This is a genomic window from Pseudomonas sp. TH37, assembly GCF_016650735.1.
GTDB lineage: Bacteria > Pseudomonadota > Gammaproteobacteria > Pseudomonadales > Pseudomonadaceae > Aquipseudomonas > Aquipseudomonas farris.
Genome location: NZ_JAEKFD010000007.1, coordinates 1 through 112395 on the forward strand (window position 1 = coordinate 1; position 112395 = coordinate 112395).

General features: G+C 60.4%; 110 protein-coding genes (1 of these 110 only partly in view). 59 read left to right on the forward strand and 51 right to left on the reverse strand.

Going from position 1 to position 112395, the window contains the following annotated elements; genetic code table 11:
• Positions 1–37 precede the first annotated feature (37 nt).
• Positions 38–1003 (forward strand): GlxA family transcriptional regulator, encoded by a 966-nt coding sequence (locus tag JFU11_RS18170; protein WP_201061675.1) that lies wholly within the window; start codon positions 38–40, stop codon positions 1001–1003.
• Between the two features lie 159 nt (positions 1004–1162).
• Here JFU11_RS18170 and JFU11_RS18175 read toward each other — a convergent pair whose 3' ends face one another.
• Positions 1163–3574 (reverse strand): penicillin acylase family protein, encoded by a 2412-nt coding sequence (locus JFU11_RS18175; protein WP_201061677.1) that lies wholly within the window; start codon positions 3572–3574, stop codon positions 1163–1165.
• A 103-nt stretch (positions 3575–3677) separates the two neighbouring features.
• The gene (locus JFU11_RS18180; RefSeq protein ID WP_123720308.1) at positions 3678–4256 is read right to left on the reverse strand and encodes a DUF6436 domain-containing protein; all 579 of its coding nucleotides are present in this window, start codon (positions 4254–4256) and stop codon (positions 3678–3680) included.
• Between the two features lie 97 nt (positions 4257–4353).
• Here JFU11_RS18180 and JFU11_RS18185 point away from each other — a divergent pair, with 97 nt between their 5' ends.
• Complete coding sequence (locus tag JFU11_RS18185; RefSeq protein WP_201061679.1) at positions 4354–5301, forward strand: alpha/beta hydrolase; 948 nt, start codon at positions 4354–4356, stop codon at positions 5299–5301.
• A 129-nt stretch (positions 5302–5430) separates the two neighbouring features.
• Here JFU11_RS18185 and JFU11_RS18190 read toward each other — a convergent pair whose 3' ends face one another.
• Complete coding sequence (locus JFU11_RS18190; protein ID WP_201061681.1) at positions 5431–6183, reverse strand: DUF2059 domain-containing protein; 753 nt, start codon at positions 6181–6183, stop codon at positions 5431–5433.
• 133 nt (positions 6184–6316) lie between these two features.
• On the opposite strand from JFU11_RS18190, the gene JFU11_RS18195 reads away from it, so the two are divergent.
• Positions 6317–6949: a 2OG-Fe(II) oxygenase gene (locus JFU11_RS18195; protein ID WP_123720311.1), complete on the forward strand. Its 633-nt coding sequence runs from the start codon at positions 6317–6319 to the stop codon at positions 6947–6949.
• 2 nt (positions 6950–6951) lie between these two features.
• The gene (locus tag JFU11_RS18200) at positions 6952–7437 is read left to right on the forward strand and encodes a DUF523 domain-containing protein (protein ID WP_123720312.1); all 486 of its coding nucleotides are present in this window, start codon (positions 6952–6954) and stop codon (positions 7435–7437) included.
• Between the two features lie 129 nt (positions 7438–7566).
• Here JFU11_RS18200 and JFU11_RS18205 read toward each other — a convergent pair whose 3' ends face one another.
• Positions 7567–8154 carry a transporter substrate-binding domain-containing protein gene (locus tag JFU11_RS18205; protein ID WP_123720313.1) on the reverse strand — a complete coding sequence of 196 codons (588 nt, stop codon included), beginning with the start codon at positions 8152–8154 and terminating at the stop codon, positions 7567–7569.
• A 135-nt stretch (positions 8155–8289) separates the two neighbouring features.
• Between JFU11_RS18205 and JFU11_RS18210 the strand changes: the two genes are divergently transcribed.
• Positions 8290–8715 carry a DUF4399 domain-containing protein gene (locus tag JFU11_RS18210; RefSeq protein WP_201061685.1) on the forward strand — a complete coding sequence of 142 codons (426 nt, stop codon included), beginning with the start codon at positions 8290–8292 and terminating at the stop codon, positions 8713–8715.
• Positions 8716–8777: 62 nt separating this feature from the next.
• On the opposite strand, the gene serA is transcribed toward JFU11_RS18210, so the two are convergent.
• Positions 8778–10007 carry a phosphoglycerate dehydrogenase gene (serA, locus tag JFU11_RS18215; RefSeq protein WP_052964597.1) on the reverse strand — a complete coding sequence of 410 codons (1230 nt, stop codon included), beginning with the start codon at positions 10005–10007 and terminating at the stop codon, positions 8778–8780.
• A gap of 206 nt (positions 10008–10213) precedes the next feature.
• Between serA and JFU11_RS18220 the strand changes: the two genes are divergently transcribed.
• From JFU11_RS18220 to JFU11_RS18235, 4 genes are all read left to right on the forward strand, one after another.
• Positions 10214–11608, forward strand: a complete 1395-nt coding sequence (locus tag JFU11_RS18220; RefSeq protein ID WP_201121347.1) for an FAD-binding oxidoreductase — start codon at positions 10214–10216, stop codon at positions 11606–11608.
• 37 nt (positions 11609–11645) lie between these two features.
• On the forward strand, positions 11646–12311 hold the full coding sequence (locus tag JFU11_RS18225; RefSeq protein ID WP_008007329.1) for a fumarylacetoacetate hydrolase family protein: 666 nt from the start codon (positions 11646–11648) through the stop codon (positions 12309–12311).
• Between the two features lie 196 nt (positions 12312–12507).
• Positions 12508–13437, forward strand: a complete 930-nt coding sequence (locus tag JFU11_RS18230; RefSeq protein ID WP_201061689.1) for an SdiA-regulated domain-containing protein — start codon at positions 12508–12510, stop codon at positions 13435–13437.
• Positions 13438–13592: 155 nt separating this feature from the next.
• Entirely contained in the window at positions 13593–14510 is a 918-nt protein-coding gene (locus JFU11_RS18235) for an SdiA-regulated domain-containing protein (RefSeq protein WP_123719732.1), read from the forward strand.
• 143 nt (positions 14511–14653) lie between these two features.
• On the opposite strand, the gene rpiA is transcribed toward JFU11_RS18235, so the two are convergent.
• Complete coding sequence (gene rpiA / locus JFU11_RS18240; protein WP_052964602.1) at positions 14654–15328, reverse strand: ribose-5-phosphate isomerase RpiA; 675 nt, start codon at positions 15326–15328, stop codon at positions 14654–14656.
• Positions 15329–15638: 310 nt separating this feature from the next.
• On the opposite strand from rpiA, the gene ilvA reads away from it, so the two are divergent.
• Positions 15639–17153: a threonine ammonia-lyase, biosynthetic gene (gene ilvA / locus JFU11_RS18245; RefSeq protein ID WP_095052484.1), complete on the forward strand. Its 1515-nt coding sequence runs from the start codon at positions 15639–15641 to the stop codon at positions 17151–17153.
• Positions 17154–17192: 39 nt separating this feature from the next.
• Positions 17193–17618, forward strand: coding sequence for a DUF2269 domain-containing protein (locus tag JFU11_RS18250; protein ID WP_123719730.1), 426 nt, complete (start codon positions 17193–17195; stop codon positions 17616–17618).
• Between the two features lie 121 nt (positions 17619–17739).
• Here the strand turns inward: JFU11_RS18250 and JFU11_RS18255 are convergent, their stop codons facing one another.
• Positions 17740–18396: an HAD family hydrolase gene (locus tag JFU11_RS18255; protein ID WP_123719729.1), complete on the reverse strand. Its 657-nt coding sequence runs from the start codon at positions 18394–18396 to the stop codon at positions 17740–17742.
• A 143-nt stretch (positions 18397–18539) separates the two neighbouring features.
• Here JFU11_RS18255 and JFU11_RS18260 point away from each other — a divergent pair, with 143 nt between their 5' ends.
• Together JFU11_RS18260 and ptsP are read left to right on the forward strand one after the other, a co-directional pair.
• Positions 18540–19019, forward strand: a complete 480-nt coding sequence (locus JFU11_RS18260; protein WP_007897732.1) for an RNA pyrophosphohydrolase — start codon at positions 18540–18542, stop codon at positions 19017–19019.
• 22 nt (positions 19020–19041) lie between these two features.
• Positions 19042–21321 carry a phosphoenolpyruvate--protein phosphotransferase gene (ptsP, locus tag JFU11_RS18265; protein WP_007897733.1) on the forward strand — a complete coding sequence of 760 codons (2280 nt, stop codon included), beginning with the start codon at positions 19042–19044 and terminating at the stop codon, positions 21319–21321.
• 130 nt (positions 21322–21451) lie between these two features.
• Here ptsP and JFU11_RS18270 read toward each other — a convergent pair whose 3' ends face one another.
• On the reverse strand, positions 21452–22198 hold the full coding sequence (locus JFU11_RS18270) for an NRDE family protein (RefSeq protein ID WP_123719728.1): 747 nt from the start codon (positions 22196–22198) through the stop codon (positions 21452–21454).
• Positions 22199–22332: 134 nt separating this feature from the next.
• Between JFU11_RS18270 and JFU11_RS18275 the strand changes: the two genes are divergently transcribed.
• From JFU11_RS18275 to JFU11_RS18285, 3 genes are all read left to right on the forward strand, one after another.
• Positions 22333–23115, forward strand: a complete 783-nt coding sequence (locus JFU11_RS18275) for a sulfite exporter TauE/SafE family protein (protein ID WP_123719727.1) — start codon at positions 22333–22335, stop codon at positions 23113–23115.
• 82 nt (positions 23116–23197) lie between these two features.
• Positions 23198–24004 (forward strand): prolipoprotein diacylglyceryl transferase, encoded by an 807-nt coding sequence (gene lgt, locus JFU11_RS18280; RefSeq protein WP_008007345.1) that lies wholly within the window; start codon positions 23198–23200, stop codon positions 24002–24004.
• A 65-nt stretch (positions 24005–24069) separates the two neighbouring features.
• The gene (locus JFU11_RS18285) at positions 24070–25041 is read left to right on the forward strand and encodes a thymidylate synthase (protein ID WP_201061691.1); all 972 of its coding nucleotides are present in this window, start codon (positions 24070–24072) and stop codon (positions 25039–25041) included.
• A gap of 122 nt (positions 25042–25163) precedes the next feature.
• On the opposite strand, the gene cadR is transcribed toward JFU11_RS18285, so the two are convergent.
• Positions 25164–25613, reverse strand: a complete 450-nt coding sequence (cadR, locus tag JFU11_RS18290; protein ID WP_007897786.1) for a Cd(II)/Pb(II)-responsive transcriptional regulator — start codon at positions 25611–25613, stop codon at positions 25164–25166.
• 84 nt (positions 25614–25697) lie between these two features.
• Between cadR and JFU11_RS18295 the strand changes: the two genes are divergently transcribed.
• From JFU11_RS18295 to JFU11_RS18325, 7 genes are all read left to right on the forward strand, one after another.
• Complete coding sequence (locus JFU11_RS18295; RefSeq protein ID WP_123719726.1) at positions 25698–27959, forward strand: heavy metal translocating P-type ATPase; 2262 nt, start codon at positions 25698–25700, stop codon at positions 27957–27959.
• Between the two features lie 16 nt (positions 27960–27975).
• Positions 27976–28839 (forward strand): LysR family transcriptional regulator, encoded by an 864-nt coding sequence (locus JFU11_RS18300; RefSeq protein ID WP_123361013.1) that lies wholly within the window; start codon positions 27976–27978, stop codon positions 28837–28839.
• Positions 28840–29061: 222 nt separating this feature from the next.
• Positions 29062–30138 (forward strand): putative 2-aminoethylphosphonate ABC transporter ATP-binding protein, encoded by a 1077-nt coding sequence (locus tag JFU11_RS18305; protein ID WP_201061694.1) that lies wholly within the window; start codon positions 29062–29064, stop codon positions 30136–30138.
• Positions 30138–31862, forward strand: a complete 1725-nt coding sequence (locus JFU11_RS18310) for a putative 2-aminoethylphosphonate ABC transporter permease subunit (RefSeq protein ID WP_201061696.1) — start codon at positions 30138–30140, stop codon at positions 31860–31862. Before JFU11_RS18305 ends, JFU11_RS18310 begins: the two co-directional genes overlap by 1 nt.
• Before the next feature lie 49 nt (positions 31863–31911).
• On the forward strand, positions 31912–32937 hold the full coding sequence (locus JFU11_RS18315) for a putative 2-aminoethylphosphonate ABC transporter substrate-binding protein (protein WP_123719723.1): 1026 nt from the start codon (positions 31912–31914) through the stop codon (positions 32935–32937).
• Between the two features lie 144 nt (positions 32938–33081).
• The gene (locus tag JFU11_RS18320) at positions 33082–34215 is read left to right on the forward strand and encodes a TIGR03364 family FAD-dependent oxidoreductase (protein WP_201061698.1); all 1134 of its coding nucleotides are present in this window, start codon (positions 33082–33084) and stop codon (positions 34213–34215) included.
• Positions 34215–34772 carry a phosphonate degradation HD-domain oxygenase gene (locus JFU11_RS18325; protein ID WP_123719721.1) on the forward strand — a complete coding sequence of 186 codons (558 nt, stop codon included), beginning with the start codon at positions 34215–34217 and terminating at the stop codon, positions 34770–34772. The genes JFU11_RS18320 and JFU11_RS18325 overlap by 1 nt, the downstream gene beginning before the upstream one ends.
• Positions 34773–34919: 147 nt before the next feature.
• On the opposite strand, the gene JFU11_RS18330 is transcribed toward JFU11_RS18325, so the two are convergent.
• Positions 34920–36284: a GTPase/DUF3482 domain-containing protein gene (locus JFU11_RS18330; protein WP_201061700.1), complete on the reverse strand. Its 1365-nt coding sequence runs from the start codon at positions 36282–36284 to the stop codon at positions 34920–34922.
• Positions 36277–37656: a DUF2868 domain-containing protein gene (locus JFU11_RS18335; protein ID WP_201061703.1), complete on the reverse strand. Its 1380-nt coding sequence runs from the start codon at positions 37654–37656 to the stop codon at positions 36277–36279. The genes JFU11_RS18330 and JFU11_RS18335 overlap by 8 nt, the downstream gene beginning before the upstream one ends.
• A gap of 85 nt (positions 37657–37741) precedes the next feature.
• Between JFU11_RS18335 and JFU11_RS18340 the strand changes: the two genes are divergently transcribed.
• Positions 37742–38254, forward strand: a complete 513-nt coding sequence (locus JFU11_RS18340; protein WP_201061705.1) for a dihydrofolate reductase — start codon at positions 37742–37744, stop codon at positions 38252–38254.
• Between the two features lie 119 nt (positions 38255–38373).
• On the opposite strand, the gene JFU11_RS18345 is transcribed toward JFU11_RS18340, so the two are convergent.
• A complete protein-coding gene (locus JFU11_RS18345; protein ID WP_201061707.1) occupies positions 38374–39765 on the reverse strand; it encodes an L-cystine transporter in 1392 nt (463 codons plus the stop codon).
• Between the two features lie 238 nt (positions 39766–40003).
• Between JFU11_RS18345 and JFU11_RS18350 the strand changes: the two genes are divergently transcribed.
• A complete protein-coding gene (locus JFU11_RS18350) occupies positions 40004–41071 on the forward strand; it encodes a hypothetical protein (protein ID WP_201061708.1) in 1068 nt (355 codons plus the stop codon).
• Between the two features lie 239 nt (positions 41072–41310).
• On the opposite strand, the gene ilvD is transcribed toward JFU11_RS18350, so the two are convergent.
• From ilvD to JFU11_RS18375, 5 genes are all read right to left on the reverse strand, one after another.
• A complete protein-coding gene (gene ilvD, locus JFU11_RS18355; protein WP_123719714.1) occupies positions 41311–43152 on the reverse strand; it encodes a dihydroxy-acid dehydratase in 1842 nt (613 codons plus the stop codon).
• Between the two features lie 257 nt (positions 43153–43409).
• Positions 43410–44630 (reverse strand): MFS transporter, encoded by a 1221-nt coding sequence (locus tag JFU11_RS18360; RefSeq protein ID WP_201061710.1) that lies wholly within the window; start codon positions 44628–44630, stop codon positions 43410–43412.
• Positions 44623–45600 carry a diiron oxygenase gene (locus tag JFU11_RS18365; protein ID WP_201061712.1) on the reverse strand — a complete coding sequence of 326 codons (978 nt, stop codon included), beginning with the start codon at positions 45598–45600 and terminating at the stop codon, positions 44623–44625. Before JFU11_RS18365 ends, JFU11_RS18360 begins: the two co-directional genes overlap by 8 nt.
• Positions 45597–46676, reverse strand: a complete 1080-nt coding sequence (locus tag JFU11_RS18370; protein ID WP_201061714.1) for a SagB family peptide dehydrogenase — start codon at positions 46674–46676, stop codon at positions 45597–45599. The genes JFU11_RS18365 and JFU11_RS18370 overlap by 4 nt, the downstream gene beginning before the upstream one ends.
• Before the next feature lie 438 nt (positions 46677–47114).
• Positions 47115–48311: a class I SAM-dependent rRNA methyltransferase gene (locus tag JFU11_RS18375; RefSeq protein WP_007897847.1), complete on the reverse strand. Its 1197-nt coding sequence runs from the start codon at positions 48309–48311 to the stop codon at positions 47115–47117.
• A 255-nt stretch (positions 48312–48566) separates the two neighbouring features.
• On the opposite strand from JFU11_RS18375, the gene JFU11_RS18380 reads away from it, so the two are divergent.
• The 3 genes from JFU11_RS18380 to JFU11_RS18390 are packed head-to-tail and all read left to right on the forward strand — an operon-like array spanning position 48567 to position 50600.
• The gene (locus JFU11_RS18380; protein WP_187326387.1) at positions 48567–49379 is read left to right on the forward strand and encodes an HDOD domain-containing protein; all 813 of its coding nucleotides are present in this window, start codon (positions 48567–48569) and stop codon (positions 49377–49379) included.
• A gap of 30 nt (positions 49380–49409) precedes the next feature.
• Complete coding sequence (mutM, locus tag JFU11_RS18385) at positions 49410–50222, forward strand: bifunctional DNA-formamidopyrimidine glycosylase/DNA-(apurinic or apyrimidinic site) lyase (RefSeq protein WP_123719709.1); 813 nt, start codon at positions 49410–49412, stop codon at positions 50220–50222.
• A gap of 54 nt (positions 50223–50276) precedes the next feature.
• Positions 50277–50600 carry a hypothetical protein gene (locus tag JFU11_RS18390; protein WP_201061716.1) on the forward strand — a complete coding sequence of 108 codons (324 nt, stop codon included), beginning with the start codon at positions 50277–50279 and terminating at the stop codon, positions 50598–50600.
• A 138-nt stretch (positions 50601–50738) separates the two neighbouring features.
• Here the strand turns inward: JFU11_RS18390 and JFU11_RS18395 are convergent, their stop codons facing one another.
• The 5 genes from JFU11_RS18395 to JFU11_RS18415 form a co-directional block, all read right to left on the reverse strand.
• Positions 50739–50990 carry a YfhL family 4Fe-4S dicluster ferredoxin gene (locus tag JFU11_RS18395; RefSeq protein WP_003195146.1) on the reverse strand — a complete coding sequence of 84 codons (252 nt, stop codon included), beginning with the start codon at positions 50988–50990 and terminating at the stop codon, positions 50739–50741.
• Positions 50991–51138: 148 nt separating this feature from the next.
• Complete coding sequence (gene coaD, locus JFU11_RS18400) at positions 51139–51618, reverse strand: pantetheine-phosphate adenylyltransferase (RefSeq protein WP_030130143.1); 480 nt, start codon at positions 51616–51618, stop codon at positions 51139–51141.
• Between the two features lie 115 nt (positions 51619–51733).
• Positions 51734–53329 (reverse strand): GMC family oxidoreductase, encoded by a 1596-nt coding sequence (locus JFU11_RS18405; protein WP_201061717.1) that lies wholly within the window; start codon positions 53327–53329, stop codon positions 51734–51736.
• Positions 53330–53485: 156 nt separating this feature from the next.
• On the reverse strand, positions 53486–54031 hold the full coding sequence (locus tag JFU11_RS18410; protein ID WP_123719707.1) for a twin-arginine translocation pathway signal protein: 546 nt from the start codon (positions 54029–54031) through the stop codon (positions 53486–53488).
• Positions 54032–54059: 28 nt separating this feature from the next.
• Positions 54060–55490 (reverse strand): coniferyl aldehyde dehydrogenase, encoded by a 1431-nt coding sequence (locus tag JFU11_RS18415; RefSeq protein ID WP_201061719.1) that lies wholly within the window; start codon positions 55488–55490, stop codon positions 54060–54062.
• Positions 55491–55636: 146 nt separating this feature from the next.
• Between JFU11_RS18415 and JFU11_RS18420 the strand changes: the two genes are divergently transcribed.
• Entirely contained in the window at positions 55637–56308 is a 672-nt protein-coding gene (locus JFU11_RS18420) for a TetR/AcrR family transcriptional regulator (RefSeq protein ID WP_201061721.1), read from the forward strand.
• A gap of 56 nt (positions 56309–56364) precedes the next feature.
• Positions 56365–57219 (forward strand): sulfurtransferase, encoded by an 855-nt coding sequence (locus JFU11_RS18425; RefSeq protein ID WP_201061723.1) that lies wholly within the window; start codon positions 56365–56367, stop codon positions 57217–57219.
• A 201-nt stretch (positions 57220–57420) separates the two neighbouring features.
• Here JFU11_RS18425 and JFU11_RS18430 read toward each other — a convergent pair whose 3' ends face one another.
• The 5 genes from JFU11_RS18430 to JFU11_RS18450 all read right to left on the reverse strand — a co-directional run bounded on the left by JFU11_RS18430 (position 57421) and on the right by JFU11_RS18450 (position 62794).
• Positions 57421–58251, reverse strand: a complete 831-nt coding sequence (locus JFU11_RS18430) for an AraC family transcriptional regulator (RefSeq protein WP_201061725.1) — start codon at positions 58249–58251, stop codon at positions 57421–57423.
• Positions 58252–58254: 3 nt separating this feature from the next.
• The gene (locus JFU11_RS18435) at positions 58255–59265 is read right to left on the reverse strand and encodes a hydrolase (RefSeq protein WP_052964977.1); all 1011 of its coding nucleotides are present in this window, start codon (positions 59263–59265) and stop codon (positions 58255–58257) included.
• Between the two features lie 73 nt (positions 59266–59338).
• Entirely contained in the window at positions 59339–59956 is a 618-nt protein-coding gene (rsmD, locus tag JFU11_RS18440; protein ID WP_201061727.1) for a 16S rRNA (guanine(966)-N(2))-methyltransferase RsmD, read from the reverse strand.
• Entirely contained in the window at positions 59956–61446 is a 1491-nt protein-coding gene (locus JFU11_RS18445) for a pitrilysin family protein (RefSeq protein WP_123719702.1), read from the reverse strand. The genes rsmD and JFU11_RS18445 overlap by 1 nt, the downstream gene beginning before the upstream one ends.
• Entirely contained in the window at positions 61439–62794 is a 1356-nt protein-coding gene (locus tag JFU11_RS18450; protein WP_123719701.1) for a pitrilysin family protein, read from the reverse strand. The genes JFU11_RS18445 and JFU11_RS18450 overlap by 8 nt, the downstream gene beginning before the upstream one ends.
• A 344-nt stretch (positions 62795–63138) precedes the next feature.
• On the opposite strand from JFU11_RS18450, the gene ftsY reads away from it, so the two are divergent.
• The 4 genes from ftsY to rpoH all read left to right on the forward strand — a co-directional run bounded on the left by ftsY (position 63139) and on the right by rpoH (position 67326).
• Positions 63139–64665, forward strand: a complete 1527-nt coding sequence (gene ftsY, locus JFU11_RS18455) for a signal recognition particle-docking protein FtsY (protein ID WP_201121343.1) — start codon at positions 63139–63141, stop codon at positions 64663–64665.
• Entirely contained in the window at positions 64662–65333 is a 672-nt protein-coding gene (gene ftsE / locus JFU11_RS18460; protein WP_007897888.1) for a cell division ATP-binding protein FtsE, read from the forward strand. Before ftsY ends, ftsE begins: the two co-directional genes overlap by 4 nt.
• Entirely contained in the window at positions 65330–66358 is a 1029-nt protein-coding gene (gene ftsX, locus JFU11_RS18465) for a permease-like cell division protein FtsX (RefSeq protein ID WP_201061729.1), read from the forward strand. Before ftsE ends, ftsX begins: the two co-directional genes overlap by 4 nt.
• 113 nt (positions 66359–66471) lie before the next feature.
• A complete protein-coding gene (rpoH, locus tag JFU11_RS18470) occupies positions 66472–67326 on the forward strand; it encodes an RNA polymerase sigma factor RpoH (RefSeq protein ID WP_007897890.1) in 855 nt (284 codons plus the stop codon).
• Positions 67327–67531: 205 nt separating this feature from the next.
• Here rpoH and mtgA read toward each other — a convergent pair whose 3' ends face one another.
• Complete coding sequence (mtgA, locus tag JFU11_RS18475) at positions 67532–68254, reverse strand: monofunctional biosynthetic peptidoglycan transglycosylase (RefSeq protein ID WP_123719699.1); 723 nt, start codon at positions 68252–68254, stop codon at positions 67532–67534.
• Between the two features lie 74 nt (positions 68255–68328).
• Here mtgA and JFU11_RS18480 point away from each other — a divergent pair, with 74 nt between their 5' ends.
• From JFU11_RS18480 to trmB, 4 genes are all read left to right on the forward strand, one after another.
• Positions 68329–68700, forward strand: a complete 372-nt coding sequence (locus tag JFU11_RS18480; protein ID WP_123719698.1) for a DUF423 domain-containing protein — start codon at positions 68329–68331, stop codon at positions 68698–68700.
• 90 nt (positions 68701–68790) lie between these two features.
• Positions 68791–68991 (forward strand): sulfur carrier protein ThiS, encoded by a 201-nt coding sequence (thiS, locus tag JFU11_RS18485; RefSeq protein ID WP_201061731.1) that lies wholly within the window; start codon positions 68791–68793, stop codon positions 68989–68991.
• A 60-nt stretch (positions 68992–69051) separates the two neighbouring features.
• Positions 69052–69846 carry a thiazole synthase gene (locus JFU11_RS18490; protein WP_201061733.1) on the forward strand — a complete coding sequence of 265 codons (795 nt, stop codon included), beginning with the start codon at positions 69052–69054 and terminating at the stop codon, positions 69844–69846.
• A gap of 9 nt (positions 69847–69855) precedes the next feature.
• Positions 69856–70581 (forward strand): tRNA (guanosine(46)-N7)-methyltransferase TrmB, encoded by a 726-nt coding sequence (trmB, locus tag JFU11_RS18495; RefSeq protein ID WP_123719697.1) that lies wholly within the window; start codon positions 69856–69858, stop codon positions 70579–70581.
• A 117-nt stretch (positions 70582–70698) separates the two neighbouring features.
• Here trmB and JFU11_RS18500 read toward each other — a convergent pair whose 3' ends face one another.
• From JFU11_RS18500 to JFU11_RS18545, 10 genes are all read right to left on the reverse strand, one after another.
• Positions 70699–71022 carry a DUF3392 domain-containing protein gene (locus JFU11_RS18500; protein WP_007897907.1) on the reverse strand — a complete coding sequence of 108 codons (324 nt, stop codon included), beginning with the start codon at positions 71020–71022 and terminating at the stop codon, positions 70699–70701.
• 9 nt (positions 71023–71031) lie between these two features.
• Positions 71032–72237 (reverse strand): radical SAM family heme chaperone HemW, encoded by a 1206-nt coding sequence (hemW, locus tag JFU11_RS18505; RefSeq protein WP_201061735.1) that lies wholly within the window; start codon positions 72235–72237, stop codon positions 71032–71034.
• Positions 72234–72830, reverse strand: coding sequence for an RdgB/HAM1 family non-canonical purine NTP pyrophosphatase (gene rdgB, locus JFU11_RS18510; protein ID WP_123719695.1), 597 nt, complete (start codon positions 72828–72830; stop codon positions 72234–72236). Before rdgB ends, hemW begins: the two co-directional genes overlap by 4 nt.
• Entirely contained in the window at positions 72827–73261 is a 435-nt protein-coding gene (locus tag JFU11_RS18515) for a DUF4426 domain-containing protein (protein WP_123719694.1), read from the reverse strand. The genes rdgB and JFU11_RS18515 overlap by 4 nt, the downstream gene beginning before the upstream one ends.
• 26 nt (positions 73262–73287) lie before the next feature.
• Complete coding sequence (gene metW, locus JFU11_RS18520) at positions 73288–73908, reverse strand: methionine biosynthesis protein MetW (RefSeq protein ID WP_007939351.1); 621 nt, start codon at positions 73906–73908, stop codon at positions 73288–73290.
• A 7-nt stretch (positions 73909–73915) separates the two neighbouring features.
• Positions 73916–75055, reverse strand: coding sequence for a homoserine O-acetyltransferase (locus JFU11_RS18525; protein WP_123719693.1), 1140 nt, complete (start codon positions 75053–75055; stop codon positions 73916–73918).
• Positions 75056–75308: 253 nt separating this feature from the next.
• A complete protein-coding gene (locus JFU11_RS18530) occupies positions 75309–75602 on the reverse strand; it encodes a DUF167 domain-containing protein (protein WP_123719692.1) in 294 nt (97 codons plus the stop codon).
• Positions 75602–76189: a YggT family protein gene (locus JFU11_RS18535; protein ID WP_052964991.1), complete on the reverse strand. Its 588-nt coding sequence runs from the start codon at positions 76187–76189 to the stop codon at positions 75602–75604. The genes JFU11_RS18530 and JFU11_RS18535 overlap by 1 nt, the downstream gene beginning before the upstream one ends.
• A gap of 24 nt (positions 76190–76213) precedes the next feature.
• Complete coding sequence (gene proC, locus JFU11_RS18540; protein ID WP_201061737.1) at positions 76214–77032, reverse strand: pyrroline-5-carboxylate reductase; 819 nt, start codon at positions 77030–77032, stop codon at positions 76214–76216.
• A 24-nt stretch (positions 77033–77056) separates the two neighbouring features.
• Positions 77057–77764 (reverse strand): YggS family pyridoxal phosphate-dependent enzyme, encoded by a 708-nt coding sequence (locus JFU11_RS18545; RefSeq protein ID WP_123719690.1) that lies wholly within the window; start codon positions 77762–77764, stop codon positions 77057–77059.
• 56 nt (positions 77765–77820) lie between these two features.
• Between JFU11_RS18545 and JFU11_RS18550 the strand changes: the two genes are divergently transcribed.
• Positions 77821–78855 carry a type IV pilus twitching motility protein PilT gene (locus JFU11_RS18550; protein WP_123719689.1) on the forward strand — a complete coding sequence of 345 codons (1035 nt, stop codon included), beginning with the start codon at positions 77821–77823 and terminating at the stop codon, positions 78853–78855.
• Between the two features lie 141 nt (positions 78856–78996).
• Here JFU11_RS18550 and JFU11_RS18555 read toward each other — a convergent pair whose 3' ends face one another.
• Positions 78997–79617, reverse strand: a complete 621-nt coding sequence (locus JFU11_RS18555) for a C40 family peptidase (protein ID WP_123719688.1) — start codon at positions 79615–79617, stop codon at positions 78997–78999.
• A gap of 250 nt (positions 79618–79867) precedes the next feature.
• Here JFU11_RS18555 and JFU11_RS18560 point away from each other — a divergent pair, with 250 nt between their 5' ends.
• Positions 79868–80299: a TM2 domain-containing protein gene (locus JFU11_RS18560; protein ID WP_201061739.1), complete on the forward strand. Its 432-nt coding sequence runs from the start codon at positions 79868–79870 to the stop codon at positions 80297–80299.
• A gap of 107 nt (positions 80300–80406) precedes the next feature.
• Here the strand turns inward: JFU11_RS18560 and JFU11_RS18565 are convergent, their stop codons facing one another.
• From JFU11_RS18565 to gshB, 7 genes are all read right to left on the reverse strand, one after another.
• Entirely contained in the window at positions 80407–81678 is a 1272-nt protein-coding gene (locus JFU11_RS18565) for a dihydroorotase (protein WP_201061741.1), read from the reverse strand.
• Positions 81675–82679 (reverse strand): aspartate carbamoyltransferase catalytic subunit, encoded by a 1005-nt coding sequence (locus tag JFU11_RS18570; RefSeq protein WP_201061743.1) that lies wholly within the window; start codon positions 82677–82679, stop codon positions 81675–81677. Before JFU11_RS18570 ends, JFU11_RS18565 begins: the two co-directional genes overlap by 4 nt.
• A gap of 27 nt (positions 82680–82706) precedes the next feature.
• A complete protein-coding gene (pyrR, locus tag JFU11_RS18575; protein ID WP_038980979.1) occupies positions 82707–83210 on the reverse strand; it encodes a bifunctional pyr operon transcriptional regulator/uracil phosphoribosyltransferase PyrR in 504 nt (167 codons plus the stop codon).
• Between the two features lie 99 nt (positions 83211–83309).
• Positions 83310–83747, reverse strand: a complete 438-nt coding sequence (ruvX, locus tag JFU11_RS18580) for a Holliday junction resolvase RuvX (protein WP_007897947.1) — start codon at positions 83745–83747, stop codon at positions 83310–83312.
• Positions 83747–84319 (reverse strand): YqgE/AlgH family protein, encoded by a 573-nt coding sequence (locus JFU11_RS18585; protein ID WP_201061744.1) that lies wholly within the window; start codon positions 84317–84319, stop codon positions 83747–83749. Before JFU11_RS18585 ends, ruvX begins: the two co-directional genes overlap by 1 nt.
• Before the next feature lie 189 nt (positions 84320–84508).
• A complete protein-coding gene (locus JFU11_RS18590) occupies positions 84509–85408 on the reverse strand; it encodes an energy transducer TonB (protein ID WP_201061745.1) in 900 nt (299 codons plus the stop codon).
• 77 nt (positions 85409–85485) lie between these two features.
• A complete protein-coding gene (gene gshB / locus JFU11_RS18595) occupies positions 85486–86439 on the reverse strand; it encodes a glutathione synthase (RefSeq protein ID WP_038980983.1) in 954 nt (317 codons plus the stop codon).
• A gap of 233 nt (positions 86440–86672) precedes the next feature.
• Here gshB and pilG point away from each other — a divergent pair, with 233 nt between their 5' ends.
• The 6 genes from pilG (at position 86673) to JFU11_RS18625 (ending at position 96652) form a co-directional block, all read left to right on the forward strand.
• The gene (pilG, locus tag JFU11_RS18600; protein ID WP_038980984.1) at positions 86673–87077 is read left to right on the forward strand and encodes a twitching motility response regulator PilG; all 405 of its coding nucleotides are present in this window, start codon (positions 86673–86675) and stop codon (positions 87075–87077) included.
• Positions 87078–87134: 57 nt separating this feature from the next.
• On the forward strand, positions 87135–87500 hold the full coding sequence (gene pilH / locus JFU11_RS18605; RefSeq protein ID WP_007897961.1) for a twitching motility response regulator PilH: 366 nt from the start codon (positions 87135–87137) through the stop codon (positions 87498–87500).
• A 10-nt stretch (positions 87501–87510) separates the two neighbouring features.
• Positions 87511–88065 (forward strand): chemotaxis protein CheW, encoded by a 555-nt coding sequence (locus tag JFU11_RS18610; RefSeq protein WP_123719683.1) that lies wholly within the window; start codon positions 87511–87513, stop codon positions 88063–88065.
• A 138-nt stretch (positions 88066–88203) separates the two neighbouring features.
• A complete protein-coding gene (locus JFU11_RS18615; protein ID WP_201061746.1) occupies positions 88204–90261 on the forward strand; it encodes a methyl-accepting chemotaxis protein in 2058 nt (685 codons plus the stop codon).
• Between the two features lie 36 nt (positions 90262–90297).
• A complete protein-coding gene (locus JFU11_RS18620; RefSeq protein ID WP_201061747.1) occupies positions 90298–96201 on the forward strand; it encodes an Hpt domain-containing protein in 5904 nt (1967 codons plus the stop codon).
• Positions 96194–96652: a chemotaxis protein CheW gene (locus tag JFU11_RS18625; protein ID WP_201061748.1), complete on the forward strand. Its 459-nt coding sequence runs from the start codon at positions 96194–96196 to the stop codon at positions 96650–96652. Before JFU11_RS18620 ends, JFU11_RS18625 begins: the two co-directional genes overlap by 8 nt.
• A gap of 150 nt (positions 96653–96802) precedes the next feature.
• On the opposite strand, the gene JFU11_RS18630 is transcribed toward JFU11_RS18625, so the two are convergent.
• A complete protein-coding gene (locus tag JFU11_RS18630; protein WP_123719679.1) occupies positions 96803–97180 on the reverse strand; it encodes a DUF6124 family protein in 378 nt (125 codons plus the stop codon).
• Positions 97181–97935: 755 nt separating this feature from the next.
• On the opposite strand from JFU11_RS18630, the gene mdcA reads away from it, so the two are divergent.
• The 9 genes from mdcA to madM all read left to right on the forward strand — a co-directional run bounded on the left by mdcA (position 97936) and on the right by madM (position 105187).
• A complete protein-coding gene (gene mdcA / locus JFU11_RS18635) occupies positions 97936–99606 on the forward strand; it encodes a malonate decarboxylase subunit alpha (RefSeq protein ID WP_201061749.1) in 1671 nt (556 codons plus the stop codon).
• Positions 99606–100481, forward strand: a complete 876-nt coding sequence (locus JFU11_RS18640) for a triphosphoribosyl-dephospho-CoA synthase (protein WP_201061750.1) — start codon at positions 99606–99608, stop codon at positions 100479–100481. Before mdcA ends, JFU11_RS18640 begins: the two co-directional genes overlap by 1 nt.
• On the forward strand, positions 100481–100780 hold the full coding sequence (locus tag JFU11_RS18645) for a malonate decarboxylase subunit delta (protein ID WP_201061752.1): 300 nt from the start codon (positions 100481–100483) through the stop codon (positions 100778–100780). The genes JFU11_RS18640 and JFU11_RS18645 overlap by 1 nt, the downstream gene beginning before the upstream one ends.
• Positions 100773–101636, forward strand: coding sequence for a biotin-independent malonate decarboxylase subunit beta (locus JFU11_RS18650; RefSeq protein WP_201087450.1), 864 nt, complete (start codon positions 100773–100775; stop codon positions 101634–101636). The genes JFU11_RS18645 and JFU11_RS18650 overlap by 8 nt, the downstream gene beginning before the upstream one ends.
• The gene (gene mdcE, locus JFU11_RS18655; RefSeq protein WP_201087451.1) at positions 101633–102436 is read left to right on the forward strand and encodes a biotin-independent malonate decarboxylase subunit gamma; all 804 of its coding nucleotides are present in this window, start codon (positions 101633–101635) and stop codon (positions 102434–102436) included. The genes JFU11_RS18650 and mdcE overlap by 4 nt, the downstream gene beginning before the upstream one ends.
• Positions 102430–103050: a malonate decarboxylase holo-ACP synthase gene (locus JFU11_RS18660; protein ID WP_201121344.1), complete on the forward strand. Its 621-nt coding sequence runs from the start codon at positions 102430–102432 to the stop codon at positions 103048–103050. Before mdcE ends, JFU11_RS18660 begins: the two co-directional genes overlap by 7 nt.
• A complete protein-coding gene (gene mdcH / locus JFU11_RS18665) occupies positions 103047–103958 on the forward strand; it encodes a malonate decarboxylase subunit epsilon (RefSeq protein ID WP_201061756.1) in 912 nt (303 codons plus the stop codon). The genes JFU11_RS18660 and mdcH overlap by 4 nt, the downstream gene beginning before the upstream one ends.
• Before the next feature lie 66 nt (positions 103959–104024).
• A complete protein-coding gene (gene madL / locus JFU11_RS18670) occupies positions 104025–104417 on the forward strand; it encodes a malonate transporter subunit MadL (protein WP_052965014.1) in 393 nt (130 codons plus the stop codon).
• 5 nt (positions 104418–104422) lie between these two features.
• Positions 104423–105187: a malonate transporter subunit MadM gene (gene madM / locus JFU11_RS18675; RefSeq protein ID WP_123500490.1), complete on the forward strand. Its 765-nt coding sequence runs from the start codon at positions 104423–104425 to the stop codon at positions 105185–105187.
• 105 nt (positions 105188–105292) lie between these two features.
• On the opposite strand, the gene JFU11_RS18680 is transcribed toward madM, so the two are convergent.
• On the reverse strand, positions 105293–106207 hold the full coding sequence (locus tag JFU11_RS18680) for a LysR substrate-binding domain-containing protein (RefSeq protein ID WP_123719670.1): 915 nt from the start codon (positions 106205–106207) through the stop codon (positions 105293–105295).
• Positions 106208–106416: 209 nt separating this feature from the next.
• Between JFU11_RS18680 and JFU11_RS18685 the strand changes: the two genes are divergently transcribed.
• Positions 106417–107034, forward strand: coding sequence for a hemolysin III family protein (locus tag JFU11_RS18685; RefSeq protein ID WP_123719669.1), 618 nt, complete (start codon positions 106417–106419; stop codon positions 107032–107034).
• Between the two features lie 5 nt (positions 107035–107039).
• On the opposite strand, the gene JFU11_RS18690 is transcribed toward JFU11_RS18685, so the two are convergent.
• Positions 107040–107948, reverse strand: a complete 909-nt coding sequence (locus JFU11_RS18690; protein WP_201061757.1) for a LysR substrate-binding domain-containing protein — start codon at positions 107946–107948, stop codon at positions 107040–107042.
• A 107-nt stretch (positions 107949–108055) separates the two neighbouring features.
• Here JFU11_RS18690 and JFU11_RS18695 point away from each other — a divergent pair, with 107 nt between their 5' ends.
• The 3 genes from JFU11_RS18695 to JFU11_RS18705 are packed head-to-tail and all read left to right on the forward strand — an operon-like array spanning position 108056 to position 110597.
• A complete protein-coding gene (locus JFU11_RS18695; RefSeq protein ID WP_201061758.1) occupies positions 108056–109297 on the forward strand; it encodes a D-amino acid dehydrogenase in 1242 nt (413 codons plus the stop codon).
• 18 nt (positions 109298–109315) lie between these two features.
• Entirely contained in the window at positions 109316–109666 is a 351-nt protein-coding gene (locus tag JFU11_RS18700) for a RidA family protein (RefSeq protein WP_038981012.1), read from the forward strand.
• A 28-nt stretch (positions 109667–109694) separates the two neighbouring features.
• On the forward strand, positions 109695–110597 hold the full coding sequence (locus tag JFU11_RS18705) for a transporter substrate-binding domain-containing protein (protein WP_123719666.1): 903 nt from the start codon (positions 109695–109697) through the stop codon (positions 110595–110597).
• 124 nt (positions 110598–110721) lie between these two features.
• Here JFU11_RS18705 and JFU11_RS18710 read toward each other — a convergent pair whose 3' ends face one another.
• Complete coding sequence (locus tag JFU11_RS18710; RefSeq protein ID WP_201061759.1) at positions 110722–111441, reverse strand: 16S rRNA (uracil(1498)-N(3))-methyltransferase; 720 nt, start codon at positions 111439–111441, stop codon at positions 110722–110724.
• 142 nt (positions 111442–111583) lie between these two features.
• Positions 111584–112395, reverse strand: the 3' portion of a protein-coding gene (locus tag JFU11_RS18715) for an adenosylmethionine--8-amino-7-oxononanoate transaminase (RefSeq protein ID WP_123719664.1). The gene runs 595 nt beyond the window's last position; only the last 812 of its 1407 coding nucleotides appear in the window; its start codon lies off the right edge, out of view — the gene reads right to left on this strand; it ends in the stop codon at positions 111584–111586.

Genomic DNA, 112395 nt, shown 5'->3' on the forward strand with positions numbered 1-112395 from the left:
GGCTGCGATCTTTTCAATGTGAAGGTGAACTTGAACCATGAGTAAAACCATTGCCATCGTGGTGTTCCCAGGCGTCCAGTCACTGGATGTCACCGGCCCCCTGGATGTGTTTTCCGAAGCCAATCGTTTCCTGGCCCCGCAGGATCACTATCGGCTGGAGGTGATCGGTGTCGAGCATGGGGTGATGGCGTGTTCCAACGGTTTGTCGCTCAATGCTCACCTGCATTTCAGTGAAGCGCTGGAGGCTTATGACTTGCTGTTGGTGGCGGGCGGGCCGCAGTTGCCGTTCATGAATTTTGGCGCGGCGTTCGATACCTGGCTGCGCGATGCCTGTGCGCTGGCGCAACGCTTCGGCTCGATCTGCAATGGCGCCTTCATGCTTGCCCGGGCCGGATTGCTCGATGGGAGAACCGTCACCACTCATTGGGGCGATGCCGCGGCGTTGGCGCAGTTGTGCCCGTCGACTCAGGTCGAGGCTGATCGTTTGTACGTGCAGGACGGCGAGCTTTACACCTCGGCCGGGGTCACCGCGGGGATCGATTTGTCGCTGTATTTGCTGGCCCGGGATCACGGGCCGGACGTAGCACTCAGCGTGGCCAAGCGGCTGGTGGTGTTCACTCAGCGTTCGGGCGGGCAATCGCAGTTCAGCCCGTTCCTCACGCCCCATGCCGAACCGACTTCGGCGGTGGCGCTGGTTCAGCTCTATGTGTTGGCCAACCTCAATGGCGACCTGACCATCGCTGATCTGGCCAACGCCGCCAATATGAGTGCGCGCAACTTTTCCCGGGTGTTCGCCAAGGAGGCGAAAATCACCCCGGCGGAATTCGTCGAACGGGCGAGGGTGGACGCGGCGCGGGTGATGCTCGAAAGCACCCATGCGCCGCTGAAAACCGTGGCGTATCAGTGCGGGTTTCGCGATGCCCAGCACATGCGCAGTGTGTTCAACCGCAGGCTGGGAGTGACACCGCAGCAGTTCAGGTTGAATTTTGCGGTGATGGTTTGAGCCAGGATTTGGGTTGTTTTTGTGGGCCTCATCGCGGGCAAGCCCGCTCCCACAGTGATCGGTGTGAAGCAACAATCTTGTGATCAACACAAAACCTGTGGGAGCGGCGGTGCGACGATTCGACTTGCCCGCGATGACGTCAGTTCAACCAACAGAAATCTATTGCCCTGAACGCGCTGGCAACAGCTTCAACGTACTCCGGGTATTGGCCGTCACTTCTTCATCATTGAGATGCGCCTGGTAGTAAACCCCTTCGATATACGCCTCGGCCTGATCGGCATAGTGGCTGTCGAACGGCACGCCACTCTGGCCGACCGGGTTGATGGTCAGGCTGTGGGGGGGGTCGGCGAAGTCGATAAGCCGCCGCGTCGACGGGCCGTAAGTCACTGGCCACGGCGCCGGGCCGATCTTGGCCGAGAGGTTATTCGGCACTTCGTGGGTGCCGGGCGCCGCGAATGGCCCGACGTTGAAGATGCGGTCCAGCGGTTTCTGCATCCCTAGCGGATGGCCGTGAGTCAGGGTGTGCGCCTTGCCCCACTGCCATTGTGTGGAATCGGCGCCCAGGGTGGTCTTGAGGTGAGCCATGCTCGCTTGCCAGGCAACCTTGACCGTATCGGCGCGGGTTTCCTTGCCGGGGGTGTTGCGGTTGTCCCACCACGGTGAATCGGCGGAGGCTGCCAGACGCGGCAGTGCGGCATCGATCACCCGGGTCGGGAGCAGCATTTCGAAGAAGTCATTGCCCAGTTCATCGCGCATTGCTGCGTCGGTGAGATTGAACAGGAACTGGTTGAACAGGGTGGCGCTGACGGAGTCCAGCGGATAATCGCCGCTCCACTGCGCCAGTTGTTCCACCATCTTGAGCTCGACGGGATTGCTCACCACTTCACGCAGTACCGGTAGAAACGGCGCCAGCAAACGCGGACCGTAGTCGGTGGTGGTGCCCAGTTGCAGCTTCTGGTTGGAGTCGTTGTCCCACTTCACGTTCTTGTCGCTGAGTTGACGATTGAGCTGCTGACCGCGATCGGCGAGGTTGTAGTAACCGGGAATCTCCATGCCGGTCGGCGACACCGGCTGGAAGTTGGCCGAGACGATATAGCCTCGCGCCGGGTTCTCTTCCTGTGGGTTGGCGCTGAACGGGTAAAAACCTTCCTTGTCCGCCTGAGGGGTGCTGCCGTCGAGGATGAAACCGGGCTTCACCCCGGCCGGACGCTTGGGCAGCAGCGCCGAGGCCCACCAACCGATGTCGCCCTTGGCGTTGGCGTAGACGATGTTCAGCCCCGGTGCCTGAACCTTGGCCGACGCGGCGCGGGCCTTGGCCAGGGTGTCGGCGCGGTTGAGCTGGTAGAAGCCGTCGAGGATCGGATTCGGGGTCTCGAGGAAGGCCCACCACATGGCGACCGGCGTCTTGCCGGCGGCGGTGCCGAGCGCATCGTTGATGATCGGGCCGTGGGGCGACTGGCGCAGGGTCAGCGTGACCGGTGACTGGCCTTTGACCGCGATCTGTTGTTCGGTGTTGACCATGTCGACCCACTGGCCGCGATACCAGACCTGATTCGGGTTGTCCGGGTTGACCTTCTCTGCGATCAGGTCCAGATCGTCGTTCTGGAACATCGTCAGACTCCAGCCGAAGTCCAGGTTGTGGCCAAGAAACGCAAACGGCACCAGCGCCTGATGGTAGCCATACAGCTCGAAACCCGGCGCTGACAGGTGCGCTTCGTACCACACCGACGGCACCGAGAAGCGAATGTGCGGGTCCCCGGCCAGCAGAGGCTTGCCGCTTTTGCTGCGGTTACCGGAAATCACCCAGGCATTGCTGCCTTCAAATTGTGGCAGGCCATTGTCGGCCAGCGCCTGCTCACTCAAACGGGCGAGGGCGTTCAGACCCTTCCAGTCATTGGCGGTGAGGGCCGGTGCAGGGTTGGCGCGCCCTTTGGCCAACACGCCCTTGGGCTGCCAGTCGAGATCGAAGATGTTCAGGTACTCGGCGCCCAGTTGGTCACGCACGTAAGTCAGCAAGGGTTCGGTGCGAAACGCCGCGGCAAAGCTGTAGGCCATGTAGCCGGCGATGCTGATGCTGTCTTCGGCGGTGAAAGGGCGCTTGGGGATCCCCAGAACATCGAACTCTACCGGCGCAGTGTGGCTGTCCTGATATTGATTGATGCCGTCCAGATAGGCTTGCAGGGCCTTCCACGCCGGCGACTGACGATCCAGCGCGGCCACGTAGCTTTCAGCCCGTTCGCGGATGCGCAGGCTGCGAAACAATTTGTCGGTGTCGATCAGTTTCGGGCCGAGGACTTCGGCCAATTCACCACGGGCCAGGCGCCGCATGGCTTCCATCTGGAACAGTCGGTCCTGGGCATGTACATAACCAAGGGCACGGTAGAGGTCGGTTTCGTTTTCGGCACGGATATGCGGCACGCCGCGCACGTCGTAGCGCACGGTCACTGAACCTTGCAGGTGCTGCAACTCCACCTGGCCCTGGCGCGTCGGTTGCTTGCTGTACACATACCAGCCGCCCCCGGCGACGAGTACGACGATCAGCAAGGCAAGTACGGTCAGGACGCGTTTCATGGTGACTCCTTGTTCTTTCGGGATTGCCGCCCGTGTGGGCTGCAAACGTGTAGCACAGACCTCCTGCGCCGGGCATCGCGGTCCTGGAAAAGTCAGGAATGCCTTACTTCACCTCAGCAGGCCACGGGCAGTAGCAACCCACCGCCAGCGTATGGGTGGCGTTCACCGCCCGGCCTTCATTCAGCGCTTGCAGGATGGGCTCGATAAAACTGTTGCTCGAATTGCAGGTGAGGCCTTCGCTGTACGGACCGAAATACGCCAGCCTGCCACTGCGGTCCCAGATCGCCACCGCCGGGCTGGCAGGGATCTGTTCGGAACCTGGCAGGACAGTGATGGTTTTAAGGCGGCTCAACGTGCTGGGTAATTGACCGTGGCTGCCGGGCTTTTGGACCGCATAGAACTCGACGCCCTGCGGTACATACTGCTCAACCAGTTCGGTCAGGTGTTGTTGGTTGCCGACATTGCACGGGCAAGCCGGGTCCCAGAAGTGCACCAGGCGAATGGCGCCGGGGCCGGCCAGTTCGTCCGGCAGGCGCAAGGGGTCGCCGGAGAACACCGCAGTGTGCGAACTGAAGGCACGCAAGTAGCGCCCCTGAAACCAGTCATAGGCGGCCCACAGCACGCCGGCACACACAAGGGCGAGCAGGCTGGCAAGCAGTGTGGTGCGGTAGGCCGGACGCATGGGTTTCAATCCTCGAAGGTCGGCTAGCTTGCCATGCTTGCCGCGACAGATGAATATCGCAGGCCTATAAAGTCCGTTTCGCGCTCTGGAATAGCCCATGTCTGCCACTTTCGACCCCGATCATTTGCGTGCCAGCCTGCGGCCATTGGCCGAGTGGCAGCCGCTGTCGACGGAGGCCATGGCCTATCAGCATTTTTATGGGCTGGATTTTCCCCTGCGAACCTTGCGCAGTGGCCTGGGGCGTTTCGAGGTCGATGGCTATGAAGTGGTCAGCCAGCTCTGGTGGCCCGAGCGGGCGAAGGCGACGCTGTTTTTGTTTCATGGCTTCTACGATCACACCGGGCTCTATCGACATGTGATCGAGTGGGCGCTGGACCAGGGTTTTGCGGTAATCGCCTGTGACCTTCCAGGGCATGGCCTGTCCAGTGGCGAACGGGCGAGCATCAAGGATTTCGCCGAGTATCAAAGCACGTTGCAAGGGCTGTTGGCCGAGGCGCAATCGCTGGACCTTCCGCAGCCCTGGCACCTGTGCGGGCAAAGCACCGGCGGGGCGATCGTGATCGATCATGTGCTCAATCAGGGCGCGAACAGTCCCGCCCAGGGGCAAGTGATTCTGCTGTCGCCACTGGTGCGGCCGCGAGCCTGGGGCTGGTCGCAGCTCAGTTATTACCTGCTCAAGCCGTTCGTCAAAGGCATCGCCCGGCGTTTCAGCGAGAACTCCAACGACCCTGAATTCCTGACGTTCCTGCAAGCCGATCCGCTGCAACCGCTGCGTCTGCCCACGGCGTGGGTCGGTGCGCTGGGACGGTGGATCAAGCGCATCGAAGCGGCACCGAAGAGCCCGCGGCAGCCGCTGATCGTGCAGGGGCAGGCAGACATGACCGTGGATTGGAAGCACAACCTTGACGTATTGCGGGGCAAGTTCGATCGGCCTCAGGTGCTGATGCTGCCTGAGGCACGGCATCATCTGGCAAATGAGACGCCGGGGTTGCGGCAGGAGTATTTCGGGTTTTTGACCCGGCGGATGAAGGGGCGAAATCTTTAGCGGTAATCAGGGCCTCATCGCGGGCAAGCCCGCTCCCACAGGTATCTGCTTTGACCGAAGGATTTGTGAACGACACCGATCACTGTGGGAGCGGGCTTGCCCGCGATGGCGATCTGGCTGACGCAAAAGTTACTGGGTAAGACTCGACGTACTCTGCCCCACCGCCAACCCCGCCCGAATCGCCGCCAATGCCGCTTGGTAGTAAGCCTTGCCTTCAATGGACTCGGCAAAGGTCGCGAACTCTTCCAGCTCTTCATCCGACAGGTCGCGATAGACATACAGCAGCGTGTTGTTCAGGTCCGCGCCGATCTGCTCCATCAGGCGCTGGCGCTGACCGTTCAACATACCTTGAGCCTGACCGCCACCGAGCAAGCCGGGGATCATCGAGCTCAGGCTGTCGGCCGCCACGCCCGCAATCGCCAGGCTGACTTCAGCGCCGGCCTCGCGAGCGGGCAGGGCCTGGGCCAAGTGACCGATGATGAGTTGACGGGTATCGCTGGCCTGCATTTTCGGCAAGCCCTTGGCGTTTTTCGCCAATTGATCGCGACGGGTCGCCAGCAATTCGGCGGCGACGATTTTCTTGCCCAGGGGCGATTGAAAGAAGGTCAGTGCAGGTTTCGGATCGGCAAGCTTTTTGCGCAGCTGCGCTTCGGCACGCTGGTCCATGGCCTTGGGGGCGAAACGCTGATTACTGTTGTTGACCAGGGCCTGAAACACCGCCGGCGGCAGGCTATTCTGGTAACGCTGCTGAGCGGTGGAGAGAGCATCGTTGAAATGCGCGCGTTGTTCTGGCCAACCGGCGACCTTGTACAACTGGTCGTGGCCGTCCGCCCAGGCGGGCAATACGCAGAGCATTAGCAGTGAAAAAAGCAAGCGACGCATAGGGACTCCTGTCAGCAGGCGACTATTCTCCGTGCGGCATTCGTACTTGTCGAGAATTCGTATCAGGTTGCGTGCCTTATCCGACCAATCCTCCGCTGCGCGGCTCTGTCGGATTTGCGGGCACAGGAATACTATGCGCGCCATGCAAATATCCTCTGATCATCCGCTGCTGTTACGTATCGTCGACGACCTGGCTGAGCGCGGCTGGTCGCAGCAGAATATTTTCCTGCCTCTGGATCTGACCCGGGCGCTGGCGGCCGAGTGCCGCAAACGTGCCGCCGAGGGCGAACTCGCCCCGGCCGCGGTGGGGCGCGGGCCGTTTTCGGAGATCCGCGAGGGCATTCGCGGTGACCATATCCAATGGCTCGAACCCGGTCAGGTCGAGGCCTGCGACAGCTATCTGGGGTTGATGGACCGTCTGCGTGAGGCGATGAATCGCAGTTTGTTTCTGGGCCTGGAAGATTTCGAAAGCCATTTCGCCCTGTATCCGCCTGGAGCTTTCTACCTCAAGCATGTCGACCGGTTCCGCGATGACGACCGGCGCATGGTCTCGGCGGTGATCTACCTCAATGACGGCTGGCTGCCTGAGCATGGTGGCCAGCTGCGCATGTACCTGGACGAAGGCGTCGAACACGATGTGGTGCCCACCGGCGGATGCCTGGTGGTATTCCTGTCGGGCGAAGTCCCCCACGAAGTCCTGCCCGCAACCCGAGATCGCCTGTCGTTGACGGGCTGGTTCCGGCGTCGTGGTAACGAGCCGTTCTGATCATGCAAAAGATTCTGGTAAGCCGCTGTTTGCTCGGTCACCGCGTCCGTTACGACGGTGGCGCCAGTGGGCCATTCAATCTGTTGGAACAATGGATTGCCGAAGGCCGGGTGGTGCCGTTGTGCCCGGAAGTCGCCGGTGGTTTGCCGACGCCAAGAGCCGCGGCGGAGATTCCGGGCGGGCAGGGCGGTGAAGTGCTTGATGGCCTTGCATCGGTCATCACCACCGAGGGCGAGGACGTCAGTGCCGAGTTTCTTTCGGGGGCTTATCAGGCGCTGGAATTGGTGCAACAGCACGGCATCCGCATTGCCGTGCTCAAGGCCAACAGCCCGTCTTGCGGGAATCTGTTGACCTATGACGGGACGTTCAGTGGCGTGAAGGTCAGCGGTGAGGGGGTCACCGCGGCATTGCTCAAGCGCAATGGCGTTCAGGTGTTCAGTGAGTTGGAATTGGCCGAAGCGGCGGCAGCCCTGGCAACCCTCGACTAACGGCCTTGCACAAATCCCTGTGGGAGCGGGCAAGCCCGCGATGGCGGTTCAACATTCAACATCAATGTTGAATGTTATGGCCTCATCGCGGGCAAGCCCGCTCCCACAGGGTTGCTCGTTAACCTTGAATCAGGGTTTCGGCGCCGCGCTCGTATCCGCCCCGAACCACTTCTGCGACAACGTTTCCAATCGCCCATCCCCCTTGATCCGCTGCAAGGCGTTTTCGAGGCTGGCGTGAAATGCCGGGTTACCCTTCTGAAACGGAATCGCCAGGCTCACCGGCGGGCCGGCCTTCGGCTCCTCTTCCTTCAGTGACTGCACCAACACTAGCGGGCGCGGCTGCTCTTCTTTCTGCGTGAGCAATTGCGCATCCGCGTAGCTGTAAGGTTCGGTGAAGTCGAAACGATCCTTAAGGTCCGGGGTCTGTGCTATGTGATTGATGGCCACGTCGTACTTGCCGCTTTCAACGCCGCTCAACAGATCGCCGGAATCGGTGACGACGAAGTCGGCCCGCACATCCAGCTCATCGGCCAGCAGTTGGCCCAACTCGACTTCGAAGCCGGTCAGTTTGTCGTCATCCTTGAAATTGAAGGGCGGTGTATTAGCCTCAAGGGCAATGCGCAATTCGCCGCGGTCGTTTACATCGTCCATCAGTTCGGCATGAGCCAAAGGGCTCAAAAGGGGCAGCAGGCAGATCAGGCCAGGCAAAAAGCGCATGGTCACTCCTTTGAATTCATTTATCGCGACGCGCTGTTCAGGCTCGCTTTGCTATGGTTGTCGTGTGCCTTCGACAACGAATGGCCGTGAAGTTGTCACGGTCGAGCGAATTTTACGGAAAAACTGGAGAAGAGAATGAAAAGCTTTATGTCACGTGCAGCGTTGGCTGGCCTGTTGCTGGGTGCATCGATGCTGGCAACGGCTGCTACACCGGCTCCCAAAGGTGCAGGAGTGTCCATCGTTTCTCCTGCGGATGGAGCCACGGTTCCGCAAACCGTCGTCGTCAAGTTCGCTGTCGAGAACATTGCGCTCGCGCCTGCGGGCGATGTTACCAAAAACACCGGCCATCACCACTTGCTGATCGATGTCGATAAACTGCCAGCCGCCGGTGCACCGATCCCCAACGATGCCAACCATCTGCACTTCGGCAAGGCGCAGACCCAGGCTGAAGTAAAGCTGACGCCGGGCAAACACACCTTGCAGCTGGAGCTGGGTGATAGCGGCCACATGCCGTTCGATCCGCCTATCGTGTCGGAGAAAATCACCGTCAACGTTAAGTAACATTCGTCACGCCCATGAAAAAGGAGACCCGAAGGTCTCCTTTTTTGTCACTCAAGTCACTATCAGAACAACACGCGGCAACGAATGGTGCCGTTGATGTGCTGCAGCTTCTCTTGTGCCATTTCCGAGTATTCGGCATCGACGTCGATCACGACGTAGCCGACTTTCTCGTTGGTCTGCAGGAACTGACCGGAAATGTTGATGCCGTTTTCGGCGAAGACCTTGTTGATCTCGCTCATCACACCCGGAATGTTCTCGTGGATGTGCAGCAGACGGTGCTTGCCAGGGTGAGCCGGCAGGGCCACTTCCGGGAAGTTCACGGACGATACTGAAGTACCGTTGTCGCTGTACTTGACCAGTTTTTCCGCCACTTCCAGACCGATGTTGGCTTGCGCCTCAGCGGTGGAACCACCGATGTGCGGGGTCAGGATCACGTTGTCCAGGCCACGCAGCGGGCTTTCGAACTCTTCTTCGTTGGAGCGCGGCTCCACCGGGAATACGTCGATGGCCGCACCGATCAGGTGCTTGTCCTTGATCGCGTCCGCCAGGGCGTCCAGTTCAACAACAGTGCCGCGAGCAGCGTTGATCAGAATGCCGCCCTTCTTGATGGCGCGGATTTCTTTCTCGCCGATCATCCACTGGGTGGCTGCGGTTTCCGGAACGTGCAGGGTGACGATGTCGGACATGCCCAGCAGCTCGGTCAGGCTGGCAACTTGCGTTGCGTTGCCCAATGGCAGCTTGGTCACGGTGTCGTAGAAGTACACCTGCATGCCAAGGCCTTCAGCCAGAACAGACAATTGAGTACCGATCGAGCCGTAACCGACGATGCCGAGCTTTTTGCCACGGATTTCGAAGGAGTTGGCTGCGCTCTTGATCCAGCCGCCACGGTGGCAGGAAGCGTTCTTCTCGGGAATGCCGCGCAGCAACAGGATCGCTTCGGCCAATACCAGCTCGGCTACGGAGCGAGTGTTGGAGTACGGCGCGTTGAATACCGCGATGCCGCGTTCGCGAGCCGCGTTGAGGTCGACCTGGTTGGTGCCGATGCAGAAACAGCCGACAGCCACCAGTTTCTTCGCGTGATCGAAGATCTCTTCGGTCAGTTGAGTGCGGGAGCGAATGCCGATGAAGTGAGCATCAGCGATCTTTTCCTTCAGCTGGGCTTCCGGCAGAGAACCTGTGAGGTACTCGATGCTGGTGTAGCCCGCCGCCTTGAGGACGTCGACAGCCGATTGGTGGACGCCTTCGAGAAGAAGGAACTTGATCTTGCTCTTATCGAGAGAAGTCTTGCTCATCTGCGTAAACCTGTGTCCCGGAGAAAAAATGGCAGGGAATCGGACAGCGTGAGCTGACCCGGACGGCAAGAAAGCCGTCACCGCAGAGCAGCCTTTGGGCACTATCCTGCGGGGTCGGTATGCTAGCATATGCACCCCGCTAAACACTCATTCCTGCGACGTGAAGCGTTCTCAGGATGACCATGAATTGTTCGAGAGTTCTGTCGATGACCAATCCTGCGCTGATTGATGAGCTGAAGACCTTGGTTGAGCCTGGCAAGGTGCTGACCGACGCCGACTCCCTGAATGCTTACGGTAAGGATTGGACCAAACATTTCGCCCCGGCCCCCACGGCCATTGTGTTCCCCAAGACCACCGAGCAGGTCCAGGCCATTGTCCGTTGGGCCAATGAACACAAGGTGGCGCTGGTGCCGTCCGGCGGTCGTACCGGGCTTTCGGCTGCGGCCGTGGCAGCCAATGGCGAAGTGGTCGTGTCTTTCGACTACATGAACCAGATCCTCGATGTGAACCTGACTGACCGCACGGCCGTTTGTCAGCCAGGCGTGGTCACCGAGCAATTGCAGAACAAGGCCGAAGAGCACGGTCTGTACTACCCAGTGGACTTCGCATCGGCAGGTTCCAGTCAGATTGGCGGCAATATCGGCACCAATGCCGGCGGGATCAAGGTGATTCGCTACGGCATGACCCGCAACTGGGTGGCCGGCATGAAAGTCGTCACCGGCAAGGGCGATTTGCTGGAACTGAACAAAGACCTGATCAAGAACGCCACAGGCTACGACCTGCGCCAGCTGTTCATCGGCGCTGAAGGCACGCTGGGCTTTGTGGTCAAGGCCACCATGCGTCTGGACCGTGCGCCGAAAAACCTCACCGCGATGGTCCTCGGCACCGCCGATTTCGATTCGATCATGCCGGTATTGCACGCGTTTCAGAGCAAACTTGACCTGACCGCCTTCGAATTCTTCTCCGATAAAGCCTTGGCCAAGGTTATGGCGCGCGGTGATGTGCCGGCACCGTTCGAATCCGATTGCCCGTTCTACGCGCTGCTGGAATTCGAAGCGACCACTGAAGAAGTGGCAAACCAAGCTCTGGAAACCTTCGAGCACTGCGTCGAGCAGGGCTGGGTACTGGACGGTGTGATGAGCCAGAGCGAAACCCAGTTGCAAAACCTGTGGAAATTGCGCGAGTACATCTCCGAAACCATTTCCCACTGGACGCCGTATAAAAACGACATTTCGGTCACTGTGTCGAAAGTCCCAGGGTTCCTGAAGGAAATCGACGCGATCGTCGGCGAACACTACCCGGATTTCGAAATCGTCTGGTTCGGCCACATCGGCGATGGCAACCTGCACTTGAACATCCTCAAGCCGGACAACCTGAGCAAGGACGAGTTCTTCGCCAAGTGCGCGACCGTCAACAAGTGGGTGTTTGAAACCGTCGAGAAGTACAACGGTTCGATTTCCGCCGAACATGGCGTGGGCATGACCAAGCGTGACTACTTGACCTACAGTCGCTCGCCGGTTGAGATCGAGTACATGAAAGCCGTCAAAGCGGTGTTCGACCCGAACGGCATCATGAACCCGGGCAAGATTTTCGCTGTTTGATTCTTCGAACTTAAGAGCACGAAGCAGGAGTCGGTCAATGAGCTATCAGCACCAGTATGTCGACGGTACGCGTATTCATTTCCCGTTGGGGAAAGTGGTATGCATCGGCCGTAACTACGCCGAACACGCCAAGGAACTGGACAATCCGGTGCCTACTGAGCCACTGCTGTTCATCAAGCCGGGCAGTTGCGTGGTGCCGCTGGAAGGCGGTTTCAGCATTCCGACCGAGCGTGGCTCGGTGCATTACGAAGCGGAAATCGCCGTGTTGATCGGTAAGCCGTTGTCGACCAAACCGAGCCGTGAAGAAGTGCTGGATGCTATCTCCGGCATCGCCCCGGCCCTTGATCTGACCCTGCGCGACAAACAGGCCGAGCTGAAAGCCAAGGGTCTGCCGTGGGAAATCGCCAAGTCCTTCGACGGCGCTGCGGTGATTGCGCCGTTCGTGGCTGGCAGTACCTTCGCCGACCTGACCGACATTGGCATCCGCCTGACCATCAATGGCGAAGTGCGCCAGGATGGCAACAGCAAGGACATGCTGAATCCGATCGTGCCGATGATCCAGTACATGGCCGGCTGCTTCTCGCTGCAGGCCGGTGACGTGATCCTCACGGGTACGCCGGTGGGCGTTGGTCCGCTGAATGTCGGTGATGAACTGGTGCTCGAACTGCCGGGCGCCAGCCGCTTCACCAGCAGCGTGCGCTAAACCGGGCACTGCAAAAAACCTGTGGGAGCGGGCAAGCCCGCTCCCACATTGGTTTTTTGTGAAGGCCGACAAAGGGCAGTCCCGCCATTTCCCGTTTTTTTCACATCTTGTCCGGATAATTCCGGGGCTTCTGGCGTCTGAGCCAGTCCCAATTGTGCTATTACCCATAGCCTGAATTTCTGGAACGTATCCCTGCATGAGCACCCAACCGCTGCCCAAGCTGAAAACTGCCCGCCGCTCGCGCTTTGTCATGCGTTGGTATTCCTGGCTTTTGCTGGTGGTGGCCGCCCTGTATGGCCTCATGTTTGCGATGCATTGGGATGATCGCGGCCTGCTCTGGGTGATGGAGCGTTTCGAAACCCCGGCCGAGCGAAAAGAGAGTATCTGGCTGCCGGATTATCGGGCGGTGATCGACGCCAAACTGCTGCCGGGCATGGAGAAGGACGAAGCGTCAGATGTTTCTTATGACCCGCAGACCAAAACCCTGTTTGCGGTGATGGGCAAGAACCCATTCCTGGTCGAGCTGACATTGCAGGGCGACGTGTTACGCAAGATGCCGCTGGTGGGTTGGGGCAACCCGGAAGCAGTGGCGGTCATGGGCAACGGTTTGCTGGCGATTACCGATGAGCGCAAACACCTGCTCTCCATCGTCAAGGTCGATGCCGATACTCGCGAACTGAATATCGCCAGTTTCCCGAAATACGACCTGGGCCCGTCGAAAAACCAGAATAAAGCCTTTGAGGCGATCGTTTGGGATGCGCGTAACCAGCAACTGCTGCTGGGTGAAGAGCGTCCACCGGCGCTGTTCAGCTGGAAAAGCGACGGCAGCCAAATCCTCAAGGGCGACAAGCAAAAGCTGTCCAGCGACGAACTGGATATCCGCAACCTGTCGGCCTTGGCCATCGATTCGCGCACCGGCCACACCCTGGTGCTGTCCGCCGATTCTCATTTGCTGCTGGAATTGGACGAGAAAGGCGAGCAGGTCAGCTTCATGACTTTGCTCGGGGGGTTCAATGGTCTGAAGAAAACCATTCCCCGTGCCGAAGGCGTGACCATGGACGAAGCAGGCACGCTGTACATGGTGAGCGAGCCGAACCTGTTCTACCGGTTCGAAAAACAACCGTAGGAGCTGCCGAAGGCTGTGATCTTTTGATCTTTTGGTGCCGACAAAATTTGTTGAAAGTCAAAAGATCGCAGCCTTCGGCAGCTCCTACGCCATTAAGCTTGAATTCATACTGCCGTGGTATTTCATCCGCCCGTCTTGTTTCCGAGCTCGCCTGAATGCGCCGACTTGCCCGTCCCAAATCCCTGATGCTGATCCTGTCGGTAATTGCGCTGATCGTGCTGATTGCCGTCGGCCAGTATCTGCGTCTGTTCGAGCGCACCTGGTTCAATGTGCAGGCGTTCTGGCAGCCGATGAATGCCCAGTCCATTGGCCTGGATCAGTATCAGGTAGCGATCGAGGCGCAAGTCATCGACGGTCTGGACGATGATGTTTCGGCGCTGACCTTCGATCCAGTGCGTAAAAGCCTGTTCACTGTTACCAACAAAAATGCCGAACTGATCGAATTGTCTCTGGAAGGCAAAATCCTGCGGCGTGTGGCGTTGGTCGGGTTTGGCGATCCGGAGGCGGTGGAATTCATCAGTGCTGACACTTACGTGATCACCGACGAGCGCCAGCAACGGCTGATCAAGATTCATCTGGAGAAGGACACGACGTTCCTCGATGCCGCGGACGCCGAGCAGATGACCCTCGGCGTGCACATGAGTGGCAACAAAGGGTTTGAAGGGCTGGCCTATGACTCGGTGGGCAAGCGCTTGTTTGTCGCCAAGGAGCGCGATCCGATGCTGATTTACGAAGTGCAGGGCTTTCCGCATTACAACCCGGAGAAGTCCTACGCGGTGCATGTGGTGAACAACCCAAAACGCGATGCCGGGATGTTTGTTCGAGACCTGTCGAGCCTGCAATACGACGAGCGCAGCGGCCATTTGCTGGCATTGTCCGATGAATCGCGACTGATTCTGGAGCTGGATGTCGACGGGCGGCCGCTGACCACCCTGTCACTGCGCAAGGGGCGTCAGGGATTGCAGAAGACTGTGCCACAAGCGGAAGGCATTGCCATGGACGACGACGGCACCTTGTACCTCGTCAGCGAGCCGAATCTTTTCTACGTCTTCAAAAAACCAGCACAACCCTGACAAACACCCCAAAACACTGTGGGAGCGGGCTTGCCCGCGATGGCGGCCTTCCAGTCAGCATCAATGTTGAATGTGACGGCCTCATCGCGGGCAAGCCCGCTCCCACAGGTATTTCATTTGCCCATGAATCTGGGCGATTTCGCTTACTGGGCGCGCAGGGTTTTCACGCCTTCGCTCGTCCCCAGCAGCAGCAAGTCAGCCGGGCGGGCTGCGAACAAACCGTTGGTGACCACGCCGACGATGGCATTGATCTGTGTTTCCAGCTCCACCGGGTTGGTGATCTGCATGTTGAACACATCGAGGATGATGTTGCCGTTGTCGGTCAGCACGCCTTCACGGTAAACCGGGTCGCCGCCGAGCTTCACCAGTTGGCGGGCCACGTGGCTGCGGGCCATCGGGATCACTTCCACCGGCAGCGGGAACGCACCGAGGACCGGCACCAGTTTGCTGGCGTCGGCGATGCAGATGAAGGTCTTGGCCACAGCCGCAACAATCTTCTCGCGGGTCAGGGCCGCGCCGCCGCCCTTGATCAGGTGCAGGTGCTCGTCGCTTTCATCGGCGCCGTCGACGTAGAACTCCAGATCGCTGACGGTATTGAGCTCATACACCGGAATGCCGTGGCCCTTGAGGCGGGCGGCGGTGGCTTCGGAGCTGGCGACCGCGCCATCGAACGCGCCTTTGTGCTTGGCCAGGGCATCGATGAAGCAGTTGGCGGTGGAGCCGGTGCCGACCCCGACGATGCTCTTGTCGTCGAGTTTCGGGAGGATGAAGTCGACGGCGGCCTGGGCTACGGCCTGTTTGAGTTGATCCTGGGTCATGCGGGCTCCGAAGTGCCGAAAGGGGAACGAAAGGCCGGCATTATAGGCCTCGCGATAGTGCAGGGGGAAACACTCCTGTGGCGAGGGGGCTTGCCCCCGTTGGAGTGCGCAGCGCTCCCCTGGCATTCTTTCAGACATACCGCATAAACAGATTTTACGACTGCTTCGCAGCCGAACGGGGGCAAGCCCCCTCGCCACAATGGGTCTGCGGTGTCTGCGAAGGTTAAAACCTCTTGATTCGTGTGGTCGCCCGCCCAAAAGCCGGGTTAGACTCCTTGGCCCTGCCCAACCCGCTCAGTGATGCTTTCCGATGCTCGAACAGTACGTCAAAAAGATCCTCACCTCGCGCGTTTATGACGTTGCCGTAGAAACCCCATTGCAGACTGCCCGCCAGCTCTCCGAGCGGCTGGGCAACGATATCTGGCTCAAGCGTGAAGACTTGCAGCCGGTGTTCTCGTTCAAGATTCGCGGCGCCTACAACAAGTTGACGCAACTGAGCGATGAAGAACGTGCTCGCGGCGTGGTCACCGCGTCGGCGGGCAATCATGCGCAAGGCCTGGCCCTGGCAGCCAAGGTTCTGGGCGTGAAAGCGACCATCGTGATGCCCAAGACCACCCCGGAGATCAAGGTCGAAGGCGTGCGCTCGCGCGGCGGCAAAGTGGTGCTGCACGGGGATTCGTTCCCGGAAGCCCTGGCCTACTCGCTGAAACTGGTCGACGAAAAAGGCTACGTCTACATTCACCCTTACGACGATCCCCACACCATTGCCGGGCAGGGCACGGTGGCCATGGAGATTCTGCGCCAGCACCCGGGGCGTCTGGATGCGATCTTCGTTCCGGTGGGCGGCGGCGGGCTGATCGCCGGGATCGCGGCGTACGTGAAATACCTGCGCCCGGACATCAAAATCATCGGCGTCGAACCGGATGACTCCAACTGCCTGCAAGCCGCCATGGCGGCCGGCGAGCGGGTGGTGCTGCCGACCGTGGGTCTCTTCGCCGACGGCGTTGCAGTGGCCCAGATCGGTCAGCACACTTTCGATATCTGCAAAGATTACGTAGACGAAGTCATCACCGTCAGCACCGACGAGATCTGTGCGGCAATCAAGGATATCTACGACGATACCCGCTCGATCACTGAACCTGCCGGCGCCTTGGGCGTGGCCGGGATCAAGAAGTATGTCGAGCAACGCGGTGTCACGGGGCATACCTTCGTGGCCATCGACTCCGGCGCCAACGTCAACTTCGACCGTTTGCGCCACGTGGCCGAGCGCGCTGAGCTGGGCGAGGGGCGCGAAGCCATCATTGCCGTGACCATTCCCGAGAAACCGGGCAGCTTCAAGGCGTTCTGCGAAGCCATCGGCAAGCGCCAGATTACCGAATTCAACTACCGCTACAACACCGGTAGCGAAGCGCACATCTTTGTCGGCGTGCAGACGCACCCGGAAAACGACCCGCGCAGTGCGCTGCTCGCCAGTCTCACCGAGCAGGGTTTCCCGGTGCTCGACCTGACCGACAACGAACTGGCCAAGTTGCACATCCGTCATATGGTTGGCGGGCGTGCCGCCCAGGTTGTCGATGAAGTGGTGCTGCGTTTCGAGTTTCCAGAGCGTCCGGGTGCGTTGTTCAACTTCCTCAACAAGCTCGGTGGGCGCTGGAACATTTCGATGTTCCACTACCGCAACCACGGCGCGGCGGATGGCCGTGTGGTCGCGGGCCTGCAAGTGCCGCACGACGAGCGTCATCTGGTACCGGCCGCGCTGGAAGAAATCGGCTATCCGTACTGGGATGAAAGCGACAACCCGGCCTATAAGCTGTTTCTCGGCTGAGCGGCTACGCTGATCGGCAGGCTATAAGGAAATCGAACAATGGAAACGTTAACCACCCTTAAAATCGCTCATATGGTGGCGACGGTAGTGCTGTTGATCAGCGCACTGGGGCTGGCGATCTGGGTCTGGCGCGTACGCCGTGGCGGTGATGCGACGGCTCATGCCCGCACCTTGCAACGACCGCTGGTGTTCATCTGGCTATTGATGGGCCTGGCACTGCTGAGCATGCCATTCACCGGTTGGTGGATGGTGCATCTGGTGGGCTGGCCGTTGGGGCAGACTTGGCTGCTGGCTTCCAGTGTGCTGTACACCTTGGCGGCGTTGGGCTGGTTCTGGCTGGTGGTGCGGCTGAACAAGTTGCGCAAGGCGCCGGCGGGGAACGGCAAATTCACCTTTGCCCTCGCACTGTTCAGCTTTGTTTGTTTCATCGCGATTGCGGGTTTGATGGGCGCGAAGCCGGTTTAAGGCTTCAGACCGAGTCGACCCAATCGCGGGCAAGCCCGCTCCCACAAGGTTCTGCTGTGTGGCATAGATAGCATTTACAGCAGAAATCCCTGTGGGAGCGGGCTTGCCCGCGAAGGCGATTTCAATCGCGCAACGAGATCACCGGCCAACCCCGCTTCTCGGCCTCGGCCCGCAGATTCGGATCCGGATCAACAGCAATCGGATTCGCCACCTGTTCCAGCAGCGCCAAGTCATTCATCGAATCGCTGTAGAAATAGCTGTCTTCCAGATTGTGGCCAGTCTCTTCCAGCCAACGAATCAACCGGGTCACCTTGCCTTCACGGAAGCACGGAACATCGGTGCTGCGCCCGCTGTAACGGCCGTCGATCATTTCGCATTCGGTGGCGATCAGGGTCTCAACGCCTAAGCGTGCTGCAATCGGCCCGGTCACAAAGCGGTTGGTGGCGGTGATGATCACCAGCTTGTCGCCGGCCTCACGGTGTTTGGCCAGCAGTTCGATTGCCTTGGGCAGCACGATCGGTTCGATGCAGTCGCGCATGTAGTCCAGGTGCCATTGATCCAGCGTGGCCATCTCGGTGCGGCCGAGAACTTCCAGGCAGAAGTTCAGGTACGCATCGTTATCCAGCTTGCCGGCCAGGTAATCCTGATAGAACTCGTCGTTGCGTGCCTTGTAGGCGACGGCGTCGAGGAAACCGCGTTCGCACAGATAATCGCCCCAGGCGTGGTCACTGTCACCGCCCAGAAGCGTGTTGTCCAAGTCGAATAAAGCCAGCCGCATTGCAGTTACTCGCTGAAAAGTCTGTAGAAAGGTGTCCAGAATACGGACTTTTCACAAGAGTGCACATAAGGTAGGTCGGCTCGTTGCTGCTTTCACAACCTTTGTGGAACAATGCGACGACATGCGTTTGCGAGGTTGTTGCCGTGATCGACCCCGATGGTTTCCGCCCCAATGTCGGGATCATTCTGACGAATGATGCCGGCCAGGTGCTATGGGCTCGCCGTATCAATCAAGATGCCTGGCAGTTTCCACAGGGAGGGATCAACCCCCAGGAGACGCCGGAAGACGCCTTGTACCGCGAGTTGAACGAAGAAGTGGGCCTGGAGCGCGAAGATGTTGAAATACTCGCCTGCACCCGGGGCTGGTTGCGCTATCGTTTGCCGCAACGTCTGGTCAGGACGCACAGCCAACCGCTGTGCATCGGCCAGAAGCAGAAATGGTTTCTCCTGCGCCTGATCTCCAACGAGCAGCGGGTGCGGATGGATTTGACCGGTAAACCGGAATTCGATGGCTGGCGCTGGGTCAGCTATTGGTATCCGTTGGGCCAGGTGGTGACATTCAAGCGCGAGGTTTATCGCCGCGCTCTCAAAGAGCTTGCCCCGCGCCTTTTAGCGCGCGACTGACGACGGAGTTCGACCCCGAGCCATGCTCAATACGCTGCGCAAGATCGTCCAGGAAGTTAACTCCGCCAAGGATCTCAAGGCGGCGTTGGGGATTATTGTGTTGCGCGTCAAAGAGGCCATGGGCAGCCAGGTCTGCTCGGTCTACCTGCTTGACCCAGAGACCAACCGCTTCGTGCTGATGGCCACCGAGGGCTTGAACAAGCGCTCGATCGGCAAAGTCAGCATGGCGCCCAACGAAGGTCTGGTCGGTCTGGTCGGCACGCGTGAAGAACCCCTGAACCTCGAAAACGCCGCGGATCACCCGCGCTACCGTTACTTCGCCGAGACCGGTGAAGAACGCTACGCCTCGTTCCTCGGGGCGCCGATCATTCACCACCGTCGCGTCGTCGGCGTGTTGGTCATTCAGCAAAAAGAACGCCGCCAGTTCGATGAGGGTGAAGAAGCCTTCCTCGTGACCATGAGCGCGCAGCTCGCCGGCGTTATCGCCCACGCCGAGGCCACCGGTTCGATCCGTGGCCTGGGCCGTCAGGGCAAAGGTATCCAGGAAGCAAAGTTCGTCGGTGTACCGGGGTCGCCGGGCGCGGCGGTCGGAACCGCGGTCGTCATGCTGCCGCCGGCCGATCTGGACGTGGTGCCGGACAAGACCATCACCGACATCAACGCGGAACTTGGCCTGTTCAAGACCGCCATCGAGGGCGTGCGCGCCGACATGCGTGCCTTGTCCGCCAAGCTGGCCACCCAGCTGCGGCCTGAAGAACGAGCGCTGTTCGACGTTTACCTGATGATGCTCGACGATGCCTCGCTCGGCAGCGAAATCACCACGGTGATCAAGACCGGTCAGTGGGCTCAGGGCGCGTTGCGTCAGGTGGTCACCGAACACGTCAACCGTTTCGAGTTGATGGACGACGCCTACCTGCGTGAGCGCGCCTCAGACGTCAAAGACCTCGGTCGGCGCTTGCTGGCTTATCTGCAGGAAGAGCGGCAGCAGACCCTGGTCTACCCCGACAACACCATTCTGGTCAGCGAAGAACTGACGCCGGCGATGCTCGGCGAGGTGCCGGAAGGCAAGCTGGTCGGTCTGGTGTCGGTACTCGGCTCCGGTAACTCCCACGTGGCGATCCTGGCGCGTGCCATGGGTATTCCGACGGTGATGGGCCTGGTCGACTTGCCGTACTCCAAGGTCGACGGCATCCAGATGATCGTCGACGGCTACCACGGTGAGGTCTATACCAACCCGAGTGACGTGCTGCGCAAGCAGTTCGCCGAGGTGGTCGAGGAAGAGAAACAGCTGGCCCTGGGGCTGGATGCACTGCGGGACCTGCCGTGCATCACGGTCGACGGTCACCGCATGCCGCTGTGGGTCAACACCGGTCTGCTGGCAGACGTGGCGCGGGCGCAGAAGCGCGGTGCCGAGGGCGTGGGTCTGTACCGCACCGAAGTGCCGTTCATGATCAACCAGCGCTTCCCGAGCGAAAAGGAGCAGCTGGCGATTTATCGCGAGCAACTCGCCGCGTTCCATCCACAACCAGTAACCATGCGCAGCCTGGACATCGGCGGCGACAAGGCGCTGTCGTACTTCCCGATCAAGGAAGACAACCCGTTCCTCGGCTGGCGCGGCATTCGCGTGACGCTCGACCACCCGGAAATCTTCCTGGTGCAGACCCGCGCCATGCTCAAGGCCAGCGAAGGCCTGAACAACCTGCGCATTCTGCTGCCGATGATTTCCGGCACCCATGAACTGGAAGAAGCCCTGCACCTGATCCACCGGGCCTGGGGCGAAGTCCGCGACGAAGGCACCGACGTCCCGATGCCGCCGATTGGTGTAATGATCGAGATTCCGGCGGCGGTGTATCAGACCAAGGAACTGGCGCGGCAAGTGGACTTCCTGTCAGTCGGCTCCAACGACCTGACCCAGTACCTGCTGGCCGTGGACCGTAACAACCCACGGGTGGCCGATCTCTACGACTACCTGCACCCGGCAGTGTTGCAAGCCTTGCAGAACGTGGTGCGTGATGCTCATGCCGAAGGCAAGCCCGTGAGTATCTGCGGCGAAATGGCCGGTGACCCGGCGGCGGCGGTGTTGTTGATGGCAATGGGCTTCGACAGCCTGTCGATGAACGCCACCAACTTGCCGAAAGTGAAGTGGATGCTGCGTCAGATCAACCTGAGCAAGGCCAAGGAATTGCTGGCTGAGCTGATGACCATCGACAATCCGCAAGTTATCCACAGCTCGCTGCAGTTGGCGCTGAAGAACCTTGGGTTGGCGCGGATGATTAATCCGGCTTCGGTCAAAACCCTTTAAAAGGCTGATGGCCTCATCGCAGGCAAGCCAGCTCCCACAGGAATTTGGATTGATTCACTGATTTGTGATCAACACCAAACCCTGTGGGAGCTGGCTTGCCTGCGATGGGGCCAATCCAGGCAGCAAAAAATTACGCCCTGACTTCCACTTCCCCCAAATGCCCCCCATACGGCCCGAAACTCCGTTCGACCATATGCCGCACCCCATCCGCCTGAACAATCAGCGCCGTGCTCGCTCGTGTCCCGTAAGTCGGGCTCTTGATAAACACGCTCGACAACAACGTCTCGGTAGCCTGCCCCACGCCGGTGTCCGGCAGCTCGGCAAGCGGCGCGGTCTGCGGGTCGCTGAGCAAGGCCAGCAGCGCCTGCGGCTGCGGATCGCCCAACACCTCGCTCAATGCTGCCTTGGCCTTGAGCACTTTCGGCCACGGCGTATCCAGCCCCGCGTTCGATAACCCATAAATGCCTGGTTGGAGCATGACCGCCTCTGTCTCCCGAGCATTGAAGTGCCACAGCTCGTTGGTATTGCCGATTAGCAGGTTAAACCCGGCATATTCCAGCGAACGTGCAACAACGTCGCTCAAGTAGTCGTCAATCGACATGTCCCCGCTGAGAAACTGCGCCACCAGTTCACCCCGCGATTTGCGCGCTGGCGGTTGAAGGGGATCACGGATGTTGGTCAGCGCGGCGAAGCGCCCGTTGGCGCCGACACCGAGCCATGTACCGCCAGCCTCAAGGTCGCGACCGGCATACACGTGCGGGGCTTGCGGCCATTGCGCCAGGGGCAGGCTGGGTCGGGCATAGAATTCGTCGCGGTTGGCCGCCACGATCAGCGGCTGGGCATGGCCCGGTCGCCAGGCAAAAACAATAAGGCACATAAGGTGGTCCTTGTGTGTTTTTTGCTCACTCTACGCAGACATCGCTCATCGATCCATCGCCATCCACAGTGGAGCCCGAGGCCATGCTTCCGTTACCATGCCGCTCCTGATTCGGGATGCTTGGGGATGCGGCCATGGAATTTCTGCTCTATCTGGCGCTGGGCGCCTGTGCGGGCGTGCTGGCCGGGCTGTTCGGGGTAGGCGGCGGGATCATCATTGTCCCGGTGCTGGTGTTCAGTTTCACTTTGCAGGGATTTGATGCGTCGATCCTGACGCATCTGGCAGTCGGTACCTCGCTGGCGACGATCATCTTTACGTCGGTCAATGCGGTTCGCGAGCACCATCGCCGCGGCGCCGTACGTTGGCCGATATTTGCCTGGATGACCCTCGGCATTCTGATCGGTGCCGGTTTCGGTGCGCTGACTGCCGAAGCGATTTCCGGGCCGAATTTGCAGAAGATCATCGGGGTATTTGCGCTGATCATCGCCGTTCAACTCGCTTTGGACTTCAAACCCAAGGCCAGCCGGACGGTGCCAGGCAAAGTCGGTCTGACCGTGGCTGGCAGTGTCATTGGCTGGGCCTCGGCGATTTTCGGGATTGGCGGCGGCTCGTTGACCGTGCCGTTTCTGACCTGGCGCAGCGTGCCGATGCAGCAGGCGGTGGCCACTTCGTCGGCCTGTGGCCTGCCTATCGCCTTGGCCAGTGCATTAAGTTTCATGATTCTGGGGTGGCACGATCCACTGCTGCCGGCCCATAGTCTCGGTTTTGTTTATTTGCCGGCGCTGCTGGGGATCGCCCTGACCAGCATGGTTTTCGCCCGCCTCGGTGCGCGACTGGCCCACACGCTGTCGCCGCGCTTGCTGAAAAGACTGTTTGCCGCTTTGCTGTTTTGCGTCGGCTTGAGCTTCTTGCTCTGACGCGTAGCGCAATCCTGGCTTAATCCTGGCGTGACAGCGTCGCCCGGGAATTTGAAGGTTTCAACTCTAACGAGGAGTCGCAATGCTGCCTTACCCGCAGATCGACCCGGTGGCCCTGGCCATCGGTCCGCTGAAAATCCACTGGTACGGCTTGATGTACCTGATCGGCATCGGCGGCGCGTGGTGGCTGGCGTCACGCCGGCTGAACCGCTTCGACCCGACCTGGACCAAGGAGAAACTCTCCGACATGGTCTTCTGGATGTCGATGGGTGTCATCGTCGGTGGCCGCTTGGGTTATGTGTTGTTTTACGATCTGAACGCCTATCTGGCCAACCCGACCCTGATCTTCGAAGTGTGGAAGGGCGGCATGTCGTTCCACGGCGGATTTATTGGTGTGATGCTGGCGGCGCTGTGGTTCGGTAAAAAGAATGACAAGTCGTTCTTCCAGCTGATGGACTTCGTCGCGCCGATGGTGCCGATTGGCCTGGGTGCCGGGCGCATCGGTAACTTCATCAACGCCGAGTTGTGGGGCAAGGCGACCGACGTGCCGTGGGCGATGGTCTTCCCGACCGATCCGGCGCAGTTGGCGCGTCATCCGTCGCAGCTGTATCAGTTCGCGCTGGAAGGCGTGGCGCTGTTTGCGATCCTCTGGTTGTTCTCGCGCAAGCCGCGGCCGACCATGGCGGTGTCCGGAATGTTCGCGCTGTTCTATGGCATCTTCCGTTTCATCGTCGAATTTGTTCGCGTGCCGGACGCGCAACTGGGTTATCTGGCCTGGAACTGGCTGACCATGGGCCAGGTGCTGTGCGTACCGATGATTGTCGGCGGGTTGTTCCTGATCTGGCTGGCTTATCGACGCGCCCCGGCGGCCCCCGCAGCTGCTGTATAAGAAGCAGGCGCTATAAATTCGAACCCCGGGGGCTTTGGCCCCGGGTTCAAGGACACAGGTAATTCATGAAGCAATATCTCGAATTGGTCGCCCACGTCATCAAGAAGGGCACCAAACAGGCCAACCGCACCGGCGTAAACACCATCAGCTTTCCGGGCGCGATGCTGCGCTTCGATCTGCAGGAAGGTTTCCCGGCGATCACCACTCGCAAGATGGCCTTCAAATCTGCCATCGGCGAGATGTGCGGTTTTCTGCGTGGAGTGAACAACGCCGCCGAATTCCGGGCGCTGGGCTGCAAGGTCTGGGACCAGAACGCCAACGAAAACGCGCAGTGGCTGGCCAACCCGTTCCGTCAGGGTGAAGACGACCTCGGTGAGATCTACGGCGTGCAATGGCGCAAATGGCCGGCGTACAAGCAGATTCCGGTCAGCAACCAGGCCGCCATCGAGCAGACCCTGAGCCAGGGTTATCGTCAGATTGCCGAAGGCGAAGAAGACGGTCAGGCCTACGTGGTGCTGTACAAGGCGATCGACCAGATCCGCCAGTGCGTCGACACCATCATCAAGGACCCGGGCAGCCGTCGCATCCTGTTCCACGGCTGGAACGTTGCGCAGCTCGACGAAATGGCCCTGCCGCCGTGCCATTTGCTGTACCAGTTCCACCCGAATGTCGAGACCAAGGAAATCTCCCTGACCCTCTACATCCGCTCCAACGATCTGGGCCTGGGCACGCCGTTCAACCTCACCGAAGGCGCCGCGCTGCTGAGCCTGATCGGTCGCCTGACCGGTTATACCCCGCGCTGGTTCACCTATTTCATCGGCGACGCCCACGTCTACGAAAATCACCTGGACATGCTCAACGAACAGCTCAAGCGCGAGCCGTTCCCGATGCCGAAACTGGTGATTTCCGACCGCGTACCGGAGTTTGCCAAGACCGGTGTTTATCAGCCGGAGTGGCTGGAGTTGATCGAGCCGGGCGATTTCTCGCTGGAAGGCTATGAGCACCACGCGCCGATGACCGCGCCGATGGCGGTCTGACGATCAACTACTGAACCTGTGGGAGCGGGCTTGCCCGCGATGACGGCTTCACATCCAACATTGATGTGACTGACAAATCGCTATCGCGGGCAAGCCCGCTCCCACAGGTTTTTGTGGTGTTCTTAGTGGCCGTGACTCCTCCCGACATGGGAATGCTCAACCTCCGTCGCCACAACCCCACCGCTCACTTCCAACCGCTGCAAAATCCCGCACTGATCGATATCCGGCCCTTCGCTGCAGCGTTGGCGCAGGTCGAGCAGTTGTGTCTGCAAGGCCAGCAAACCATCGATTCGAGCCTTCACATGGTGGATATGTTCGTCGATCAACGCGTTGACGTTTTCGCATTGATCCTGCGGGCTGTCGCGCAGGGCCAGCAGGCTGCGGATTTCCTCGAGGGTCATGTCGAGGGTTCGGCAATTGCGGATGAAAGTCAGGCGTTCGGCGTGGGCCTGGGTGTAGACGCGGTAGTTGCCGTCGCTGCGGGCCGGTTCTGGCAACAGGTTTTCGCGCTCGTAGTAGCGAATGGTCTCCACGGCGCAGTCGGTGAGTTTCGCCAGTTCTCCGATTTTCATCGCGACAATCTCCAAAAGGATGCTTGACCCTATAGTGGCTACAGGGTCTTTACTTGGCAACAGGCACCTTCATGGACGCGACCAATGAGCGATTCTCTTCACACCCACAAACCCAAGGCCGGGCACGATCACAGTCACAAGCTGCAGTCTGTGCAGCAGCACAACCATGGTGGCCACGGGGATTCCTGCTGTTCCTCCAAAGCAGCAGCGCCGTCGCTGATCAAGTTGAGCGAAACACCCACCGCTGGTGCGCGGCTGAGCAGTTTCCGCATCGAGGCGATGGACTGCCCGACCGAGCAGACGCTGATCCAGAACAAACTTGGCAAGCTTCCGGGTGTGCAGCAACTGGAATTCAACCTGATCAACCGGGTGTTGGGCGTGACCCATGACCTGCCAAGCACCGCGCCGATCATCGACGCGATCAAATCTCTCGGCATGCACGCCGAGCCACTGGAACAAGGCGTCGAAGCGCCAACTCCTGTGCCAGAGAAAAAACCTTGGTGGCCATTGGCGCTGTCTGGCGTTGGTGCGCTGGCGGCTGAAGTTATCCACTTCACTAACGCTGCGCCCAATTGGGTGGTGGCGGTTATTGCGCTGATCTCGATCCTCAGCGGTGGCCTCAGCACCTACAAGAAGGGCTGGATTGCCCTGAAAAACCTCAACCTGAACATCAACGCGCTGATGAGCATCGCGGTGACCGGCGCGATTCTGATCGGTCAGTGGCCGGAAGCGGCGATGGTGATGTTCCTGTTCACCGTGGCCGAGTTGATCGAAGCCAGGTCTCTGGACCGGGCGCGCAACGCCATCGGCGGGCTGATGCAGATGGCCCCCGAGCAAGCCACGGTGCAGCAGGCCGACGGCAGTTGGGTCGCCCAACCGGTTAAAAACATCGAACTGGGTGCACGAGTGCGGGTGCGTCCTGGCGAACGGATCGGTCTGGACGGCGAAGTGCTGTCCGGCAACTCGACCATCGATCAGGCGCCGATCACCGGTGAAAGCCTGCCGGTGGAGAAAACCATCGGCGACAAGGTGTTCGCCGGCACCATCAACCAGTCCGGTTCGCTGGAATACACCGTGACTGCCGAGGCCAACCACTCAACCCTGGCGCGCATCATTCATGCGGTGGAACAGGCCCAAGGGGCGCGGGCGCCAACCCAGCGTTTCGTCGACGCCTTCTCGAAAATCTACACCCCGGCGGTGTTCATCCTGGCCCTGGCCGTGGCGGTGATTCCGCCACTGTTCATGGATGCGCTGTGGTTCGACTGGATCTACCGGGCGCTGGTGTTGCTGGTGGTCGCCTGCCCGTGCGCATTGGTGATTTCCACCCCGGTGACCATTGTCAGCGGCCTCGCGGCAGCGGCGCGCAAAGGGATTCTGGTCAAGGGCGGCGTTTATCTGGAGCACGGCCACAAACTCGATTATCTGGCCCTCGACAAGACCGGCACCCTCACTCACGGCAAACCGGTGCAGACCGATTATTTGTCCCTCGACCCAATCGCTGATGAAATAGCCCCGGCCATTGCGGCGGCACTGGCCGGTCGCTCTGATCACCCGGTGTCGCTGGCCATCGCCAATGCGGCTGTGGATAAACAACTCAAGCCGCTGATTGTGGAAAACTTCGAAGCCCTGGCGGGGCGTGGTGTGCGCGGCGAGATCAACGGTGAGCTCTACCACTTGGGCAACCACCGCCTGGTGGAAGATTTGGGCCTGTGTTCGCCAGCGCTGGAAGAGAAGCTGTTTGCTCTGGAGAAACAGGGCAAGTCGGTGGTGCTATTGCTCGATAAATCCGGTCCACTGGCATTGTTTGCCGTGGCAGACACAGTGAAAGCATCCAGTCGCGAAGCGATCCAGCAGTTGCATGAGTTGGGCATCAAAACCCTGATGCTGACCGGCGACAACGTTCACACCGCCCAGGCCATCGCCGCCCACGTGGGCATCGATCAGGCGCAGGGCGATCTGTTGCCGACCGATAAGCTGCAAGCCATCGAAACGCTGTATGCCCAAGGCCATCGGGTCGGGATGGTCGGCGACGGCATCAACGACGCCCCGGCACTGGCGCGGGCCGAGATCGGTTTCGCCATGGCGGCCGCCGGCACCGACACCGCCATTGAAACCGCTGATGTCGCCCTGATGGACGACGATCTGCGCAAAATCCCTGCTTTCATCCGCCTGTCGCGGCAGACCTCGAATATCCTCAAACAGAACATCGCCCTCGCATTGGTCATCAAAGCGATCTTTCTTGGGGTAACCTTCGCCGGGATCGCCACCATGTGGATGGCGGTGTTCGCCGACATGGGCGTGAGCCTGTTGGTGGTGTTCAACGGCTTGCGCCTGTTGCGCAAATAGACGATGAGGGAAGGGTGTGCTGAGTGCCGAGCTGAAGGCGTTTTACATGGTTGCCCGGTTGGGCAGCATTACCCTGGCGGCGAAAAAGCTCGGCCTGAGCCAACCGACGGTGACGACCCAGATTCGGCATCTGGAAAGCCAGTACTCGGTTGAGCTGTTCTATCGTGGCGGCCGCCGCCTCAGCGTCAGCGACGAGGGCGCGCGGTTGTTGCCGATGGTCAAGGCCCTGTTGCAGCAGGAAGCCGACATTGAGTTCTTCCTGCGTAACAGCGGTCAGGTCCAGGGCACATTGCGCATCGCTGCCACGGCGCCGTATTACATCCTCGATCTGGTGAAGACCTTTCGCGAGCGCCTGCCGCAGGTGGAGGTGTCGGTGGAAATCGGCAACTCCCAGCAGGTGTTGGAGGCGCTGGAGGATTACCGGGTCGATGTTGCCGCGTCCTCGCAGTTGCTGGACGATGCGCGACTGATTCGCCGGGTGCTCGGCAGCGATCCGCTGGTGCTGGCGGTGCACCGCAATCATCCGCTGGCGGTGCATGACCATGTGCCACTCAGTGCGCTGGCAGGGCATACCTTGTTGATGCGTGAATCGGGCTCGACCACTCGGCGCTTGACCGAAGAATTGCTGGCCAGCGCGGGGGTGAGTTTTGGACCGTTGCTGGAGATTGGCAGCCGGGAGTCGATTCGTGAGGCGGTATTGCGCAACATCGGCATCAGCATCATCGCCCGCCAGGAAGTGCCGCACGATCCGCAATTGCGGGTGTTGACCATCGAGAATGCGCCGCAGATTCCCGAGTATCTGTACTGCCTCAAGGAGCGAAAAGGTGCGCGGCTGCCGGCGGCGTTTCTGGGGTTGGCGCAGGAAATGGCCCCGGCCTGAAATCTCCATTGCCTGTACTGGCGTCATCGCGGGCAAGCCACGCTCCCACAGGATTTATGCAGTCCCGTGGGAGCGGGCTTGCCCGCGATGAGGCCAGTACAGTCACAGCATGACTTCAACCCAAATCCCCGAATACCACTATCGGCCGTTTTTGCCTCATTGCCACATGACGGACGCATTGCAAACCTAGGATGGCCCTCATCTGCTTGATGAGGTCTGTCCATGAACCACTCGACTGCAACTGCCCTGACCAACCCCGGTGCGCCGATGAAAGTGCGCGGCGTGCAGAAACGCTTCGGCGCGTTCACCGCGCTGGATAACGTCTCCCTCGACGTGGCGGCTGGTGAGCTGGTTTGCCTCTTGGGGCCGTCGGGCTGTGGCAAAACCACCTTGCTGCGCTGCATCGCCGGCCTTGAGAAACAAGACAGCGGCGAGTTGTACCTCGGCGATCGCGACGTTTCCCACCTGGCACCTCAAGCCCGGGACTACGGCATTCTCTTCCAGTCCTACGCACTGTTCCCCAATCTCAGCGTCGAAGCGAACATCGCCTACGGCCTCGCCGGTAGCAGTCGCGATGAAGTGCGCCAGCGCGTCGGTCAGATGCTGGAACTGGTCGGCCTGATCGGCAGTGAAAAAAAATATCCCGGTCAGTTGTCCGGCGGTCAGCAGCAACGGGTCGCACTGGCTCGAGCCTTGGCGCCGGCCCCTTCATTGTTGCTGCTGGACGAACCGATGTCGGCGCTCGACGCCCGGGTCCGCGAGCATCTGTGCACCGAACTGCGTCAATTGCAGCGCAACCTCGGTGTCACCACCCTGATGGTCACCCACAATCAGGACGAAGCGATGCTGATGGCCGACCGCATCGCCGTGATGAACAACGGCAAGGTCGAGCAGTACGCCACGCCACAGGAAATCTACGACCGCCCGGCCACACCGTTTGTGGCCGAGTTCGTCGGTCAGGGCAACTGGCTGCCGTTCCGCCGTAGCAGCGACAGTCATGCCCAGGTCGGCGGGATGAACATGCGCCTGGCCGAAGGCAGCGCTAAAACCGCCTCGGGCCGTTTGTTCTGCCGCCCCGAGGCCATCAACGTCAACCCGCCGGTGCATGAAGAAAACCTGTTCCCGGCCAAGGTTCGCGAGATCACTTTTCTCGGCAACCGCTGCCGCATGAGCTTCGAACTCGATCAGCTGCCGGGCCATGCGCTACTGGCGGAACTGGCGCCGGAAGCCATGCCGCGTCTCGGCGCGCAGCAGATCATGGTCGCCTTGCCGCCGCGCAGCTTGCAGGTGTTTGCCTGATGAGCGCGAACGTCGCGCTGCCGATACCGCACAAGCAGGTTCGGCAGACCTCCCGTGCCGAGATCGGCGATCGGCTATTCGTGGTCGGCGGCAAGGTTCTGTTGCTGGTGTTGCTCGGCGTTGCGGTGTTGATGCCGTTACTGGCGATCTTCTGGCGCGGTTTCAGTTCTGAAGCCGGGCAGGGCGGTGGTCTGGTGGCTGCCCGTGAACTGCTGAGCAGCGCAAATTTCCATTGGTTGCTGGGCAACAGCCTGAAAGTTTCTCTCAGCGTCGCGGCCATTGTCGTACCACTGGCCTATCTGTTTGCCTACGCTCTGCAACGTACATTGATTCCCGGTAAAGGCATCTGGCGCGGCATGTCGCTGCTGCCGCTGATGGCGCCGTCGATGCTGCCGGGAATTGCGCTGGTTTATCTGTTCGGCAATCAGGGCATGCTGCGTGGTTTGCTCTCGGACAACATCTACGGCTTCTGGGGCATTGTTCTGGGCGAGGTCATCTACACCTTCCCACACGCCTTGATGATTTTGCTGTCGGCGCTGTCCCTGGCGGATGCGCGACTGTTCGATGCTGCTTCCAGCATGGGCGCTAGCCCGGCGAAAGCCTTTCGCAGCATCACCTGGCCGGCGACCCGTCAGGCGGTGTTCGCGGCGTTCTGCCTCGTCTTCACCTTGACCATCACCGACTTCGGCGTGCCCGTGGTGGTCGGGGGCGACTATCAGGTGCTGGCGCTGGAGGCCTACAAAGCCGTGGTCGGCCAGCAACAATTCGGTCGCGGCGCGCTGATCGGCATGGTCTTGCTGCTGCCGGCGCTGCTCAGCTTTGGCGTCGACGCCTGGCTGCGTCGGCGCCATGGCGATTCCATGAGCGGTCGGGCGCAAGTCTTTCAACCGGCTCCATCGAAGCTGCGAGACGGTTGTTATCTGGCCATCGTGCTGTTGATCTGCGCGGTATTGCTGCTGGTGTTCGGCATGGCGGTGTACTCGTCGCTGGTGAAATTCTGGCCGTACAACCTGTCGCTGTCGCTCAACCATTACCAGTTCAACGACACGGCGGGCGGCGGCTGGCTGGCCTACGGCAACAGCGTGAAGATGGCGTTGTGTACGGCGTTGATCGGCAGTGTGCTGATCTTCACCGGTGCTTACCTGATGGAAAAAACCAAGGGCCAGCGCGGACTGAATCTGACACTGCGCATGCTCAGTTTCGTACCGATGGCGGTGCCGGGTCTGGTGTTGGGCCTGGGTTACGTCTTCTTCTTCAACCTCAGCGGCAACCCGCTGCATGTGCTCTACGGGACCATGACCCTGCTGGTGGTCTGCACCATTGCTCACTATTTGACCACCGCTCAAATGACCGCCACCACCGCGCTGCGCCAACTCGATGCCGAGTTCGAAGCCGCCGCGCTGTCGCTCAAGGCGCCGCTGTATCGGCATTACCTGCGGGTCACCGTGCCGATCTGCCTGCCGGCATTGCTGGACATCGTGCGCTACCTGTTCGTCTCGGCCATGACCACCGTCTCGGCGGCGATCTTCCTCTACAGCCCTGACACCATCCTCGCGGCAGTGGCGGTGCTGAACATGGACGACGCCGGCAACGTCGGCGGCGCGGCGGCGATGTCGACCCTGATTCTGTTCACCTCGGCGGGCGTGTCCCTGCTGCTGGCCTGGGCTTCGCGCGGTTTGTTGCGTCGCTCCCAGGCCTGGCGGCAGACCGCGCCTGGCAATTGATTCGCTGCTCCTAAACCAAAAAGCCCTCAACTCAAACAGGAAAACGATCATGTTCAAGCCTTTGGCCCTGGCCGCTGCTGTCCTCACCGCTTTCAGCCTGAACGCCTTTGCGGCGAAAACCGAGTTGACGGTGTACACCGCCCTCGAAGCCGAACAACTGAAGACCTACAAAGAGGCCTTTGAAAAGGCCAACCCGGACGTCGAGATCAAGTGGGTGCGCGATTCCACCGGCATCATCACCGCCAAACTCCTGGCCGAAAAAGCCCGTCCGCAAGCTGACGCGGTGTGGGGCCTGGCAGCCTCGAGCCTGGCGATTCTCGATCAGCAAGGGATGCTGCAAAGCTACGCACCGAAGGATCTGGGCAAGATCGGCGGCAACTATCGCGACGCGGCCAACCCGCCAGCCTGGGTCGGCATGGACGTCTGGGCGGCGACCATTTGCTTCAACACCGTCGAGGCCGAAAAGCAGGGTTTGAGCAAACCCGTGAGCTGGCAGGACCTGACCAAGCCTGAGTACAAAGGCAAGATCGTCATGCCCAATCCTGCCTCGTCCGGCACCGGTTTCCTCGACGTCAGCGCCTGGCTGCAAACCTTCGGCGAGAAGCAGGGCTGGCAGTACATGGACGACTTGCACCAGAACATCGGCCAGTACGTTCACTCCGGTTCCAAGCCGTGCAAACTCGCCGCCGCCGGCGAATTCCCGATCGGTATTTCCTTCGAATACCCGGCCGTTCAGCTGAAGCGCCAGGGCGCGCCGCTGGACATCATCCTGCCGAAAGAAGGCCTGGGCTGGGAGATCGAAGCGACCGCCGTGATCAAAGGCACACCGCACGAAGACGCGGCGAAGAAGCTGGCTGATTTCTCTGCAAGCCCGGCGGCGATGGAGCTTTATAAAGAGAACTTCGCGGTGCTCGCGCAACCGGGTATCGCCAAGCCGCAGACCGAACTGCCGGCGGATTATGAGCAGCGTCTGATCAAGAACGACTTTGCCTGGGCCTCGAAGAATCGCGACGAGATCCTCACTGAATGGCGCAAGCGTTATGACGGCAAGTCCGAGAAAGTGGCTGCCAAGTAAATTCTTTATTAGCTGACAGGGCCCCATCGCGGGCAAGCCCGCTCCCACAGGGATTTATGGCGGACACAGATTTTGTGAGCGCCACGGACCTTGTGGGAGCGGGCTTGCCCGCGATGGCGGTCTCGAATTCAGGAACAAATCTCCATGACTCACCACAACGACATGCTGATCGTAGGCGCCGGCATTCTCGGCCTGTCCCACGCCTATGCCGCCGCCAGACGCGGCCTCAAGGTCAAAGTCTTCGAACGTAGCGCCACGCCTTTGGGCGCTTCGGTGCGCAACTTCGGTCAGGCACTGGTCACCGGCCAACCCCCGGGCCCAATGCTTGAACTGGCCAAGGCCAGCCGCGACATCTGGGGCCAATGGGCACAACTGGCGGGCCTGCAACTCAAGCGCAACGGCTCATACTTGTTCGCCTGCAGCGAAGCGGAAGAGCACCTGCTGGAAGCCTTCTGCGCCGGCCGCGCCATGGAGCACGGTTACCGCGTCGACCTACTGCGCGGTGCGGCATTGCGCGATTTATACGGCGGCCAGTTCAGCCATCACCGTGCCGCGTTGCACGGCATGGACGACCAGCAGCTGTATTCCCGCGAAGCAATTCCGGCGTTGATCGACTACCTGCGCCGTGAGTTAGGCGTCGAGTTTCACTTCTCCACGCTGGTGCGCGACATCGAGCCGGGGCGCTTGCACAGCACCGCCGGCGCCTTCAGCGCCGGGCAGATCATCGTCTGCTCCGGCCACGATTATCAAACGCTGCTGGCCGAGCCGATTGCCGAGCTGAATCCGCAAATCTGCCGCCTGCAAATGCTTCGCGCCCGACCGCAGATCAACCTCAACCTGCAACACGCGCTGCTTACCGGCCTGAGTTGCGTGCACTACGGCGCCTTCGCCGATCTGCCGGAAGCCGCAGCGGTACAGGCGCAGATTTTGCGCGACACCCCCCATCTGCATGAAAACGGCATTCACCTGCTGATCAGCCCGACGCCTTACGGTGAGTTGATCATCGGTGACTCCCACCATTACGGCAGCGATCCATCACCGTTCAATGCCGAGCAGGTGGATGACTGGATGATTGAACTGGCCGAGCAGACGTTGGGCTGCAAGGTGCAAGTGGTCGAACGCTGGCAGGGCGTCTATGGTTCACGCGGACCGGGGCCGTTCTCCTTTTTGCGTCCGATGCCAGGCGTGAGCGTGGCGCTGATGCACACCGGTGTCGGCATGAGCGTCGGGCCGGCGATGGCCGAGCGTAATGTTGCGACCTTATTGGGAGACAGTTGATGGACCGCCATGAGCAAGTGATCGCCGAGGTGTTCGGTCTGTACGAGCGTTTTGGCGACAACGATTACATCGGTGAACCGGTGTCGCAGGTCGAGCACATGTCTCAGGCGGCGGAACTGGCGATGTCCGAGGGGTTCGATGATGAAGTGGTGCTGGCGGCGTTCTTTCATGACATCGGGCATATCTGCGCCGAGGGTGCTGAGAACATGGGTGATTTTGGGATAGTCAGCCACGAGCGACTGGGGGCGGATTACTTGCGTCGCGCCGGCTTCAGCGAACGCCTGGCGCGGCTGGTGGAGTACCACGTTCAGGCCAAGCGTTATCTGACGCTCAAAGAGCCCGGGTACTACGAGCGCTTGAGCGAAGCCAGTCGGCGGACGCTTGAGTATCAGGGCGGGGTGATGACGGCTGCCGAGGCTGAGGCGTTCGAGCAGGATCCGTTGTGTGCGGTCAGTTTGCGGATGCGTCAGTGGGATGAGTCGGCCAAGGAAATGTGGGTGCCGGTGATGGATCTGGGCATCTTGAAGGAAAAGGCGTTGCGGCTGTTGGCTGAGTAAAGCATCACAATCGAGTCGCGCCCATCGCGGGCAAGCCCGCTCCCACAAGGTCTCGGGTGATACAGAAATTGTATGAACACCGAAGATCCCTGTGGGAGCGGGCTTGCCCGCGATGAGGCCAGAGCTGACACCGCAGATTGCGGGTCTTTAAAGTTGTTGCGCCAACACCTCAACCTGCTCCTGCCGCTCCCCCTGACTCAACTTCGAATTCGGATTCAGCGACGACCACTGCGGATGCGCCCGCGCCTTGTTCAGCGCTTCGGGCAGTTTGCCTTCGCGCCAGGTTTTGTCCTGCGGCGTGGCGACCTGAATGCTGTCCATCGCCGCGTGGCCGCGGGAATTCAGAGCCTGCAGCAATTGCCGCTGGCGCAACGCCAACAGCCGTAGCACGCCGTCGTCGACAGTCAGCTCTCGCTGCCCTTTGATCTTGCCCAGCAGGCGGCTGCCGTAACTGCGGGCGGTTTGCAGGGCGCCGCCGGCAATCGCTCCGGCCAGTGCCGCCGCGCCGAGGGTCAGGCCGCCCACCAGCAAATCAACCCCGGCCCCGGCCGCCGCACCGGCCGCGATACCGCCGCCGACCCGCACACCGAGCTGTTTCAGGGTTTCCGGGTTGAACAGGTCATCGCCCCAGCGGCCATCGAGCAACGGCAAGTCACTGGCCGCCGCATCTTGCGGGCGGAAGGCATAGAGCTTGAGCAAGGCCTCGACGCAGCGTTGTTCGCGCTGACGCACGGCTTTGCGCAGTTCGCTGATCGCTTGCTGTTCCTGCGCCGCCTCGCTGACCACACTGCGGCGGCAGGCTGCGCAATCGATCAATAAATCGGCAATCAGCCGCGCTGCACTTTGCTGACGGGCCAGGCGTTGGGCTTGCTGGTCGGCAATCAAACGCTCCAGTTGTTCGCGGGAGTTTTCCAGCAGCAGTGCGAGGCTTTCATAGAGTCGACGCTCGCCATCTTCCGGTGGTGCGACGCTGTCGAAACGCACCAATGCATGCAAGCCCAATCGTGCCAGGGCTTCACGCCAATCAGGTTCGCGATGTTGGGCGCTGCTGACAAAATTCAGCACCGGCAGCAGCGGTTTGCCGCAACTGGCCAACACTTCCAGTTCGTCGCGGTACTTGGCCAGCACCGGTTCCCGGGCGTCGATCACATAAAGGCCGGCGTCCGAGGCGAGCAGTTGCCGCAGCACCTTGGCTTCCTGTTCGAAGCGCTGCCGGGCTTCGCTACCCTCCAGAAACCGCGCCAATCGTGCCGGGCCGTCGAGGCGTTCGCCGGGTCGTTCCAGGCGTTCGAGGTAGTCGAGCAGGGCGATGGCGTCTTCCAGGCCCGGAGTGTCGAAGAGATCAAGCAATGGCTCGCCGTCTACCGACAATCGCGCGCCTTCGACGTGGCGAGTGGTGCTGGGACGGTGGGACACTTCGCCGAAGCCGACGTCTCGCGTCAGCGTTCGCAGCAACGAGGTTTTGCCAACATTGGTGTGGCCGACCACGGCGAGCTTCAATGGATTAGTCATGACCCGTCTCCAGCCAGTTCAACGGCGCGCAATCGGCGAATGGCAGGTCCAGTTGTTGTAGCGCGACATGCCAGTCGCCCAGGCGTTCGGCATCCAGCGCTTCCCCGGGCGGTGCTTGCAACAACCACACGCGGGTGGCAGTGGCGTTGCGAGCCAGTTCGGCAATCAGCGCCAGGCTGCCACGGTCCGGCGAGCGCCGTGGGTCGCAGGCGATGGCCAGACGGGCCGGTGGAAAACGACTCAGCTGTTCGAGCAGTTTGTGCCGGGATTCACGGCTGTCGAGGATGCCGGCGTTGTTGACGTTTTTCGGCAATTGCGGCGGCCAGGGGCGTTGGTCGTCTAGCTCGATAGCTACCAACAGCGCGCCATCGCTTTGCAGGTCGCTGGCAGTGTTTTCAACCCGATGAAGTTGTTCTGGCGCGGCATCGCTGATGCCCAGGCGTTCGCTGGTGGGCATCAGTCGTTCGCGCAGTTGGGCGTAGCCGGGCAGGTTCAAATCCAGATGCAGCGCTGCTTGGCCGGTTTTCCAGCGCCACAGGCAGAACAATGCGAGCAACAATCGCGGCAAAACGCCGTACACCAACAGCACCCCAACCAGCCACGCCGCCCAGGCCTGGCGGGCGCTTTCGATGTTCAGCGCGGCATCGCCGCTGGCGCGGATCATCTCCACGCTGGGCACACTGAAACCGAGCGAGGCCGGCAGGGCGCCGAGGGCTTGGGTCATGGCGACGAAGGTGTCACCGCCGAGAATGGTGGTCTCCCAGACGAAGCCATAGCGCCGGGTCGCCATCAGTGCCAGTACCATCACCAAGGCGCTGAGCATCGCCAGCAACCACAATCCGTTGACCAGCACGCCCAGCGCCCAACGATTGAGTTTCTGCCGTTGCAGCAATAGCAGCAAGGCCGGCGCCAGTTGTGCGGCGTTGGCATCTCGGGCGAGTTTTTCACTGAGCCACAGCCACAAGCGTCCGAGGGCGGCACCTTGTTCACCGGCGAACACCAGGCCCAGGGCCCAGCTCAGCAATAGAATCAGGTTCAGCCCGAGCAGGCTGCCCAACGCCCAGAATACATTGACCGGGGTTTGGCCGTCGCCCAGCGCGGCAAACGCCAGGCCGGTGCCGCTGATCACGGCCAGAATGGCCAGCACGATCAGCGCCAGTCGCGCGCCTTGCAGCCAATGTTTGAGGGCGTGGGTCTGTCCGTCGCGCTCGGCCAGCCACAGGGCGCGGCGTTGAATACGCGTCGGCAGGTCGCCGCCGGCGCTACGGGCGATTCGGTTGGCTTCCAGATCGTCCAAGGGGCCCGCGTGTTCTTCACGCAGGCGCACGGTTTCGCTCAGCCAGAGGTTTTGCAGTGGAGTCAGTTCAGTCACGCGGCTTCCCGTCGCTTAATTGAGCGGTGAGCATAACCGCTGTGACGCTTATCGGGGTAAGGGAGGCTCTGGTATCCTCGCCGACATGACTAAATCACTCCCCCTCAGCCTGATCGCAGCCCTCGGTGAAAACCGTGTGATCGGCGTCGACAACAGCATGCCCTGGCACTTGCCGGGGGACTTCAAATACTTCAAGGCCACCACCCTCGGCAAGCCGATCATCATGGGTCGCAAGACCTGGGATTCCCTCGGTCGTCCGCTGCCTGGCCGGTTGAACATTGTGGTCAGCCGTCAGGCGGATCTGCAGCTGGAAGGCGCGGAGGTTTATCCGTCGCTGGAAGCAGCAGTGGTTCGCGCGCAGCAATGGGCGAACGAGCAGGGCGTCGATGAGGTGATGTTGATTGGCGGGGCGCAGTTGTATGCGCAAGGTTTGGAGCAGGCCGATCGGTTGTACCTGACCCGCGTGGCGCTGAGCCCGGAAGGGGACGCGTGGTTTCCGGAATTTGATTTGAACCAGTGGAAGCTGGTGTCGAATGTTCCGAATCCGGCGGAGGGCGACAAACCGGCGTATAGCTTTGAGGTGTGGAAAAAAGCTTAAAAGCATCGCGGGCAAGCCCGCTCCCACAGTGATCAAGGTGGAACACAAATTGTGTAAACACCAAAAAACCTGTGGGAGCGGGCTTGCCCGCGAAGAGGCCCGCTCAGACGATGAAAGTCTTAAGCCTGAGCCAACGCCTCATGCTCATCCGCATCCAGCAACTCTTTATCCGTCTGCTGCATCATCTGGCTGGTAATCGCACCCGCCGTGATCGAACCACTCACGTTCAACGCCGTACGACCCATATCAATCAGCGGCTCAACCGAAATCAGCAACGCCACCAGTGACACCGGCAAACCCATGGCCGGGAGCACGATCAACGCGGCGAAGGTCGCGCCGCCACCGACCCCGGCCACACCGGCTGAACTCAGCGTCACAATCGCCACCAACGTCGCGATCCACAACGGGTCCAGCGGGTTGATGCCCACGGTCGGCGCCACCATCACCGCCAACATTGCCGGGTACAGACCGGCACAGCCGTTCTGGCCAATGGTCGCGCCAAACGAGGCGGCGAAACTGGCGATGGACTGCGGAATACCCAAACGGCTGGTCTGGGCTTCGATACTCAGCGGAATGGTGGCGGCGCTGGAGCGGCTGGTGAAGGCAAACGTCAGCACCGGCCAGATCTTGCGGAAGAAGCGCAGCGGGTTGATCCCGGCCGCCGACACCAGCAGGCCATGCACCACAAACATCAAGCCCAGGCCGACGTAGGACACCACCACGAAACTGCCGAGCTTGATGATGTCTTGCAGGTTGGAGCCGGCGACCACTTTGGTCATCAGCGCCAATACGCCGTATGGCGTCAGCTTCATCACCAGGCGAACCAAACGCATCACCCAGGCTTGCAAGGTGTCGATGGCGTTGATCACTTTCTGACCTTTCTCGACATCGTCCTTGAGCAGTTGCAGCGCCGCGACCCCAAGGAACGCAGCAAAAATCACCACGCTGATAATCGAAGTCGGCTTGGCGCGAGCGAGGTCGGCGAACGGGTTCTGCGGGATGAACGAGAGCAGCAACTGCGGCACATTCAGGTCCGCGACCTTGCCCGCGTAATCGCTCTGAATGGTTTGCAGGCGAGCCATTTCCTGGGTGCCGGCGACCAGGCCTTCGGCGGTGAGGCCGAACAGGTTGGTCAGGCCGATGCCGATCAGCGCCGCGATAGCGGTGGTGAACAGCAGCGTGCCGATGGTCAGGAAGCTGATCTTGCCCAGCGACGAAGCGTTGTGCAGGCGCGCCACGGCGCTGAGGATCGAGGCGAACACCAGCGGGATCACGATCATTTGCAGCAACTGCACATAGCCGTTGCCCACCAGATCGAACCAACTGATCGAGGCTTTCAGTACCGGGTTGCCCGCACCATAAATCGTGTGCAGAGCGACACCAAATACCACGCCCAGGACCAGCGCCAGCAGAACCTTTTTAGCCAGGCTCCAGGGGGTGTGACGGGTTTGCGCCAGGCCAAAGAGCAAGGCGAGGAATACCAGCAGATTGAGGATCAGCGGCAGATTCATAGAAGCTCCAATAACTTGTGCCAGCTGCATTCCGGGGCAGCTGCGAACCGGCAAGCCTAACAGCTTGATTTGTAATGATTTAATATCAAAAACAGCGGTTGACTGTCGTTTTTGGAATAAGCCGCTGACGCTGTGGGGAATGCCGCTGACGGAATCAGGATGCAAGCGGTCGCGGGCAGGCGGGGACTGTCATACAGATTTGTTAGCGTCGATATCTTTGAATCAGGGAGAAACGCAGATGAAGCTCGCACCGAAATTTCTGGCTGCCGTACTCGGATTAAGTTTGGGCTTGGGCCTTGCCGGCCAAGCGTTCGCTACTGACCTGAAACACTGGCCAGCCGATCAGGCCAAGGCGCTGGACGCGATGATCGCGGCCAATGCCAACAAAGGTAACTTCGCGGTGTTCGACATGGACAACACCAGTTACCGCTATGACCTCGAAGAGTCCTTGTTGCCGTTCATGGAAAACAAGGGCCTGATCACCCGCGAGAGCCTTGACCCCTCCCTGAAACTGATCCCGTTCAAGGACACGGCCGACCATAAGGAAAGCCTGTTCAGCTATTATTATCGCCTCTGCGAAATCGACGACATGGTTTGCTATCCATGGGTCGCCCAAGTGTTTTCCGGCTTCACGCTTCAAGAGCTCAAGGGCAACGTCGATGAGCTGATGGCGTCTGGCAAACCGGTGCCGAGCACGTATTACGAAGGCGATGTGGTCAAGACCATCGACGTCAACCCGCCGAAAATCTTCACCGGTCAGAAAGAGCTCTACAGCAAGCTGATGGAGAACGGCATCGAGGTCTATGTGATGACCGCCGCCTCTGAAGAATTGGTGCGCATGGTCGCCTCCGATCCGAAGTACGGCTACAACGTCAAACCGCAGAACGTGATCGGCGTGAGCCTGCTGCTCAAGGACCGCAAGACCGGCGAGTTGACCACGGCACGCAAGCAGGTCACTGCCGGCAAGTATGACGAGAAGGCCAACCTGGGCCTCGAACTGACCCCGTACCTGTGGACCCCGGCCACCTGGATGGCAGGGAAACAGTCGGCGATCCTGACGTACATCGATGAATGGAAAAAACCGGTCCTCGTGGGCGGCGATACCCCGACCAGCGACGGCTACATGCTGTTCCACAGCGTCGACGTGTCCAAGGGCGGCATCCATTTGTGGGTTAACCGCAAAGACAAATACATGACCCAGATTAACGGCATGATGGCTAAAAACGCAGCAGCCCAGGCGAAAGAAGGGTTGGCGGTGACGGCGGACAAGAACTGGGTGATCGTTAAACCGGAAGAGATTCAGTAAGACCGAGTCGCGCCCATCGCGGGCAAGCCTCGCTCCCACAGGGTCTGAGGTAATACGTAGATTGTATGAACACCGAAGATCCCTGTGGGAGCGGGCTTGCCCGCGATGGGGCCATAGCATTCACCATTAATGTTGAATGACACACCGCTTTCGCGAGCAGGCTCGCTCCCACATTTAACCGTGTTCAACAAAAAAATGCCCCGCACTTGGCGGGGCATTTTTGTTTCTGCGACTGACGCTTACAACCCGTCGAGCATCGCCTTGTTACGTACAGCACCCTTGTCGGCGCTGGTGGCCAACAGGGCATAGGCTTTCAGCGCAGTGGTCACTTTACGTGGACGCACTTCCACCGGTTTCCAGCCTTTCTTGTCCTGCTCGGCACGACGCGCGGCCATTTCTTCATCGCTGATCAACAGGTTGATCGAGCGGTTCGGAATATCGATCAGAACCTTGTCGCCATCCTGCACCAGACCGATCGCGCCGCCAGCAGCGGCTTCTGGCGAAGCGTGGCCGATGGACAGGCCCGAAGTGCCGCCAGAGAAACGGCCGTCGGTGAGCAAGGCGCAGGCTTTGCCCAGGCCTTTGGATTTCAGGTAAGACGTCGGGTACAGCATTTCCTGCATGCCCGGGCCGCCTTTCGGGCCTTCGTAACGAATGATCACGATGTCGCCGGCCTTCACTTCGTCGGCGAGGATGCCGCGTACGGCGCTGTCCTGGCTTTCGAAGATCTTCGCATTGCCTTCGAAGACGTGGATCGACTCGTCGACGCCGGCGGTTTTCACCACGCAGCCGTCCAGAGCGATGTTGCCGTACAGAACGGCCAGGCCGCCTTCTTTCGAGTAAGCGTGTTCGACACTGCGGATGCAGCCATTTTCACGGTCGTCGTCCAGGGTTTCCCAACGGGTCGACTGGCTGAATGCGGTTTGCGTCGGGATGCCCGCCGGGCCGGCCTTGAAGAAGTGATGCACGGCCTCGTCGGTGGTCTGGGTGATATCCCACTTGGCGATGCCTTCAGCCAAGGACTTGCTGTGCACGGTCGGCAGGTCGGTGTGCAACAGACCGCCACGAGCCAGGGAACCGAGGATGCTGAAGATCCCGCCGGCACGGTGCACATCTTCCATGTGGTACTTCTGGATGTTCGGCGCGACCTTGCACAGTTGCGGTACGTGACGGGAGAGACGGTCGATATCGCGCAGGTCGAAATCGATCTCGGCTTCCTGGGCCGCGGCCAGCAAGTGCAGGATGGTGTTGGTGGAACCGCCCATGGCGATGTCCAGGGTCATGGCGTTTTCGAACGCCTTGAAGTTGGCGATGTTGCGCGGCAACACCGACTCATCGTTCTCGCCGTAGTAACGCTTGCACAGCTCGACGATGGTGCGGCCGGCCTGCAGGAACAGCTGTTCGCGATCACTGTGGGTGGCCAGGGTCGAACCGTTGCCAGGCAATGCCAGGCCCAGGGCTTCAACCAGGCAGTTCATCGAGTTGGCGGTGAACATGCCGGAGCAGGAGCCGCACGTCGGGCAGGCGCTACGCTCGTATTCGGCGACTTTTTCGTCGGATGCGCTGGAGTCGGCGGCGATCACCATGGCATCGACCAGATCGAGACCGTGGCTGGCCAGTTTGGTCTTGCCGGCTTCCATCGGGCCGCCGGACACGAAGATCACCGGGATGTTCAGGCGCAGGGCGGCCATCAGCATGCCAGGGGTGATCTTGTCGCAGTTGGAGATGCAGACGATGGCATCGGCGCAGTGGGCGTTGACCATGTATTCGACGGAGTCGGCGATGATCTCGCGGCTCGGCAGCGAATAGAGCATGCCGTCGTGACCCATGGCGATGCCGTCATCCACGGCGATGGTGTTGAATTCTTTGGCGACGCCGCCGGCCCGTTCGATTTCGCGAGCGACCAGTTGCCCCAGATCCTTGAGGTGCACATGGCCCGGTACGAACTGGGTAAAGGAGTTGGCAATGGCGATGATCGGCTTCTTGAAGTCGTCATCTTTCATCCCCGTGGCGCGCCACAGTGCGCGGGCACCGGCCATGTTGCGGCCGTGGGTGGATGTTTTCGAGCGGTAATCAGGCATGAAGCACTCCGGGCGGCTAATCAGGTATCAAAAGGGAAGTGAGCTTCTATTGACGTCTGGAACACTCAGAAATGGCCGTGTGTCCGGAAGTTGCCGATAACTTTGCGGGATCGCCGCGCGCTTCAGCTTGAGCTCATAAACCCGCCGGGGGATGAATGGCGATGAATCTCGCGATTCTACACCGCTGGCGTCAGGAGGGAATGCCGGAAAGTGTTGAACCAGCGCTGATGGAGCGTGTGGGGTGACGATCGGCGAGGTTATTCGACGCTTGGGGCGGCTCTTGGGCTTTTGGCTCGGCGATTGATACGACTGTTCAGCGCCAGCGCCACGCTGCTCAAAATGATGAAGCTGTATCCAAGAGTGGATTGCAGGTTGGCCGGGCTCAAGCTGATGAGCGCACTGATCAATCCGCCGCAGATGAACGTCACCGTGCTGCCGGCCGACGCCGAGGTTCCTGCATTTTCAGGGAACAGGCTCATGGCTTTGGAACTGGCGGCTGGTCGAGTGATGGTGGTGCCGGCGGTACAGATCAGCATCGGTATCAGGACGGTGATCGGGGACAGCGCAAAGTGGCTCGCGAGGTAAAGCATGATGAGGCCAGACAGCAGGATCAGGCTCAACCCGCTGATGATTTGATGACCGGGACTGATGCGTTGACCCAAGAGAGTCGCCACCATGCCACCAACAATGTAGGCGCCGCCGTATATCAACAGAATCAGCGAGAAGTCATAGGCCGATAGCTGGAGTTGATCCATGAAAATCAGCGGCGAAATGACGATGAACGAAAAATGGCAGGCGAAAGCAAAGGCTGAAATCAACCAGTAGGGCAGGAAGTCGGGATCACGCAGGACCCGACCATAAGACTGGAGGATATTCGGCCGGGCTCCAGTTGCCGCCGGGCGGGTGTTTTCGAGAAACAGACAGGCTTTGAGCAGTACCACACCAGCCAGTGCGATAAACACCCAGAAGCTGCCCTGCCAGCCCAGCGTGGCTTGCAGGAACGTACCGGCCAGCGGCGAGACCGAGATGAAAATGCCGCTGGCGGTGACCATCAGGATCCGTAACCGGGTACGTTCCTCACCCTCGAACAGATCCTGGACCAGCGCTTGTGACAGCACGAAACACCCGCAGCCCAAGGCTTGAATGACACGGAACAGCAGGAAGTAGACATAGTCCGTGGTCAATATGCAGCCCACTGCGCCCAGCATCGAAACGGTTATTCCGGCGAGCAACAGCCCTTTGCGCCCGATCACATCCGACAGCGGCCCGATCAGCAGTTGAGAGGCCGCTATACCGACGGCAAACAGACTGACCGACAGCGCGATATCGGCGCGCGTGTTGCGAAAGTGGTCAGCCAGCGCGGGGAACGAGGGAAGCAGGACATCCAGCGGGAACACGCCAAGCAGCACCATTGCCAGCAACAGACTGACTGCCCCCCGACGTTGTTTGACGATTGGCGCAGATCGTCTTTCATCCATCGATAAGTCCTGCTTTCATGAACAGTTGCTGGTTGTAAGGCAGGTCGAAGAAACCGGCTTTTTTCAAAGCCTGAAGCGTCGCCCCGGCGCCGGATCGCGCACGCAGAAGGGCGGCTTGGGGACTGGTCAGTTCACCGAGAATTTCCGAGATGGTGATCTCGCCGATACCCGCGCTGTGCAGGCTTTCCCGCAGCCATCGCTCATCGGCTTCGAAGAAAATCCGGATGCTGTCCAGCAGCAGCCTGGCGGCGAATATGCGTTGACGGCTGTTCAGCGTCAGCCACAGGTAATGGAACACTTCAGAGAAATAGCGACTGTGGCGTGCCTCGTCCGCGAGATGATCCCTGAGCATTGCCTGGACGCTGGACACCAGGTCGTCACGGCAGACGTCGAGCAGTTCCCTGGCGATGATCGTCTCCGACACAAACCCGATAAGAAACCAGGCCAGCGCCCGGTGTTGGTCAGGTGTGCGCTCGAGCAGGGTGTTCAATCGCGTGATGCGCTGCGGCATGACCGGGCGCAGGTTGAACCCGTAGAACCCGGCAATCTGCTCGGCAAGGCTATTGGAAAACAGGGCGTGATAACCCTCGTCGGTATAAAGCTGAAGCGCGGCGGTCTTCATCCGTGGGGGAATGTTGACCTTCAATTCACCGTGGATGATGGTCTCCACGGAACGGTTGACGATGCGGTGTTCGAGCACGGTGGTGTAGTCGAGGAAGTACACCAGATGATTGGCCGACAGCCGATGGATGACGGTTGGACCTAGCGCTTTGATAGCCGGGTGATTCAGGTAAGCCAGCAAGCCAGGGGGAAACCAGTGACGTGTTTCCAGTTGCTGTTCCAGGTCTGGCGGTAATAGATAGTCATGCTCGCTGGTTCGCACCGATGCGCGGGTATTCCAGTCGCCGAGAGTGAAACGCAGAGCCCAGGAAACGGGGTGGTCTGACGGGGCAATGATGGGGGCGGTCATTGTTGCGGCTCCCGACTGCTCAGCAGATCCTTCAATTCCTTGCACATCACTTGTCCGTCGCTGTGGCCACAGCCAACAAAAAACAAGGGTTGTTCTGCGTTGTTCTCGAGCCCCAGCAATGTTTCGACCTGATCGTCCGTCAGTGCTCCGGTCAGCCATGTGTTCAGCCCCAGTGCAGTGGCCACCAGCTGAAAGGTCTGGGAAATATGCCCCGCCTCCACGAAGGCCATTCGGTAGGCTCGTGAGTGTTCATATTTCCACCACAACTTGTCGAAGCGAGCGGTAATGAACAGACCCACCGGCAGGTTATTGATGAAATGTTGGCCACACAGCAACTGCCCCAGGGGCGAGTCAGGTGCCGGGTTGACGAAGCTCAGTGCATGGTCGGTGGGATGGTAGGCGTAGAGCCCGGGTTTCAGGCCGCTGACGTTTTGTACATGAAGAAAGCCTTCGCAGGCATTCAGCCCGCCGCCGGACGGGCTGCTGCGTCGGGCACCGAGACCTTCGACAATGGTTTCGTCGACGTCATTTTCTCGCTCATGCAAGTAGCCCAGGGACAGGTAAAACAGTGTGCCGACATCTTCCAGTGAAACCGCTTCATCCGTGAAGGTGCGGCAGGTTTTTCGGCCGATCAGGGCGTTGGCAAGAGAGCCTTCCGGCAGGCGGGACGGTTTTGGCAGGGCAATCAGCTCGCGTGCCTGGCGTTCTGTGAGCCTGGCGTCCGGCGCGGGTGCGTCCAGGACTTCGGCGCAATGGTCCAGATAGTGTCTCGACCATTCATGAATATTCTGAGGAACATGTTCGCAGGGAATGTTCTTGGTGCCGATATGGAATATTTTCGACAATTCATCCCAGCCCCATTCAATAGTGTCTTGTATTGATGTGGTGAGTATTCCGGAGTTCAGAAGTTGAGTGTCTACTATGCTGCTGTCGTTATACAGTTTGGGGTTGCTGATAAGTTGTGCAAGCCGGGTTGAATACTCCAGATTAAGTTCAAATTGTTTGTGGTTCTTGTAATCCCAGACTATTTGGCCGGGCGTGCGGGGAAGTATGAACAGGTATGGATTTATCTGCATGATGGGCGGTTCGCTCTGGACATGGCTATAGAAAACGCTGGGTAGCCGGCACTCCCCAGCGTTTCATTTACTTAGCGGGTTTTTGGCGCAACCAGAAAAGCCAGGTTGGCGATTTTGTTTGTTTCCAGAGTAATTGCTTTCATGTTTTTTGACTCCTTGTCATTGATAGTGAGTGTCACTTCGCGGTGACAACTCAATCATAGGCGGTAATGAGCCCTTATCAAGGGGATATTAAGTAGGAATATTCTAGTAATTTTGTCGGAGCGATCTGGGGGTGGGAGCAAGTTTGTAAGTTATATTCTCTTAAATAAAAGATGCAGGGAATCGTCCTGCAAGTCAGTAGGACTGCAAGAGTAAGAAGCAGAGGCTGAAGAGTGGATGGTGTGGCGTTAAAAAGGCTGACGGAGAGCCTGTTGGCTCCCCGTCAAACCAGCGTACTCAGCTGTTTGGCAGCAGACGGCAGGTGATGCTCTTGATGTAGCGAGTCTCGGCAATGGCCGGGTGTACCGGGTGATCCGGGCCCTGACCGCCGCGCTCCAGCATCTGGATGTTGCGGTCCAGGTGACGGGCGCTGGTCAGCAGAATGTTCTGCAGATCGTCTTCCGGCAGGTGCATCGAGCACGAAGCGCTGACCAGGATGCCGTCCTTGCTAAGCAGGCGCATGGCTTGCTCGTTCAGGCGACGGTAAGCACCTTCACCGTTTTTCATGTCTTTCTTGCGTTTGATGAAGGCAGGAGGGTCGGCCACGATAACGTCGAAACGCTCTTCGCTGGCTTTCAGTTCCTTCAGGGCTTCGAACACGTCGCCTTCGATGCAGGTCATTTTTTCGGCGACGCCGTTCAGTGCGGCATTGCGCTCGACGCCGTCGAGGGCGAAGGCCGAAGCATCGACGCAGAACACTTCACTGGCGCCGAAGGCTGCCGCTTGAACGCCCCAGCCGCCGATGTAGCTGTACAAGTCCAGTACGCGTTTGCCTTTGGCATAAGGTGCCAGACGCGCGCGGTTCATCCGGTGGTCGTAGAACCAGCCGGTTTTTTGCCCCTGGATGACTGGCGCTTCGAATTTCACGCCATTCTCTTCCAGCGCGACCCATTCCGGCACCAGGCCGAATACGGTTTCGACATAGCGGTTGAGGCCTTCGGCATCACGAGCAGCGGAGTCGTTCTTGAACAGAATGCCGCTTGGCTTGAGCACTTGGGTCAGTGCCGCGATCACGTCGTCTTTGTGAGCTTCCATGGTTGCCGAGGCGATCTGGACTACCAGGATGTCGCCGAAACGGTCGACTACCAGGCCTGGCAGCAGGTCGGAGTCGCCGTAGACCAGGCGATAGAACGGCTTGTCGAACAGGCGATCGCGCAGGGACAGGGCAACGTTCAGGCGATGCACCAGCAGCGACTTGTCCAGCGGCAACTTGATGTCGCGCGACAGCAGGCGGGCGCAGATCAGGTTGTTCGGGCTCATGGCAACGATGCCCAGCGGCTTGCCGCTGGCGGCTTCGAGGATCGCCTGGTCGCCGGCCTTGAAACCGTGCAAAGGCGTAGCGGCTACATCGATTTCGTTGCTGTAGACCCACAGGTGGCCGTTTCGCAGGCGACGGTCGGCGTTGGCTTTGAGGCGCAGGCTAGGCAGGGACATGACGTCGCTCCGGAAAAAAGAGCGGGAGTATAGCGTGTTGAGGGAGTCGCGGGTTTGGTGGTCGATGAAACGCGGATGAGGGCAGTCAGTAAGGTGCGGAACCTGTGGGAGCGGGCTTGCTCCCACATGAATGCGCTTGACTGACTGTCGGATCCATCTTTTTAAGGGTTAGAATCCCCGCCTGACCCGGAGTGTGTACTTATGTCCCAAGAGTTGACGACCGAACAGATTCAACAGTCCCTGCAAGGCATCAGCGTGCCAGCCCAGCCGCAGATCATGGTGGATCTGCAGATGGAGCAATACATGCCCGACCCGGACCTGGAAGTGATCGCGAAGCTGATCTCCCAGGACCCAGGCCTGTCCGGCGCCTTGCTGAAAATCGTCAACTCGCCGTACTACGGTTTGAGTAACAAAATCACCGCGATCCAGCGGGCAGTGAACCTGTTGGGCAGCCGCTCGATTATCAACCTGATCAATGCGCAGTCGATCAAGGGCGAGCTGAACGACGACGCGATCGTCACCCTCAACCGTTTCTGGGACACGGCGCAGGACGTGGCGATGACGTGCTTGACCTTGGCCAAGCGTGTCGGCGTCCAGGCCGGTGATGAAGCCTATGCGCTGGGCCTGTTCCACGATTGCGGCATCCCGTTGATGCTCAAGAAATTCCCCGACTACATGAAAGTGCTGGAACAGGCCTATGGCAACGCCAGCGCCGAATGCCGCGTAGTGGATACCGAGAACAAAAAATACAACACCAACCACGCCGTGGTCGGGTATTACACCGCCAAGTCCTGGCGCCTGCCGGAACACGTCACTCAGGCCATTGCCAACCATCACAACGCCCTGGCCATTTTCAGCGATGAATCGTCGCGCAACACGCCGCTGAAAAACTTGCTGGCGATCCTGAAGATGGCCGAGCACATTTGCGCCTCCTTCCGGGTGCTAGGCAACCAGTCTGAAGACCATGAATGGAACAGTGTCGGGCCTCTTGTGCTCGATTACATCGGTCTATCGGAATACGATTTCGAAACCCAGAAACAAGAGATTCGCGACCTCGCCTCTCGTTGAGTGTCGAACCTCGCCTGATTCGAGAGCCCCATGCCTGAACTGCCGGAAGTCGAAACCACCCGCCGCGGAATTGCACCGCACCTGGAAGGCCAGCGCGTCAGCCGGGTAATCGTGCGTGAGCGCCGTCTGCGCTGGCCGATCCCCGAAGACCTGGATGTGCGGCTGTCCGGCCAGCGCATCGTGCTGGTGGAGCGGCGCGCCAAGTACCTGCTGATCAACGCCGAAGTCGGCACGCTGATCAGTCATTTGGGGATGTCGGGGAATCTGCGGCTGGTGGAGGCCGGCATGCCGGCGGCCAAGCATGAGCATGTGGACATTGAACTGGAATCGGGCCTGGCCCTGCGCTACACCGACCCGCGGCGGTTTGGGGCGATGCTCTGGAGCCTGGACCCGCTCAATCATGAACTGCTGATTCGCCTCGGGCCGGAGCCGTTGACCGATCTGTTTGACGGCGAGCGGCTGTTCCAGCAGTCTCGCGGGCGTTCCATGGCGGTCAAGCCGTTCATCATGGATAACGCGGTGGTGGTCGGCGTCGGCAATATCTACGCGACCGAAGCGTTGTTTGCGGCCGGCATCGACCCGCGCCGTGAAGCCAAGAGCATTTCCCGGGGGCGCTATTTGAAGCTGGCGATCGAGATCAAGCGCATCCTGGCCCTCGCCATCGAGCGTGGCGGCACCACGTTGCGGGACTTTATCGGCGGCGACGGCCAACCAGGCTATTTTCAGCAGGAACTGTTTGTGTACGGCCGTGGCGGTGAGCACTGCAAGGTCTGTGGCACAGGGCTGCGGGAAGTCAAGCTTGGGCAGCGCGCCAGCGTCTTTTGTCCGCGCTGTCAGAGCTGATATCGGCTACGGTCTATAGTCAGTGTTCTCACTGCCTAGCCGAAGGACCGTGCCATGAATCTGTTTCGAATCCTTGTCGTTGCGCTGCTGCTTAGCGTCGGTGCGTCCGCGCTGGCGGCTGAGAACGGCAGCGGCGATCCGCGTTACACCATCCAGAACCCACCGGCCTACGCCATGCTTGGCGATTTACTGATTGCCCGACCGTTATTGGTGGTGGCGACGGTGATCGGCGCCGGGGCGTTTGTGGTGTCGTTGCCGTTTACCGCATTGGGTGGCGGCATTGGCGATGCGGGGCAGGCGTTGGTGGTCGACCCGGCGAAAGCCGCATTTGTGCGGTGTTTGGGGTGTATCGGGGAGGGGTTTGAGCAGCGGGAGTGAAGTCAGTTACATCTACGGTGTGGCTGATGACCTCATCGCGGGCAAGTCGGATCGCCGCACCGCCGCTCCCACAGGGTTTACGCGGTCCTTGTGGGAGCGGGCTTGCCCGCGATGGCGGCGTTGAAGTCGCCGGATGGCTCAAGCCTTACCGGTAATCTTGCGGTACTTCTCCATCAACTGTTCTTCAGTCTCTGGATGAGCCTCGTCCAGCGGGATGCAATCCACCGGGCAGACCTGCTGGCACTGCGGTTCGTCATAGTGGCCGACACATTGTGTGCACAGGTTCGGGTCGATCACGTAGATCTCTTCGCCCTGGGAGATGGCGGCGTTCGGGCACTCGGGTTCGCAGACGTCGCAGTTGATGCAATCGTCGGTGATGATCAGGGACATGCTAACTCCAGCCGGGGCGGCAGGCCCGGGCGCAATAAATCAATGCGCACAATTGTGCCGCATTGGCGCCCGCAGTGCACGCGGGCGCGATCAAGTGCAGCGATCAAAGATTGCGGTAGCCGTAAAAGATCGCAGCCTTCGGCAGCTCCTACTTTTTAAAGCGTAGGGTGAGGGCGTCGGCCACCACCGGGTGGACGAACTTGGTGATATCGCCGCCCAAGGCTGCGATTTCACGAACCAGCGTCGAGGAAATGAACGAATAACGCTCGGACGGGGTAAGAAACAGGCTTTCCACATCAGGCGCCAGTTGGCGGTTCATGTTGGCCAGCTGGAATTCGTATTCGAAGTCCGATACCGCGCGCAAACCACGCAGGAATATGTTGGCGTTCTTCTCTTTGGCGAAGTGCGCGAGCAACGTCGAGAAACCGACGACTTCAACGTTCGGCAAATGTTTGGTGACCTCGCGGGCCAGCTCCACGCGTTGTTCCAGGGGAAACAGCGGGTTCTTCTTCGGGCTGGCGGCGACGGCGATGATCACATGATCGAACAGGCGCGAGGCGCGTTCGACCAGATCGCCATGGCCCTTGGTAATAGGGTCGAAGGTACCTGGGTACAACACTCGGTTCATCGCGTCGTCCTGGCGGGAGTCCGTTGGGGAGTCGGATGGTATCGCAGCCTTCCCGGTCGGCCAAGTCGCCTGTTGGGTAAGAAAGCACTATAGACGATGGGAATATTCCGCGTTTTCATGGGTTTTTCAAACGTTCGGCGAGCGAAGTGGCCAATTGCGCCGTCAGTCCGTAGACCGACAATTGGGGGTTTGCGCCAATGCTGGTGGGGAAAAGCGAGCCGTCATGAATCGACAGATTGCGCAATTGGTGATGTCGGCCGAGGCTATCGGTCACGGCGTTTTTCGGGTCTTCACCCATGGCACAACCGCCCATCACATGAGCACTACCCAAGCGCGTGCGGTACAACTCAAGGCTCAAATCGTCGATCAATGCGCGCGCTTCGGTGAGGGTTTTCACGTAACGAGCGTCGGCGTGCATCGGCATCACGGCGTTGGCGCCCCCGGCGAACTGGATCTCGGCCATGCTGTGGAACGCCCGGCGCAACCCGTCCCAGGCATACGGTGAAACCTGATAGTCGAGCACCGGTGTACCGTCACCGCGCAATTCAACGCTTCCGCCGGGGCTGTCCGGGTGAAAACCGTCCCGCAGCAATGCCAGCATGGCGTGGGTGTGCGGCAGGTTTTCCATATGCCGGGCGCTTTCCGTGCCGAAGCCGCCGAGCAGGGTGCTGGCCAGCGCGGGGTGCAGCGGTGGAACCTCCAGTTTGTAAGACATCTTGCCAGTGGTGCCATCCTGCCACTGGAAATGGTCGGAATAGATCGATTGCGGCGCGCCGTAGAACGGGTTGATCACCTCATCGAACAGCCCTGCGGACATATTTACCAGGTGCAGGAAGGTCCGTTTACCCAGCCGCTCGTGCGGGTCCGGCGCTTCGGAGCGCAATAGCAGCGCCGGGCTGTTGATCCCGCCGCCGGCCAGCACGTAATGCCGCGCCTTGACCGTAATCGTGCGCCCGGTGGGCGCAACGCAACGCTCATCCATCGCCACACATTGCAGCCCCGTAACCCTGCCGTCTTTGATCGACAGCTTTTCGGCGCGGGCCAGATAGAGCAGCTCGCCACCTTTCTCCAGGGTCGCCGGGATGGTCGTGACCAGCATCGATTGCTTGGCGTTGGTCGGACAACCCATGCCGCAGTAACCGATGTTCCAGCAGCCACGCACATTGCGTGGAATCACATGCCAGGCGTAGCCAAGTTGTTCGCAGCCTTTGCGGATGACGTCGTTGTTGGCGTTGGGCGGCACCATCCACGGGGCGACACCCAGGCGTTGTTCCATTTTCTCGAACCAGGGCGCCATCTCGGCCGGTGTGTGGCCTATGACGTCGTGCTCTTTGGCCCAGTGTTCCAGCGTCGGGTCCGGGGTGCGAAAGCTCGAGGTCCAGTTGATCAGCGTGGTGCCGCCCACTGCCCGGCCCTGGAGGATGGTGATCGCGCCGTCCTTGCTCATGCGCCCGATGCCTTCCTGATAGAGGCTGGTGTAGGCCTGGTCTTCGAGCATCTTGAAGTCGCTGCTGGTCTTGAGCGGGCCTTCTTCGATCAGCAATACCTTGTAGCCGGCGGCGCTGAGGATCTCGGCGGTGGTCCCGCCGCCGGCACCGCTGCCGATGATTGCCACATCCGCTTCGAGGGTCAGGTCCTGGGTCAGTCGGGCGCCGTTGTAGGTTTTCCAGCCACGGGCCAGGCCTTCGCGGAACGGATCGGGTACGGGCATGTTTGGGGTTCTCTTATTATTTTGGATTTGTTGGTGATGCGGCTGACGCCATCGCGGGCAAGCCACGCTCCCACAGGGTTTGAGTCGTTCACAAAAGGGTGGTCCCTCTCAAAACCTGTGGGAGCGTGGCTTGCCCGCGATAGGGTCGACTCGGTCTCAAACCGTAGGCGGCCCGGGATACCCGCAATGCGCCCACGACTCCGCCCGGCTGTACCACGCCATCATCACCATTTGCAGCAACGAGCTATGGCCCATGCGCAGCAGGCTCAACGAGCTGTTTTCCCAACGGTCGAGAAAGTGCCGGATCTGTTCGCTGCTGGCGTTTTCCCAACTGCCCCAGATCCCGGTCAATGGGCCGCGAGTAATGCTCATCCCCAACACATCGAACAATTGCCGGGTCAGTTTGAGCATTTCCGGCGACAAGTGATTCAGGCCGTTATCCAGGCAGTGCAACGTTTCGGTGACAGCGGCCGGCATTTTTTCGGAAGCCACGGCACCGTCGAGCATCACCGGAATCACTGCCCGCAGAAACAGCAGGTCGCCACTGCGCAGAATCGCGAAACCGCTGGCCGGGTTGCTCGACGAGCAGCCGCTGAGGCTCGCACCTAATCCGGCCGTGGCCAGAAAGGCGCTGGCGCCGAGGCTGAATTTAAGCAGGCCGCGCCGTGACAGCGCGGGTGTGTCGGACAGGCTTGGGCTCATTATTGTTATTACCCGGCGGTGATGATCGTTAGCGGATAAACAGCTTCTGGATCAGTTTCTGAATGGATTTACCGTAGGGCGGATAGATCAGCTTCGCCGCATTGAAACGCTGTTTGATCAGCACGCCTTTGGCCTTGCTGAAGGTCAGGAAACCCTCGTGGCCGTGGTAGTGGCCCATGCCTGAGGCACCGATGCCGCCGAACGGCATGTCGTCCTGAGCAACGTGCAGCAAGGTGTCATTGAGGCAAACACCGCCGGAATGGGTTTCGTGGAGGACGCGGTTTTGCTCGCGCTTGTCGTAGCCGAAGTAATACAGCGCCAGCGGGCGAGGGCGTTGGTTGATGTAGGCAAACGCTTCGTCGAGATCCTTGTACGGCACGATCGGCAGCAACGGGCCGAAGATTTCGTCCTGCATCACTGTCATGTCGTCGCTGACGTTGAGCAGCAGGCTATGACTCATGCGCCGGCCCTGGCCCTGATCAAACAGCGGAATCAGCAGTGCGCCCTTGCTGGTGGCGTCGCTGAGGTAGCCGTTGAGCCGTGCCAGCTGCCGGTCGTTGATAATGGCGGTGTAGTCCTTGTTGTCGGCCAGCGTCGGATAGAACCCGCGAACCGCCTGACGATAGGCTTCGACGAAAGAGCCGACGCGGTCTTCCGGCACCAACACGTAGTCCGGGGCGACACAGGTTTGCCCGGCGTTGAGGGTCTTGCCGAAAGCGATGCGTTCGGCGGCGTCCTTGAGCGGCACATCGCGGGAAACGATGGCCGGAGACTTGCCGCCCAGTTCGAGGGTCACCGGCGTCAGATTCTCGGCCGCCGCGCGCATCACGTGTTTGCCGATGCTGGTGGCGCCGGTGAACAATAAATGATCAAAACGCAGCCGCGAGAACGCTACACCAATATCGGCCTCGCCCAGCACCACGCAGACCAGGTCCTGAGGAAAAACTCGCCCCAGCAATTCCTTGAGCAGCAAACCGGTGGCGGGGGTCGATTCGCTGAGTTTGAGCATCACCCGATTGCCTGCCGACAACGCCCCCACCAACGGCCCGATGGCGAGATAAAGCGGGTAGTTCCACGGCACGATCACACCGACCACGCCCAACGGCTGATAAACCACTTTGGCCGATGCTGGCTGAAAGGCGAGGCCGACTTTGCGTCGCGAGGTTTTCATCCAGCCTTTGAGGTGCCGGCTGGCGTAATGAATGCCGTGCAGGCTGGGCATCAGTTCGGCGAGCAGGGTTTCATCGGCACTGCGGTGGCTGAAGTCCTGGCTGATGGCGTCGATCAGGGCCTGGCGCTCATTGCTCAGCAGGTCCTTCAACGCCTTTAGCCATTGCTGGCGCTGAGCCGCGGGTGGCATCGGGTTGGCTGCATACGCCGCGCGTTGAGCGTCGAACAGGGCTTGGAGTTCGTCCAGAGGCTGCTGCAGGTTCTTCAAGTAGGCGATGTCAGCAGGCATGGTCGGCTCCGGATTTATTGTAATGAGGAACTTTTTAGAGTCTATGCTCTAGAAAGTCAAATGACGCTCTGGTACAGCTTTGTTTTATCCATGCGTGGATAGGTCGTAAGATGCCCCTCATCGCACTCTGAATTAAAGCTCAAGCCATGGCCCCTCGGATCAAAACCAGCGAGCGCATCGTGCAGAACAGCCTGGAGCTGTTCAATCAACAGGGCGAGCGCAGTATCAGCACCAACCACATTGCTGCCCACATGGAGATTTCCCCGGGCAACCTGTACTACCACTTCCCCAACAAGCAGGCGATCATCGCCGTGTTGTTCAGTGAGTACGAAAACCTGGTGGACAGCTTCCTGCGCCCGCCCCAAGGGCGCGCCGCGACGGTCGGAGACAAGCGCTTCTACCTCAAGGAATTGCTCTCCGCCATGTGGCGCTACCGCTTCCTGCATCGCGACCTAGAGCATTTGCTCGACAGCGATCCCGAGCTGGCCGCCCGCTACCGGCGCTTTTCCCAGCGCTGCCTGATCCAGGGCACACACATCTACGCGGGCTTCGTCGAGGCCGGCATTCTGTGCATGGATAAGGTTCAGATCGAATCCCTGACCCTCAATGCCTGGATCATCCTCACATCGTGGGTGCGTTTTCTGTGCACCACGCGGGAAAACTCCAACCATCTGAGCGAACAGGCGATCAAACGGGGCGTGTATCAGGTGTTGGTGCTGGAGGCCGGATTCGTCACGGATCAAGCTCACGATGCGGTGAATGCACTGTTCGAAGAGTTTTACGTGCCGCTGGCCCAGGCGCTGGAAGAAGTGGGATAAAGAAGTGGAATAAAGAGTGCAGTAGGATTCCAGACAAAAAATCACAGGAGCCCGTTATGCCCATTGCGCAACTGATCAGCCCGCAAGCGTTGGACCTGAAAAAGGAGACGCCGGGGCTGGTGATTCTGGATTGTCGTTTTGCCCTCGAAGACCCTGATTACGGGCAGCGCAGCTACGCCGAAGGGCATATTGCCGGATCGAGCTTTGCCGATCTGGAGCGTGATTTGAGCGGTGCAGTGGTCAAGGGGGTTACCGGGCGTCATCCATTGCCTGAACCCGCCGACTTGATCGAGCGCTTGCAAACCTGGGGCATCAACACCGACAGCGAAGTGGTTTTGTACGATGACGGTCCCGGCGCCTACGCGGCGCGAGCCTGGTGGCTGCTGGCGTGGCTGGGCAAGCGCGATGGCGTGTTCATTCTCGATGGTGGGCTGAAAGCCTGGCACGCCGCCGGATTGCCCCTGAGTCTTGATCCGCCGTCGGTTACCCGTGGCTCCTTCAGCGGGACGCCGGATGCTTCGTTGGTGCTCAGCGCCGAACAACTCCAGCAACGTCTCGGCCAGCCTGCGATGACCTTGCTCGACGCCCGCGGCTTGCCGCGCTTCAAGGGCGAAGTGGAGCCGATCGATCCGGTTGCCGGGCACATCCCCGGCGCACAATGTGCCGCGTTCACCGATAACCTGGGCAGCGACGGACGGTTCCTGCCGGCCGAACAGCTCAAGCAGCGGTTTGCCGCGAAGCTCGGTGATCGTTCACCGACAGAGTTGGTCGCGTATTGCGGTTCCGGTGTGACCGCCTGCCACAACCTGTTCGCCCTGTGCCTGGCGGGTTATCCGTTGGGGGCGTTGTATGCCGGGTCGTGGAGCGAGTGGATCAACGATCCTGCGCGAGGCATCGCCAAGGGCGAATAAACGCCAAACCAATGTGGGAGCAAGCCTTTGTGGCGAGGGGGCTTGCCCCCGTTCGGCTGCGAAGCAGTCGCAAATCGGACGACGAGGTCTAACTGAAGCACCGCATCCGCTGGCTTCGGGAGCGCTTCGCACTCCAACGGGGGCAAGCCCCCTCGCCACAAAGGCTCGCTCCCGCATGGTTAATAAGGTGCTCTTGAGATTTCACAGCTGCCGTGCGCTGCGATACGCCCCCGGTCCTACGCCGTAAACCTGTTTGAATTGCCGACTCAGATGACTCTGGTCGGCAAAACCCAGTTGCGTCGCGACTTCCAGCGGCAGGCAGCCGCGCTGTAACAGCGCCCGTGCCCGGGCGATACGCTGCTGCATCAACCAGGTGTGTGGCGGCATGCCGGTGGCTCTGCGGAATACTCGGGCGAAGTGGAAGGGCGACAGGTTCACCGTCGCCGCCAGTTCTTCCAGCGAGGGCGGCGCCGCCAAGCGTGATTGCAACAGTTCCTTGGCCAAGGTCACCGCCCGGTGTTCCTTGCCAGGTTTGTTGGCGATCGGAACAGCTGCGTGACGTTGCAACAGCGACAGCATCATTTCCCGCCAGGCCGTTTGCTGCTGCAGGGCCGTGGACGGACTCTCCAGCAAACAATGCAGTTGGCAGAACCCCTTCACCAGATCCGGATCGCGATACAACGTGGCGCCAAACGCCGGCAAGGTATCGGTCGGCAGTTCGAGCTCGTCCAGCAGTGAAAGAATCTGCCCGCTGTCGGGATAAAACGCCCGGTACAACCAACCATCTTCCGTACCTTTGTGGCCGGTGTGCAGTTCATCCGGGTTGATCAGCACCAGTGTGCCGCTGCCCGCCAGATGCTCGGCGCCTCGATAGCGATAACGCTGGGCGCCGGCCATGATCATGCCGATCACATAGCCGTCATGCACATGGGGGGCGAAGCGGTGTTCGATGTAGCGTGCGGACAACAACTCGACCCCAGCCAACGGAGCCGTTTGCCAGAAGTGGATCGACTCGCCCTGATCCGGACCCATGCTCTACTTGCGCCCTGTGGTGGCGAGCCATTGGGGAATGCGCCGTTCCAGGTAGTAACCCGGTTGCCGGAAGGAGCCCTCGACGAAGCCGACATGCCCACCCTTGGCCTGCAACTCGAATTGCGTGCAGGCAGACAATTCATCGGCTTGCGGCAGGCTATGAGGAAAGACAAATGGGTCGTCGGCCGCCTGGATAATCAGGGTCGGTGTGCGAATCTCTCCAAGGAAATAACGACTCGAAGCGCGGCGATAATAATCCGCGGCATCGGCGAAACCATTCAGCGGCGCGGTGACCCGGCCATCGAAATCCCAGAAGGTGCGCATATTCTCCAGCGAGCCCAGCGCCGCCAATGCCGCCAAGCCATCCTGATGCCCTTCATGCTGGAACCTGCGCTGCTTGTTCTTGATGTAAGCGACCATCTCCCGCATGAAATGCGCTTGATAGAATTTGGAAAAACCCTGGCTGATACGATCGGCGCACTGATCGAGGCGAAATGGAACCGACACCGCCACCGCGCCGAGTACGCCGCTGTTGCTACCGGTTTCGCCCAGGTGTTTGAGCAACACGTTGCCACCCATGGAATAACCGACCGCATACAGCGGTGCGAGAGGGCGCTGGGTCCGCAGGTGTTTGATGGTTTCGGCCAGGTCTTCACTGGCCCCGGAATGGTAACTGCGCGGCAACAGATTGGGTTCGCCGGAACAGCCTCGCCAGTTCAGCGCGACACTGGCCCAACCCTGGGCGCCCAGCGCCTTCTGTACGCCGGCCACGTAAGGCGAATTCGATGAGCCAGTCAGGCCGTGCAGCACCAGCACCAGCGGCACATTTGCGCTGTGGGGGCCATGCCAGTCCAGATCAAGGAAGTCACCGTCTTCGAGCCATAAGCGTTCGCGCTCGCGGTCCAGGTGTGTGGTTTTGCGCCATAGCGGTCCCCACAAGGTTTGTAAGTGCGGATTGCCCAGGCCGTAGGCGGGGTTGAAACGGGGGGTGAAATGTTCTGGCAGATGGGACACGATTGCTCTCGATGCAGCGGTGCTTACCCGCAGCGTTAACTGACTGAGCTTCGCACCGTTTTTACAGGCCGGACTAACCGGCGATCCCTGCCATACGTTGCCACAACGCGTAATACACCCGTCCGGATTTTTGCTCCCGATGCAGGCGCCAATTTTCTGGCAAACCCAATATCGACGGTGCCGTTTCGCTTTCAGTGTAGACCCACGCATCGTCACTCAGCCAATGACGCTCTTCGAGCAAAGTGCAAACGGCCGGCAACAGATTCTGATTAAACGGCGGGTCGAGAAACACCAGATCGAACGCCGTGGCCGGTTGGGTTTCCAGATAGCGCAAGGCGTCGGCAGTCTGTACCTGGCCGGTGGTGCAGCGCAGGGTGCCCAGATGTTCCTTGATGCTGGATACCGCAATGTTGCTGGCATCCAGTGCCTGGCCCATTGCTGCGCCACGGGACAAAGCCTCGAGAAACAACGCGCCGCTACCGGCAAATGGGTCGAATACCTTGGCCCCTGCGACATAAGGCGCGAGCCAGTTGAACAGGGTTTCACGGACTCGGTCCGGCGTTGGACGCAAGCCTGGCGCATCGGGGAAGCTCAGCTTTCGGCTGCCCCATTCACCGCCGATGATGCGCAGTTGATTCACGCCGTTGTGCACGTTGTGAACAGGTTTTTTTGGACGCGATGGGCGGGCCATTAATGCTCCGGAACCCCGAGCGGTTGCTCGGCAGGTTTATCAGTTGGGGCCGGTAACGGCTTTTGCGGCACGGTCGGGCCAGCGCTGACGATGACCAGTTTGTCCGTGCTCAGGTGTTTGTTCAATGCGGCTTTGACTTGCTCGACGGTCAGGCTCTGGGACTGCTGCATGAAGTCTTCCAGATAGCTCAGCGGCAAGTTGTAAAAACCCATGGCGCCGAGTTGCCCGACGATATCGGCGTTGCTGGCGGTGGACAGCGGGAAGCTGCCGGCCAGTTCACGCTTGGCATCGTCGAGTTCTTTCTCGGTGGGGCCGGTTTTAAGGTAGTCGGCGAGCACGTCCTGCACCAGTTTCAGCGTGCCTTCGCTCATCTCGGCGCGGGTTTGCAGGTTGATCATGAACGGGCCGCGAGCCTGCATCGGGCTGAAACCCGAATATACGCCATAAGCCAGGCCGCGCTTCTCACGCACTTCGCTCATCAACCGGGTGCCGAAGCCACCGCCGCCAAGGATCTGATTGCCCAGCGACAATGCTGCGTAATCCGGATCGTCACGGTCGATGCCCAGTTGCGCGATCATCAGGTTGGTTTGCTTGGACGGAAACTCGATGTGACCGATGCTGGACTTGGGGTCGGTCGGTTGTTCGATTTTCGCCAGGGCCGGCCCTTTGGGCAGGTCAGCGGACACTTGTGCGGCAACCGCCTCGGCCTCGGCGCGCGACAGATCGCCCACCAGCGCGATCACCACGTTGCCGGCGGCGTAGGCTTTCTGATGGAAGGCCCGCAACTGCGCCAGGGTGATCGGTGGAATGCTTTTCGCCGTGCCGTCGCTGGAATGCGCGTACGGGTGATCGCCATACAAGCGGTTCATCAGCTCCAGGCTGGCGAGTTTGCCGGGGTTCTGTTTCTGGTATTCGAAGCCGGCCAGCATCTGGTTCTTGATGCGGGCAAACGAGTCGGCGGGGAAGGTCGGTTTGCCAACGACTTCAGCGAACAGCTTCAAGGCAGGCTCGCGTTTGTCCGCGGCACTGAGACTGCGCAGCGAGGCAATCGCCATGTCTTTATAGGCGCCGTTACCGAAATCGGCCCCCAGGCCTTCGAAGCCCTGGGCGATAGCGCCGACGTCTTTGCCAGCCACACCTTCGTTGAGCATGGCGTTGGTCAACAGTGCCAGGCCGGATGCATCGCCGTCCTGGCTGCTGCCAGCGGCGAAGATCAGGCGCATATCGAACATCGGCAGCTCACGGGCTTCGACGAACATCACCTTGGCGCCTTCGGCGGTGTTCCAGGTCTGCACGTTCAGTGAGCGATGGCTTGGGGCCTTGCCGTCGAGTTCTGCCAGCGATTGCAGTTTCTGGCTCGCCTTGGCTTTGTCGAGGGCTTCGCTGGCGTTGGTTTCGTCAGACTTGGAGAAATAGAAGGCGGCAGACCCGAGCAATGCAATGACGACCAGGCCGATCAGGGCCAGGCGCGGTTTTTTACGCTCACTCATGAGTCGTCTCCTCTGGCAGTACATGGGCGACGCTGAGACGTGCGCGGGTGAAATACAGCTTGGCGGCCTTCTGGATGTCTTGCGGGGTCACGCTTTCCAGGTCGGCGAGTTCGGTGTCCATCAGTTTCCAGGACAGCCCGACGGTTTCCAGTTGGCCGATGGCGGTAGCCTGGCTGGTGATCGAGTCACGCTCGTAGACCAGGCCGGCAATGACCTGCGCTCGTACCCGCTCCAGCTCTTCGGTGGACGGCGCGGTGGTTTTCAGCTGTTCGAGCAGTTTCCACAGGCCGGCTTCCGCCTGGGCCATGGTTTTCTTCTTCTGGGTGTTCGGCGTGGCCGACAAAGTGAACAGGCTATCGCCACGGGTGTAGGCGTCGTAGCTCGACGAGCCGCCGGACACCAGCTCTTCGCCGCGTTCCAGTTGCGTCGGGATCCGGCCGCTGTAGCCGCCGTCGAGCAGTGCGGAGATCAGGCGCAGAGCGTTTACCGAGCGCTTGTCTTCAGCGGTAGCGACGCTCGGTACGTTGAAGGCCAGCATCAGGCTCGGCAATTGGGTCTGCACATGCAGGGTGATCTTCCGTTCGCCGGGCTCGGCCAGTTCCAGCGGGATTTTCGCGGGTGGCACGTCGCGCTTGGCGATCGGGCCGAAGTAACGCTGGGCCAGGGTTTTGACTTCGTCCGGGGTCACATCACCGACCACCACCAGGGTGGCGTTGTTCGGCACATACCAGGATTGATACCAGTGGCGCAGTTCTTCGACCTTCATTCGGTCGAGGTCCGCCATCCAGCCGATGGTCGGCGTGTGATAACCGCTAGCAGGGTAGGCCATGGCCATGAAGCGCTCGTAGGCTTTGGACATCGGCTTGTCGTCGGTGCGCAGGCGACGCTCTTCCTTGATTACCTCGATCTCGCGGGTGAACTCGTCGGCCGGCAGGCGCAGGTTGGCCATGCGGTCGGCTTCCAGCTCGAAGGCCACGCCCAGACGGTCACGGGCCAGCACCTGGTAATACGCGGTGAAGTCGTCGCTGGTGAAGGCGTTCTCTTCGGCGCCGAGGTCGCGCAGGATCAGCGACGCTTCGCCGGGACCGACTTTCTCGCTGCCCTTGAACATCATGTGTTCCAGCGCATGGGACAGCCCGGTCTGGCCCGGGGTCTCATAGCTTGAGCCGACCTTGTACCAGATCTGGGAAACGACGACCGGCGCACGATGGTCTTCGCGCACGACGACCTTCAGGCCGTTGTCGAGGGTGAATTCGTGGGTGGGTTGTGGATCGGCAGCCAGGGCCGAGAGGGGCAGACAAACTGTGCTGAACAGCAGGCCTGCAGCGCGGCGGGCTAGAGCATTCATTCGTTTTTAAACCTGTTGGGCTGCCCGCTTGGTCTTAGCCTAGGCGGGCGAGGAGGTGCTAGGATACTGATCCGTTTTACTGGCGGCCACGCCTATCAGGCCTTTGATCGGTCAATAGGTTGTTTGGGTTTGCGGCTTGGGCTTTGAGTTTGTCAGCTAAACTCTGCGTTTTCGCCGACGATGCTGTTCCAGTCCTTCGTATTAATCAACCTTTGAGGTGCCGTTGGTACCTCGACAAAATGTTGCGCGTGAACAAGCTGGATGAATCGCAGTCTGTTCTGCATCGAATTATTTATTGCCGAGGCGCCCTTTGGCGCGTCGCTACTGTGAGATAGCCGTCCTCCATGTTTGGTTCCAACGACGACAAGAAGACCCCAGCTGCGGCTGGCGAGAAGAAAAGCCTGTTCGGATGGCTGCGCAAAAAGCCGCAGGAACCCGTTGTCGAACAGCCACAACCACTTCCTGAGCCAACACCGGCGCCGGTCATGGAAGAAGTGCCCGCGCCAATTGCCTTGCCGATCGCCGAGCCGGTGCTGCAATCCGCGGCCGAGCCAGAGCCTGAAACCGTAGTCGTGGCCCCGTTGCCGCTGACGCCTGCCGCCGAGCCGTGGCTGACGTTGCCGGTGGCGGAAGAACCGGTGGCATTGGTCGAAGATGAGCAAGCAGCTCACATCACGCCGCCGATTCCGGCCCCGACTGCGTTTGCTCCCGAGCCGGTTCAGGCGCCAGTGGTTGAGCCGGTCGTTGAACCTGTGTTCGTGGCTGAGCCTGCGCCGGTTGCTCCAGAGCCTGAAGTGCCGGTATTTGTTGCTCCTGCTCCGGTTGCTCCGGTTGTTCAAGCGCCAGAGCCTGCACCTGCACCGGTCATCGCCCCTGTCGTCGCCACGCCCGTTGCTCCCGTTGAAACTCCGGTCGAGCCTGTGCGTACCGAAGAGTCCAAAGCCGGTTTCTTCGCCCGCCTCAAGCAAGGCTTGTCCAAGACCAGCGCCAGCATTGGCGAAGGCATGGCCAGCCTGTTCCTCGGCAAGAAAATCATCGACGACGAGTTGCTTGAAGACATCGAAACCCGTCTGCTGACCGCCGATGTCGGCGTCGAAGCGACGTCGGTGATCATTCAGCGCCTGACCCAGAAAGTCGCCCGCAAAGAACTGGCCGATGCCGATGCGCTGTACAAATCCCTGCAAGCCGAGCTGGCAGCGATGCTCAAGCCTGTCGAACAGCCGCTGAAAATCACCTCACAGAACAAGCCATTCGTGATTCTGGTGGTGGGCGTCAACGGCGCCGGCAAGACCACCACCATCGGCAAACTGGCGAAGAAGCTGCAACTGGAAGGCAAGAAAGTCATGCTCGCCGCCGGTGACACCTTCCGCGCCGCCGCGGTCGAGCAATTGCAGGTCTGGGGTGAGCGCAACAAGATTCCGGTGATCGCCCAGCACACCGGCGCCGACTCGGCTTCGGTCATCTTCGATGCCGTGCAGGCCGCCAAGGCCCGTGGCATTGACGTACTGATCGCCGACACCGCTGGTCGTTTGCACACCAAAGACAACCTGATGGAAGAACTGAAAAAGGTTCGCCGGGTGATCGGCAAACTCGACGCCGATGCGCCGCACGAGGTGCTGTTGGTGCTCGACGCCGGTACCGGCCAGAACGCCATCAACCAGGCCAAGCAATTCAACCAGACCGTCGAACTGACCGGCCTGGCGCTGACCAAACTCGACGGCACCGCCAAGGGCGGGGTGATTTTCGCCCTGGCCAAGCAGTTTGGCTTGCCGATTCGTTACATCGGCGTCGGCGAAGGCATCGACGATTTGCGTACTTTTGAAGCAGAACCCTTTGTCCAGGCATTGTTTGCCGAGCGGGAGCGTTCATGATTCGTTTCGAACAGGTCGGTAAACGCTACCCGAATGGTCACGTCGGCTTGCATGAGCTGAGCTTTCGGGTCCGTCGGGGCGAGTTCTTGTTTGTCACCGGCCATTCCGGCGCCGGTAAAAGCACCTTGTTGCGGCTGTTGCTGGCCATGGAACGTCCGACTACCGGAAAATTGCTGCTGGCAGGGCAAGACCTGAGCACCATCAGCAATGCGCAGATTCCATTCCTGCGCCGGCAAATCGGCGTGGTGTTCCAGAATCACCAACTGCTGTTCGATCGCACGGTGTTCAACAACGTCGCATTGCCGCTGCAGATCCTTGGCCTGTCCAAGGCCGAAGTCGCCAAGCGCGTGGACTCGGCCCTGGAGCGCGTGGCGCTCTCGGACAAGACCGATCTCTACCCCGGCGACCTGTCCACCGGCCAGCAACAGCGCGTCGGCATTGCTCGCGCCATCGTTCACCGTCCGGCCTTGCTGCTGGCGGATGAACCGACCGGTAACCTCGACCCGCGTCTGGCGGCAGAAATCATGGGCGTGTTTGAAGACATCAACCGTCTGGGCACCAGCGTGCTGATCGCCAGTCACGACCTGGCACTGATTGCCCGCATGCGTCATCGCATGCTCACCCTGCAGCGTGGCCGATTAATCGGCGACGGGGAGGCTGGCGTATGAGTGCAACACGTAGCCCCAAGGTTTCCGAGCGCGTGGCCCCGAAAGCCGCCGATCCGCAACCGCAGCAGCAGAAGAAAAAGCGCGACGATGACGATGGCCCGGATTTCTCTACGCTGTTCCGCGCCTGGATCGAAAGCCATCGTGCCAGTCTGCTGGACAGCTTGCGCCGCCTGGGTAAACACCCGATTGGCAGCTTTTTCACCTGCATGGTGATGGCAGTTGCGCTCAGCTTGCCGATGGGCCTGTCACTTTTGCTAAGTAACGTCGAACGTCTCGGCGGTTCCTGGCAGCGTGCGGCGCAGATTTCCCTGTACCTGCAACTCGATGCCAGCCCTGAACAGGGCGAGTCGTTGCGTGAGCAGATCAAGGGCATGCCGGGTGTGGCCGAGGCCGAATACGTGGGTCGTGATCAGGCACTGGAAGAGTTCCAGCAGCAGTCTGGACTGGGCGAAGCGCTCAAGGAACTCCCGGAAAATCCGCTGCCGGGCGTGGTCCTGGTGACCCCGAACGAGGTCGACAAGCCCGCGCTTGAAGCATTGAGACAAAAACTTTCCGAATTGCCGAAGGTACAACAGGCGCAACTTGATCTAGTCTGGGTCGAGCGTCTGGCAGCCATCCTCAAGCTGGGCGACCGATTTGTCTTCGGTCTGACCGTGCTTTTGGTTTCTGCATTACTTTTGGTGATAGGCAATACCATTCGTCTTCATATTGAAAACCGCCGCACAGAGATAGAAGTGATTAAACTCGTCGGCGGCACTGACAGCTATGTGCGCAGGCCCTTTCTGTATATGGGTGCACTTTATGGCTTCGGTGCGGGGATTTTTGCCTGGGGTGTATTGGCGTTCGGCCTGAACTGGCTGAACGACGCGGTGGTTGGACTGGCCGGTTTGTACGGCAGTGATTTTGCGCTGGCCGGAGTGCCAGTTGCCGACGGTCTATCGCTCTTGCTTGGCGCGGTGCTGTTGGGGTATATCGGTGCATGGATTGCAGTCGCACGCCACCTGCGGGAGCTTGCGCCAAAGTAATATCATTTTGCTCGTATTGACCTTTCAGCGTTTATGGGAACTTGTCTTTTGGTTTCCGGTCAATTTTCGCAGTGCTGAACTGCACGAGTTATGTAAGTCGGAGGTTTTTTCGTATGACCAATTCTTTGCAGCCTGCATATGCTCTGGTCCCGGGTGCGAACCTGGAGGCCTATGTGCACACGGTGAACAGCATTCCATTGCTGACACCGGAGCAGGAGCGTGAACTGGCCGAGAGTCTCTATTATGAGCAGGATTTGGGGGCGGCTCGGCAGATGGTGCTCGCCCACCTGCGTTTTGTCGTACACATTGCCCGTAGCTATTCCGGCTACGGCCTGGCCCAGGCTGACCTGATCCAGGAAGGCAACGTCGGCCTGATGAAAGCGGTCAAGCGTTTCAACCCGGAAATGGGTGTACGCCTGGTGTCCTTTGCGGTGCACTGGATCAAGGCAGAAATCCACGAGTTCATCCTGCGCAACTGGCGGATCGTGAAAGTCGCGACCACCAAGGCTCAGCGCAAGCTGTTCTTCAACCTGCGCAGCCAGAAGAAACGTCTGGCCTGGCTGAACAACGAGGAAGTCCATCGCGTGGCGGAAAGCCTCGGCGTAGAGCCGCGGGAAGTGCGCGAGATGGAAAGTCGCCTGACCGGCCATGACATGGCTTTCGACCCGGCTGCGGAAGCGGACGACGACAGTGCATTCCAGTCGCCGGCCAACTATCTGGAAGACCACCGGTACGATCCGGCCCGTCAACTGGAAGATGCTGACTGGAGCGACAACTCGAACCACAACCTGCACGAAGCGCTTGAAGTGCTGGACGACCGCAGCCGCGACATCCTCTACCAGCGCTGGCTGGCAGAAGAAAAAGCCACGCTGCATGATCTGGCGCAGAAGTACAACGTGTCGGCCGAGCGTATTCGTCAGCTCGAGAAGAGCGCGATGAACAAGCTCAAGTTGTCGATCGCCGCATAACCTGCGCGCCGGCAATAAAAAACGCCCCGATCATTGATCGGGGCGTTTTTGTTTGTACCCATTTTCCAGCCTCACCTTGGTCCCTGTGGGAGCGGGCTTGCCCGCGATAGCGGTGTGTCTGTGACTGTTGTGTTGACTGACACAACGCCTTCGCGGGCAAGCCCGCTCCCACAGGGATCTTCAGTGTTCAGAAAGTAGTGTTCAATTATTGAGACCAAGGCGCCCGGCGCGAATCGTTGAGGCCGAGCAGATAGCTGTCCCCACCCAACTGACTCATCTGCTGGCGAATCCACCCGGCCCGTCTTGCAACGTAAGAGGTTGGATGGCTAGCACTCCACACCCGCGGGTTCGGCAGTACCGCAGCCAGCAGACTCGCCTGCTGTCGGGATATCGAGCGAGCGCCCACACCGAAGTGATGCCGAGCCGCCGCTTCAGCGCCAAACACCCCTTCATCCCACTCAACGCTGTTGAGGTACACCTCAAGAATCCGCTGCTTGGGCCAGAACACCTCGATCAGCCCGGTAAACCAGACCTCCAGGCCTTTGCGCAGCCAACTGCGGCCAGACCACAGAAACAGGTTCTTCGACACTTGCTGGCTCAGGGTGCTGGCGCCGCGAATCGAGCCGCCGCGCTCGTTATGCGCAAACGCTGCCTGAATCGCGCCGATATCGAAGCCCCAATGCTCGGGAAACTTCTGATCTTCACCGGCAATCACCGCGACTTTCAGGTCGTCAGAGATTTCATCCCAGGGTTTCCAGGTGCGTTGCACGTCGATGGGTTCGCCGTCGAACCAGGATTCGACCTTGCGCTCGACCATCAGCGCCGTTCCCGGTGGCGGCACCACCCGAAACAGCAACACCAGCAATATGCTGCCGCCCGCGAACCAGAGCAGGGCCTTCGTGAAACGACGGAAAATTAAACGCAGCATAGAGATGGCTTGGCCGAACCCGTTGAGCCGGCCATTATACAGACCCTGTTGATCGAGTCTGATTGGAGTTCTTCATGTTGCGTGGCTTCCTGATGCTGGCTGCTTTTTTCGGCTTCACCGGTGTTGCCTTGGGCGCATTCGCCGCTCATGGCCTGAAAAGCCGTCTGAGCGCCGAGTACCTGGCGATTTTCCATACGGGCGTCACCTATCAGCTGGTGCATACCTTGGCGCTGCTGGGCGTGGCGCTGCTCGCCACGCAAATGCCCGGTCGACTGATTACTTGGGCCGGCGCATCATTTGCTATTGGCATTCTGTTGTTTTCCGGCAGCCTATACCTGCTGACGATAACGGGCATCAGCAAGCTCGGGATCGTTACGCCCTTCGGTGGCTTGGCGTTCCTGGTCGGCTGGGTTTGCCTGGGGCTTGCCGCCTGGCGGTTGAGCTGACCACGCGGTCCATTTCGTGACGAATGGCTTGGGTCGGCCTGACTGATCGGGCTAGAATGCCAGCCCCTAAAAATGATGGCGGCATTCGGTATGCGCATTCAATTGAACGGCGAATCCCTTGAACTGCCCGACGGTGAAACCGTTGCGGCCCTGCTGACCCGTCTGGAACTGATCGGGCGCCGGGTGGCGGTCGAGCTCAATCTGGATATCGTCCCGCGCAGCCAGCATGCCGACACCACGCTGAACGACGGCGATTCCGTCGAAGTGGTACACGCCATAGGCGGCGGCTAGTCGTCCGGCCCTAATGGGCACAGAATTCTGCAAGAACCTCACCCCTACAGAGGATTTCCCATGAGCATCGTTCGTAGCGACAAGCCCTTCGTCCTGGCCGGTCGTACTTACCAGTCGCGTTTGCTGGTAGGCACCGGCAAGTACCGTGACATGGAAGAAACCCGCCTGGCCATCGAAGCCTCGGGTGCCGAGATCGTCACCTTCGCCGTGCGCCGCACCAACCTCGGCCAGAACCCGGGCGAACCGAACCTGCTCGAAGTCCTGTCGCCGGATCGCTACACCTTCCTGCCTAACACCGCCGGCTGCTTCGACGCTACCGAGGCTGTGCGCACCTGCCGCCTGGCCCGTGAGCTGCTCGGCGGCCACAACCTGGTGAAGCTGGAAGTGCTGGCGGATCAGAAAACCCTGTTCCCCAACGTGATCGAAACCCTCAAGGCCGCCGAAGTGCTGGTCAAGGAAGGCTTCGACGTGATGGTGTACACCAGCGATGACCCGATCATTGCCCGTCAACTGGCGGAAGTCGGCTGCATCGCGGTCATGCCGCTGGCCGGTCTGATTGGTACAGGCTTGGGGATCTGCAACCCGTACAACCTGCAGATCATCCTCGAAGAAGCCAAGATCCCGGTGTTGGTGGATGCCGGTGTCGGTACCGCCTCCGACGCTACCATCGCCATGGAACTGGGTTGCGAAGCGGTGCTGATGAACTCGGCCATCGCCCATGCCCAGCAGCCGATCATGATGGCTGAAGCCATGAAACACGCCATCGTTGCAGGTCGCTTGGCCTACCTCGCCGGCCGCATGCCGAAAAAACTCTATGCCAGCGCCTCCTCGCCGCTGGATGGTCTGATCAAGTAAGAGCCATTGATGACTGAATCAAACGACACGCCTATCCAGACGGAAGAAGGCGAAGAGCGCCAACACCGCCGCATCAAGAGTTTCGTGATGCGTGCCGGGCGCATGACCGAAGGCCAGCAACGTGGTCTGGACCAAGGCACGCCACTGTTCGTACTGCCTTTGGCCGATGCGCCGGTGGACTTCGACCAGGTGTTCGGTCGCTCGGCACCGCGCTCGCTGGAAATCGGCTTCGGCATGGGCCATTCGCTGCTGGAAATGGCCACGGCCTCGCCGGAGCAGGATTTCATTGGCGTTGAGGTTCACCGTCCGGGTGTCGGCGCGCTGCTTAATGGCGTGCTGACTCAGGGCCTGACCAACCTGCGCGTCTACGATTGCGATGCGATCGAAGTGCTCAACCGTTGCATCGCTGACAACAGCCTCGATCGCCTGATGCTGTTTTTCCCGGACCCGTGGCACAAGAGCCGTCACCACAAGCGCCGTATCGTGCAGGCGTCATTCGCCGAGCTGGTGCGTAGCAAGTTGAAGGTCGGCGGTGTGTTGCACATGGCCACCGACTGGGAACCGTACGCCGAGTACATGCTGGAAGTGATGAACGTCGCGCCGGGCTATCGCAACCTCGCCGAAGACGGCAAATGCGTCCCGCGCCCGACCGAACGCCCGATCACCAAGTTCGAACGCCGCGGTGAACGTCTTGGGCATGGCGTGTGGGATCTGAAGTTCGAAAAACTGGCGTAAAACCTGTGGGAGCGGGCTTGCCCGCGATGGCGGTTTGACAGTCAACAAAGATGTTGAATGTTATGGCCTCATCGCGGGCAAGCCCGCTCCCACAGTTTGTTGTGGTGCGATCGAGGGTCAGCGGCGGTCTGCTACGACGCCAATCAACACCAGCACCACCAGCAGCACCGGCGCCAGGCTGTAGTTGTTGAACTGGCTCAGGCCTTTGATGATCCATGGCGTTGCATAGATCAGCGCCACGCCACTGCCGACCATGCACAGCAGGGCCATCAGCGGGACGCGCAAGGCGCCGGCGATGCTGCCCAGGCGTTGGTCGACCCAGCCTTTGATGTCGGCGCCAAACAGCACCAGCAGGCAGCCCACCAGCGCCAGAGAGATTTCCGACAGGTTGCTACGGCTCCAGCGGGACACGGTGGCGAGCAGGTCGAGTACCAGATCCATTCGATTTCCTTATGTCAGAAAATTCTGCAGCAAGTCATTGAGAAAGAGTTGTCCGCGCAGCGTGGCCGCCAGACGTGACGGTTCGACCTGCAACAAGCCACTTTGTTCGGCCTCGCGACGGCCTTCGGCGAGGCTTTCCAGGGGCAGCCCGGTGCGCTCTGGATACAACCGCGCTTCGACGCCCTCGGTCAGGCGCAAGGCGTTCATCAGGAACTCGAACGGCAGCTCTTCGTTGGTCAGGGCTTTCTCGCCGGCCTGGAAGCTTTTGGCCGGGTTGAGGTAGTCCTTCGGCAGGCGGGTCTTCCAGGTGCGCACGATGCGCCCGTCCGGATGGCTGAGCTTGCCGTGGGCGCCGGCGCCGATGCCGATGAAGTCGCCGAAACTCCAATAATTGAGGTTATGCCGTGCCGGACGACCGGGCTGGGCATAGGCCGAGACTTCATATTGCGCGTAACCGTGTTCGGCCAGCAGTGCCTGACCGGCCTCCTGAATATCCCACAGGGTGTCGTCTTCCGGCAGCGTCGGCGGCTGGTTCCAGAACACCGTGTTCGGTTCCAGCGTCAGCTGATACCAAGACAGGTGGGTCGGCTTCAGGGCTATGGCCTGGCGCAGGTCGTTCAGGGCATCGTCCAGGGACTGATCGGGCAAACCATGCATCAGGTCCAGGTTGAAGTTATCGAAGCCGGCCTGACGGGCCATGCCGGCGGCGCGCACGGCTTCATCGCCGTTGTGAATCCGCCCCAGGGCCTTGAGTTTCTCTTCCTGAAAGCTCTGGATGCCGATCGACAGGCGATTGATGCCCAGCGCTCGGTAAGCGACGAACTTCTCCTGCTCGAACGTTCCGGGGTTGGCTTCCAGGGTGATTTCAATGTCGCTGGCAAACGGTATACGTTGCTCGACACCCTTGAGCAAACGGCCCAAAGCCTCGGCGCTGAACAGGCTCGGCGTACCACCACCGAAGAAGATCGAACTCAGCTCGCGGCCATAAACCGCATGCAGGTCTTGATCGAGATCGGCCAGCAAGGCGTCGACATATTCTTCTTCCGGCAGCACGGGGCTGGCAGTGTGGGAGTTGAAGTCGCAATAAGGGCATTTGCGTACACACCACGGGATGTGGATGTACAACGCCAGTGGCGGCAACACGGGCAGGGCCGCTCGAGGCGATTGTGCGGCGCCGCCGAAGATCAGCGGCGACGCGGACGAGTCATGGGTCATTTCAAGCCCAGACGCTGGCGCAGCAGATCCATTGCACGGGCGCGGTGGCTGATGAGGTTCTTGTCACTCGGGCTCAGCTCGGCGCTGGAGCATTCGCGCTCCGGGACCCAGAACAGCGGATCGTAGCCAAAACCGTGCTCGCCGCTGGCCTGGGTCAGGATTCGCCCATGCCACAGGCCTTCGCAGAGGATCGGCAACGGATCGTCGGCATGGCGTACCAATGCCAGCACGCAGACGAACTGCGCACCGCGCTCGGCTTCGGGCACGTCTTTCAAGGCGTCGAGCAGTTTGGCGTTGTTCGCCGCATCGCCTTTACCGTCGGCGTAACGGGCCGAATAGATACCCGGCGCACCGCCGAGGAAGTCCACCGCCAGTCCCGAATCGTCGGCCAAGGCCGGCAGACCGGAAATGCGCGAGGCATTGCGGGCCTTGAGAATGGCGTTCTCGACGAACGACAGGCCGGTTTCTTCAGGCTCGACGCTGCTGAACTCGCCGATCGAGCGCAAGTGCACCGATTCGCCGAGCATGGCCTGGAGTTCCTTGAGTTTGCCGGCGTTATGGCTGGCCAGTACGAGTTGCGTGAAATTCATCATTGGCCAGGGAAAAGCTCTTGTTGAAAACTGATGGTGTTGGTTTTGTCGCCGGTCTGCACCTTGATGTCGAAGGTGCGGATTTCCTGCTGATCCACCGGAAACTGGGCGATGTAGTATACCGCGCCTGTTTCAGTGATCTGTTTGAACTTCAGCGGGATGCTTTGGCTGGTCAGGTCTTTGACCGTGCCGCTGACCTGAGCCGTCTGTGGTTTACCTTCCTTCAGTATCGAGACGTTGATCACGCCCTGATTCTTGCTGCGGGTCAGCTCGGCCGCTTTGGCGATCTCCGGCGTCAGGAAGGTGGAGTTGAAGGTGTTGTAGTGCACCGTCACATCGCCAAAGGTTTCCTTGCGCTCGCCCTTGATGACATCGGCGGCCATGGTGGTAATGCTCAGGCAGGCAGTAAGTAAAAACAGCGCTAGACGACCCATGATCGTTCTCCTCGAAGTGTCGTGATTCAGACCGCGACCTTGTGGTCCGGCAGACCGGGGCTGCTGACGCGATAGATGCCGATCTCACCTAACAGATTAGGCCATAGCTTACTGGCCCACCCATGCCGATGCTGTTGATCCACGGCAAGCCGATCAATGACCTTGGCTTCACGTTCGCGACACAGCGCTTCAAAGTCTTCGAAAGTGCAGAAGTGGATGTTCGGCGTGTTGTACCAGGTATATGGCAGAAACTCCGAAACCGGCATCCGGCCCTTGCTCGCCAGGTACCAGCGGCAGCGCCAGTGACCGAAGTTGGGGAAGGTGATGATGCACTGGCGACCGACCCGCAGCATTTCGTCGAGGATCTTGTCCGGGTAGTGCACAGCTTGCAGGGCCTGGGTCATGACCACGATGTCGAAGCTGTTGCTGGCGAAGTTGCCCAGGCCCTTGTCCAGGTCTTGCTCGATGACGTTGATGCCCTTGGCCACGCACTCGGCAATGTTGTCCGGGTCGTTCTCCAGGCCATAGCCGGTGACCTGTTTGTGGTCACGCAGCCAGGTCAGCAACTCGCCGTCACCGCAACCGAGGTCGAGCACGCGGCTGCCGGCGGGGATCCATTCCTGGATGATTTCCAGATCGGCTCTCATGTCTTCCTCAAAGCGCTATACGGTTCATGTAATTGCTGAAGGCCTGCAAATAACGCGGGATCGGAATCAGGAAGGCATCGTGGCCTTGCGGAGCGTCGATCTCCAGGTAGCAGACGTCTTTCCTGGCCGCCATCAGCGCGTCCACCAGTTCCCGCGAGCGGGCAGGGGAGAAGCGCCAGTCGGTGGTGAAGGACATCACGCAGAACCTGGCCTGGGCGTTGGCGAAGGTTTTCGCCAGGTCATTGTCGAAGTTCGCCGCCGGGTCGAAGTAGTCCAGCGCCTTGGTCATCAGCAGGTAGGTATTGGCGTCGAAACGTCCGGAAAACTCCTCGCCCTGATACCGCAGGTAGCTTTCGACCTGGAACTCGACGCTGTGGAAGTCGTAGTTGAGCTTTTCGCTCTTCAGGCCGCGACCGAATTTCTCGCCCATGGAGTCGTCGGACAGGTACGTGATGTGCCCGACCATCCGCGCGAGCATCAGCCCGCGCTTGGGGATCACACCCGCTTCCTGGAACGAACCGCCGTGGAACTCCGGGTCGGTGAGGATCGCCTGGCGTGCGACTTCGTTGAACGCGATGTTCTGCGCCGACAGTTTCGGTGCCGAGGCGATCGCGAGGCAGTGCCGCACGCGGTCCGGGTAAGTGATGGTCCACTGCAAGGCCTGCATGCCGCCGAGGCTGCCGCCGATTACGGCCGCCCATTGGCGGATGCCGAGCAAGTCGGCGAGACGTGCCTGGCTGTGGACCCAGTCTTCCACGGTCAGTACCGGGAAGTCGGCACCGAATGGCTTGCCGGTTTCCGGATTGATGCTGCTGGGGCCGGTGGAGCCGTTGCACCCGCCGAGATTATTCAGGCTGACCACGAAGAACTTGTTGGTGTCGATCGGCTTGCCGGGGCCGATGCAGCTGTCCCACCAACCGGGTTTGCGGTCGTCGGGGCTGTGGAAGCCGGCAGCGTGATGGTGACCGGACAAGGCGTGGCAGATCAGCACGGCATTGCTCGCCGTAGCGTTCAGCGTGCCGTAGGTTTCGTAGATCAGGTCATAAGCGGGCAGCGAACGTCCGCAGGCCAAGGCCAGGGATTCACTGAAGTGCGCCACTTGCGGCGTCACCAGACCAACAGAATCGGGGGGGAAGGCAGCTGGCATCGACCCTGCTCTCATTGAAATGAGGCGTAAGTCTAAAGACCGCTGTGGCTAGCGGCAAGCAAAGGCCGGGCCTGATTTTTTCCCGATGTACCTGTGGCGAGGGAGCTTGCTCCCGTAGGAGCTGTCGAGTGCAACGAGGCTGCGATCTTTCCCCTACCAATCGAGTTCAAAGCGAAAGATCAAAAGATCGCAGCCTTCGGCAGCTCCTACAGGGCGCAGCCCAGCGGGAGCAAGCTCCCTCGCCACATTGAGGTCAGGCCGGGCGCACCAGATCTGGCAAATCGGGCAGCTTCTTCGGCGAACAGATCCGCACCCGCTTTTGCCGGTTCAGCTCTCCGCTGAGCAAACTCACCTGACTCTTGGAAACCCCGAACGCCTTGGCCAGAAACGCCATCAGATACGCATTGGCCTTGCCTTCAACCGGTGGCGCCGTCAGGCGAATCTTCAATCGATCACCATGCAGCCCGCAGAAATCATCGCTGCGGGCCGCAGGTTGCAGGTGACATTCCAGAATCAGGTCATCACCGTCCCAGCGAAAGTAGCTCATCAGATCAGGCCGAGCAGCCCCTGTGGCATGAGGGCATAGTACGCAAGGCGCGGGATCAGCCAGCTTTGCACCAACTGGATTGCGATAAACGCGAAGATCGGCGAAATATCGAGACCGCCCAGGTTCGGAATGATCCGACGGAACGGCGCAAGTACTGGTTCAGTAATCTGCGCGACCAGCTCTGCGCCCGGATTGTGACTCCCCGGGGCGACCCAGGACAGAATCACACTGATGATCATTGCGTAGAACAGAATACTCAAGAATAGCGAGAAGATTGCGATCAGTGCCCAAGGCACCAAGAACAGCCAGTCAACCATAAAGCCTTTGAGCAGCAGGATGACCGCTATCAGCACCATCTGCACGATCAGCGCCAGTACCAGTGACGACATGTCCAGCCCGAACATGCTCGGGATTACCCGGCGCAGAGGCTTGAGCAACGGTTGAGTGGCTTTCACGATGAACTGGCAGAGCGGGTTGTAAAAATTCGCCCGAACCAATTGCAGGATAAAGCGCAGCAGTACGATCAGCAGGTACAGGCTGCCCAAGGTTTTAATTACGAAGATGGCAGCGTCATTGAGTCCGAGCATCATTGATTCCTTTGTAAGAGCTGATTAGCGGCCGAGTTGCTCAGCCATCTCGGCCGAGCGGTGCGCAGCGGCGCCGAGTGCTTTTTCTACCAGGGCTTCGAAGCCGCCAGCCTGGAATGACTTGATCGCCGCTTCGGTGGTGCCCGCAGGCGATGTCACGCGACGACGCAGTTCAGCCGCGTCGACATCGCTGGCGACCGCCATGTGTGCAGCACCCAAAGCGGTTTGCACGGTCAGTTGGGCGGCGATGTCCGCTGGCAGACCGAGCTTCACGCCCGCAGCGGTCATGGCTTCGATCAGCAGGAAGAAATACGCCGGGCCCGAGCCGGAAACGGCGGTGACCGCGTCCAGTTGCTGTTCTTCGTTCAGCCACAGGGCAATGCCTACCGCCGACAGCAGCTCTTCAGCTTGCTGGCGTTGTTCGGCGCTCACTTCGCTGGTGGCGAACAAACCGCTCACGCCCTGACGCAGCAGCGCCGGGGTGTTAGGCATGCAGCGCACGATAGGCTGGGCGCCAAGCCAGTTGTTCATGCTGGTGCAGGTGATGCCGGCCGCAATCGAAACCACCAGTTGATTCGGCTTGAGGCTTGGGCGAATGGCTTCGCAAACAGCTTTCATCGCCTGCGGTTTGACCGCCAGCACGATCACGTCCACGCCCTGAATGGCGTCGGCGTTGTCGGCAAACACTTCGATGCCGTGTTCGGCGCTCACGCGGGCACGGGTTTCTTCACCCGGATCGCTGGCGCGGATCTGCGCGGCGTCCAGACCTTTGGCGCGCAGGCCGCCGATCAGGCTGGCGGCCATGTTGCCGGCTCCGATAAAGGCAATACGAGTCTTGCTCATGTCAGGTCCTTATAGAGAGGTGAGTCAGCCACGGTGAGGCTGGCTATGCACTTGTTGAGAGCCGCGGACGCCAAACAGGGCCGTACCGATACGAACCCAAGTGGCGCCCATGGCAATGGCCGACTCGAGGTCGTGGCTCATGCCCATGGAAAGTGTGTCGAGTGGCAGATTCAGGCTGGCTTGCAGGCTCTGCACGGCAGCAAAGGCTGCATCCTGGGCGGCGCGATCTTCAGTCGGCTCCGGAATCGCCATCAGCCCGCGCAATTTCAGATGCGGTAGAGCGCTGATGGCATCGGCCAGGGCGGGCAGGTCGGCCGGGGTGCAGCCGGACTTGCTGGCTTCACCACTGACGTTGACCTGGATGCAGATGTTCAATGGAGGCAAATCGGCAGGGCGTTGTTCGGACAGGCGTTGTGCGATTTTCAAGCGATCCACGGAATGCACCCAGTCGAAATGCTCGGCGATAGCGCGAGTCTTGTTCGATTGAATGGGGCCGATGAAGTGCCAGATCAAGGGCAGGTCGGCCAATTCGAGCTGTTTGCTCAAGGCTTCCTGCAGGTAGTTCTCGCCAAAATCGCGCAGGCCGGCGGCATACGCTTCCCGCAGGGCTTCGGCGGGCTTGGTCTTGCTCACGGCCAGTAGCTGGATGTTGTGCTCGTCGCGCCCGACGGCGAACGCGGCAGCACGGATGCGTGAACTAACCTGAGCAATGTTGTCTGCTATCGTGGACATCAAGAGGCGCCAGCGGTCTGAAGGTTCGCGGCATTCTACTGGAATTGAGGAGCGCTATGGATATCACTGAGCTGCTGGCTTTCAGCGCCAAACAAGGCGCGTCTGACCTGCACCTGTCCGCCGGTCTGCCACCGATGATCCGTGTCGACGGCGATGTGCGACGCATCAACCTGCCGGCCCTGGACCACAAGGAGGTGCATGAGCTGATCTACGACATCATGAACGACCTCCAACGGGTGGACTTCGAGAAGCATCTTGAAACCGACTTTTCCTTCGAAGTGCCCGGCGTGGCGCGTTTTCGGGTCAATGCCTTCAACCAGAATCGTGGTGCTGGCGCGGTATTTCGGACCATTCCGTCCAAGGTCCTGAGCATGGACGACTTGGGCATGGGGGAGGTGTTTCGCAAGATTACCGAGGCGCCCCGGGGCCTGGTGCTGGTGACCGGCCCGACCGGTTCGGGCAAGTCCACTACGCTGGCGGCGATGATCGATTACCTGAACAACCATCGCCATCACCACATCCTCACCATCGAAGACCCCATCGAGTTCGTCCACGAATCGCGCAAATGCCTGATCAATCAGCGCGAAGTCCATCGCGATACCCGCAGCTTCGCCACGGCGCTGCGCTCGGCTCTGCGCGAAGACCCGGACGTGATTCTGGTGGGGGAAATGCGTGATCTGGAGACTATTCGGCTGGCGTTGACTGCCGCCGAGACCGGTCACTTGGTGTTTGGCACGCTGCACACCACATCGGCGGCGAAAACCATCGACCGAGTGGTGGACGTGTTTCCGGGCGACGAGAAATCGATGGTGCGTTCAATGCTATCCGAGTCGTTGCTGGCGGTGGTGTCGCAGACATTGATCAAGAAAGTCGGTGGCGGGCGAATTGCCGCCCACGAAATCATGCTTGGCACTTCGGCGATCCGTAACCTGATCCGCGAAGACAAGGTGGCGCAGATGTATTCGTCGATTCAGACTGGAGGGTCGCTGGGGATGCAGACACTGGATATGTGCCTGAAGGAGCTGGTGACCAAGGGCGTGATCAGCCGCGAGCATGCGCGGGAGAAGGCGCGGTCGCCGGATAACTTCTGAGGTTGGAATGCGAACCTGTGGCGAGGGAGCTTGCTCCCGCTGGGCTGCGAAGCGGCCCCAAAAAACTGCGAGCGCTACGCACTCGAACGGGAGCAAGCTCCCTCGCCACAAATGCCCGCCTTCAGAAAGTGGGGGGGCAAATCAACGCTGAACAACCTGCAATGCGTTCTGTTCTTTCGGCAGAACCCGCTTGGCAACCACGTAGTGGCTTTCCCAGTACGGTTTCTTCAAGGTGTCGATGCTCACCGACTTGCCACGGCGTGGTGCGTGGATGAAGCGGTCGTTGCCCAGGTAGATGGCAACATGATTGACCCGGCGGCTCTTGAGTTTGAAGAAAATCAGGTCGCCAGGCTTCAGATCGTTGCGATCGACCTTCTCGCCATGACCGCTGGCCATGGCGTTAGAGGTACGTGGCAGGTCGAACGTGGCGTCGTTGAACGCGTATTTCACCAGACCGCTGCAATCGAACCCTTTACTTGGGCTGCTGCCACCCCAACGATAAGGTGTACCGAGCACGTTTACCGCGCGGCTCAGTACGTTGCTGCTTTCCTTGGTCGCCATCGGCGGGACCAGCTTGCTGTTTACGCCGCTCAGTTGGCTGGAGCGTTTTACGGTCTGTTTGTTTTTGCTCGAAGGAGCAGAAGCATGGGATTTTGGGGTGTAACCATTAACGTTGGGAAGACGTTGCTCACGATTGGTGGCGTGGGCGGCCAAGGGCAATAATAGGCAAATGGTTAGCCATGTCTTGAAAAATGGACGCATTAGGCAAGGCTCATATGTGTGAACGCGCAACTTTATAACAGCTTTTTTTGCCCATCCGAGGCCGTTGGTCGATTCAGACTGGGGGGCGCGGAACTAAAAAGCGGCAAAATTGACGTGAGTTGTCTGACAAAAGTCAGGTATTACAAGGCTTTGACAGGAATGAAGGTAGCATTTGCCGTATGTCGGCCACCTGTAAAAAAGTCACAAAGAATTCAAGAATATTTATCTATCGTGTGAGTCGAGGTCATCCATGAACACCTATCAACACCCTGTTTCAGAGCAAGACACACACAGCAAAGTAATTGGTTACCTGTTGTGGATTTTCGGTTTTACCGGGGCTCACCGCTTCTATTACGGCAAGCCGGTGACCGGGACGATCTGGTTTTTCACCTTCGGTTTGCTGGGTATCGGCTGGCTGATCGACGTGTTTCTGATTCCGGCCATGGACCGTGAAGCGGACCTGCGCTTTACCGCCGGCCCCATCGAATACAACGTTGCGTGGATTCTGCTGACGTTTCTCGGGGTATTCGGTGTGCACCGGATGTATCAGGGGAAGTGGATCAGCGGGCTGCTGTATCTGGTGACGGGCGGGGTGTTCTTTCTGGGGGTGTTGTATGACTTCTGGACGTTGAATGACCAAGTGTCGATTCGCAACGCACAGAATAGAGGTGCCTTCCAGTAAGTCATCGCGGGCAAGCCCGCTCCCACAGTGGATGTGTTGTCCGCAAATCTTGCGGCCAACCGATAACCCTGTGGGAGCGGGCTTGCCCGCGATTGGAGTACCGCGTTTTACGCCTGGTGACTGATCCGCCCATCCACCAGGGTGTAACGCACCACACCCGGCAGGCTGTGACCAATGAACGGGCAGTTTTCGCCCTTGGACAGCCAGGTCTCACCGGCAACGGTCGAGGCCGCAGGGTCGAAGAGTACGATATCTGCTGGCCCACCCACAGCCAGCTTGCCCGCCGGCAGACGCAACGCTTCGGCAGGGCCAGCGCTGAGTCGTGCGAGCAGCGTTGGCAAGTCCAGCAAACCGTCTTCCACCAATGTCATCGCCAGCGGCAGCAGCAGTTCAACACTGCTGATACCCGGCTCGGTGGCACCGAACGGCGCCAGTTTGGCATCGCGTTCATGGGGCTGGTGATGGCTGGAGATGGCCGAGACCACCCCAGACTTCACCGCTGCCCGCAGGCCGTCGCGGTCCGCACGGGTGCGCAGCGGCGGCTGGACGTGATAGAGGCTGCTGAAATCGATCAGCGCTTCATCGGTGAGGATCAGCTGATACAACGCCACGTCCGCCGTGACCTTCAGGCCACGGGCCTGGGCCTGGGCGATCAGCGCCACACCGCGGGCGCTGGTGAGCTGGCTGAAGTGCGCACGCACGCCGCTTTGCTCGACCAGCAGCAGATCCCGGGCCAGTGCTACGGTTTCGGCGGTTTCCGGAATGCCTGGCAAACCGAGGAAACTCGCAGTCGGGCCTTCATGGGCCAAGCCACCTTCGGCCAGGTCATGGTCCTGCGAGTTGAAAATCACGGTCAGGTCGAACGTCGCCGCGTATTCCAGCGCCCGGCACAGGGTACGGGTGTTGCGAAAGCTCTCCAGACCATTGCCGAAGGCTACGCAGCCGGCATCGCGCAAGGCGACCAGTTCGGCCAGCTGTTCGCCGTCCAGGCCTTTGCTCAGGGCGCCGATCGGGAAGACTTTGGTGTTGCCGGCTTCGCGAGCGCGGTCGAGGATCAGTTCGGCCACAGCCGAAGTGTCCAGCACCGGTTTGGTTTTCGGTGGGCAGCACAGGCTGGTCACGCCACCGGCAGCAGCTGCGCGGGTTTCGCTGGCGATCGAGCCTTTGCGGCTGTAGCCCGGCTCGCGCAGGGCGACGTTCAGGTCAACCAGACCCGGGGCCGCCACCAGGCCCTTGGCGTCGATGGTGTCTACTGCAACGAAACCTGCCGGAGCGGCGCCGAGGGCGACGATCTTGCAGGCTTCAACGTGGATATCAGTCACTTGATCCAGGCCGCTGGCCGGATCGATAACGCGTGCGCCGAGAATGCTGAGCTTCACTGGGCGTTCTCCTGCTCGAATTGGCGCTGGGCAGTTTGCCCGCTCATGGCCATGGACAGCACGGCCATACGAATCGCGATGCCGTAGGTCACCTGGTTGAGGATCACCGAGTGCGGACCGTCGGCCACCGCCGACTCAATCTCCACCCCGCGGTTGATCGGCCCCGGGTGCATGACGATGCAATCCGGTTTGGCCCCGGCCAGGCGCGCGGTGGTCAGGCCGAACAGGCGGTAGAACTCGCCTTCGCTCGGCAGCAGGCCGCCGGTCATGCGTTCACGCTGCAGGCGCAGCATGATCACCACGTCGACGTCTTTCAGGCCTTCAGTCATGTCGGTGTAGACCTTCACGCCGTACTGCTCGATGCCGATCGGCAGCAGGGTTTTCGGCGCGATCACGCGGATGTCCGGGCAGCCGAGGGTTTTCAGGGCCAGCATGTTCGAGCGCGCTACCCGTGAGTGCAGGATGTCGCCGACGATGGCCACCGAAAGGTTTTCGAAGCCACCCTTGTGCCGACGAATCGTGAGCATGTCGAGCATGCCCTGGGTCGGGTGGGCGTGACGGCCGTCGCCGCCGTTGATGATCGCCACTTGTGGGCAGACATGCTCGGCGATGAAGTGCGCCGCGCCGGAATCACCGTGACGCACGACGAACATGTCGGCGGCCATGGCTTCCAGGTTGCGCAGGGTGTCGAGCAGGGTTTCGCCCTTGCTTGCCGACGACGTGGACACGTTCAGGGTGATCACGTCGGCCGACAGCCGCTGGGCCGCCAGTTCGAAGGTGGTGCGGGTGCGGGTGGAGTTCTCGAAGAACACGTTGCACACGGTCTTGCCGCGCAGCAACGGGACTTTTTTCACCGCCCGGGTGCCGACTTCGAGGAACGAGTCGGCGGTGTCGAGGATTTCCGTCAACAGCTCGCGGCGCAAACCGTCGAGCGAGAGGAAGTGGCGCAGCTGGCCCTGATCATTGAGCTGCAGCGGGCGCTTGGTTTCTAGAGGCGTCATCGCGAGGGGGACTCTCAATAGGGCGAATTAAAGGGCGAGGTCTTGAAGTTCGAGCTTGAGTTCCGGGCCGGACAGTTTCACTCGTTCGTGGGCCGCCAGCGACAGGGTCGCGCCAACCACATTCGGGCGGATCGGCAATTCACCGGCGTCCAGATCCAGCAGGCATACCAGCGTCACACTGGCCGGGCGGCCATAGTCGAAGAGTTCGTTCATCGCGGCGCGGATGGTCCGACCGCTCATCAGCACGTCATCGATCAGCACCAGGTGCTGGCCTTCGATCTCGAACGGCAGCGCCGATGGGCGTACTTGTGGGTGCAGGCCGTTCTGGCTGAAATCGTCGCGGTAGAACGAAACGTCCAGGGTGCCCAGGGGCGAATCGCTGCCCAGTTCATCGAGCAATGCCTGAGCGACCCAGACGCCACCGGTCCGAATGCCGATGTAGCGCGGTTCGCTGATACCCCGTTTGGCCAGATAGGTGTCAAGACGGGTCGCCATCTGGCTGATCAGTTCGGCGGGATTGGGCAGGCTCATGGTTTGCTCCTTCTTTGTCCCGAGCCGAATGCTGCTTGAGTGGTGGCTCGGGTTGTAGCTAAGGGAGACGCCGCAGCGGCTCTTCAGAATTAGGTGCGGTCAGGATTCGAACAGCGCGGTGTTTTCGTCGAGCCAGCCTTGCAACAGCAGCGCGGCGGCGATGGCATCGACCGGGTTGTCGCGGTAACTGCCTTTCTGGCCGCCCCGGACCAGGCGTTCGCCCTTGGCCTCGAAGGTGGTCAGGCGCTCGTCATGCGTATAGAAGGGCAGGTTGTAGCGGCCGTTCAGGCGTCGGGCGAATTTCTCGGCCCGCAGGCACATGTCGCTCGGTGTGCCATCCATGTTTAGCGGCAGGCCGACCACCACAGCGTCGGGTTTCCACTCTTTAATCAGGGCTTCGACCTGATTCCAGTCAGGAATGCCGTTTTGCGCCTTCAAGGTGCACAGCTCGCGGGCCTGGCCGGTAATCACCTGGCCGACCGCAACGCCGATCTGTTTGGTGCCGTAGTCGAAACCCAAAATCAACCGCAGGGCCATCAGGCGTGCCCCGCCTGGCTGGTGAGCAGGCTGAGATTGACGCCCAAGTGTTTGGCCGCCGCTTCAAGACGTAATTCGCTGCTGGTGTTGAACAGGATGTCGGCATCGAACGGGCAGGTCAGCCAGGCGTTGTCGGCCAGTTCGGCTTCCAATTGCCCGGCTTCCCAACCGGCGTAGCCGAGGGTGATCAGGCTTTTCGCGGGGCCGACGCCGTCGGCGATGGCGAACAGCACGTCTTGGGAGGTCGACAGGGACAACTCGCCTTCCAGATCAACGGTCGCCTGAAAAGATTTGCCCGATGGGTGCAGGACAAAACCGCGATCGGTTTGCACCGGGCCACCCATAAAGATCGGCACATGCTGGCAGAGCAGCGGCGGTTCAATATCGGGGCGCAATTGCTCGAGGATATCGGCCAGGTTCAGGTCCTGCGGGCGGTTGACCACCAGCCCCATGGCACCATTGGCCGTGTGCTCGACGATGTAGGTCAAGGTGTGCGCAAAGTTCGGGTCGGCCATGTGAGACATGGCGATCAGGAAGTGATGCTTGAGGTAGCTGGGGCTGACGTTCTTCATGAGCGCTAGTGTGGCGTTGGAGGGGCGAACTGACAAGCCGGGGATGCACAGGAAATGCCCCGAATACCCGCAAACAACCTGTTCCCTGTGGGAGCGGGCTTGCCCGCGATGACGGCGGTACATTCAAAATTAATGTCTCAGACAGACCGCTATCGCGGGCAAGCCCGCTCCCACAGGGTTGTGTGTCGTTCAATTGCTTGAAAGTCTATCCCCACGTGCAAACTTCCAGGTGCGGATGATTTCCAGGCGGTCGATGTCTGACAGATCCCCGGTAAACGGTGCAAACGGCGCCGCGAGCCTTACGATGCGCTGCGCCGCCTGGTCCAGCAGCGGCTGGCCGGACGATTCCAGCACCAGCACTTCATACAGCGAGCCGTCGCGGTTGATCGAGACCATCAGTCGCAAATTGCCGTAAATCTGTTTGCGCCGGGCTTCGTCGGGGTAGTTGAGGTTGCCGATGCGCTCGACCTTCTTGCGCCATTCATCTTTGTACCAGGCACCCTTGTCGCGCATGGTCGATGCGGCGCTCAAGCGGTGAATGCGCGGGCGCTTGGCGTACAGCTGTTGTTCGCTGGCCAGTTCCGCTTCCAGGCTGGCGATGTCGCTGGACAGCTGCGCGCTGTCGAACGTCGGTGCCGCCACTTGGGGTTTGGTCAGGGGCTTGGGTTCTTCAGTCTTGGTTGCGGCTTTTTTCGGCTTCGGCGCGACGGTGGTCACAGACGCCTTGGGCGCGGCTTCCTGCACTTGAGGCTTGGCCGCCGGCGGTGGGGTGACTTTCTGTACCTTGTTGTCCTGGAATGGCGCGACCTCGGTGGTCTTGGGGATCGCCTTTTTCTCCAGGGTGCCGCTGCCTTCCTGATTTTCCTGGGCGAGAAAGTCAGCTTTCTCAGGCTTCTTTTCGCTTTTGAACGTGGCGAGGGTAATTTCCAGGGTTTTACTGATTTGCTTGGGTTCGACCATGGAAAACCCGACGCCCAACAGCAAGGCCAGGTGAATCAGCGCCGCCAGAAACAGGGTGAAACCGAGGCGATCAGCCGGACGCACGCCACGGTGGGCGAGTTCAGGGGGCAGATCGGACGGGAGTGTCATAACAAGAAAACCAACATCGCGTTTTTTACAAGCCGGGGATGATAACGCAATGTTGGTTGCTTCTTGGCTGTTCTCGATCAACGAGTCTTGAGCTTCTGATCGATGGCATCCATCAAAAGGCCACCAATGTCGGTGCCGAATGCGTTATCGATCTCGCGAATGCAGGTCGGGCTGGTGACGTTAATTTCGGTCAGATGCTCACCGATTACGTCGAGACCGACGAACAGCAAGCCCTTCTCGCGCAGGGTCGGGCCGACTTGCGCGGCGATCCAGCGATCTTTCTCGGTCAACGGTCGGGCTTCGCCACGGCCACCGGCGGCGAGGTTGCCACGGGTTTCTCCGAGCGCGGGAATCCGTGCCAGGCAGTAATCCACCGGCTCGCCGTCGATCATCAGGATGCGCTTGTCGCCATCAACGATTGCCGGCAGGTAGCCCTGGATCATGATCTGCTGACGGCCATGCAAGGTCAGGGTTTCGAGGATCACCGACAGGTTCGGGTGGCCAGCGGTGTGACGGAAGATCGACGAGCCGCCCATGCCGTCCAGCGGCTTGAGGATCACGTCACCGTGATGGTCGGCAAATTCACGCAACACGTCCGGGCGACGGCTGACGATGGTCGGCGGCGTGCACTGCGGGAACAGCGTGGCGAACAGCTTTTCGTTGCAGTCACGCAGGCTTTGCGGCTTGTTGACCACCAGTACGCCGGCATTTTCCGCTTGTTCCAGCAAATACGTGGAATAGACGAATTCCATGTCGAACGGCGGATCCTTGCGCATCAGGATCACGTCCAGATCGCTCAGCAGCGCATCGCTTTCGGCGCCCAGCTCAAACCATTTTTCCGGGTTGGCGAACACCTTCAGCGGACGCATCCGCCCGCGAGCCTCGCCTTCGGCCTGATACAAATCGCGCTGTTCCATATAGAACAGTTCCCAGCCACGCTTTTGCGCGGCCAGCAGCATGGCCAGCGAGCTATCCTTTTTATAGGAGATGCTGGCGATAGGATCCATGACAATCCCGACGCGAACGCTCATGGGGTTTTCCTCGAAATTGGGGTGGAAAGTGTTGTGAAAAAGTGGCGTCAGAGTGGCGCTGAGTGTGTTCCCGGTCAAGGAAAAACCACCGCCAGGGTCGCCCGATAGATTGGATGGGGAGACTGTGCTAAAAAGGCTGCCATGCCGTGTTGGCCCTTAAGTATCAAGGGTTTCGAGCCAACGATAAGCGGCAAACGGACAAATTGATTCACAAAGGCGACGGTAGAGCCCCTATGGAACAGCATTCCAGCGCCTTGAAGGTCATGGTGATCGATGATTCGAAAACGATTCGTCGCACCGCCGAAACGCTGTTGAAAAATGTGGGCTGTGAAGTCATCACTGCAATCGATGGTTTCGATGCCCTGGCCAAGATTGCCGACAATCACCCCGGCATCATCTTTGTCGACATCATGATGCCGCGTCTGGATGGTTATCAGACCTGCGCTTTAATCAAGAACAACAGTGCGTTCAAGTCCACGCCAGTGATTATGCTGTCGTCCAAGGACGGGTTGTTCGACAAGGCCAAGGGTCGGATCGTCGGTTCCGACCAGTTTTTGACCAAGCCTTTCAGCAAGGAAGAACTGCTGAATGCGATTCAGGCCCATGTACCGGGCTTCGCCGCCGTTTCGCCGCAGTAGGACACGCACAGTGACGCTCGGCCATGGGGCCCGGTGTCGACAAGAATGGGGAAGACCATGGCACGTATTCTGATCGTCGATGACTCGCCGACCGAAATGTACAAATTGACCGGCATGCTCGAAAAGCACGGTCATGAGGTGTTGAAAGCCGAAAACGGCGCCGACGGCGTGGCCCTGGCCCGTCAGGAAAAACCCGACGCGGTGCTGATGGACATCGTCATGCCCGGCCTCAATGGTTTCCAGGCGACCCGTCAGCTCACCAAAGACCCGGAAACCGGGCACATTCCGGTGATTATCATCACCACCAAGGATCAGGAAACCGACAAAGTCTGGGGCACGCGCCAAGGCGCCAAGGACTACCTGACCAAACCGGTCGACGAAGACACCCTGATCAAAACCCTGAACAACGTGCTGGCCGGTTGATCGTCCGGTCATGACCGAGTCGCTGACGGCTTTCGAACTGCTGCTGCAGATTGACCAGCGCTGTCGTCTGCTGGCGGCAGACCTGCCGTCCCAGCCGACCCGACAAGACAGTTGGAGCGGCATCGGCTTTCGCTTGGGCGAGCATTGGTACGTCGCGCCCATGGGCGAAGTCAGCGAAGTCCTGCACGAACCGCGCGTTACACAATTGCCGGGGGTCAAACCCTGGGTCAAGGGCGTGGCTAACCTGCGCGGGCGCCTGCTGCCGATCATGGATTTGCATGGCTTTTTTTACGGTTATGAGCCCGGCCATGAACTGCCTGCCTTGCGCAAGCAACGGCGGATATTGGTGGTGGAGCACAAAGACGTGTTTGCAGGGTTGATGGTCGATGAGGTCTTCGGCTTGCAGCACTTTGCCCAGGACAGTCTGGAGCCGGTGCCGGCCGATGACTTGCAAGGGCCAATGTCGGCGTTCGTCAAAGGCCGGTTTCAGCGTGAGCAGAAGTGGCAGGTGTTCAGCCCGTTTGCGTTGGCGCAGTCGCAAGGATTCATGAACGTCGCCGCATAACCTGTGGGAGCGGGCTTGCCCGCGATAGCGGTGTGTCAGGTTCAATAGATGGCGGCTGACACGCCCTCATCGCGGGCAAGCCCGCTCCCACAGGGTTCTCGGCAAGGTTCACAGATGCTGGTTAACAGGCGAGGACCGATGATAAAAGCTAAAACAGGCAAGCCAGAAGGGTCGCGCAGTCGGTCGCAGATCATCGTGCTGTTCATCGCGCTGATTGTCTTCATCATGCTGCTGTTCGCCAACTTCGCGTACCTCAACACCCAGGCGAATTACGACAAACAGTACATCGGCCACGCCGGTGAGCTGCGTGTGCTGTCCCAACGCATCGCCAAGAACGCCACCGAAGCCGCCGCCGGCAAGGCCGCGGCGTTCAAGTTGCTCAGCGATGCACGCAACGACTTCGCCCAGCGTTGGGGCTATCTGAAGAAAGGCGATCCTGCCACCGGCCTGCCGCCGGCACCGTCCACCGTGCGCCCGGAAATGCGCGCCGTGCAGCTGGATTGGGAGCGTCTGCTGAAAAACACCGACGCTATCCTCTCCAGCGAACAGACCGTTTTGTCCTTGCATCAAGTCGCCGCGACCCTGGCCGAAACCGTGCCGCAGTTGCAGGTCGAGTATGAAAAGGTCGTCGAAACGCTCCTGCAACGTGGCGCCCCCGCCACTCAGGTGGCGATGGCCCAGCGTCAGTCGCTGCTGGCCGAGCGGATTCTTGGTGCGGTGAACACCGTACTGTCCGGCGATGAAAATTCGCAGCAGGCGGCCGACGCTTTCGGTCGCGACGCGGCGCGTTTCGGCCTGGTGCTCAACGGCATGCTTCAAGGCAATGCGGCACTGAAAATCAGCCAGGTCGAAGACCGTGATGCGCGCGCCCGGTTGACCGAGATTTCCGAACTGTTCGAATTCGTATCGGGTTCGGTGGACGAAATCCTCGAAACCTCGCCGGAGCTGCTCAAGGTCCGCGAATCGGCCACCAACATCTTTACCCTGTCGCAAACCCTGCTCGATGAAGCCTCGCACCTGGCCAGCCGTTTCGAAAACCTCGCCGGCGGGCGCAACACCGATACCATCGGCGGTTACGTGCTGGGCTTGCTCGCACTGGCATCGATCATCCTCATCGGCCTGGTGATGGTGCGCGAAACCAATCGTCAGCTGCGTGAAACCGCCGAGAAGAACGAGCGCAACCAGAACGCGATCATGCGTTTGCTGAACGAAATCGAAGACCTCGCCGACGGCGACCTGACCGTGACCGCCTCGGTGACTGAAGACTTCACCGGGACCATCGCTGACTCGATCAACTATTCCGTCGACCAACTGCGCGATCTGGTGGCGACCATCAACCTCACCGCCGGCCAGGTCGCCGCCGCCGTACAGGAAACCCAGGCCACTGCCATGCACCTGGCCCAGGCCTCGGAGCATCAGGCCCAGCAGATTTCCGAAGCCTCCACGGCCATCAATGACATGGCTCAGTCCATCGATCAGGTCTCGGCCAACGCCGCCGAATCCTCTGCGGTAGCCGAGCGCTCGGTGGAAATCGCCAATAAGGGCAACGAAGTGGTGCACAACACCATTCATGGCATGGACAATATTCGCGAGCAGATTCAAGACACGGCCAAGCGCATCAAACGGCTGGGCGAGTCTTCTCAGGAAATCGGCGACATTGTCAGCTTGATCGATGACATTGCCGACCAGACCAACATCCTCGCCCTCAACGCGGCGATTCAGGCGTCCATGGCCGGTGATGCCGGGCGCGGTTTTGCGGTGGTGGCCGACGAAGTGCAGCGTCTGGCCGAGCGTTCGTCCGCGGCGACCCGGCAGATCGAAACACTGGTGCGGGCGATTCAGACCGACACCAACGAAGCGGTGATTTCCATGGAACAGACCACCACCGAAGTGGTGCGCGGCGCGCGTCTGGCGCAGGATGCCGGGGTGGCCCTGGAAGAAATCGAAGGCGTGTCGAAGACCCTTGCGGCATTGATCCAGAGTATTTCCAACGCCGCGCAGCAACAGACTTCGTCGGCCGGCCAGATTTCCCTGACGATGAACGTGATCCAGCAGATCACCACGCAAACCTCGTCCGGCTCCACCGCCACCGCCGAGAGCATTGGCAACCTGGCGAAAATGGCCAGCCAGCTGCGGCGTTCGGTGTCCGGTTTCACCTTGCCGGACGCTAAAGCGCAGGCTGCGGACAAAGCTTGAACCGCCTCAGGGCGTATGCATTTGATTGGAGTAGTTATGGGTGATCGGCACGACTATGTGGCCCTCGAGTGGGTCAAAGGCGAGATTGCCGAAACGCTGAAACAGGCTCATCAGGCGATCGAAACCCTGATCGACGACCCGCAGGCGACGCACACGCTGGGTGAGTGTCTGGCCTGTGTCCATCAGGTCCACGGTAGTTTGCAGATGGTCGAGTTTTACGGCGCGGCCCTGCTCGCCGAAGAGATCGAGCAGTTGACCTGCGCCTTACAGCAGAACCGCGTCAGCCATCGCGACGAGGCGATCCATCTGTTGCTGCAAGCCCTGGGGCAATTGCCGACTTACCTCGACCGGGTGCAAGGCGCCCGTCGTGATTTGCCTTTAGTCGTGTTGCCGCTGATCAACGACCTGCGCAGCGCCCGTGGCGAAAGCCTGTTATCGGAAACCAGCCTGTTCAGCCCGCAACTGCTGGAGCTGCCGTCCCTGAGCCAAGAAGCTCTGGCGCCGCTGGAACCGTCCGACTTGCCAAATGTGCTGCGCAAGTTACGGCAGATGTTGCAGATGGCCCTGGTCGGTTTGTTGCGCGGGCAGGATGACGAAACCCACTTCGGTTATCTGGCCAGAGTGTTTGCGCGCCTCGAAGTGCTGTGCGACAACGCGCCGCTGAGCCCGTTATGGCACGTCGCTTCGGCACTGGTCGAAGGCATGCGCAATGGCTCGATCGCCAACAGCCCGGCGTTGCGCAGCCTGTTCAAGGACGCCGACAAAGAGCTCAAGCGTTTGCTCGAACAGGGTATGCCCGGAATCAATCAACCGGCACCGCCGGAGCTGCTCAAGAGTTTGTTGTTCTATATTGCCAAGGCCGAACACCCCACCGGGCAGATGCTGACCATGAAAGATCGCTACTCACTTGACGATGCGTTACCCGACGGCGCGATGGTCGATGAAGAACGGGCACGGCTGGCCGGCCCTGACCGCGACGCCATGCGTTCGGTATTGTCGGCGTTGTGCGAAGAGCTGGTGCGGGTCAAGGAGCGCCTGGACCTGTTCGTGCGCAGCGACCGCCAGCACACCTCGGACCTCGAAAGCCTGCTGGCGCCCCTGCGGCAAATCGCCGACACCTTGGCGGTGCTCGGTTTCGGCCAGCCGCGCAAGGTCATCATCGACCAACTGGCGGTGGTGCTGAGCCTCGCTCAGGGCCAGCGTGAACCCAACGACGCGACCCTCATGGACGTCGCCGGGGCCTTGCTTTACGTCGAAGCGACCCTGGCCGGCATGGTCGGCACCGTGGAGCCGGAAAGCCAGGAAGACAGCCGTCTGCCGACCACCGATCTGACTCAGATCCATCAGATCGTGATCAAGGAAGCGCGCATTTGCCTGCAACAGGCCAAGGACATGATCGTCGACTACATCGACGCCGACTGGGACCGCCAGCATTTGCAACCCTTGCCGGCGTTGCTGACCCAGGTGCGCGGTGCGTTGGCGATGATTCCGCTGGCCCGCGCGGCGAGCCTGGTCGAGACCTGCAACGGCTTCATCCGCGAGCATCTGCTGGTGGATCCGGACCAGCCCGGCTGGCAGCAACTGGACAGCCTGGCCGACGTCATCACCAGCATCGAGTATTACCTGGAGCGCCTCAGCGACGACCCCGAAGCACCGGGAGAACACCTGCTCGACGTCGCGGAAAAAGGCTTGGCCTCACTCGGCTTCTTCCCCAGCGAACAGCAAGTGCCGATGCTTAAGGATGTACTCAGCCCCAATGAAGCCCTGGTGATGCAGGACATGCAGGAACTGGACGACCCCGAAACAGTTCAGTCTCTGGCCGATGTGTTGGCCAGCCCGGTGTCGTCCGTCAACCCGCCAGCCCTGACCACGCCGGGCAGCCTGTTGCCGCCGCCCGCCGGTGAAGAACCGGTGGATGATGAGCTGCGGGAAGTCTTCCTCGAGGAGACTGACGAAGTGCTGGAAATTCTCGAGGAGTATCTGCCGCGCTGGTCGGCCAATCCCGACAGCACATCGGTCTTGAGTGAATTGCGTCGCGCCTTCCACACCCTCAAAGGCAGTGGCCGGATGGTCCGTGCGCTGGTGCTGGGTGAGTTGGCCTGGGCGGTGGAAAACCTGCTCAATCGCGTGCTTGAGCACAGCGTTGCACCTGGGCCTGCGGTGCAACAACTGGTGGGCGATGCGCTGAAGCTGCTGCCGGATCTGGTGGCCGAATTCGCCGCCAATACCCAACGCCAGCGCAACGATGTCGATCAATTGGCCGCCCGCGCCCATGCCCTCGCCAAGGGCGATAAGCCAGTGTCCGATGAAGACGCGCAGGATGTCGCGGCGCTCGATCCCCTGTTGCTGGAGATCTTCCGCAACGAAGCCGAAACCCATTTGAGCAGCCTCAACCGTTTCCTCGACCAAGCCTCCGAGCACGTGCCGCTTCAGGCCAGCGACGAGTTGCAGCGGGCGTTGCATACGCTCAAGGGCAGTGCCTCGATGGCCGGCGTACTGCCAATTGCCGAGCTGGCGGCGTCGCTGGATGAACTGGCCCGGGAGTACAAGGCGCACCGAATTGCCCTTGATCTGGACGAAGTCGAATTGCTGCTGGAAGCCGAAGGGCTGTTCCGCCTTGGGCTGAGACAACTCAAGAGCGACCCGCTGGCTGAAATCCCCGACGCTCGCTCGCTGATCGAGCGAACCAAGGCATTGCTGGCCGAGTGTCTGCAAAGCCTGTTGAGCACGCCCAATACGAAGCAGCGCATCAAGCGCGATCCGCAACTGATCAACAACTTCCTCGCCCAAGGCATGGACATCCTGCTGGACGCTGAAAGCCTGTTGCAGCGCTGGCAGCAACATCCCGGCGAGCGGCAGGAACTCAGCGCGCTGCTGGACGAACTGACCACCCTCGGCGAAGGCGCACACCTGGCCGATCTGCATCCGGTGGATGAGCTCTGCGAAGCATTGCTCGACCTTTATGGCGCGGTGGAAGAAAGCAGCCTGGCGGTCAGCGACAGGTTTTTCCACGAGGCGCAAAGTGCCCATGAAGCGCTGATCAACATGCTCGACGAACTGGCCGCCGGCCAGGAAGTCACTGCGCAACCGGAGCGCGTTCGGGCCTTGCGCGGTTTGCTCGATGAGAGTCTCGATCCATCCTCCATGGGCCTGATTCGCAGTGACGGCAGCCGCACCCTGAGCATTCGGGAGCTGGGCAGCGCCACGGCCGAGCTGGAGCAAGCCGCAACGCAGGTGGAGCTGGACGACGAAATCGTTTCGATCTTCCTTGAAGAAGCGGTGGATATTCTCGAAAGCGCCGGCCAGGCCTTGCAGCGCTGGCTGAGTGATCCGGACAACGCCGCGCCGCTGTTGTCCTTGCAGCGCGATTTGCACACCCTCAAGGGCGGTGCGCGGATGGCCGAGGTCGAGCTGGTCGGCGATCTGGCCCATGAACTGGAAGGCCTTTACGAAGGCTTGGTGGACCGCCGTTACAGCCACAGCGAAGCGCTGGCGCAGTTGCTGCAACAGAGCCATGACCGACTGGCCATGTTCCTTGATCAGTTGCAGCACAATCGTCCGTTGGGTGATCCGGGTGAGTTGATCGCGGCCATTCGTGAGTTTCGCCAGGGCAATGCCGGCAGCGCCGAGGTGATCGAGCCAGTGGTCAGCAATGACTCGACGGGCCATGATCCCGAGCTTCTGGAGATCTTCCTCGAGGAAGGTTTCGACATCATTGAAAACTCCGGCGCGGCACTGTTGCGCTGGCAGGCCGAACCGTCGAATCGCCAGGAAGTGGAAACACTGTTGCGCGATCTGCACACCCTCAAAGGGGGCGCGCGGATGGTGGAGATTGTGCCGATTGGCGACCTGGCCCATGAACTGGAATTCCTCTACGAAGGCTTGTCGGCGGGCGTGCTGCAACCCACCGCCGAGCTGTTCTCGCTGTTGCAACGCAGCCATGACCGACTGGCGCAGATGCTCGACGCCACCCGCGCCCGTCAGCCATTGCCGCCGGCCGATCGGCTGATCGATGCGATCAAGAATTTCAGCCATCCGGCAGTGCCTGAAACATCGGCACCCGTAACGCTGCCCGTAGCGCCCAAAGCCGAGCCACCCGCGCTGCAACCGGAAGGCACCGACACGGTCAAGGTTTCGGCGGAGTTGCTCGACGACCTGGTCAACCTGGCCGGGGAAACTTCAATCTTCCGTGGCCGCATCGAACAACAGGTCAACGATGCACGGGTGGCCCTGAGCGAGATGGAAACCACCATCGAACGCATGCGCGACCAGTTGCGCCGCCTCGATACCGAAACTCAGGGGCGGATTCTCAGCCGTCAGCAAGTCGAGGCTGAACGCTTGGGCTATGAAGAGTTCGACCCGCTGGAGATGGACCGTCACTCGCAGCTGCAACAGTTGTCGCGGGCACTGTTCGAGTCTGCCTCCGACCTGCTTGACCTCAAGGAAACCCTCGAGCGGCGTAATCAGGACGCGGAGAACCTGCTGCAACAGCAGGGCCGCATCAACACCGAATTGCAGGAAGGCCTGATGCGTACGCGCATGGTGCCGTTCGAGCGAATGCTGCCGCGTTTGAAACGCATCGTTCGGCAGGTCGCCAGCGAGCTGGGCAAGGACGTGGACTTCATCGTCGGCAACGCCGAAGGCGAAATGGACCGCAACGTCCTCGAACGCATGGTGGCGCCGCTGGAGCACATGCTGCGCAACGCCGTCGACCATGGGTTGGAATCGGTCGAGGTGCGGATTGCGGCGGGTAAACCGGCCCAAGGCAAGATCACCCTCGACTTGTCCCGAGAGGGCGGCGACATCATTTTCGACATCCGCGACGACGGTGCCGGCGTGCCTTTGGACGCCGTGCGGCGCAAGGCGATCAAACGCGGTTTACTCCACCCGGACAGCAACATCAGCGACCGCGACGTGTTGCAATTCATCCTGCAACCGGGGTTCTCCACTGCGGAGAAAATCACCCAGATCTCCGGGCGTGGCGTCGGCATGGACGTGGTTCACGAAGAAGTCCGGCAGCTCGGCGGCGGCATGACCATCGACTCTGTGCCTGGGCAGGGCGTGCATTTCCGGATTCGTCTGCCGTTTACCGTGTCGGTCAACCGCGCGTTGATGGTGCTGTGCGGGGATGATCAATACGCGATCCCGCTGAACACCATCGACGGCATCGTTCGGGTGTTGCCCAACGAACTCGAAGGGCATTACCGGCTCGATCCGCCGACCTACGAATACGCCGGGCAACGTTACGAGTTGTGCTATCTCGGCGAGCTGCTGAAAACCAGCCCCCGCCCGAAACTGCTGGGCCAGAGCCTGCCGTTGCCGGTGTTGTTGGTGCAATGCAACGAGCGACACGTCGCGGTGCAGGTGGATGCTATGGCCGGCACCCGGGAAATCGTGGTCAAAAGCCTTGGCCCGCAGTTCGCCGCGGTGCAGGGTTTGTCCGGCGCGACGATTCTCGGCGATGGCCGGGTGGTGCTGATTCTCGACTTGCTGGCGCCGATCCGTGCGATGCAAGCGCAGGTGCCGAAACGACCGGTGACGCAGGACGTAGAGCCCGAGTCGCAACGGCCGTTGCTGGTGCTGGTGGTCGACGATTCGGTCACCGTGCGCAAGGTCACCAGCCGTCTGCTGGAACGCCACGGCATGAACGTGCTGACCGCCAAGGACGGTGTCGACGCCATGTTGCTGCTCGAAGAACACATGCCGGACCTGATGCTGCTGGACATCGAAATGCCGCGCATGGACGGCTTCGAGGTGGCCACCCAGATTCGCGCCGACGAGCGCTTGCGGCATCTGCCGATCATCATGATCACCTCCCGTACCGGCCAGAAACACCGCGACCGCGCCATGGCCATCGGCGTCAACGACTACCTCGGCAAGCCATACCAGGAATCGGTGCTGCTCGACAGCATCGCCCGGTGGAGCAAAACCCATGCATGAACACCGCTCCAGCAACCTCACTGGTCTGCTGCTGCCCTTGGCGGATCGCAACCTGATCCTGCCCAACGTCGCTGTCGCTGAACTCATCGATTACCAACCCGGCGCCTTCGACCTCGACACACCGCCGTGGTATCTGGGGCGGGTGACGTGGCGAAACCGGCAGATTCCATTGCTCAGTTTCGAGTCGGCGTGTGGCAACAAAGTGGTGATCGGTGAGCGAGCACGGATCGTCATCCTCAACGCCCTCGGCGGGCGGCCTGAGCTGAAGTTCATTGCGCTGCTGGTGCAGGGGATTCCGCGGTCTTACAAGCTGGATAGCCAGTTGAGCTATGTGGATGTGCCGTTGTGTTCACTGGAACAGGCGGCGGTGCAGGTGGGGGAGCAAGTGGCGAAGGTGCCGGATTTGCTCGCGCTAGAGGAGTTGTTGGTTACGGCTGGTTTAGCCAACTGATCCGGATATTGTGGTGATTTCACCGGCCTCATCGCGGGCAAGCCCGCTCCCACAGGTATTGTGGATGACTCAGGATTTGAGCAAGGCACGGACACTGTGGGAGCGGGCTTGCCCGCGAAGGCGGCCTTCAACTTACCAAAGACCTGGCTGCTAAACCCCGGCCTGAGCCTTCATCTGCAGCGACTCATGATGATCCAGCACTCGCTCTACCAACAACTGCACGCCATCTGCCAAACGGCTGAGCGCCAAGGCGACAGAGCGGCGTGAGCCTTCCACATCGTCCGCCAGGTCGGCAGCAATGGCGCTGATGGACAGCAGGTCTTCGGAGGCATTGGCCAGAAGGGCTTCGGTGTCGATGTCGGGGCAGACGGTGAAGAGCTGGGACTTACGGCGTTTGGCGGGTTTTTCGTGGGGTGACGGGAAGTAATGGGAGAAGGCGCGGTCAGCGGCTTCCTTCATTTTTTCTGCATCGAGGGATGCTTGGGAATCGGTGTCGGATTCTGGCGGGTTGGGAGTAGCTTTGAACATTGTGCATCTCCAGTAATGAGTTTCAGCTGCTCCATCGGTTCCAAGCGAAGGGGTGGCAGCTGTACGCAGGTTGGAACCCGAGGTGGAGAAAACCCGGCAGACCCGAAGGTCTCCCGCGTACAGCCGCCATAACGGAGTGCACACATTAAAGGTGCGCAAGCATACGTCATGAGGGGCGCTTTTGCGCCTTCTACACCTCGGGGTTCCAAGCCCGGTCGCTGAATTGCCAGCGACACACAAACGATAAAGACCAACGCAAAACCGCACCAGTCGGCGGGTTCCGGCATTGTTGTAGGCAGCGACGCCAGACTGCGTAGCCTCTCACCGTTCCTGCGGACAAACTTTTAAACACAAAACCCCAAGCTGTCGGATCTCCCTGTGGTGAGGGGCTTGCCACAAAGGTTTCTGCATTAGGTTGAAGATTCCCAAAAAGGGACCGATTGGTCCTATTTTGGGACTTATCGGTTGTTTGCTTTCTGCCATGAGCGACGAAATCTTCGTCATCGAAAGCTGCGGGGGTTATTCTGGCCTCATCGCGGGCAAGCCCGCTCCCACAGGTATTGTGGATGACTCAGGATCTGAGCACGACACGGACACTGTGGGAGCGGGCTTGCCCGCGATGAGGCCGGTACTGGCAACAGAGGTCTTCTGTCGATCATTACCCTGACCGTAACGATCCACCACTCTGCTTGATTGATGCCCTCCACCTAACGCTCCTAAGGTGACTCCCACGACAGCGAACCCGTGGAGTGGTCATGACAACAACAATATCCCCCGACTCGCGATGGACGCGGCGGCGCAGCGAAAAGCAGCGGCGTCTCGAGCTGGTGCGGGGTTTCGCCGACGGTGTGGTGCTGCCCACCGACAAGATCGTTGCGGCGCTGGAGGCGTTGATTCTGCCCGGCGACCGTGTGGTGCTGGAGGGTAATAACCAGAAGCAGGCGGACTTCCTTTCCCGCTCCCTGGCCAAGGCCGATCCGGACAAGCTGCATGACTTGCACATGATCATGCCCAGCGTCGGGCGTTCCGAGCACCTGGACCTGTTCGAGCGCGGTATCGCCCGCAAGCTCGACTTCTCGTTCGCCGGCACCCAGAGCCTGCGCATCAGCCAGTTGCTCGAAGACGGCCTGCTGGAAATCGGCGCGATTCACACCTACATCGAGCTCTATGCGCGGCTGGTGGTCGACTTGATTCCCAACGTCGTGCTCTCGGCCGGTTTCATGGCCGACCGCGCCGGCAACATCTACACCGGCCCGAGTACCGAAGACACCCCCGCGTTGATCGAACCTGCCGCCTTCAGCGACGGCATCGTCATCGTCCAGGTCAACCAATTGGTGGACGACGTCAGCGAACTGCCCCGTGTCGACATTCCCGCATCCTGGGTCGATTTCGTGGTGGTGGCCGACAAGCCGTTCTACATCGAACCGCTGTTCACCCGCGACCCACGACACATCAAGCCTGTGCACGTGTTGATGGCGATGATGGCGATCCGCGGGATCTACGAAAAACACAACGTTCAATCGCTCAACCACGGCATCGGTTTCAACACCGCGGCCATCGAACTGATTCTGCCGACCTACGGCGAGTCCCTCGGTTTGAAAGGCAAGATCTGCCGCAACTGGACCCTCAATCCTCACCCAACCCTGATCCCGGCCATCGAAAGCGGTTGGGTCGAAAGCGTGCATTGCTTCGGCACTGAACTGGGCATGGAAAACTATATCGCCGCTCGACCGGATGTGTTCTTCACCGGCCGCGACGGTTCACTGCGTTCCAACCGGATGTTCTGCCAACTGGCCGGGCAATACGCGGTGGACCTGTTCATCGGCGCGACCCTGCAAGTCGACGGCGACGGCCATTCCTCCACCGTGACCCGTGGACGGCTGGCCGGTTTCGGTGGTGCGCCGAACATGGGTCACGACCCGCGCGGTCGCCGCCATGGCACGCCGGCCTGGCTCGACATGCGTCACGACGATGCACCCGAAGCGTTGCTGGAACGCGGCAAGAAACTCGTGGTGCAAATGGTCGAGACCTTCCAGGAGGGCGGCAAACCGACCTTCGTTGAAACCCTCGACGCGGTGGACGTGGCGAAGAAAAGCGGCATGCCGCTGGCGCCGATCATGATCTACGGCGACGACGTCACCCATCTGCTCACCGAGGAAGGCATCGCCTATTTGTACAAGGCCCGTTCCCTCGAAGAACGTCAGGCGATGATCGCCGCCGTGGCCGGGGTGACTGCCATCGGCCTGCGCCACAACCCGAAAGACACCGCCCGCATGCGCCGCGAAGGCCTGATCGCCTTGCCCGAAGACCTCGGCATCCGCCGCACCGACGCCACCCGCGAGCTGCTCGCAGCGAAAAGCGTGGCCGATCTGGTGGAGTGGTCCGGTGGCCTCTACAACCCGCCCGCCAAGTTCAGGAGCTGGTAATGCACGCATTCAATCTGCAACCGAAACCTTTAACCCTGACTGAGCGGCTGGCGGACCTGGCGGTGGACGCGCTGATCGACGAAGCGGATCTGTCGCCGAAACCGGCGCTGGTCGACCGTCGCGGCAATGGCGTGCACACCGATTTACACCTGAGCCTGATGCACGCCTCGGCGCTGTCGTTGTGGCCGGCGTTCAAGGCAATGGCAGAAGCGGCCATCGAGTTTGGCGAAGTCGGTTTACCCCTGCGCGAAGCCCTTGGGCGGATTGGTCGTGACGGTGAGCAAACGATGCTCGCCACCACCAACGGTGTGAATACTCATCGTGGGGCGATCTGGGCGTTGGGGCTGTTGGTCGCTGCGGCCGCGCTGGAGTGCACGAATACCAAAGCAAGCGCCGTGACCTTGCGCGCTGCACGTCTGGCCTTGCTCGACGACCGTTACGCGCCGCGTCCTCTGAGCCATGGCGCCCAAGTCGCCCAGCGTTACGGCGCTCGCGGTGCACGCGAAGAAGCACAGCTTGGTTTCCCTGCAGTGATTCAACGCGCACTGCCGCAACTCAAACTCAGCCGCGCCGCCGGCCATGGTGAACAGAACGCTCGGCTCGACGCCTTGCTGGCGATCATGACCCATCTCTCCGACACCTGCGTGCTCTACCGCGCAGGCGAGCTCGGCCTGCAGACCATGCAACTCGGCGCCCAAGCGGTGCTCGACGCCGGCGGTAGTGCGAGCCTGGCTGGCCGCCGCCGTTTGCATGAGCTGGACCAACAATTAATCGCGTTGAATGCCTCGCCCGGTGGCGCTGCGGACTTGCTCGCAGCCTGCCTGTTTATCGATCGTATCGACTCGGGCGACGGCATCTTCCAGGGAGCGTTTTGATGGAAACCTTATCCTTTGAATTCCCCGCCGGGCAGCCGCCTCGGGGTAGGGCGCTGGTGGGCTGCGTGGGCTCGGGCGATCTGGAAGTGCTGATCGAACCGGGGCTGGCCGGCAAGCTGACGATCCAGGTGCAGACCTCGGTCAACGGCAGTGAACAACGCTGGCAGCATCTGTTCGCGCGGATGTTCGACGGCCAGACACCGCCCGCGATGGCGATTGATATCCACGATTTCGGCGCCACTCCCGGCGTGGTGCGTTTGCGCCTGGAACAAGGCTTCGAGGAGATCAACCATGACTGACAGCGCAGCGCTTCTCAACCCATTCCTTGAAAGGCATAGCTTCGTCGAACTCGGCGCCCGGCAACGAGCGAAAGCCTTGCTCGACGCGGGTACTTTTCGTGAACTGCTCGACCCGTTTCAGCGCGTCATGTCGCCATGGCTGTCGCGCCAGGGCGTGGTGCCGCAAGCCGATGACGGCGTGGTGATCGCCAAAGGCCGCCTCGGTGGTTTGCCGGTGGTGATCGCGGCCATCGAAGGTGCGTTTCAGGGCGGTAGCCTGGGTGAAGTCGGCGGGGCGAAGATTGCCGGTGCGCTGGAACTGGCCGCCGAGGACAACCGCAAAGGCATTCCCACTCGCGCCGTGTTGCTGCTTGAAACCGGTGGTGTGCGTTTGCAGGAGGCCAATCTCGGGTTGGCGGCGATTGCCGATATTCATGCGGCGATTGTCGATTTGCGCCAGTACCAGCCAGTAGTCGGCGTAGTCGCCGGCAGCGTCGGTTGCTTTGGCGGCATGTCGATTGCCGCCGGGTTGTGCAGCTATTTGCTGGTGACTCAGGAAGCGCGCCTTGGCCTCAATGGCCCACAGGTGATCGAGCAGGAAGCCGGGCTTGAGGAATACGACTCCCGTGACCGGCCGTTTATCTGGAGCCTGACCGGTGGCGAGCAACGTTTCGGCACTGGGTTGGTGGATCGCTACGTGGCTGACGACGTGGCGCAGATTCAGCAGCAGATCTGCGAATTGCTCAAGCAGGGTTTGCCGGCGCAGCAACGCAGCCGCCAGGCCGAATGGTTCCTGCAACGGCTGGCGCGTCTGGACGCCGAACCACAAATCGAGCCGGCGACGGTTCGCGATCTGTATCAAGGAGAGCGTTCATGAGTTCGTATTCCCTGAGAGGCTTGAACTGGTTCAACGCCTTGAGTGCCGGCGCGAAATCGGTCGAGGGTTTGCCGGCGTCGTTGAAAGTCGCCGATGGTTTATTGGGTGAGCAGCCTGCGCGTTTTATCGCGGTGGTGGCCGATCCCGACAACCGCTTCGTCCGCGCCCGCAATGGCGAGGTCGGTTTGCTGGAAGGCTGGGGCCTGGCCAAAGCGGTGGATGACGTTATTGCTGCGGATAACGACAAGCCTCAAAAACGCGCCTTGATCGCCATTGTCGATGTGCCGAGCCAGGCTTACGGCCGACGCGAAGAAGCCCTCGGCATTCATCAAGCCTTGGCCGGTGCTGCGGACAGTTATGCCCGCGCCCGACTGGCCGGGCATGTGGTGATTGGTTTGCTGGTGGGCAAGGCGATGTCCGGGGCGTTTCTCGCTCATGGTTATCAGGCCAACCGGCTGATCGCGCTGCGCGATCCGGGCGTGATGGTGCATGCGATGGGCAAGGCGTCGGCGGCGCGGGTGACATTGCGCAGTGTCGAAGAACTTGAAGCCTTGGCCGCCAGCGTGCCGCCGATGGCCTATGACATCGACAGCTTTGCCAGCCTGGGTTTGCTTTGGGAAACCTTGTCGGTGGATCAGATCGAACAACCGACGACGGCGGATCTGGCGCGGGTGAATGAGTGTCTGGTTCAGGCGATTGAAAATGTTGACGCCGGTCATCGCGATCTGAGTAGTCGCTTGGGTGCGAGCAATCGCGCCGCGTCGAGCAAGGTTCGCCAACTGTTGAGAGAGCAGTGGTGAACACGTTTCTGGCCCACGACCTGCTGTGGGGGATGACCCCGGAGCAGTTGCCTGCGGATGCGCCTGCGTGGGCGGTCGAGTCGATCAGCGCGGGTCAGCCGGTGGTGGTTCGGCGCGCGATAACTGCGCCGGATCAAATCGCGGTCGGCGTGCGCGGACGCTTGCGTGAACAGCGTTATGCAACGTCGATGGCGATCACAGCGATTTCGCGTCGGGTAAGGCCGGAAGAGCTGTGTCATGTCGAGACGGTTCGGGATCTGCCGGCGTTGCGAGCGCTGGCGCAATTGCGACCAATGCTCGACGCCTGCGGTTGGGTGTGGGGTGTCAGCGGCAGCGCCGGATTTGAATTGGCCAGTGGTTTTGCGGCGTTGCATGAGCACAGCGATCTGGACTTGATTCTGCGTACACCGCAACCGTTGAGTCGACTTCAAGCGCAAGAGTTGGTGACGCTTCTCGGCACCGCTGAATGTCTGGTCGACATGCAATTGCAGACGCCGAATGGCGCCGTGGCTCTGCGCGAATGGGCCGGTCCGTCGCAACGGGTGCTGCTCAAAAACGCTCAGGTCGCCTGCCTGGTCACCGATCCCTGGAACCCGCAGGAGCAAGCAGCGTGAGCAGTTTGCTGGTGTTCCCCGGCCAGGGCGCGCAGCAACCGGGCATGCTCCATCGTTTGCCTCGGGAAACGCTGATCGAGGCGAGCGAGGTGCTGGGTGAAGATGTTTTGTTGCTCGATTCTGCCGAGGCGTTGCAGTCGACGAGGGCGGTTCAGCTGTGCCTGCTGATCGCCGGAGTGGCCGCTTCACGTCAGTTGTTATTGAGCGCGGATTACGTGGCCGGATTGTCCATTGGCGCCTACCCGGCGGCGGTGGTCGCCGGCGCCTTGAGCTTCAGTGATGCACTGCATCTGGTCAGCCTGCGCGGCGAACTGATGCAGCAGGCTTATCCTCAGGGCTATGGCATGACCGCGATCATCGGTCTGGATCTGGCGACGGTGGAAGGTTTGCTGGCGCAGGTTCATAGCCTCGACACGCCGGTTTACCTGGCCAACATCAACGCCGATAACCAAGTGGTCATCGCCGGCAGCGATGGTGCGATGAAAGCGGTTGCCGAGTTTGCGAAAGGTTGTGGTGCCGGGCTGGCCAAGCGTCTGGCGGTCAGCGTGCCGTCCCACTGTCCGCTGCTGGAAGCTCCGGCGAAAATCCTGGCCGAAGCCTTCGCCAAGGTGCAATTGAAAACGCCGATCCTGGGTTATCTGAGCGGCAGTCGCGCCCGGCCTGTTATCAATCCCGAGGCGTTACGCGACGACCTGGCCTTCAACATGTGCCGTGTGGTGGATTGGCGCGGCACGGTGCAAAGCGCTTACGAGCGTGGCGTACGTCTACAGATCGAACTGCCGCCCGGTGCGGTGTTGACCGGATTGGCGCGCCGGGTGTTCGAGCAGGGCACCGTGATTGCCTTCGACGGTGCGCGGCTTGATACCTTGCAGGCGCTGTTGCGTGAGGAGGGAAGCCGCCAACCCTAGATCACCGACTCAGGCTGCGAACTACAAAAACAACAATTCCGACGATGCACTTTGAGGACTACAACAATGATTATTTACGGTGTGGCGTTTCTCGCCTTTTGTACCCTGGCGGGTATTTTTATCGGCGAACTGCTCGGCAAGCTGATTGGCGTGCCGGCCAACGTGGGCGGCGTCGGTATTGCGATGCTGCTGTTGATCGGGCTCGGTAGCTACCTCAACAAAAGCGGTTGGTTCAAAGGCAAGACCGAGCAGGGTGTGGAGTTCTGGAGCGCGATCTATATCCCGATCGTGGTTGCCATGGCCGCGCAGCAAAACGTCTACGGTGCGCTCAAGGGTGGGCCGATGGCGATCCTGGCCGGTACGGTGGCAGTGGCCATTGCCTTCGCTCTGGTACCGGTACTGGTGCGCATCGGCAACAAGGCGCCTGAACCTGTCACTCCACCAAAAACAGTAGGGTGATCACCATGTACGAATCGATGATGAAGGTGATTACCAGTTACGGGCTGATCAGTGGGTTTGCCATTGTCGGCGTAACCATGTGGCTGTCCTACTGGATTTCCAACACATTTACCAAAGGCCGCCTGCACGGTTCGGCCATCGCTATCCTGCTGGGCCTGCTGCTGTCTTACATCGGTGGCGCGCTGACCGGTGGCCAGAAAGGTGTGGTCGACATTCCGTTGCTCTCGGGTATCGGCCTGCTCGGCGGAGCCATGCTGCGGGACTTCGCCATTGTCGCCACGGCATTCGGTGTGAGTGTCGATGAGCTCAAACGAGCCGGCTTCGTCGGGGTGCTGGCACTGTTCGTGGGTGTCGGGACGTCGTTCATCGCAGGTGTCGCGGTCGCCATGGCGTTTGGTTATACCGATGCGGTGAGCCTGACCACCATCGGCGCGGGCGCGGTGACTTATATCGTCGGGCCGGTGACAGGCGCGGCTATCGGGGCCAGTTCGGAAGTCATGGCGCTATCGATTGCGGCCGGGCTGATCAAGGCGATTCTGGTCATGGTCATGACGCCGTTCGTGGCGCCGATGATCGGTTTGAACAATCCACGCAGTGCAGTGATTTTCGGTGGGTTGATGGGCACCTCCAGCGGTGTGGCCGGCGGGTTGGCGGCGACTGATCCGAAGCTGGTGCCTTATGGATGCCTGACGGCGGCGTTCTATACCGCACTGGGCTGCCTGCTCGGGCCTTCGCTGCTGTTTCTGATCATGCGCGGATTGCTTGGCTAGAGTTATTGACCGGGCTGTCGCCTTCGCGGGCAAGCCACGCTCCCACAAGGACAGCGCATTTCCTGTGGGAGCGTGGCTTGCCCGCGATGCAGGCACCGCGGTCTGTCAGGCCTGCCGATTGGCATACATCCGACACTCCGCCAGCAACGCCAACAAATTCGGGTCACGCTCCTTGGCCTTCAGGAACACCACGCCGATGTGCTGCTGTAACCGATACTTTTCTTGCAATGGAATCAGCTTCACCCGGTTCTCATACACCGCCGCAATTCTTCCCGGCAGCAACGCATAACCGACCCCGGAGCTGACCATGCTCAGCAGGGTGAAGATGTCGTTGACCTGCATCGCCACCTTCGGCTCGAACCCCGCCTGCTTGAACACCCGAATACCGTCCTGGTGTGTGGCGAAGCCTTGGGTCAAGGTGATGAATGTCTCGTCGCGCACCTCGGCCAGATCGACTTCGGCCCGCTGGGCAAAGGGCGAATCAGCCGGGGTGGCGAGGAAGATGTCATCGGAAAACAGCGGAATATGCTCGCAGTCCGGGTCATTCACGCTGTCATCCAGCGACACCAGGATCGCGTCGACTTCCATGTTCTTGAGCTTGTACAACAGGTCGATGTTCGAGCCCAGAATCAGGTCGATATTGAGTTCGCTACGGCGAATTTTCAGGCCCATGATCAGCTGCGGCACGGTTTTCACCGTCAGCGAATACAGTGACCCAAGCTTGAAGCGCTCAGCCGAGAACCCGGCAGCTTCGCGGGTCAGGCGTACGCTTTCGAGTACGTCCTGGATCAGCTTCTGTGCCCGCTCTTCCAGCACATAAGCGCTTTCGAGTGGGGTCAGGTTGCGGCCTTCGTGTTTGAATAGCGGGCAACGCAGGGCGCTTTCCAGAGAGTGAATGGCGCGGTGCACGCTGACGTTGCTGGTTTGCAACTCGGCGGCGGCGCGGGCCAGGTTGCCGGTGCGCATGAAGGCCAGGAACACCTCGAGTTTTTTCAGGGTCAACTCTTCATCGATCAGCATGGGCGTGACTCTTATTCGAATCGCTCGATTGTGCCCAATTGGCTGACGTTTGGCTCGATAGCTTTTGTAGGAGCTGCCGAAGGCTGCGATCTTTTGATCTTCAGCACCTTCGGGGGCGCCGAGAAGCAAGATCAAAAGATCGCAGCCTCGTTTCACTCGACAGCTCCTACAGGGGGCTTTGTGTTAACGAATTTTGAGGTGAGCAACACATGTATCACGGGGAAAGATTGAATGCCTGGACGCATTTGGTTGGGGCGGTGGCGGCGTTTGTCGGGGGTGTGTGGCTGCTGGTGATCGCCAGTATGGACGGCAGCCCGTGGAAGATCGTCAGCGTGGCGATTTACGCGTTCACCTTGCTGGTGCTCTACAGCGCGTCGACCGTTTACCACAGCGTGCGCGGGCGCAAGAAGGCGATCATGCAGAAGGTCGATCACTTTTCGATCTACCTGCTGATTGCCGGCAGTTACACACCGTTCTGCCTGGTGACCCTGCGCGGGCCGTGGGGCTGGACGTTGTTCGGGATTGTCTGGGGGCTGGCGCTGATCGGCATCCTGCAAGAGATCAAACCCCGCTCGGAAGCGCGGATTCTATCGATCGTGATTTACGCGGTGATGGGCTGGATCGTGCTGGTGGCGGTCAAGCCGTTACTGGCGGCACTGGGCAGCACCGGGTTTGCCTGGCTGGCGTCCGGCGGGGTGTTGTACACCGTGGGGATTGTCTTTTTTGCCCTCGATAATCGTTTGCGTCATGCCCATGGGGTCTGGCATCTGTTCGTGATCGCCGGGAGCGTGCTGCACTTTGTGGCGATTCTGTTTTATGTCCTTTGAGACCTCTACGGGATCAAGCGATCCAGTTGCGCCTGCGCCCGTCGGCTGAACACCTGCAACAAATCGCTCAAGGTGTGTGGCGGCGGTTCGTCGGCGCGGGTGACTGCGTACAGGGTGATCGGTAGCGCCGGCGCCAGGGGGCGAATCGCTGTGGTGGCGGGGGACGCGCCGAGCGCGGTGAACGGGTCGATCACTGCTAGCCCGGCACCGGATTCAACCATCGCCCGCGCCAGCGAATAGGTCTGCACCGCGATGCGTACCTTTGGCGGCGGATCGACCGCCTCAAGGTAGCTGTCGAGTCTGGCGGCCAGCGGGTCGGCGCTGGACAAGCCGATCAGCGGCGCACCGGCCAGTTCGATCAACGGCAGCGGTTTGCCGTGAGTGTCGTCGAGCCAAAAGCCCTTCGGCGCCAGCGCCACCAGCATCCCACAGGCCAGGGCCTGCGCTTTCAGGCCCGGATGATCGGGCAGTTGCAACGTCAGGGCGACATCCACTTCGCGCATCAACAAGTTCTGCATCAGCTCACGGCTGTGGGCGCTGGACAGTTCGCAGGCGATTTCCGGGTAGCGTTGCGTCCATTCATTGATCGCCGGCGGCAGCAGTGACAAGGCCAGTGCCGGGATCGCACCAATCCGTACACTGTGGCCCGGTTCGCGGCGCAGGCTTTGGGCCAGACGTCGCACGCCTTGCAGGCTTTCGGTGACCTTGTCGACTTCGCGCTCTAGCTCCAGGGCTTCGGGCGTCGGCTGCAATTTGCCGCGCACCCGCAGGAATAACGGAAAGCCCAATTGCTGTTCGGCGTGTTGCAGCACTTTGCTCACCGCCGGCTGCGACACGTGCAGCAACTGGGCGGCGCCGCTGACCGAACCGGTCTGGCGAATGGCCTGAAAAATCTCGATGTGTCGCAGTCGCATGGCAAGTCCATAACCTTTGTTTATGGGTCAGGCATCTTTATGCATTGTTCAACGGCTGTCACCTGGTCCTAACCTGAAGCACGTTCCAACAACGCTTAAGGACAGACATGGCTCAGCGGGTTTGCATCATCGGTGGCGGCGTCATCGGGCTGACAACGGCTTATGCACTGGTTCGCGATGGCATCGACGTGACGCTGATCGAGGCCCGGGATTCGTTTGCCAGCGAGACCAGTTTCGCCAACGGCGGCCAGTTGTCCTACCGCTATGTCGCGCCACTGGCCGATGCCGGCGTACCGTTGCAGGCGCTGGGCTGGATGTTGCGCGGTGACTCGCCATTGAAGCTGCGTCCACGCCTGGACCCGGCGCAATGGCGCTGGATGGCGTCCTTTCTGGCGGCCTGCCGGCGTTCGGTGAATCAGCGCAACGGCGCACACCTGCTGCGCCTGGCGCTGCTGAGCCAGGCCACGCTGCAAGGCTGGCGCGACGAAGACCGCCTCGACGGTTTCGATTGGCGGCGCAACGGCAAACTGGTGACGTTTCGTGAAGCCGCAAGCTTCGAGCATGCGCGCCAAGGGCTGACTGATCCGCGACAGCAGCAAGTGTTGTCCCGGGCCGAGTGCGCACAGCTGGAGCCGGCACTCGCCGAGGCGCCATTCGTGGGCGCGATCTACACGCCCGATGAAGAAGTCGCCGATTGCCATGCTTTCTGTCTGCAACTGGCGGCCCGGCTCAAGGCGTCGGGGCGTTGCGAGTTTTTGCTGGGCCGCACGGTCACCGGCATTCGCCACGGGAACGGCGCGGTGCAGGCCATCGAAATGGGCGCGCAGGTATTGCCGGTCGAACAACTGGTGATCGCTGCCGGTCATCGCAGCCCGGCGTTGGCGTTGCCGGGCATGAACCTGCCGCTGTATCCGCTCAAGGGCTACAGCCTGACCCTGCCGATCCGCGCCGAACATCGCGCGCCGGAGCTGAGCATCACCGATTACAACCGCAAGATCGTTTACGCCCGCATCGGTGCGCAACTGCGCGTAGCGGCGATGGTCGACATTGTCGGTTTCGACCCGGGGCTCGACCCCAAGCGTCTGGCGCTGATCAAACGCCAGGCCCAGGAAACCTTGCCCAATGCCGGCGATTACGACGCTGCCATCGAATGGGCCGGCATGCGCCCGGCGACCCCCAGCGGCGTGCCATTAATTGGCGCCACGGCGTACCGCAACCTCTGGCTCAACCTCGGCCATGGCGCCTTGGGCTTTACTTTGGCCTGCGGTAGCGCTCGGCTGCTGAGTGAGTTGATTGCCCGGCGCGCACCCTCGATCGAAATGCAGGGCCTCGCACCCCGCGTCGCCTGACTGGAAAAGGAAGAACCGATGAGCATCAAGCGTTTCAACAGCAACAGTCGACTCTCTGGCGCCGTGACCTTTGGCGAGCTGGTGTTTCTATCGGGACAGGTGCCGGGTGACAGCCGCGACGCTGCTGGTCAAACCGCAGAGGTCCTGGCGAAAATCGACGGGTTGCTGGCCGAGGCTGGCAGCGACAAGGATCACTTACTCAGCGCGACCATTTACTTGAGCGACATTGGCCGCGATTTCGCCGCCATGAACGAGGTCTGGTCACAATGGCTGTCGCCGGACAAGGCGCCGACCCGCACCACGTTGCAGGCGCAACTGGCCCGTCCAGAGGTCCTGGTGGAAATCACCGTGATCGCCGCCCGCCGTTAATTCGATCTACCCACAACGGAGAATAACAATGCAAAAAATCACGTTGATCGGCTGCACCCTTGGCCTGCTGTTCGCCAGTCAGGTCCAGGCCAATGAAGCGCCGCTGACCGGCACGCTGAACAAGGTCGCCAATGCCAAGAGCATCACGCTGGGTTATCGCGACGCGTCGGTGCCGTTCTCTTACGTGGGGGATCACACGGGGCAGCCGATGGGCTATTCGGTGGACCTGGCGAGCAAGATTGTCGAGCGCATCAAGCAAAAGCTCGAGCTGCCGGATTTGCAGGTGAAGTACAACCTGGTGACCTCGCAAACACGCATTCCGCTGGTGCAGAACGGCACGGTCGACCTTGAATGCGGCTCCACCGGCGTGACTGCCGAGCGCATGCAGCAAGTGGCGTTTTCCTATGGATTCATCTACGTGAAGGGGCAATTGCTCACGGCGAAGGACAGCGGTATCAAGAGCTTCGCCGACCTGAGCGGCAAGAACGTTGTGACCACCGCCGGCACCACCAATGAGCGGTTTCTGAAGAGCTACAACGTCGATCACAAGATCGATATGTTCGTGATCAGCGCCAAGGACCACGGCGAAGCGTTCCAGATGCTGCAGTCAGGGCGGGCGGTGGCTTTCTATATGGACGACGCGCTGCTTTACGGCGAACGGGCCAAGGCTCGTGATCCGCATAAGTGGGTCGTGGTGGGCGAGGAGCAATCGCGGGAAATCTACAGCTGTATGGTGCGCAAGGGTGATCCGCAATTTCTCGAGTTGGTGAATTCGACGCTTGCTGATTTGTACAGCTCAGGGGAAATCAACGGCATCTACAACCGCTGGTTCCAGCAACCGATTCCGCCTAAAGGTTTGAACCTTGAGTTTCCGATGACCAGCGAGTTGAAAGCGATTATCGCCAAACCGGTGAGTGATCCGGTGCAGTAGTTCCTGAAAGATCGTTCCCACGCTCTGCGTGGGAATGCCTCTACGGACGCTCCGCGTTCGGCTTTTGATGGGACGCGGAGCGTCCCGGGCTGCATTCCCACGCAGAGCGTGGGAACGATCAAACCTAAAAATCGCCCCACAACTGTTGGGCTACCGCCAATGCCACCACCGGCGCGGTTTCGGTGCGCAGCACGCGAGGGCCGAGGCGGGCGGCGTGAAAACCGCCAGCCTTGGCCTGCTCGACTTCAGCGTCGGACAACCCGCCTTCCGGGCCGATCAGAAACGCCAGTGTCGCCGGTTTCGCATGGCTCACCAGCGGCTCGGCCACCGGGTGCAGCACCAGTTTCAATTCGGCTTCCGTCTGCTTCAGCCAGTCGGCCAACAGCAACGGCGGATGAATCACCGGCACCGATGAGCGCCCGCACTGCTCGCAGGCGCTGATCGCCACCTGACGCCAGTGCATCAGGCGTTTGTCGGCGCGCTCGTCCTTGAGGCGGACTTCGCAGCGGTCGGTGAAGATCGGGGTGATTTCGCTGACGCCCAGTTCGGTGGCTTTCTGAATCGCCCAGTCCATCCGCTCGCCACGGGACAAGCCCTGGCCGAGATGGACCGCCAGCGACGACTCGATCTGCCCGGCGAAGCTGTCATCGATATTTACCACGACGCGCTTCTTGCCGACTTCTGCCAGCGTGCCGCGAAACTCATGGCCCGAGCCGTCGAACAATTGCACCGCATCACCCTCGGCCATGCGCAGCACGCGGCTGATGTAATGGGCCTGGGCCTCGGGAAGCTCGTGTTCGCCGATGCTCAAGGGGGCGTCGATAAAGAAGCGGGACAGTCTCATCAATGGTCTCTGTAAAAGTGTGGAAGTCTGGCGGCCCCATCGCGGGCAAGCCCGCTCCCACAGGTTTTGCGCCGATCCTGTGGGAGCGGGCTTGCCCGCGATGACGGTAGTCCGGTCACCGCTGAAGCTTAGGTGAAGTCAATCAGCCCGGATCACGGTAGCCCGGATGAAAGTCCTTCGGCACTGCCACGCTGATGCTGTCACGGGTGGCGATGTCGATGCCTTCACTGGCCACTTCGGCCAGAAAATCGATCTGCTCCGGGGTAATCACGTACGGCGGCAGGAAATACACCACGCTGCCCAACGGCCGCAATAAAGCACCCCGCTCCAGCGCATGCTGGAACACCTTCAAACCGCGACGTTCCTGCCACGGATAAGCAGTCTTGCTGGCTTTGTCCTTGACCATCTCGATGGCCAGTACCATGCCGGTCTGGCGCACTTCGGCAACGTTCGGGTGATCGGCCAGGTGCGCGGTGGAGGAGGCCATGCGTTGGGCCAGGGCCTTATTGTTCTCGATAACGTTGTCTTCTTCGAAGATATCCAGCGTGGCCAATGCCGCCGCGCACGCCAGCGGATTGCCGGTGTAACTATGTGAATGCAGGAAGGCGCGCAGGGTCGGGTAGTCGTCGTAGAAAGCGCTGTAGACCTCATCGGTAGTCAGGCAGGCCGCCAACGGCAGATAGCCGCCGGTCAGGGCCTTGGACAGACAGAGGAAGTCCGGGCGGATGCCGGCCTGTTCGCAGGCGAACATCGTTCCGGTGCGGCCGAAGCCGACGGCGATTTCATCGTGGATCAGGTGCACGCCATAACGGTCGCAGGCTTCGCGCAGCAGCTTGAGGTACACCGGGTGATACATGCGCATCCCTCCGGCGCCCTGAATCAGCGGCTCCAGAATCACGGCGGCCACGGTGTCGTGGTTGTCGGCCAGCGTCTGCTCCATGGCGGCGAACATAT

Excerpts from the sequence above, each read along its gene's own strand:
- madL (WP_052965014.1), top strand. The coding sequence starts at position 104,025 with ATGATTATTTACGGTGTGGCGTTTCTCGCCTTTTGTACCCTGGCGGGT.
- trmB (WP_123719697.1), top strand. The coding sequence starts at position 69,856 with ATGACTGAATCAAACGACACGCCTATCCAGACGGAAGAAGGCGAAGAG.
- JFU11_RS18255 (WP_123719729.1), bottom strand. The coding sequence starts at position 18,396 with ATGCGGCTGGCTTTATTCGACTTGGACAACACGCTTCTGGGCGGTGAC.
- JFU11_RS18200 (WP_123720312.1), top strand. The coding sequence starts at position 6,952 with ATGCAAAAGATTCTGGTAAGCCGCTGTTTGCTCGGTCACCGCGTCCGT.
- JFU11_RS18450 (WP_123719701.1), bottom strand. The coding sequence starts at position 62,794 with ATGAATGCTCTAGCCCGCCGCGCTGCAGGCCTGCTGTTCAGCACAGTT.
- rdgB (WP_123719695.1), bottom strand. The coding sequence starts at position 72,830 with ATGATGAATTTCACGCAACTCGTACTGGCCAGCCATAACGCCGGCAAA.
- rsmD (WP_201061727.1), bottom strand. The coding sequence starts at position 59,956 with ATGGCCCGCCCATCGCGTCCAAAAAAACCTGTTCACAACGTGCACAAC.
- JFU11_RS18555 (WP_123719688.1), bottom strand. The coding sequence starts at position 79,617 with ATGCGTCCATTTTTCAAGACATGGCTAACCATTTGCCTATTATTGCCC.
- metW (WP_007939351.1), bottom strand. The coding sequence starts at position 73,908 with ATGAGAGCCGATCTGGAAATCATCCAGGAATGGATCCCCGCCGGCAGC.
- lgt (WP_008007345.1), top strand. The coding sequence starts at position 23,198 with ATGCTGCCTTACCCGCAGATCGACCCGGTGGCCCTGGCCATCGGTCCG.
- ruvX (WP_007897947.1), bottom strand. The coding sequence starts at position 83,747 with ATGGCCCTGCGGTTGATTTTGGGTTTCGACTACGGCACCAAACAGATC.
- JFU11_RS18275 (WP_123719727.1), top strand. The coding sequence starts at position 22,333 with ATGGAATTTCTGCTCTATCTGGCGCTGGGCGCCTGTGCGGGCGTGCTG.
- JFU11_RS18570 (WP_201061743.1), bottom strand. The coding sequence starts at position 82,679 with ATGACGCCTCTAGAAACCAAGCGCCCGCTGCAGCTCAATGATCAGGGC.
- JFU11_RS18545 (WP_123719690.1), bottom strand. The coding sequence starts at position 77,764 with ATGTCCACGATAGCAGACAACATTGCTCAGGTTAGTTCACGCATCCGT.
- JFU11_RS18560 (WP_201061739.1), top strand. The coding sequence starts at position 79,868 with ATGAACACCTATCAACACCCTGTTTCAGAGCAAGACACACACAGCAAA.
- JFU11_RS18705 (WP_123719666.1), top strand. The coding sequence starts at position 109,695 with ATGCAAAAAATCACGTTGATCGGCTGCACCCTTGGCCTGCTGTTCGCC.
- JFU11_RS18415 (WP_201061719.1), bottom strand. The coding sequence starts at position 55,490 with ATGCCTGCTGACATCGCCTACTTGAAGAACCTGCAGCAGCCTCTGGAC.
- mdcA (WP_201061749.1), top strand. The coding sequence starts at position 97,936 with ATGACAACAACAATATCCCCCGACTCGCGATGGACGCGGCGGCGCAGC.
- JFU11_RS18330 (WP_201061700.1), bottom strand. The coding sequence starts at position 36,284 with ATGACTAATCCATTGAAGCTCGCCGTGGTCGGCCACACCAATGTTGGC.
- JFU11_RS18405 (WP_201061717.1), bottom strand. The coding sequence starts at position 53,329 with ATGCCCGTACCCGATCCGTTCCGCGAAGGCCTGGCCCGTGGCTGGAAA.
- mtgA (WP_123719699.1), bottom strand. The coding sequence starts at position 68,254 with ATGCTGCGTTTAATTTTCCGTCGTTTCACGAAGGCCCTGCTCTGGTTC.
- JFU11_RS18690 (WP_201061757.1), bottom strand. The coding sequence starts at position 107,948 with ATGCGACTGCGACACATCGAGATTTTTCAGGCCATTCGCCAGACCGGT.
- JFU11_RS18250 (WP_123719730.1), top strand. The coding sequence starts at position 17,193 with ATGGAAACGTTAACCACCCTTAAAATCGCTCATATGGTGGCGACGGTA.
- ftsX (WP_201061729.1), top strand. The coding sequence starts at position 65,330 with ATGAGTGCAACACGTAGCCCCAAGGTTTCCGAGCGCGTGGCCCCGAAA.
- JFU11_RS18190 (WP_201061681.1), bottom strand. The coding sequence starts at position 6,183 with ATGCGTCGCTTGCTTTTTTCACTGCTAATGCTCTGCGTATTGCCCGCC.
- JFU11_RS18310 (WP_201061696.1), top strand. The coding sequence starts at position 30,138 with ATGAGCGCGAACGTCGCGCTGCCGATACCGCACAAGCAGGTTCGGCAG.
- JFU11_RS18650 (WP_201087450.1), top strand. The coding sequence starts at position 100,773 with ATGACTGACAGCGCAGCGCTTCTCAACCCATTCCTTGAAAGGCATAGC.
- JFU11_RS18195 (WP_123720311.1), top strand. The coding sequence starts at position 6,317 with ATGCGCGCCATGCAAATATCCTCTGATCATCCGCTGCTGTTACGTATC.
- JFU11_RS18180 (WP_123720308.1), bottom strand. The coding sequence starts at position 4,256 with ATGCGTCCGGCCTACCGCACCACACTGCTTGCCAGCCTGCTCGCCCTT.
- JFU11_RS18170 (WP_201061675.1), top strand. The coding sequence starts at position 38 with ATGAGTAAAACCATTGCCATCGTGGTGTTCCCAGGCGTCCAGTCACTG.
- JFU11_RS18480 (WP_123719698.1), top strand. The coding sequence starts at position 68,329 with ATGTTGCGTGGCTTCCTGATGCTGGCTGCTTTTTTCGGCTTCACCGGT.
- madM (WP_123500490.1), top strand. The coding sequence starts at position 104,423 with ATGTACGAATCGATGATGAAGGTGATTACCAGTTACGGGCTGATCAGT.
- JFU11_RS18305 (WP_201061694.1), top strand. The coding sequence starts at position 29,062 with ATGAACCACTCGACTGCAACTGCCCTGACCAACCCCGGTGCGCCGATG.
- JFU11_RS18320 (WP_201061698.1), top strand. The coding sequence starts at position 33,082 with ATGACTCACCACAACGACATGCTGATCGTAGGCGCCGGCATTCTCGGC.
- JFU11_RS18430 (WP_201061725.1), bottom strand. The coding sequence starts at position 58,251 with ATGGGTCCGGATCAGGGCGAGTCGATCCACTTCTGGCAAACGGCTCCG.
- JFU11_RS18500 (WP_007897907.1), bottom strand. The coding sequence starts at position 71,022 with ATGGATCTGGTACTCGACCTGCTCGCCACCGTGTCCCGCTGGAGCCGT.
- gshB (WP_038980983.1), bottom strand. The coding sequence starts at position 86,439 with ATGAGCGTTCGCGTCGGGATTGTCATGGATCCTATCGCCAGCATCTCC.
- mdcE (WP_201087451.1), top strand. The coding sequence starts at position 101,633 with ATGAGTTCGTATTCCCTGAGAGGCTTGAACTGGTTCAACGCCTTGAGT.
- pilG (WP_038980984.1), top strand. The coding sequence starts at position 86,673 with ATGGAACAGCATTCCAGCGCCTTGAAGGTCATGGTGATCGATGATTCG.
- JFU11_RS18700 (WP_038981012.1), top strand. The coding sequence starts at position 109,316 with ATGAGCATCAAGCGTTTCAACAGCAACAGTCGACTCTCTGGCGCCGTG.
- JFU11_RS18205 (WP_123720313.1), bottom strand. The coding sequence starts at position 8,154 with ATGCGCTTTTTGCCTGGCCTGATCTGCCTGCTGCCCCTTTTGAGCCCT.
- JFU11_RS18390 (WP_201061716.1), top strand. The coding sequence starts at position 50,277 with ATGAATCTGTTTCGAATCCTTGTCGTTGCGCTGCTGCTTAGCGTCGGT.
- JFU11_RS18270 (WP_123719728.1), bottom strand. The coding sequence starts at position 22,198 with ATGTGCCTTATTGTTTTTGCCTGGCGACCGGGCCATGCCCAGCCGCTG.
- JFU11_RS18630 (WP_123719679.1), bottom strand. The coding sequence starts at position 97,180 with ATGTTCAAAGCTACTCCCAACCCGCCAGAATCCGACACCGATTCCCAA.
- JFU11_RS18210 (WP_201061685.1), top strand. The coding sequence starts at position 8,290 with ATGAAAAGCTTTATGTCACGTGCAGCGTTGGCTGGCCTGTTGCTGGGT.
- JFU11_RS18175 (WP_201061677.1), bottom strand. The coding sequence starts at position 3,574 with ATGAAACGCGTCCTGACCGTACTTGCCTTGCTGATCGTCGTACTCGTC.
- JFU11_RS18235 (WP_123719732.1), top strand. The coding sequence starts at position 13,593 with ATGCGCCGACTTGCCCGTCCCAAATCCCTGATGCTGATCCTGTCGGTA.
- rpiA (WP_052964602.1), bottom strand. The coding sequence starts at position 15,328 with ATGACCCAGGATCAACTCAAACAGGCCGTAGCCCAGGCCGCCGTCGAC.
- JFU11_RS18410 (WP_123719707.1), bottom strand. The coding sequence starts at position 54,031 with ATGAGCCCAAGCCTGTCCGACACACCCGCGCTGTCACGGCGCGGCCTG.
- JFU11_RS18445 (WP_123719702.1), bottom strand. The coding sequence starts at position 61,446 with ATGAGTGAGCGTAAAAAACCGCGCCTGGCCCTGATCGGCCTGGTCGTC.
- JFU11_RS18285 (WP_201061691.1), top strand. The coding sequence starts at position 24,070 with ATGAAGCAATATCTCGAATTGGTCGCCCACGTCATCAAGAAGGGCACC.
- coaD (WP_030130143.1), bottom strand. The coding sequence starts at position 51,618 with ATGAACCGAGTGTTGTACCCAGGTACCTTCGACCCTATTACCAAGGGC.
- rpoH (WP_007897890.1), top strand. The coding sequence starts at position 66,472 with ATGACCAATTCTTTGCAGCCTGCATATGCTCTGGTCCCGGGTGCGAAC.
- JFU11_RS18550 (WP_123719689.1), top strand. The coding sequence starts at position 77,821 with ATGGATATCACTGAGCTGCTGGCTTTCAGCGCCAAACAAGGCGCGTCT.
- ilvD (WP_123719714.1), bottom strand. The coding sequence starts at position 43,152 with ATGCCTGATTACCGCTCGAAAACATCCACCCACGGCCGCAACATGGCC.
- JFU11_RS18365 (WP_201061712.1), bottom strand. The coding sequence starts at position 45,600 with ATGACCGCCCCCATCATTGCCCCGTCAGACCACCCCGTTTCCTGGGCT.
- pyrR (WP_038980979.1), bottom strand. The coding sequence starts at position 83,210 with ATGAGCCTGCCCAATCCCGCCGAACTGATCAGCCAGATGGCGACCCGT.
- JFU11_RS18610 (WP_123719683.1), top strand. The coding sequence starts at position 87,511 with ATGACCGAGTCGCTGACGGCTTTCGAACTGCTGCTGCAGATTGACCAG.
- JFU11_RS18425 (WP_201061723.1), top strand. The coding sequence starts at position 56,365 with ATGCCCATTGCGCAACTGATCAGCCCGCAAGCGTTGGACCTGAAAAAG.
- pilH (WP_007897961.1), top strand. The coding sequence starts at position 87,135 with ATGGCACGTATTCTGATCGTCGATGACTCGCCGACCGAAATGTACAAA.
- thiS (WP_201061731.1), top strand. The coding sequence starts at position 68,791 with ATGCGCATTCAATTGAACGGCGAATCCCTTGAACTGCCCGACGGTGAA.
- JFU11_RS18590 (WP_201061745.1), bottom strand. The coding sequence starts at position 85,408 with ATGACACTCCCGTCCGATCTGCCCCCTGAACTCGCCCACCGTGGCGTG.
- hemW (WP_201061735.1), bottom strand. The coding sequence starts at position 72,237 with ATGACCCATGACTCGTCCGCGTCGCCGCTGATCTTCGGCGGCGCCGCA.
- proC (WP_201061737.1), bottom strand. The coding sequence starts at position 77,032 with ATGAGCAAGACTCGTATTGCCTTTATCGGAGCCGGCAACATGGCCGCC.
- ftsY (WP_201121343.1), top strand. The coding sequence starts at position 63,139 with ATGTTTGGTTCCAACGACGACAAGAAGACCCCAGCTGCGGCTGGCGAG.
- JFU11_RS18585 (WP_201061744.1), bottom strand. The coding sequence starts at position 84,319 with ATGAAGAACGTCAGCCCCAGCTACCTCAAGCATCACTTCCTGATCGCC.
- ilvA (WP_095052484.1), top strand. The coding sequence starts at position 15,639 with ATGCTCGAACAGTACGTCAAAAAGATCCTCACCTCGCGCGTTTATGAC.
- JFU11_RS18535 (WP_052964991.1), bottom strand. The coding sequence starts at position 76,189 with ATGCTCGGACTCAATGACGCTGCCATCTTCGTAATTAAAACCTTGGGC.
- JFU11_RS18695 (WP_201061758.1), top strand. The coding sequence starts at position 108,056 with ATGGCTCAGCGGGTTTGCATCATCGGTGGCGGCGTCATCGGGCTGACA.
- JFU11_RS18345 (WP_201061707.1), bottom strand. The coding sequence starts at position 39,765 with ATGAATCTGCCGCTGATCCTCAATCTGCTGGTATTCCTCGCCTTGCTC.
- JFU11_RS18490 (WP_201061733.1), top strand. The coding sequence starts at position 69,052 with ATGAGCATCGTTCGTAGCGACAAGCCCTTCGTCCTGGCCGGTCGTACT.
- mutM (WP_123719709.1), top strand. The coding sequence starts at position 49,410 with ATGCCTGAACTGCCGGAAGTCGAAACCACCCGCCGCGGAATTGCACCG.
- JFU11_RS18645 (WP_201061752.1), top strand. The coding sequence starts at position 100,481 with ATGGAAACCTTATCCTTTGAATTCCCCGCCGGGCAGCCGCCTCGGGGT.
- JFU11_RS18515 (WP_123719694.1), bottom strand. The coding sequence starts at position 73,261 with ATGGGTCGTCTAGCGCTGTTTTTACTTACTGCCTGCCTGAGCATTACC.
- JFU11_RS18360 (WP_201061710.1), bottom strand. The coding sequence starts at position 44,630 with ATGGATGAAAGACGATCTGCGCCAATCGTCAAACAACGTCGGGGGGCA.
- JFU11_RS18620 (WP_201061747.1), top strand. The coding sequence starts at position 90,298 with ATGGGTGATCGGCACGACTATGTGGCCCTCGAGTGGGTCAAAGGCGAG.
- JFU11_RS18420 (WP_201061721.1), top strand. The coding sequence starts at position 55,637 with ATGGCCCCTCGGATCAAAACCAGCGAGCGCATCGTGCAGAACAGCCTG.
- JFU11_RS18340 (WP_201061705.1), top strand. The coding sequence starts at position 37,742 with ATGACTAAATCACTCCCCCTCAGCCTGATCGCAGCCCTCGGTGAAAAC.
- JFU11_RS18685 (WP_123719669.1), top strand. The coding sequence starts at position 106,417 with ATGTATCACGGGGAAAGATTGAATGCCTGGACGCATTTGGTTGGGGCG.
- JFU11_RS18680 (WP_123719670.1), bottom strand. The coding sequence starts at position 106,207 with ATGCTGATCGATGAAGAGTTGACCCTGAAAAAACTCGAGGTGTTCCTG.
- JFU11_RS18370 (WP_201061714.1), bottom strand. The coding sequence starts at position 46,676 with ATGCAGATAAATCCATACCTGTTCATACTTCCCCGCACGCCCGGCCAA.
- JFU11_RS18220 (WP_201121347.1), top strand. The coding sequence starts at position 10,214 with ATGACCAATCCTGCGCTGATTGATGAGCTGAAGACCTTGGTTGAGCCT.
- JFU11_RS18710 (WP_201061759.1), bottom strand. The coding sequence starts at position 111,441 with ATGAGACTGTCCCGCTTCTTTATCGACGCCCCCTTGAGCATCGGCGAA.
- JFU11_RS18530 (WP_123719692.1), bottom strand. The coding sequence starts at position 75,602 with ATGAGCTACTTTCGCTGGGACGGTGATGACCTGATTCTGGAATGTCAC.
- serA (WP_052964597.1), bottom strand. The coding sequence starts at position 10,007 with ATGAGCAAGACTTCTCTCGATAAGAGCAAGATCAAGTTCCTTCTTCTC.
- JFU11_RS18375 (WP_007897847.1), bottom strand. The coding sequence starts at position 48,311 with ATGTCCCTGCCTAGCCTGCGCCTCAAAGCCAACGCCGACCGTCGCCTG.
- JFU11_RS18350 (WP_201061708.1), top strand. The coding sequence starts at position 40,004 with ATGAAGCTCGCACCGAAATTTCTGGCTGCCGTACTCGGATTAAGTTTG.
- JFU11_RS18295 (WP_123719726.1), top strand. The coding sequence starts at position 25,698 with ATGAGCGATTCTCTTCACACCCACAAACCCAAGGCCGGGCACGATCAC.
- JFU11_RS18615 (WP_201061746.1), top strand. The coding sequence starts at position 88,204 with ATGATAAAAGCTAAAACAGGCAAGCCAGAAGGGTCGCGCAGTCGGTCG.
- ptsP (WP_007897733.1), top strand. The coding sequence starts at position 19,042 with ATGCTCAATACGCTGCGCAAGATCGTCCAGGAAGTTAACTCCGCCAAG.
- cadR (WP_007897786.1), bottom strand. The coding sequence starts at position 25,613 with ATGAAAATCGGAGAACTGGCGAAACTCACCGACTGCGCCGTGGAGACC.
- JFU11_RS18640 (WP_201061750.1), top strand. The coding sequence starts at position 99,606 with ATGCACGCATTCAATCTGCAACCGAAACCTTTAACCCTGACTGAGCGG.
- JFU11_RS18325 (WP_123719721.1), top strand. The coding sequence starts at position 34,215 with ATGGACCGCCATGAGCAAGTGATCGCCGAGGTGTTCGGTCTGTACGAG.
- JFU11_RS18315 (WP_123719723.1), top strand. The coding sequence starts at position 31,912 with ATGTTCAAGCCTTTGGCCCTGGCCGCTGCTGTCCTCACCGCTTTCAGC.
- JFU11_RS18230 (WP_201061689.1), top strand. The coding sequence starts at position 12,508 with ATGAGCACCCAACCGCTGCCCAAGCTGAAAACTGCCCGCCGCTCGCGC.
- JFU11_RS18395 (WP_003195146.1), bottom strand. The coding sequence starts at position 50,990 with ATGTCCCTGATCATCACCGACGATTGCATCAACTGCGACGTCTGCGAA.
- ftsE (WP_007897888.1), top strand. The coding sequence starts at position 64,662 with ATGATTCGTTTCGAACAGGTCGGTAAACGCTACCCGAATGGTCACGTC.
- JFU11_RS18225 (WP_008007329.1), top strand. The coding sequence starts at position 11,646 with ATGAGCTATCAGCACCAGTATGTCGACGGTACGCGTATTCATTTCCCG.
- JFU11_RS18185 (WP_201061679.1), top strand. The coding sequence starts at position 4,354 with ATGTCTGCCACTTTCGACCCCGATCATTTGCGTGCCAGCCTGCGGCCA.
- JFU11_RS18525 (WP_123719693.1), bottom strand. The coding sequence starts at position 75,055 with ATGCCAGCTGCCTTCCCCCCCGATTCTGTTGGTCTGGTGACGCCGCAA.
- JFU11_RS18625 (WP_201061748.1), top strand. The coding sequence starts at position 96,194 with ATGCATGAACACCGCTCCAGCAACCTCACTGGTCTGCTGCTGCCCTTG.